112 protein-coding genes and 20 pseudogenes (2 of these 132 running past the window's edge) are annotated in these 110,907 nt (G+C 64.9%); 78 read left to right on the forward strand and 54 right to left on the reverse strand.

Going from position 1 to position 110,907, the window contains the following annotated elements; all coding sequences use genetic code 11:
- Positions 1-749 (forward strand): annotated as a pseudogene (locus MYXE_RS11410) (ERCC4 domain-containing protein) (it extends 246 nt beyond the left edge of the window).
- A 146-nt stretch (positions 750-895) separates the two neighbouring features.
- Here MYXE_RS11410 and MYXE_RS11415 read toward each other — a convergent pair.
- A complete protein-coding gene (locus MYXE_RS11415) occupies positions 896-1,468 on the reverse strand; it encodes a TetR/AcrR family transcriptional regulator (protein ID WP_085193991.1) in 573 nt (190 codons plus the stop codon).
- 150 nt (positions 1,469-1,618) lie between these two features.
- Between MYXE_RS11415 and MYXE_RS11420 the strand changes: the two genes are divergently transcribed.
- A complete protein-coding gene (locus MYXE_RS11420; protein ID WP_172468563.1) occupies positions 1,619-2,233 on the forward strand; it encodes a class I SAM-dependent methyltransferase in 615 nt (204 codons plus the stop codon).
- On the opposite strand, the gene MYXE_RS11425 is transcribed toward MYXE_RS11420, so the two are convergent.
- The 3 genes from MYXE_RS11425 to MYXE_RS11435 are packed head-to-tail and all read right to left on the reverse strand — an operon-like array spanning position 2,211 to position 5,270.
- On the reverse strand, positions 2,211-3,287 hold the full coding sequence (locus MYXE_RS11425; protein ID WP_039890256.1) for a prenyltransferase: 1,077 nt from the start codon (positions 3,285-3,287) through the stop codon (positions 2,211-2,213). The genes MYXE_RS11420 and MYXE_RS11425 overlap by 23 nt on opposite strands.
- A complete protein-coding gene (locus MYXE_RS11430; protein ID WP_003921153.1) occupies positions 3,274-4,005 on the reverse strand; it encodes a class I SAM-dependent methyltransferase in 732 nt (243 codons plus the stop codon). The genes MYXE_RS11425 and MYXE_RS11430 overlap by 14 nt, the downstream gene beginning before the upstream one ends.
- Positions 3,999-5,270, reverse strand: coding sequence for a glycosyltransferase family 4 protein (locus MYXE_RS11435; RefSeq protein WP_085193995.1), 1,272 nt, complete (start codon positions 5,268-5,270; stop codon positions 3,999-4,001). The genes MYXE_RS11430 and MYXE_RS11435 overlap by 7 nt, the downstream gene beginning before the upstream one ends.
- A gap of 300 nt (positions 5,271-5,570) precedes the next feature.
- Here MYXE_RS11435 and MYXE_RS11440 point away from each other — a divergent pair, with 300 nt between their 5' ends.
- Entirely contained in the window at positions 5,571-5,813 is a 243-nt protein-coding gene (locus tag MYXE_RS11440) for a DUF6400 family protein (RefSeq protein ID WP_003921151.1), read from the forward strand.
- 256 nt (positions 5,814-6,069) lie between these two features.
- Positions 6,070-6,636, forward strand: a complete 567-nt coding sequence (gene pncA, locus MYXE_RS11445) for a pyrazinamidase PncA (protein ID WP_003921150.1) — start codon at positions 6,070-6,072, stop codon at positions 6,634-6,636.
- A 25-nt stretch (positions 6,637-6,661) separates the two neighbouring features.
- Here pncA and MYXE_RS11450 read toward each other — a convergent pair whose 3' ends face one another.
- Positions 6,662-7,009 (reverse strand): DoxX family protein, encoded by a 348-nt coding sequence (locus MYXE_RS11450; RefSeq protein WP_039890263.1) that lies wholly within the window; start codon positions 7,007-7,009, stop codon positions 6,662-6,664.
- A 76-nt stretch (positions 7,010-7,085) separates the two neighbouring features.
- Here MYXE_RS11450 and MYXE_RS11455 point away from each other — a divergent pair, with 76 nt between their 5' ends.
- The 10 genes from MYXE_RS11455 (at position 7,086) to MYXE_RS11500 (ending at position 15,621) form a co-directional block, all read left to right on the forward strand.
- Positions 7,086-8,042 carry a sigma-70 family RNA polymerase sigma factor gene (locus MYXE_RS11455; protein ID WP_085193997.1) on the forward strand — a complete coding sequence of 319 codons (957 nt, stop codon included), beginning with the start codon at positions 7,086-7,088 and terminating at the stop codon, positions 8,040-8,042.
- A complete protein-coding gene (locus MYXE_RS11460; RefSeq protein ID WP_003921147.1) occupies positions 8,032-9,348 on the forward strand; it encodes an ABC transporter substrate-binding protein in 1,317 nt (438 codons plus the stop codon). The genes MYXE_RS11455 and MYXE_RS11460 overlap by 11 nt, the downstream gene beginning before the upstream one ends.
- The gene (locus tag MYXE_RS11465; protein ID WP_003921146.1) at positions 9,345-10,298 is read left to right on the forward strand and encodes a carbohydrate ABC transporter permease; all 954 of its coding nucleotides are present in this window, start codon (positions 9,345-9,347) and stop codon (positions 10,296-10,298) included. Before MYXE_RS11460 ends, MYXE_RS11465 begins: the two co-directional genes overlap by 4 nt.
- A gap of 4 nt (positions 10,299-10,302) precedes the next feature.
- Positions 10,303-11,127 (forward strand): carbohydrate ABC transporter permease, encoded by an 825-nt coding sequence (locus tag MYXE_RS11470; RefSeq protein WP_085194015.1) that lies wholly within the window; start codon positions 10,303-10,305, stop codon positions 11,125-11,127.
- A gap of 31 nt (positions 11,128-11,158) precedes the next feature.
- Positions 11,159-12,229 (forward strand): ABC transporter ATP-binding protein, encoded by a 1,071-nt coding sequence (locus MYXE_RS11475; protein WP_003921144.1) that lies wholly within the window; start codon positions 11,159-11,161, stop codon positions 12,227-12,229.
- A 221-nt stretch (positions 12,230-12,450) separates the two neighbouring features.
- Positions 12,451-12,765 (forward strand): hypothetical protein, encoded by a 315-nt coding sequence (locus MYXE_RS11480; protein ID WP_139821130.1) that lies wholly within the window; start codon positions 12,451-12,453, stop codon positions 12,763-12,765.
- A gap of 83 nt (positions 12,766-12,848) precedes the next feature.
- Positions 12,849-13,031, forward strand: coding sequence for a hypothetical protein (locus MYXE_RS11485; protein ID WP_085194000.1), 183 nt, complete (start codon positions 12,849-12,851; stop codon positions 13,029-13,031).
- A 33-nt stretch (positions 13,032-13,064) separates the two neighbouring features.
- Positions 13,065-13,388: a hypothetical protein gene (locus MYXE_RS11490; RefSeq protein ID WP_139821131.1), complete on the forward strand. Its 324-nt coding sequence runs from the start codon at positions 13,065-13,067 to the stop codon at positions 13,386-13,388.
- 47 nt (positions 13,389-13,435) lie between these two features.
- Complete coding sequence (locus MYXE_RS11495; RefSeq protein ID WP_415624487.1) at positions 13,436-14,497, forward strand: CapA family protein; 1,062 nt, start codon at positions 13,436-13,438, stop codon at positions 14,495-14,497.
- Positions 14,498-14,589: 92 nt separating this feature from the next.
- Positions 14,590-15,621, forward strand: a complete 1,032-nt coding sequence (locus MYXE_RS11500; protein ID WP_085194002.1) for a histone deacetylase family protein — start codon at positions 14,590-14,592, stop codon at positions 15,619-15,621.
- Between the two features lie 25 nt (positions 15,622-15,646).
- Here the strand turns inward: MYXE_RS11500 and MYXE_RS11505 are convergent, their stop codons facing one another.
- The 3 genes and pseudogenes from MYXE_RS11505 to MYXE_RS11515 all read right to left on the reverse strand — a co-directional run bounded on the left by MYXE_RS11505 (position 15,647) and on the right by MYXE_RS11515 (position 16,665).
- The gene (locus MYXE_RS11505; RefSeq protein WP_085194018.1) at positions 15,647-16,054 is read right to left on the reverse strand and encodes a hypothetical protein; all 408 of its coding nucleotides are present in this window, start codon (positions 16,052-16,054) and stop codon (positions 15,647-15,649) included.
- 214 nt (positions 16,055-16,268) lie between these two features.
- A pseudogene (locus MYXE_RS11510) lies at positions 16,269-16,469 on the reverse strand (cation transporter dimerization domain-containing protein); the annotation flags it as partial.
- A gap of 37 nt (positions 16,470-16,506) precedes the next feature.
- Positions 16,507-16,665: a hypothetical protein gene (locus MYXE_RS11515; protein WP_161552088.1), complete on the reverse strand. Its 159-nt coding sequence runs from the start codon at positions 16,663-16,665 to the stop codon at positions 16,507-16,509.
- A gap of 105 nt (positions 16,666-16,770) precedes the next feature.
- Here MYXE_RS11515 and MYXE_RS11520 point away from each other — a divergent pair, with 105 nt between their 5' ends.
- The 4 genes from MYXE_RS11520 to MYXE_RS11535 all read left to right on the forward strand — a co-directional run bounded on the left by MYXE_RS11520 (position 16,771) and on the right by MYXE_RS11535 (position 20,964).
- The gene (locus tag MYXE_RS11520) at positions 16,771-18,117 is read left to right on the forward strand and encodes an IS256 family transposase (protein WP_085194006.1); all 1,347 of its coding nucleotides are present in this window, start codon (positions 16,771-16,773) and stop codon (positions 18,115-18,117) included.
- Positions 18,118-18,206: 89 nt separating this feature from the next.
- Positions 18,207-18,494 carry a hypothetical protein gene (locus tag MYXE_RS11525; protein WP_139821132.1) on the forward strand — a complete coding sequence of 96 codons (288 nt, stop codon included), beginning with the start codon at positions 18,207-18,209 and terminating at the stop codon, positions 18,492-18,494.
- Positions 18,495-18,496: 2 nt separating this feature from the next.
- Positions 18,497-20,173 carry a hypothetical protein gene (locus MYXE_RS11530; protein ID WP_232061591.1) on the forward strand — a complete coding sequence of 559 codons (1,677 nt, stop codon included), beginning with the start codon at positions 18,497-18,499 and terminating at the stop codon, positions 20,171-20,173.
- Positions 20,174-20,229: 56 nt separating this feature from the next.
- Positions 20,230-20,964, forward strand: coding sequence for a hypothetical protein (locus MYXE_RS11535; protein ID WP_232061592.1), 735 nt, complete (start codon positions 20,230-20,232; stop codon positions 20,962-20,964).
- A gap of 69 nt (positions 20,965-21,033) precedes the next feature.
- On the opposite strand, the pseudogene MYXE_RS24480 reads toward MYXE_RS11535, so the two are convergent.
- Positions 21,034-21,498, reverse strand: a pseudogene (locus tag MYXE_RS24480) (DEAD/DEAH box helicase); the annotation flags it as partial.
- Positions 21,499-21,501: 3 nt separating this feature from the next.
- Between MYXE_RS24480 and MYXE_RS24485 the strand changes: the two are divergent.
- The 4 genes and pseudogenes from MYXE_RS24485 (at position 21,502) to MYXE_RS11555 (ending at position 24,661) form a co-directional block, all read left to right on the forward strand.
- Entirely contained in the window at positions 21,502-21,666 is a 165-nt protein-coding gene (locus MYXE_RS24485; protein ID WP_157139263.1) for a hypothetical protein, read from the forward strand.
- Between the two features lie 15 nt (positions 21,667-21,681).
- Positions 21,682-22,275, forward strand: a complete 594-nt coding sequence (locus MYXE_RS11545) for a hypothetical protein (RefSeq protein WP_003920154.1) — start codon at positions 21,682-21,684, stop codon at positions 22,273-22,275.
- 114 nt (positions 22,276-22,389) lie between these two features.
- Positions 22,390-23,848: pseudogene (locus MYXE_RS25290) on the forward strand (DDE-type integrase/transposase/recombinase).
- 38 nt (positions 23,849-23,886) lie between these two features.
- A pseudogene (locus tag MYXE_RS11555) lies at positions 23,887-24,661 on the forward strand (ExeA family protein).
- A gap of 32 nt (positions 24,662-24,693) precedes the next feature.
- Here the strand turns inward: MYXE_RS11555 and MYXE_RS24980 are convergent.
- Complete coding sequence (locus MYXE_RS24980) at positions 24,694-24,828, reverse strand: hypothetical protein (RefSeq protein WP_269474388.1); 135 nt, start codon at positions 24,826-24,828, stop codon at positions 24,694-24,696.
- Positions 24,829-24,887: 59 nt separating this feature from the next.
- Here MYXE_RS24980 and MYXE_RS11560 point away from each other — a divergent pair, with 59 nt between their 5' ends.
- The 3 genes and pseudogenes from MYXE_RS11560 to MYXE_RS11570 all read left to right on the forward strand — a co-directional run bounded on the left by MYXE_RS11560 (position 24,888) and on the right by MYXE_RS11570 (position 26,100).
- Positions 24,888-25,136 carry a ribbon-helix-helix protein, CopG family gene (locus tag MYXE_RS11560; RefSeq protein WP_039891297.1) on the forward strand — a complete coding sequence of 83 codons (249 nt, stop codon included), beginning with the start codon at positions 24,888-24,890 and terminating at the stop codon, positions 25,134-25,136.
- Positions 25,130-25,474: a type II toxin-antitoxin system PemK/MazF family toxin gene (locus tag MYXE_RS11565; protein ID WP_003922982.1), complete on the forward strand. Its 345-nt coding sequence runs from the start codon at positions 25,130-25,132 to the stop codon at positions 25,472-25,474. Before MYXE_RS11560 ends, MYXE_RS11565 begins: the two co-directional genes overlap by 7 nt.
- A 267-nt stretch (positions 25,475-25,741) precedes the next feature.
- Positions 25,742-26,100: pseudogene (locus MYXE_RS11570) on the forward strand (YybH family protein).
- A gap of 350 nt (positions 26,101-26,450) precedes the next feature.
- Here MYXE_RS11570 and MYXE_RS11580 read toward each other — a convergent pair.
- From MYXE_RS11580 to MYXE_RS11590, 3 genes are all read right to left on the reverse strand, one after another.
- A complete protein-coding gene (locus MYXE_RS11580) occupies positions 26,451-26,669 on the reverse strand; it encodes an HNH endonuclease (protein ID WP_085194514.1) in 219 nt (72 codons plus the stop codon).
- A gap of 186 nt (positions 26,670-26,855) precedes the next feature.
- A complete protein-coding gene (locus MYXE_RS11585; RefSeq protein ID WP_232061596.1) occupies positions 26,856-27,101 on the reverse strand; it encodes a type II toxin-antitoxin system RelE family toxin in 246 nt (81 codons plus the stop codon).
- Between the two features lie 29 nt (positions 27,102-27,130).
- Positions 27,131-27,400, reverse strand: a complete 270-nt coding sequence (locus MYXE_RS11590) for a type II toxin-antitoxin system Phd/YefM family antitoxin (protein ID WP_085194519.1) — start codon at positions 27,398-27,400, stop codon at positions 27,131-27,133.
- 94 nt (positions 27,401-27,494) lie between these two features.
- Here MYXE_RS11590 and MYXE_RS23605 point away from each other — a divergent pair, with 94 nt between their 5' ends.
- Positions 27,495-27,848: a hypothetical protein gene (locus MYXE_RS23605; RefSeq protein WP_085194521.1), complete on the forward strand. Its 354-nt coding sequence runs from the start codon at positions 27,495-27,497 to the stop codon at positions 27,846-27,848.
- A 290-nt stretch (positions 27,849-28,138) separates the two neighbouring features.
- Here the strand turns inward: MYXE_RS23605 and MYXE_RS11595 are convergent, their stop codons facing one another.
- Positions 28,139-28,567, reverse strand: coding sequence for a cellulose-binding domain-containing protein (locus MYXE_RS11595; RefSeq protein WP_003918897.1), 429 nt, complete (start codon positions 28,565-28,567; stop codon positions 28,139-28,141).
- A gap of 284 nt (positions 28,568-28,851) precedes the next feature.
- On the opposite strand from MYXE_RS11595, the pseudogene MYXE_RS25085 reads away from it, so the two are divergent.
- Together MYXE_RS25085 and MYXE_RS25090 are read left to right on the forward strand one after the other, a co-directional pair.
- A pseudogene (locus MYXE_RS25085) lies at positions 28,852-29,373 on the forward strand (peroxiredoxin); the annotation flags it as partial.
- 180 nt (positions 29,374-29,553) lie between these two features.
- Positions 29,554-29,838, forward strand: a pseudogene (locus tag MYXE_RS25090) (DUF742 domain-containing protein); the annotation flags it as partial.
- A 35-nt stretch (positions 29,839-29,873) separates the two neighbouring features.
- On the opposite strand, the pseudogene MYXE_RS25095 reads toward MYXE_RS25090, so the two are convergent.
- Positions 29,874-30,070 (reverse strand): annotated as a pseudogene (locus tag MYXE_RS25095) (cytochrome P450); the annotation flags it as partial.
- A gap of 208 nt (positions 30,071-30,278) precedes the next feature.
- On the opposite strand from MYXE_RS25095, the gene MYXE_RS11605 reads away from it, so the two are divergent.
- Both MYXE_RS11605 and MYXE_RS11610 read left to right on the forward strand, forming a co-directional pair.
- Positions 30,279-31,754 (forward strand): biotin carboxylase, encoded by a 1,476-nt coding sequence (locus MYXE_RS11605; protein ID WP_039889430.1) that lies wholly within the window; start codon positions 30,279-30,281, stop codon positions 31,752-31,754.
- Complete coding sequence (locus MYXE_RS11610; RefSeq protein WP_003918894.1) at positions 31,751-32,926, forward strand: serine hydrolase domain-containing protein; 1,176 nt, start codon at positions 31,751-31,753, stop codon at positions 32,924-32,926. The genes MYXE_RS11605 and MYXE_RS11610 overlap by 4 nt, the downstream gene beginning before the upstream one ends.
- Positions 32,927-33,101: 175 nt before the next feature.
- On the opposite strand, the gene MYXE_RS11615 is transcribed toward MYXE_RS11610, so the two are convergent.
- Together MYXE_RS11615 and MYXE_RS11620 are read right to left on the reverse strand one after the other, a co-directional pair.
- Positions 33,102-33,470, reverse strand: a complete 369-nt coding sequence (locus tag MYXE_RS11615; protein ID WP_003918893.1) for a VOC family protein — start codon at positions 33,468-33,470, stop codon at positions 33,102-33,104.
- A gap of 122 nt (positions 33,471-33,592) precedes the next feature.
- Positions 33,593-35,641 (reverse strand): glycoside hydrolase family 172 protein, encoded by a 2,049-nt coding sequence (locus tag MYXE_RS11620; protein ID WP_085194523.1) that lies wholly within the window; start codon positions 35,639-35,641, stop codon positions 33,593-33,595.
- A gap of 369 nt (positions 35,642-36,010) precedes the next feature.
- Between MYXE_RS11620 and MYXE_RS11625 the strand changes: the two genes are divergently transcribed.
- The 4 genes and pseudogenes from MYXE_RS11625 to MYXE_RS11640 all read left to right on the forward strand — a co-directional run.
- Positions 36,011-36,490 (forward strand): hypothetical protein, encoded by a 480-nt coding sequence (locus tag MYXE_RS11625; protein ID WP_139821142.1) that lies wholly within the window; start codon positions 36,011-36,013, stop codon positions 36,488-36,490.
- Positions 36,491-36,553: 63 nt separating this feature from the next.
- Positions 36,554-37,243, forward strand: coding sequence for a DUF899 domain-containing protein (locus tag MYXE_RS11630; RefSeq protein ID WP_039889427.1), 690 nt, complete (start codon positions 36,554-36,556; stop codon positions 37,241-37,243).
- A pseudogene (locus MYXE_RS11635) lies at positions 37,240-37,485 on the forward strand (SRPBCC family protein); the annotation flags it as partial. The gene MYXE_RS11630 and the pseudogene MYXE_RS11635, both read left to right, overlap by 4 nt.
- 1 nt (position 37,486) lies before the next feature.
- A pseudogene (locus MYXE_RS11640) lies at positions 37,487-37,774 on the forward strand (ATP-binding protein); the annotation flags it as partial.
- 143 nt (positions 37,775-37,917) lie between these two features.
- Here the strand turns inward: MYXE_RS11640 and MYXE_RS11645 are convergent.
- From MYXE_RS11645 to MYXE_RS11655, 3 genes are all read right to left on the reverse strand, one after another.
- Positions 37,918-38,409 (reverse strand): hypothetical protein, encoded by a 492-nt coding sequence (locus MYXE_RS11645; protein ID WP_232061597.1) that lies wholly within the window; start codon positions 38,407-38,409, stop codon positions 37,918-37,920.
- A gap of 128 nt (positions 38,410-38,537) precedes the next feature.
- Positions 38,538-40,226: an alpha/beta hydrolase gene (locus MYXE_RS11650; RefSeq protein WP_085194341.1), complete on the reverse strand. Its 1,689-nt coding sequence runs from the start codon at positions 40,224-40,226 to the stop codon at positions 38,538-38,540.
- The gene (locus tag MYXE_RS11655) at positions 40,226-40,525 is read right to left on the reverse strand and encodes a hypothetical protein (RefSeq protein ID WP_003918885.1); all 300 of its coding nucleotides are present in this window, start codon (positions 40,523-40,525) and stop codon (positions 40,226-40,228) included. The genes MYXE_RS11650 and MYXE_RS11655 overlap by 1 nt, the downstream gene beginning before the upstream one ends.
- Before the next feature lie 293 nt (positions 40,526-40,818).
- On the opposite strand from MYXE_RS11655, the gene MYXE_RS11660 reads away from it, so the two are divergent.
- The 3 genes from MYXE_RS11660 to MYXE_RS11670 all read left to right on the forward strand — a co-directional run bounded on the left by MYXE_RS11660 (position 40,819) and on the right by MYXE_RS11670 (position 42,371).
- Complete coding sequence (locus MYXE_RS11660; protein WP_197904863.1) at positions 40,819-41,130, forward strand: pyridoxamine 5'-phosphate oxidase; 312 nt, start codon at positions 40,819-40,821, stop codon at positions 41,128-41,130.
- Positions 41,131-41,252: 122 nt separating this feature from the next.
- Positions 41,253-41,783, forward strand: coding sequence for an endonuclease V (locus MYXE_RS11665; RefSeq protein ID WP_197904864.1), 531 nt, complete (start codon positions 41,253-41,255; stop codon positions 41,781-41,783).
- A 102-nt stretch (positions 41,784-41,885) separates the two neighbouring features.
- A complete protein-coding gene (locus MYXE_RS11670; protein ID WP_003918880.1) occupies positions 41,886-42,371 on the forward strand; it encodes an Rv1419 family lectin in 486 nt (161 codons plus the stop codon).
- Positions 42,372-42,419: 48 nt separating this feature from the next.
- Here MYXE_RS11670 and MYXE_RS11675 read toward each other — a convergent pair whose 3' ends face one another.
- A complete protein-coding gene (locus tag MYXE_RS11675) occupies positions 42,420-43,163 on the reverse strand; it encodes an SDR family oxidoreductase (protein WP_003918879.1) in 744 nt (247 codons plus the stop codon).
- A 164-nt stretch (positions 43,164-43,327) separates the two neighbouring features.
- On the opposite strand from MYXE_RS11675, the gene MYXE_RS11680 reads away from it, so the two are divergent.
- On the forward strand, positions 43,328-43,999 hold the full coding sequence (locus tag MYXE_RS11680) for a phosphorylase family protein (RefSeq protein ID WP_085194344.1): 672 nt from the start codon (positions 43,328-43,330) through the stop codon (positions 43,997-43,999).
- Between the two features lie 22 nt (positions 44,000-44,021).
- On the opposite strand, the gene MYXE_RS11685 is transcribed toward MYXE_RS11680, so the two are convergent.
- Together MYXE_RS11685 and tenA are read right to left on the reverse strand one after the other, a co-directional pair.
- Positions 44,022-44,873: a sulfurtransferase gene (locus MYXE_RS11685; RefSeq protein ID WP_003918876.1), complete on the reverse strand. Its 852-nt coding sequence runs from the start codon at positions 44,871-44,873 to the stop codon at positions 44,022-44,024.
- Between the two features lie 202 nt (positions 44,874-45,075).
- Positions 45,076-45,738 (reverse strand): thiaminase II, encoded by a 663-nt coding sequence (tenA, locus tag MYXE_RS11690; RefSeq protein WP_085194346.1) that lies wholly within the window; start codon positions 45,736-45,738, stop codon positions 45,076-45,078.
- Between the two features lie 83 nt (positions 45,739-45,821).
- Between tenA and MYXE_RS11695 the strand changes: the two genes are divergently transcribed.
- Positions 45,822-46,919: an NAD(P)/FAD-dependent oxidoreductase gene (locus MYXE_RS11695; RefSeq protein WP_085194348.1), complete on the forward strand. Its 1,098-nt coding sequence runs from the start codon at positions 45,822-45,824 to the stop codon at positions 46,917-46,919.
- A gap of 49 nt (positions 46,920-46,968) precedes the next feature.
- Here the strand turns inward: MYXE_RS11695 and MYXE_RS11700 are convergent, their stop codons facing one another.
- The gene (locus MYXE_RS11700) at positions 46,969-47,808 is read right to left on the reverse strand and encodes an SDR family NAD(P)-dependent oxidoreductase (RefSeq protein WP_039889849.1); all 840 of its coding nucleotides are present in this window, start codon (positions 47,806-47,808) and stop codon (positions 46,969-46,971) included.
- Positions 47,809-47,860: 52 nt separating this feature from the next.
- On the opposite strand from MYXE_RS11700, the gene MYXE_RS11705 reads away from it, so the two are divergent.
- Positions 47,861-48,727, forward strand: coding sequence for a glycoside hydrolase family 16 protein (locus tag MYXE_RS11705; RefSeq protein ID WP_197904904.1), 867 nt, complete (start codon positions 47,861-47,863; stop codon positions 48,725-48,727).
- Between the two features lie 37 nt (positions 48,728-48,764).
- On the opposite strand, the gene MYXE_RS11710 is transcribed toward MYXE_RS11705, so the two are convergent.
- Positions 48,765-49,019 carry a hypothetical protein gene (locus MYXE_RS11710; RefSeq protein WP_232061598.1) on the reverse strand — a complete coding sequence of 85 codons (255 nt, stop codon included), beginning with the start codon at positions 49,017-49,019 and terminating at the stop codon, positions 48,765-48,767.
- Between the two features lie 200 nt (positions 49,020-49,219).
- Complete coding sequence (locus MYXE_RS11715) at positions 49,220-50,383, reverse strand: LLM class flavin-dependent oxidoreductase (RefSeq protein ID WP_003920147.1); 1,164 nt, start codon at positions 50,381-50,383, stop codon at positions 49,220-49,222.
- Between the two features lie 284 nt (positions 50,384-50,667).
- Here MYXE_RS11715 and MYXE_RS11720 point away from each other — a divergent pair, with 284 nt between their 5' ends.
- Together MYXE_RS11720 and MYXE_RS11725 are read left to right on the forward strand one after the other, a co-directional pair.
- Positions 50,668-51,021 (forward strand): hypothetical protein, encoded by a 354-nt coding sequence (locus tag MYXE_RS11720; protein ID WP_003920146.1) that lies wholly within the window; start codon positions 50,668-50,670, stop codon positions 51,019-51,021.
- A gap of 22 nt (positions 51,022-51,043) precedes the next feature.
- Complete coding sequence (locus tag MYXE_RS11725) at positions 51,044-51,718, forward strand: hypothetical protein (RefSeq protein WP_003920145.1); 675 nt, start codon at positions 51,044-51,046, stop codon at positions 51,716-51,718.
- 7 nt (positions 51,719-51,725) lie between these two features.
- On the opposite strand, the gene MYXE_RS11730 is transcribed toward MYXE_RS11725, so the two are convergent.
- Positions 51,726-52,745, reverse strand: coding sequence for an NADP-dependent oxidoreductase (locus MYXE_RS11730; protein ID WP_003920144.1), 1,020 nt, complete (start codon positions 52,743-52,745; stop codon positions 51,726-51,728).
- An 89-nt stretch (positions 52,746-52,834) separates the two neighbouring features.
- On the opposite strand from MYXE_RS11730, the gene aceA reads away from it, so the two are divergent.
- Entirely contained in the window at positions 52,835-55,126 is a 2,292-nt protein-coding gene (gene aceA / locus MYXE_RS11735; protein ID WP_085194350.1) for an isocitrate lyase ICL2, read from the forward strand.
- A gap of 62 nt (positions 55,127-55,188) precedes the next feature.
- Positions 55,189-56,871 carry a sulfatase-like hydrolase/transferase gene (locus MYXE_RS11740; protein ID WP_085194352.1) on the forward strand — a complete coding sequence of 561 codons (1,683 nt, stop codon included), beginning with the start codon at positions 55,189-55,191 and terminating at the stop codon, positions 56,869-56,871.
- A 33-nt stretch (positions 56,872-56,904) separates the two neighbouring features.
- Here the strand turns inward: MYXE_RS11740 and MYXE_RS11745 are convergent, their stop codons facing one another.
- The 7 genes from MYXE_RS11745 to MYXE_RS11775 form a co-directional block, all read right to left on the reverse strand.
- Positions 56,905-57,117: a hypothetical protein gene (locus tag MYXE_RS11745; protein ID WP_161552089.1), complete on the reverse strand. Its 213-nt coding sequence runs from the start codon at positions 57,115-57,117 to the stop codon at positions 56,905-56,907.
- Positions 57,118-57,593: 476 nt separating this feature from the next.
- Positions 57,594-58,130: a cupin domain-containing protein gene (locus MYXE_RS11750; RefSeq protein WP_085194353.1), complete on the reverse strand. Its 537-nt coding sequence runs from the start codon at positions 58,128-58,130 to the stop codon at positions 57,594-57,596.
- Positions 58,120-59,073, reverse strand: a complete 954-nt coding sequence (locus tag MYXE_RS11755; RefSeq protein WP_085194355.1) for an NADP-dependent oxidoreductase — start codon at positions 59,071-59,073, stop codon at positions 58,120-58,122. The genes MYXE_RS11750 and MYXE_RS11755 overlap by 11 nt, the downstream gene beginning before the upstream one ends.
- A 73-nt stretch (positions 59,074-59,146) precedes the next feature.
- A complete protein-coding gene (locus tag MYXE_RS11760; RefSeq protein WP_085194357.1) occupies positions 59,147-59,851 on the reverse strand; it encodes a nitroreductase family protein in 705 nt (234 codons plus the stop codon).
- A 12-nt stretch (positions 59,852-59,863) separates the two neighbouring features.
- Positions 59,864-60,193, reverse strand: coding sequence for a hypothetical protein (locus MYXE_RS11765; protein WP_003920137.1), 330 nt, complete (start codon positions 60,191-60,193; stop codon positions 59,864-59,866).
- 197 nt (positions 60,194-60,390) lie between these two features.
- Positions 60,391-61,083 (reverse strand): Rv0518 family GDSL lipase, encoded by a 693-nt coding sequence (locus MYXE_RS11770; protein WP_003920135.1) that lies wholly within the window; start codon positions 61,081-61,083, stop codon positions 60,391-60,393.
- 121 nt (positions 61,084-61,204) lie between these two features.
- Positions 61,205-62,455, reverse strand: coding sequence for an acyltransferase family protein (locus MYXE_RS11775; protein WP_003920134.1), 1,251 nt, complete (start codon positions 62,453-62,455; stop codon positions 61,205-61,207).
- A gap of 353 nt (positions 62,456-62,808) precedes the next feature.
- Between MYXE_RS11775 and MYXE_RS11780 the strand changes: the two genes are divergently transcribed.
- Positions 62,809-63,231 carry a Fur family transcriptional regulator gene (locus MYXE_RS11780; protein ID WP_039889845.1) on the forward strand — a complete coding sequence of 141 codons (423 nt, stop codon included), beginning with the start codon at positions 62,809-62,811 and terminating at the stop codon, positions 63,229-63,231.
- Between the two features lie 91 nt (positions 63,232-63,322).
- On the forward strand, positions 63,323-65,446 hold the full coding sequence (katG, locus tag MYXE_RS11785) for a catalase/peroxidase HPI (protein WP_232061599.1): 2,124 nt from the start codon (positions 63,323-63,325) through the stop codon (positions 65,444-65,446).
- Between the two features lie 75 nt (positions 65,447-65,521).
- On the opposite strand, the gene MYXE_RS11790 is transcribed toward katG, so the two are convergent.
- A complete protein-coding gene (locus MYXE_RS11790) occupies positions 65,522-66,253 on the reverse strand; it encodes a M15 family metallopeptidase (RefSeq protein WP_085194361.1) in 732 nt (243 codons plus the stop codon).
- A gap of 114 nt (positions 66,254-66,367) precedes the next feature.
- A pseudogene (locus MYXE_RS11795) lies at positions 66,368-67,593 on the reverse strand (IS110 family RNA-guided transposase).
- 639 nt (positions 67,594-68,232) lie between these two features.
- Between MYXE_RS11795 and istA the strand changes: the two are divergent.
- The 5 genes and pseudogenes from istA to MYXE_RS11815 all read left to right on the forward strand — a co-directional run bounded on the left by istA (position 68,233) and on the right by MYXE_RS11815 (position 72,483).
- Positions 68,233-69,543 (forward strand): IS21 family transposase, encoded by a 1,311-nt coding sequence (gene istA / locus MYXE_RS11800; protein WP_332102248.1) that lies wholly within the window; start codon positions 68,233-68,235, stop codon positions 69,541-69,543.
- Positions 69,486-69,788: a hypothetical protein gene (locus tag MYXE_RS25100; protein WP_332101922.1), complete on the forward strand. Its 303-nt coding sequence runs from the start codon at positions 69,486-69,488 to the stop codon at positions 69,786-69,788. The genes istA and MYXE_RS25100 overlap by 58 nt, the downstream gene beginning before the upstream one ends.
- 5 nt (positions 69,789-69,793) lie before the next feature.
- Positions 69,794-70,611, forward strand: a pseudogene (locus MYXE_RS11805) (ATP-binding protein).
- A 35-nt stretch (positions 70,612-70,646) separates the two neighbouring features.
- Complete coding sequence (locus MYXE_RS11810) at positions 70,647-71,090, forward strand: DUF4262 domain-containing protein (protein WP_085197553.1); 444 nt, start codon at positions 70,647-70,649, stop codon at positions 71,088-71,090.
- A gap of 112 nt (positions 71,091-71,202) precedes the next feature.
- Positions 71,203-72,483, forward strand: a complete 1,281-nt coding sequence (locus MYXE_RS11815) for a glycosyltransferase 87 family protein (protein ID WP_139821194.1) — start codon at positions 71,203-71,205, stop codon at positions 72,481-72,483.
- Positions 72,484-72,538: 55 nt separating this feature from the next.
- Here MYXE_RS11815 and MYXE_RS11820 read toward each other — a convergent pair whose 3' ends face one another.
- The 4 genes from MYXE_RS11820 to MYXE_RS11835 are packed head-to-tail and all read right to left on the reverse strand — an operon-like array spanning position 72,539 to position 76,594.
- Positions 72,539-73,675 (reverse strand): cytochrome P450, encoded by a 1,137-nt coding sequence (locus MYXE_RS11820; RefSeq protein WP_085197556.1) that lies wholly within the window; start codon positions 73,673-73,675, stop codon positions 72,539-72,541.
- Between the two features lie 46 nt (positions 73,676-73,721).
- Positions 73,722-74,435: a hypothetical protein gene (locus tag MYXE_RS11825; RefSeq protein ID WP_003920641.1), complete on the reverse strand. Its 714-nt coding sequence runs from the start codon at positions 74,433-74,435 to the stop codon at positions 73,722-73,724.
- 16 nt (positions 74,436-74,451) lie between these two features.
- The gene (locus tag MYXE_RS11830) at positions 74,452-75,891 is read right to left on the reverse strand and encodes a class I adenylate-forming enzyme family protein (protein WP_085197558.1); all 1,440 of its coding nucleotides are present in this window, start codon (positions 75,889-75,891) and stop codon (positions 74,452-74,454) included.
- 4 nt (positions 75,892-75,895) lie between these two features.
- Positions 75,896-76,594 carry a hypothetical protein gene (locus tag MYXE_RS11835; protein ID WP_003920639.1) on the reverse strand — a complete coding sequence of 233 codons (699 nt, stop codon included), beginning with the start codon at positions 76,592-76,594 and terminating at the stop codon, positions 75,896-75,898.
- A gap of 166 nt (positions 76,595-76,760) precedes the next feature.
- Here MYXE_RS11835 and MYXE_RS11840 point away from each other — a divergent pair, with 166 nt between their 5' ends.
- From MYXE_RS11840 to MYXE_RS24515, 5 genes are all read left to right on the forward strand, one after another.
- Entirely contained in the window at positions 76,761-77,243 is a 483-nt protein-coding gene (locus tag MYXE_RS11840; RefSeq protein ID WP_039890035.1) for a carboxymuconolactone decarboxylase family protein, read from the forward strand.
- A gap of 7 nt (positions 77,244-77,250) precedes the next feature.
- Positions 77,251-77,880: a nitroreductase family protein gene (locus tag MYXE_RS11845; RefSeq protein ID WP_003920637.1), complete on the forward strand. Its 630-nt coding sequence runs from the start codon at positions 77,251-77,253 to the stop codon at positions 77,878-77,880.
- Complete coding sequence (locus tag MYXE_RS11850; RefSeq protein ID WP_003920636.1) at positions 77,880-78,374, forward strand: SRPBCC family protein; 495 nt, start codon at positions 77,880-77,882, stop codon at positions 78,372-78,374. Before MYXE_RS11845 ends, MYXE_RS11850 begins: the two co-directional genes overlap by 1 nt.
- A gap of 156 nt (positions 78,375-78,530) precedes the next feature.
- A complete protein-coding gene (locus tag MYXE_RS11855) occupies positions 78,531-78,986 on the forward strand; it encodes an STAS domain-containing protein (RefSeq protein ID WP_003920635.1) in 456 nt (151 codons plus the stop codon).
- Between the two features lie 34 nt (positions 78,987-79,020).
- On the forward strand, positions 79,021-79,560 hold the full coding sequence (locus MYXE_RS24515; protein WP_003920634.1) for a hypothetical protein: 540 nt from the start codon (positions 79,021-79,023) through the stop codon (positions 79,558-79,560).
- A gap of 80 nt (positions 79,561-79,640) precedes the next feature.
- Here the strand turns inward: MYXE_RS24515 and MYXE_RS11865 are convergent, their stop codons facing one another.
- Both MYXE_RS11865 and MYXE_RS11870 read right to left on the reverse strand, forming a co-directional pair.
- Positions 79,641-80,213 (reverse strand): forkhead-associated protein, encoded by a 573-nt coding sequence (locus MYXE_RS11865; protein ID WP_085197560.1) that lies wholly within the window; start codon positions 80,211-80,213, stop codon positions 79,641-79,643.
- Between the two features lie 206 nt (positions 80,214-80,419).
- Positions 80,420-81,109, reverse strand: coding sequence for an HD domain-containing protein (locus MYXE_RS11870; protein WP_085197562.1), 690 nt, complete (start codon positions 81,107-81,109; stop codon positions 80,420-80,422).
- A gap of 138 nt (positions 81,110-81,247) precedes the next feature.
- Here MYXE_RS11870 and MYXE_RS11875 point away from each other — a divergent pair, with 138 nt between their 5' ends.
- On the forward strand, positions 81,248-82,192 hold the full coding sequence (locus MYXE_RS11875; protein WP_003920631.1) for a GlxA family transcriptional regulator: 945 nt from the start codon (positions 81,248-81,250) through the stop codon (positions 82,190-82,192).
- 68 nt (positions 82,193-82,260) lie between these two features.
- Here the strand turns inward: MYXE_RS11875 and MYXE_RS11880 are convergent, their stop codons facing one another.
- Positions 82,261-82,722, reverse strand: coding sequence for a nuclear transport factor 2 family protein (locus tag MYXE_RS11880; protein WP_003920630.1), 462 nt, complete (start codon positions 82,720-82,722; stop codon positions 82,261-82,263).
- A 121-nt stretch (positions 82,723-82,843) separates the two neighbouring features.
- Positions 82,844-83,552, reverse strand: a pseudogene (locus MYXE_RS11885) (SDR family oxidoreductase).
- 174 nt (positions 83,553-83,726) lie between these two features.
- On the opposite strand from MYXE_RS11885, the gene MYXE_RS11890 reads away from it, so the two are divergent.
- The gene (locus MYXE_RS11890; protein ID WP_085197564.1) at positions 83,727-84,509 is read left to right on the forward strand and encodes an enoyl-CoA hydratase/isomerase family protein; all 783 of its coding nucleotides are present in this window, start codon (positions 83,727-83,729) and stop codon (positions 84,507-84,509) included.
- Between the two features lie 2 nt (positions 84,510-84,511).
- Here the strand turns inward: MYXE_RS11890 and MYXE_RS11895 are convergent.
- A pseudogene (locus MYXE_RS11895) lies at positions 84,512-85,578 on the reverse strand (amidohydrolase family protein).
- A gap of 164 nt (positions 85,579-85,742) precedes the next feature.
- Here MYXE_RS11895 and MYXE_RS11900 point away from each other — a divergent pair.
- The 3 genes from MYXE_RS11900 to MYXE_RS11910 all read left to right on the forward strand — a co-directional run bounded on the left by MYXE_RS11900 (position 85,743) and on the right by MYXE_RS11910 (position 88,896).
- Positions 85,743-86,918: a YncE family protein gene (locus tag MYXE_RS11900; RefSeq protein WP_085197566.1), complete on the forward strand. Its 1,176-nt coding sequence runs from the start codon at positions 85,743-85,745 to the stop codon at positions 86,916-86,918.
- Between the two features lie 134 nt (positions 86,919-87,052).
- Positions 87,053-87,955 (forward strand): lipase family protein, encoded by a 903-nt coding sequence (locus tag MYXE_RS11905; protein ID WP_232061600.1) that lies wholly within the window; start codon positions 87,053-87,055, stop codon positions 87,953-87,955.
- A gap of 26 nt (positions 87,956-87,981) precedes the next feature.
- Positions 87,982-88,896 carry an alpha/beta fold hydrolase gene (locus MYXE_RS11910; RefSeq protein ID WP_085197571.1) on the forward strand — a complete coding sequence of 305 codons (915 nt, stop codon included), beginning with the start codon at positions 87,982-87,984 and terminating at the stop codon, positions 88,894-88,896.
- 63 nt (positions 88,897-88,959) lie between these two features.
- On the opposite strand, the gene MYXE_RS11915 is transcribed toward MYXE_RS11910, so the two are convergent.
- Positions 88,960-90,228 carry a competence/damage-inducible protein A gene (locus MYXE_RS11915; RefSeq protein ID WP_462931580.1) on the reverse strand — a complete coding sequence of 423 codons (1,269 nt, stop codon included), beginning with the start codon at positions 90,226-90,228 and terminating at the stop codon, positions 88,960-88,962.
- A 41-nt stretch (positions 90,229-90,269) separates the two neighbouring features.
- Here MYXE_RS11915 and MYXE_RS11920 point away from each other — a divergent pair.
- The 3 genes and pseudogenes from MYXE_RS11920 to MYXE_RS11930 all read left to right on the forward strand — a co-directional run.
- Positions 90,270-90,861, forward strand: a pseudogene (locus MYXE_RS11920) (adenylate/guanylate cyclase domain-containing protein); the annotation flags it as partial.
- Between the two features lie 160 nt (positions 90,862-91,021).
- Positions 91,022-91,282, forward strand: coding sequence for a hypothetical protein (locus MYXE_RS11925; protein ID WP_003921910.1), 261 nt, complete (start codon positions 91,022-91,024; stop codon positions 91,280-91,282).
- 376 nt (positions 91,283-91,658) lie between these two features.
- The gene (locus MYXE_RS11930; protein WP_039890769.1) at positions 91,659-92,168 is read left to right on the forward strand and encodes a macro domain-containing protein; all 510 of its coding nucleotides are present in this window, start codon (positions 91,659-91,661) and stop codon (positions 92,166-92,168) included.
- Here MYXE_RS11930 and MYXE_RS11935 read toward each other — a convergent pair.
- Positions 92,150-92,455, reverse strand: a complete 306-nt coding sequence (locus MYXE_RS11935; protein ID WP_085197575.1) for an MTH1187 family thiamine-binding protein — start codon at positions 92,453-92,455, stop codon at positions 92,150-92,152. The genes MYXE_RS11930 and MYXE_RS11935 overlap by 19 nt on opposite strands.
- Before the next feature lie 86 nt (positions 92,456-92,541).
- Between MYXE_RS11935 and dtd the strand changes: the two genes are divergently transcribed.
- From dtd to MYXE_RS11955, 4 genes are all read left to right on the forward strand, one after another.
- Positions 92,542-92,973, forward strand: a complete 432-nt coding sequence (gene dtd, locus MYXE_RS11940) for a D-aminoacyl-tRNA deacylase (RefSeq protein ID WP_003921907.1) — start codon at positions 92,542-92,544, stop codon at positions 92,971-92,973.
- Positions 92,974-93,077: 104 nt separating this feature from the next.
- Positions 93,078-93,932 carry a hypothetical protein gene (locus MYXE_RS11945; RefSeq protein ID WP_085197577.1) on the forward strand — a complete coding sequence of 285 codons (855 nt, stop codon included), beginning with the start codon at positions 93,078-93,080 and terminating at the stop codon, positions 93,930-93,932.
- On the forward strand, positions 93,929-94,843 hold the full coding sequence (locus MYXE_RS11950) for a class I SAM-dependent methyltransferase (protein ID WP_085197580.1): 915 nt from the start codon (positions 93,929-93,931) through the stop codon (positions 94,841-94,843). The genes MYXE_RS11945 and MYXE_RS11950 overlap by 4 nt, the downstream gene beginning before the upstream one ends.
- A 53-nt stretch (positions 94,844-94,896) precedes the next feature.
- Entirely contained in the window at positions 94,897-95,781 is an 885-nt protein-coding gene (locus MYXE_RS11955) for a TIGR03619 family F420-dependent LLM class oxidoreductase (protein WP_085197582.1), read from the forward strand.
- A gap of 13 nt (positions 95,782-95,794) precedes the next feature.
- Here the strand turns inward: MYXE_RS11955 and MYXE_RS11960 are convergent, their stop codons facing one another.
- The 3 genes from MYXE_RS11960 to MYXE_RS11970 are packed head-to-tail and all read right to left on the reverse strand — an operon-like array spanning position 95,795 to position 98,888.
- Complete coding sequence (locus MYXE_RS11960; protein WP_085197584.1) at positions 95,795-96,532, reverse strand: glucose 1-dehydrogenase; 738 nt, start codon at positions 96,530-96,532, stop codon at positions 95,795-95,797.
- Positions 96,533-96,543: 11 nt separating this feature from the next.
- On the reverse strand, positions 96,544-97,629 hold the full coding sequence (locus MYXE_RS11965) for an NAD(P)H-dependent amine dehydrogenase family protein (RefSeq protein WP_085197586.1): 1,086 nt from the start codon (positions 97,627-97,629) through the stop codon (positions 96,544-96,546).
- A gap of 38 nt (positions 97,630-97,667) precedes the next feature.
- Positions 97,668-98,888 (reverse strand): oxygenase MpaB family protein, encoded by a 1,221-nt coding sequence (locus MYXE_RS11970; RefSeq protein ID WP_003921901.1) that lies wholly within the window; start codon positions 98,886-98,888, stop codon positions 97,668-97,670.
- 72 nt (positions 98,889-98,960) lie between these two features.
- Here MYXE_RS11970 and MYXE_RS11975 point away from each other — a divergent pair, with 72 nt between their 5' ends.
- On the forward strand, positions 98,961-99,611 hold the full coding sequence (locus tag MYXE_RS11975; protein WP_232061601.1) for a TetR/AcrR family transcriptional regulator: 651 nt from the start codon (positions 98,961-98,963) through the stop codon (positions 99,609-99,611).
- A 92-nt stretch (positions 99,612-99,703) separates the two neighbouring features.
- Positions 99,704-100,834, forward strand: a complete 1,131-nt coding sequence (locus tag MYXE_RS11980; RefSeq protein WP_003921899.1) for a nitronate monooxygenase — start codon at positions 99,704-99,706, stop codon at positions 100,832-100,834.
- Here the strand turns inward: MYXE_RS11980 and MYXE_RS11985 are convergent.
- Complete coding sequence (locus MYXE_RS11985) at positions 100,831-103,086, reverse strand: molybdopterin-dependent oxidoreductase (protein WP_085197590.1); 2,256 nt, start codon at positions 103,084-103,086, stop codon at positions 100,831-100,833. The genes MYXE_RS11980 and MYXE_RS11985 overlap by 4 nt on opposite strands.
- A 120-nt stretch (positions 103,087-103,206) precedes the next feature.
- Between MYXE_RS11985 and MYXE_RS11990 the strand changes: the two genes are divergently transcribed.
- Positions 103,207-103,752, forward strand: coding sequence for a TetR/AcrR family transcriptional regulator (locus MYXE_RS11990; protein WP_085197592.1), 546 nt, complete (start codon positions 103,207-103,209; stop codon positions 103,750-103,752).
- On the opposite strand, the gene MYXE_RS11995 is transcribed toward MYXE_RS11990, so the two are convergent.
- Both MYXE_RS11995 and MYXE_RS12000 read right to left on the reverse strand, forming a co-directional pair.
- Positions 103,753-103,974: an Rv1893 family protein gene (locus MYXE_RS11995; protein WP_003921896.1), complete on the reverse strand. Its 222-nt coding sequence runs from the start codon at positions 103,972-103,974 to the stop codon at positions 103,753-103,755.
- Between the two features lie 73 nt (positions 103,975-104,047).
- Positions 104,048-104,491 (reverse strand): hypothetical protein, encoded by a 444-nt coding sequence (locus MYXE_RS12000; protein ID WP_003921895.1) that lies wholly within the window; start codon positions 104,489-104,491, stop codon positions 104,048-104,050.
- Positions 104,492-104,729: 238 nt separating this feature from the next.
- Here MYXE_RS12000 and MYXE_RS12005 point away from each other — a divergent pair, with 238 nt between their 5' ends.
- From MYXE_RS12005 to MYXE_RS12015, 3 genes and pseudogenes are all read left to right on the forward strand, one after another.
- A complete protein-coding gene (locus MYXE_RS12005) occupies positions 104,730-105,992 on the forward strand; it encodes a cytochrome P450 (RefSeq protein ID WP_085197594.1) in 1,263 nt (420 codons plus the stop codon).
- A 10-nt stretch (positions 105,993-106,002) separates the two neighbouring features.
- A complete protein-coding gene (locus MYXE_RS12010) occupies positions 106,003-107,016 on the forward strand; it encodes an alcohol dehydrogenase catalytic domain-containing protein (RefSeq protein ID WP_085197596.1) in 1,014 nt (337 codons plus the stop codon).
- A gap of 20 nt (positions 107,017-107,036) precedes the next feature.
- Positions 107,037-107,201 (forward strand): annotated as a pseudogene (locus tag MYXE_RS12015) (YceI family protein); the annotation flags it as partial.
- On the opposite strand, the pseudogene MYXE_RS12020 reads toward MYXE_RS12015, so the two are convergent.
- Positions 107,196-108,285, reverse strand: a pseudogene (locus tag MYXE_RS12020) (IS630 family transposase). The pseudogenes MYXE_RS12015 and MYXE_RS12020 sit on opposite strands and share 6 nt — an antisense overlap.
- A 93-nt stretch (positions 108,286-108,378) precedes the next feature.
- Between MYXE_RS12020 and MYXE_RS12025 the strand changes: the two are divergent.
- The 4 genes and pseudogenes from MYXE_RS12025 to MYXE_RS12040 form a co-directional block, all read left to right on the forward strand.
- Positions 108,379-108,765 (forward strand): annotated as a pseudogene (locus MYXE_RS12025) (YceI family protein); the annotation flags it as partial.
- Positions 108,766-108,773: 8 nt separating this feature from the next.
- A complete protein-coding gene (locus MYXE_RS12030; RefSeq protein WP_003921891.1) occupies positions 108,774-109,646 on the forward strand; it encodes an LLM class F420-dependent oxidoreductase in 873 nt (290 codons plus the stop codon).
- Positions 109,647-109,758: 112 nt separating this feature from the next.
- Positions 109,759-110,454, forward strand: coding sequence for a DUF4389 domain-containing protein (locus MYXE_RS12035; RefSeq protein WP_003921890.1), 696 nt, complete (start codon positions 109,759-109,761; stop codon positions 110,452-110,454).
- A gap of 340 nt (positions 110,455-110,794) precedes the next feature.
- Positions 110,795-110,907, forward strand: a pseudogene (locus tag MYXE_RS12040) (fatty acyl-AMP ligase) (it continues 1,521 nt past the right edge of the window).

Here is a 110,907-nt window from a genome sequence, read left to right on the forward strand (position 1 = left end):
CGGCACAACCGCTCCCAGCTCGTGTTCACCCAGGCTCGGGGCCGCGACGTGGTGTTTTGGCAGTCGCCGCGCACCCGCAAACAGGCACGCCCGAACGTGCGCACCCCGACCGCCCGCGCGCACGGCATCGAGGAGCTGCAGATCGTGGTCGACAGCCACGAGCAGTACGCCTACCGGTTCGCAACCCAGCAGGTCACCACGGTCAAGCGGGCGCTGCCGTGCGGGGACTACGGAATCGTCGTTGATGGTCAGCTTGTCGCCAGCGTGGAACGCAAGTCACTGGTCGATCTGGTAGCCAGCCTCACCGGCGGCAAGCTGCGCTACCAGGTCGGCGACCTAGCCGCGCTCCCGCGCGCGGCGGTGGTCATCGAGGATCGCTACTCGCAGCTGTTCAAGCTTGACCGCATCCGGCCCGCGGTGGTCGCCGACGGGCTCGCCGAGTTGCAGATCCGCTGGCCGAACGTGCCCGTCGTGTTCTGCGAGACCCGCCAGCTCGCCGAGGAATACACCTACCGGTTCCTCGCCGCCGCCAACGCCTGGGCGACCACCGAACACGCTGCCATGCAACGTATCTCACCGATCAGAGTCGACATCGCCCACCTCGACCAGGCACCCGCAGCGCCGACGCCATCCACCGCCGAAGTCCGCGCCTGGGCTCGCGGCACCGGCTTACCGGTACCCGACCGCGGCGGCTCCGCCCCGAGATCTGGACTGCTTGGTACGACACCAACTCGTCGAACCGAACCTAGCGTCTACGGCCGCGTACTACGCTCACCACCAGATCAGGAAGCACACCGGTCACACGAAACGAGGTGTGCATCAAACCCGGGATGGTTCAGGTCGACGTCCATCTGTGGATCATGCCAGCCGGCACCCTGCCAATGGGCTGCCTCATTTATTCCAAGAGCAGTCGGGCCGACTTCTCCAGCCGATCGGCAATCTGGGTGTAGGAGGCGTATCCCATCCCGGCGCGCACCAGCGCGCCCGCGTACAACAGCTCCAGGGTTTCCACCACGTCGGGATCGCAGTCGGGACCCAGCGCCGAGACCAGCCGCTGGTGAATCTCCCGGCCAACGCGCAGCCGGAGCTGCTTGACCTCAGGATCGTTGCCCAGCAAGGCATTGGTCACCGCGCCGGCCAGCTCGGGTTCGTCGGCGACAAGCAGCGCGATGTGCCGCAGCACCGCGACAACGCGCGCAACGGGATCCGGTGAATCGCCGCGGGGCGGCGAGGTCGAGGCGAGCCGCCGCCAGAAAACCTCGGCAACGAGGTGTTCCTTGGACGAGAAGTAGGTGTAGGCGGTGGCCGAGCCCACCCCGGCCTCGGCGGCCACGCGGCGAATAGTCAAGCCGGAGAAGCCTTCTCGGCTGAGCACCTCGATCGCCGCCCGGCCCAACCGCTCGACGGTGTCGGCTTGCTTGGCGGTCAGTCGGCGCCTGGTCGACTCCCGAGCCACCGGGTCAGACACGTGTCTGGACACTACTACAACGTAATATGGGCGGCAACAGACGCCCTTCCTGACGATTGCGACGGTTAGGTTCGACTTGTGACCTCTGGCTCGCAGCCCGCCGAGCAGACCCTCCGGTTGTTCGAGCTCGCCGACCGGGTTCCCGGTTTCATGCCGGCCGACGAGGGCAGGGCCCTGCATGACGCCGCGCTGCGCTACCTCGACCATGGCATCGGCCTGGAAATCGGCACTTACTGCGGCAAGTCCACGCTGTTGCTGGGCGCGGCTGCGGTTGCCCGCGACAGCGTGCTCTACACGATCGACCACCATCACGGCTCCGAAGAGCATCAGCCGGGGTGGGAATACCACGACCCCGCTCTGGTCGATGAGGCCAGCGGCCGCTTCGACACCTTGCCCACGTTTCGTCGCACACTCGACGAGGCCGGCTTGGACGACAACGTGGTCGCAGTGGTGGGCAAGTCGGCGCTGGTGGCCCGCGGCTGGCGCACCCCGCTTCAGCTGCTGTTCATCGATGGCGGCCACAGCGAGGCCGCCGCTCACCAAGACTTCGACAACTGGGCACCGTGGGTGACGGTCGGCGGCGCGCTGATCATCCACGACGTCCTTCCCGATCCGCGCGACGGCGGGCAGGCTCCGTACCAGATCTATTGCCGCGCCCTGCAAAGCGGGAAGTTCCGCGAAGTCTCGGTCGCCGGATCGTTGCGGGTGCTCGAACGCACTACTGGCACACCGGGCGCTGCGCTTACCGATCCGTCGAGTTGCTGACGCACTCGCAGTCGTAATCGCCCTCAAGACCGCGGGGCAGGTCGCTACCGCGGAAGATCCCGCTTCCAGGTGTGGTCAACGACAACGCGTCGGCCGCCAATATCACCGCTGCACCCGTCCACGTCGTTCGCTCGACCGGCCAGCGCTTGCCGTCGCTGAACACCAGGCCGGTCCAGTAGGAGCCGTCGGTTTCGCGCAGGTGTTGCATGGCGGCGAACTGCTGCAACGCCTGCCGGCGGTTGCCGATAGCGTCCAAAGCCAAGACCAACTCACACGTTTCCGCACCGGTGACCCACGGCCGGTCATCGACACAACGGACACCTAGGCCGTCGACAACGAAATCGGCCCAGCGCTCGGCTAGCCGGGCTTCGGCCGCCGCGCCGCGCAGCGCGCCGCCGAGAATCGGGTAGTACCAGTCCATCGAATGATGCGGCTTTTCGGTGAACGCCGACGGGTGCGCGATGATGGCGTGTCCGAGCCGGCCCAGTGCGACCTCCCATTCGGGCTGCGGTTGATCAAGGTGGTTCGCCAGGGCCAGCGCGCAGCGGATGCTGTGGAACACGCTGGCGCAACCGGTCAACAACGCCTCAGGGACCGGTCCTGATTCACCGCGGGCCCAGCAGATTTCGCCGCCTGCAAGCTGCAATTCCAGCACAAAGTCGATCGCTGCGCGCACCGTCGGCCACATCGCAGCCGCGAAGCCGCGATCGCCGGTGATCAACACATGGTGCCAGACACCCACCGCAATGTAGGCGCAGAAGTTGCTGTCGCTGTTGGCATCCTCGACGACACCGGCCCGCAGCTGAATCGGCCATGACCCGTCGGCGCGCTGGTGGTGACGGCACCACTCGTACGCCCTGCGGGCCGGCTCGACGAGACCTGCGGCGGTGAGCGCCATCGCGCATTCGACGTGATCCCATGGATCGGTATGCCCGCCCTGCGACCATGGGATGGCACCGGATGGTTCCTGCACCGCAGCAATTGATTCCGCGGTCTGCCGACACTGTTGTGGGGTGAGGACGCCTGGCACGCCCGGCGCGTCATACCAGCTCAACGGCGTGCACCGGTTTTTGGAAGTACAGCGCGATGCTCTTGCCCAGTAGCGGGTTAAGCATCGATTCGGCCAGCCTGGTGATGCGAGGCCGCTGGGTGATGTCCCACACCAGCAGCTTGTGATAAGCGGCTACCGCCGGGTGATCCGGACGAGACAGTCCGACAAGGCATTTCAACCACCAGAACGGTGTGTGCAGTCCGTGGGCGTAATGTGCATGTACGAATTGCATTCCGGTGCCGATGATTTTGGCGCGCAGCGTGCTGGCTCGGTAGATCCGCACGTGGCCGCCCTCGTTGGTGTGGTACTCGTCGGACAGCAGCCAACACACTCTTTCGGGCAGCCACCGCGGCACGGTGACCGCCAAGGTGCCGCCGGCCTTCAACACGCGTGTCAATTCGTTGATGGCCACCTCGTCCGCCGGGACATGTTCGAGAATTTCCGATGCAATGACGCAGTCGAAAGTGCCGTCCGGATAGGGCAGCGCCAGCGCGTCACCGACGACGGTCTCGGCCGCGGCGAAGGCCGGCGCCTCACCGGTCTCGGCCATGGCGCGCAACACCTTGCTGACGTTGTCGAGTTCGGCGGCGTCCTGGTCGAAGGCGATCACGTTGGCCCCGCGGCGATACGCCTCGAAGCTATGCCGGCCAGCGCCGCACCCGACGTCGATGACCGCGCTTCCCGGACCGATGCCCAGCCGGTCGAAATCCACCGTCAGCACGGCTCGCCCACCACGTCGGCGACACCGCGTTGCTGAGCTTTTCGGGCGATCGCACGTTCGTACACGGCTACCGTCTGCGCGGCCACGGATTCCCAGCTGTAGACCTCTAACGCGCGCCGCCGACCGGCCGCGCCGAGCCGTTGCCGCTCGCCGGGCGAGGCCAGCAGAGCACCGAGCACCCGGATCAGGTCGACCGTGTCGCCCGGTCGCACCAACCGGGCGCAGCTGCCATCGGGCCCGAGCACCTCCGGCAATGCCCCGGCCCGGCTGGCCACGATCGGGGTGCCGCTGGCCATCGCCTCCACGGCGGGAAGCGAGAACCCCTCGTAAAGCGAAGGAATACAGGCAATTTCGGCAGACGCCAACAGACGAGCCAGCTCGGCGTCGGAGAGCCCGTTGGAGGTGTGCACGATATCGGAGATGCCGAGCTCGGCAATGAGCTTTTCGGTGGGTCCGTTGGGCTCCAGCTTGGCCACGAGCTGAACCTCGAGGTCGTGGTCAACGCGCAGCCTGGCCACCGCGTGCAGCAGATGCCCCACACCCTTGAGTGGGGTGTCGGCGCTGGCGACGGCGATAATGCGGCCCGGCACGCGCGGCTGGTCAGCAGGTGCGAATAGGTCGGTGTCCACGCCCAACGGCACGACACACAGCTGGTCGGGGCGTACCCCGAAGTCCGCAGTAATGTCAGCAGCCGACGACGACGACACCGTGACCAGATCCGGGATGCTGCGCGCGACTCGCTGCTGCATTTTCAAGAAGCCATACCAGCGGTGTACCAATGGTTTACGCCACCATCGCGCAGCCGATAACTCCAGCACCCGGTCGCGGGTGATCGGGTGATGCACAGTGGCCACTACCGGAAAGCCCATCGCCGAAATATCAAGCAGCCCAAAGCCCAAGCTCTGGTTGTCATGGACGACGTCGAAGTCGTGCTGTCGGTCGGCGAGCAGTCGGGCCATCCGGAGGCTGAATGTGCGCGGCTCCGGGAATCCTGCCGTCCACACCGTGGCCAATTCGAGAAGGTCGATTCGATCGCGGATTTCGCTGGGGCGCGGAATCCGGAACGGATCGGGTTCCCGGTACATGTCCAAGCTGGGTACTTTGCGAAGCACCACACGGGGATCGAGCACTTCGGGATAGGGCTGGCCGGAGAACACCTCGACTCGGTGGCCGAGCTCGACGAGGCCGCTGCTTAGGTAGCGGATATAGACGCCCTGTCCGCCGCAGTGTGTCTTGCTGCGGTAGGACAGCAAAGCGATCCGCATGCTCACGCCCGTTCTGTTATGGCACCGCTCGCATCGGTCGCCCCAGAACCATCGACGACTTCGGCGAGCTGTCTGGACACGTGTCTGGACTATAATTTGACAACCTACGTGATGCAATGCACCTCGCAGGACGTCAAACCCTCCCGATGCTACTGACCGCGCCGGCGCACAACTGCCGCGGGTGACGCCACTTGCGGGTGTGACGCAGATCAAACGCGGACTGTGACCGGCGTCATTGCGTAAATCGTCTACGTTAGGCAAGCCTCACCTGGGTTGGAGGAATCCCGCTGGAGAGGCAGCATGCCCACCGACTCACATGGCCTTGAATTCGTCTACGACCTGACCTTGGACGAGGTCAGGCGGCGTGCTGCGGTGTTTGAGGCGATCGGCGATGACTGGGACCCCGTCCAAGTATTGGCCGAAGAGGAACAGGCCTACGCGATGCTCTACGCCGACCTCGACGCCGATCAGCAGCGCCACTACGACGAGCTCGTCAAGGCTGGGGTGTTGCCACGCCGGGCGGTGGACCGTGCTGCCGATTGACCCGCAAGCCGACGCATGCCGACGCGCCTGGTTGGCGTGCCCCAACTGTGACCACGGCGCGTCGTGCGCCGAATGCCAGAGCGGTCGCAACTGCCACACTCACTGGCAGTACCTGATCGGTAACGAGGCAGCGGTGCTGCACTTGCAGTGCCCGACCTGTGCGCACTTCTGGTCGATGGACACCCGCCCGGGGCGCGGTTGCCGCACCGCCGCCTGAGCACAAGCCGCGCCCACCGGCCGGCGATACGGTGGAGTTATGCGGGCGTTGATCATCGTCGACGTGCAAAACGACTTTTGCGAAGGCGGCGCACTGCCGGTGGCCGGCGGCGCGGCCATCGCCCGCGCCATCAACGATTACTTGGCCACCGCGCCGGGCTACCAGCATGTGGTCGCCACGAAGGACCATCACATCGATCCCGGTGACCACTTCTCCGACCATCCCGACTACGTCTCCTCGTGGCCGCCGCACTGCGTGGCCGGCAGTCCCGGCGCCGACTTTCACCCCGACCTCGACACCAGCCGCATCGAGGCGGTGTTCCGCAAGGGCGCCTACTCGGCTGGTTACAGCGGGTTTGAAGGCACCGACGAGTCCGGCACGCCGCTGCTCGACTGGCTGCGGCAACACGGCGTCGACCGGGTCGACGTGGTTGGCCTGGCTACCGATCACTGCGTGCGCTCGACCGCCGAAGACGCCGCCCGCGCCGGATTGTCGACCCGGGTGCTGGTGGACCTGACCGCGGGGGTGGCGCCAGACTCGACAGCCGCAGCCATCGAGGAGATGCGCGACGCCGGAGTCGTGGTGGCCAAAGCGGTTGACGGGTGATCCGGCGCTCTTTCGCCGGCCCAGGTCACTGCGTGGCCGCCAACGCCAGTGATGCGGCCGATAGCAGCAGATAGCCGCCCGGGAACGCGATGTTGGAGAGCACCCGTGCCCGAACGTGCGTAACGACGGCGCCGATGAAGAACAGCACCAGTCCCGCCGCAGCCGCCACACCGAGGATGCGCAGACCGAACAGGCCAGCGACGAGTCCGAGCGCTCCGGCGAGCTTGAGCGTTCCCAGCATCGGCAGCCACGACCGCGGCACCCCGACCCGGGCCGAATTGGCCAGCACGAACTGAGCTGGGATGTAGTCCGCCACGGCGATCGCTGCGGTGACGACCGCGGTGAGCAGTGTGACGACGATGTATAGGCTCATGGTGGTCTCCTCTACAACGGCGCGTTTGGTGGACGTGCTCACCTCCATGACGACGGCCACGTAGAAAAGGTGACCCATGAGCGCGATTGAGGATCTTGCGTACCGGTTCGACGCTGATCGACCACACCTGCGGTCAGTTGCGTTTCACCTGCTTGGCTCGGCTGCCGACGCTGACGACGCCGTGCAATCGGCGTGGCTGAAAGCCAGCCGCGCTGACCCCAGCGCCGTCGAGAACCTGACCGGCTGGTTCACCACCATCACCGCCCGCGAGGCTCTCGACCAATTACGGGCCCGCATCCGGCGAGCCGAGCAACCGCTGGGCGAGCCCAGCGACTGGGAGCGGACCTCCGCCGCGGCCACAGCACCGGCCGACGAGGATGTGCTGCTGGCCGACGCGGTCAGTCGGGCACTCGTGGTTGTCCTGGACCGGCTGTCGCCGGCACAGCGTGTCGCTTTTGTGCTGCACGACCTGTTCGGTCTGCCGTTCGAGGCGATCGGCGATTTGTTGGACCGTTCCCCGACAGCGGCCAAAAAGCTGGCAAGCCGGGCCCGCCAGCGACTTCATGCCGACCCGGTCGCCGAGTCCCCTTGCACGCGTGAGCATCTGCAGATCGTAGAAGCATTCCTGGCGGCGTCCCGCGGCGGTGACATCCCGGCACTGCTGCAGCTGTTGGCCCCGGACGTCGTCCGCCGAGTCGACCGGATCCTGGTTCCCGACGACGTTCCCACCGAAATACGCGGCGCTCAGCAAGTTGCCGAGGAAACTCGACGGTTCGCCCACCGCGCCAAAGTCGGTGTGGTGCTGCTCGTCGACGCAGTCCCCGGAATTGCGATCGCACCGCGAGCACAACTGCAGGCCTTGTTACGCATCGGAATTGGCGACGATGGGCGCATCCACACCATCGACATCGTCGGCGAGCCCGCACGGCTGCGCACCGCCGTGCTGACAGTTCCCGTTGCGGCACTCAGGAATTCCACAGCCGGTTCGGGTACCAACGACACCGTGCGAGCCTCGGAGCGCGATGAGTGCTAACACGTTCGGACGGCGGGCGCTCTTGCGCGGCGGCGCGCTGCTCGGTGCGGCAGCAGTGCTGGCGTGGCCGCAAGCATGCAGCGGCGACGACGGGGCACTGACGTTCTTCTTCGCCGCCAACCCGGAGGAGGCCGATGCCAGGATGCGGGTCATCGACGCGTTTGCGCGCCAGCATCCCGACATCAAGGTTCGCACGCTGCTGTCCGGGCCCGGAGCGATGCAGCAAATCGCAACGTTTTGCGCCGGCGGCAAGTGCCCGGACGTGCTGATGGCCTGGGAGATGACGTACGCCGAGCTGGCCGACCGCGGCGTGTTGCTGGACCTCAATACCATGCTGGCACAAGACAAAGACTTCGCCGCGCAGCTCAAGGCGGACAGCATCCCGTCGTTGTACGACACCTTCACATTCAATGGCGGACAGTACGCTCTCCCCGAGCAGTGGTCGGGGAATTACTTGTTTTACAACCGGCGACTCTTCGCTGACGCCGGCGTGCCGCCACCTCCGCGAAACTGGGAACAGCCGTGGAGCTTTGCTCAATTTCTGGAGACCGCGAGGGCGCTCACCAAGCGCGACGGCTCGGGACGGGCCACCCAGTGGGGATTCGTCGACACATGGGCCCCCCCGTACTCGGCTGGGCTCTTCGCGATGAACAACGGCGCGCCGTGGTGTAGCCCGCGCAGGAACCCTACCCACGTCAACTTCGACAACGACGCGTTCATCGAAGGCGTCCAGTTTTATGCCGACCTCGCCACCAAGCACAGGGTGGCACCGACCGTCACCGAGCAGCAGTCGATGTCAACGATGGATCTGTTCTCCGTGGGGAAGGCCGCGATGGCGCTGGGCGGGCACTGGCGATACCAGACCTTCGACCGGGCCGAAGGGCTGGACTTCGACGTCACAATATTGCCGACCGGTCCCAAAGGCCAAGGCGCCCACTCGAACATCGGCACCACCGGTCTTGCCATCGCGGCCAGCAGTCCCCGCACAGAACAAGCTTGGGAATTCGTGAAATTCGCCGCCGGCCCGGTAGGACAGGCCCTCATCGGCGAATCCCGCTTATTTGTGCCGGTACTGCGATCGGCGATCGACTCGGGCGGATTCGCGAAGGCACATAGCAGGCTGCGCAACCTCGCCGTGCTCACCGGCGGGCCCGCCCATTCGGAAGGTCTGCCCATCAGTCCGGCGTGGGAGAAAGTCAACGCTCTCATCGACCGCAATTTCGGGCCGGTACTGCGCGGCGCTCGACCGGCGACCTCGCTGACCGGGCTGACCGGTGCTGTTGAGGAAGTGCTGCGCAAACCATGACAGCGACCGCCGAACCCACCGTCCTGGCGCAGGTCGCCCGGGCAGGCCGTAGTGCCACGAACCGGCGACGTGCCCGCGCGGGACGCTTATTCGTTGCGCCAAACCTGGTCGCGGTCGCAGTTTTCACGCTGTTCCCACTAGGTTTTTCGCTCTACATGAGCTTTCAGAGGTGGGATGTGTTCACCCCGCCGAAATTCGTCGGGCTGTCCAACTTCCGTAACCTGTTCACCGCCGATCCGCTATTCCTCATCGCGCTGACTAACACCGTGGTGTTCACCCTCGGCAGTGTGGTGCCCACGGTGGTCATCAGTCTCGTCGTCGCCGCGTTACTCAACCGAAAGATCAAGGGAATCGGGCTTTTCCGGACCGCGGCTTTCCTACCACTGGCAGTGTCATCGGTGGTGATCGCCGTGGTGTGGCAGTTCGTCTTCAACACCGACAACGGATTGCTTAACATCATGCTCGGGTGGATCGGCATTAGCCCCATCCCGTGGCTGGTCGACCCGAAGTGGGCGATGGTCTCGCTGTGCTTGGTCAGTGTGTGGAAGAGCGTGCCGTTTGCCACTGTCGTGCTGCTGGCAGCCATGCAAGGGGTACCCGACACCCTCTACGAGGCGGCCAGGATCGACGGGGCCGGTGAGATACGACAGTTCGTCTCCATCACGGTGCCGCTGATCCGCGGCGCGGTGTCATTTGTGGTCGTCATTTCAATCATCCACGCATTCCAGGCATTTGACCTGGTCTACGTGCTCACCGGCCGCAATGGCGGGCCGGAAACCGGAACTTATGTGTTGGGCATCATGCTTTTCCAGCACGCTTTTGGATTCCTGGAGTTCGGTTACGCTTCCGCGTTGGCATGGGTGATGTTCGCGATTTTGCTGGCCCTGACCGTGTTACAGCTGCGGTTCGCGCGGGGGCGATCCTGGGAGGTGGACCGTGGTCTCGGCTGAGCGCATGATCAAGCATGGTGTGCTGCGCGGCGTTGCGCTCTACGTCGCTCTGACCGCTATTGCGTGGTGTGCGCTGTTCCCGATCCTGTGGGCGTTGTCTGGGTCGCTGAAGAGCGAGGGCGAAGTCAGCATGCCGACGCTGTTGCCGTCACACCCGCGGTGGTCCAATTACGCCGAGGTGTTCACCTTGATCCCACTTGGACGCATGTTCTTCAACACGGTGCTGTATGCCGGATGCGTCACCGCCGGCCAGGTGTTCTTCTGCTCGCTCGCCGGCTACGCATTTGCGCGGTTGAGATTCCGGGGTCGCGATGCGCTGTTCGTTTTGTATCTGGGCACGTTGATGGTGCCGCTGACGGTGACGGTGATTCCGCAGTTCATTCTGATGCGACTCTTCGGGTGGACCGATACACCCTGGGCGATGATCGTCCCCGGGTTGTTCGGCACCGCATTCGGCACCTATCTGATGCGGCAGTTCTTCCGCACCCTGCCAGTCGAACTCGAGGAAGCCGCGATTCTCGATGGATGTACGCCGTGGCAGATCTACTGGCGAATCCTGTTGCCGCACACCAGGCCCGCGCTCATGGTGCTCGCCGTACTCACCTGGGTCAACGTGTGGAACGACTTCCTGTGGCCGCTGGTGATGATCCAGCGCAACAGCATCGCCACGCTTACGCTCGGCTTGGTGCGCATGCAAGGCGAATACGTGGCTCGATGGCCGGTGCTGATGGCCGCGTCGATGCTCATCCTGTTGCCGCTGGTGGTCGTCTACGCCGTCGCGCAACGATCGTTCATCCGAGGTATCGCCGTCAGCGGACTCGGCGGGTGAGCCTGACAAGTTTCGAAAGCGAGTATCTGCAGTGGCTTCGGTGAGCTTCGAACAAGCGACACGGCACTATCCTGCGACCACTCGGCCCGCGGTGGATCGACTGAACCTCGACGTCGCTGACGGCGAATTCGTCGTGCTGGTCGGACCGTCCGGATGCGGCAAAACCACGTCACTGCGAATGGTCGCCGGCTTGGAAGCCCTGGATTCGGGGCGGATCCGGATCGGGGCGCGTGACGTCACCGACGTCGAACCCAAAGACCGCGATGTGGCGATGGTCTTCCAGAACTATGCGCTGTACCCGCACATGACCGTGGCGCAAAACATGGGCTTCGCGTTGAGGGTCGCCCGAACGCCGAAAACCGAGATCCGCGACCGTGTGCTAGATGCGGCGCGATTGCTGGACTTAGAGCCCTATCTGGACCGCAAACCGAAAGATCTGTCCGGTGGCCAGCGGCAGCGGGTGGCGATGGGACGAGCGATCGTACGCCGCCCCCAGGTATTCCTGATGGACGAGCCGCTGTCCAACCTCGACGCCAAGCTGCGGGTGCAGACCCGCAGTCAGATCGCGGGGCTGCAACGGAGGTTGGGAACCACCACCATCTACGTCACCCATGACCAGGTGGAGGCGATGACCATGGGCGACCGCGTTGCCGTCTTGCGCGACGGCGTGTTGCAGCAGTGCGCGGCGCCCCGAGAGCTCTACCGCAATCCGGCCAACGTGTTCGTCGCGGAGTTCATCGGATCTCCGACGATGAATCTCTTTACCCTGCCGATCGTCGAGCACTCAGTATCGTTGGGCGACTGGCGGATTCCCGTTCCGCGGCAGGTCAGTGCCGCTGGTAACGAGGTTGTTGTCGGCATCCGGCCGGAGCACTTCGAGGTGGGCAGCGTCGGCGTGGCGATGGAGGTCGACGTTGTCGAGGAGCTCGGCGCTGACGTCTACCTCTATGGCCGCATCGTCGGGCCCGACCGCAGCGCGGGGCAGCCGGTGACCGCTCGCGCCGACGGGCGCGACCCGCCCCAGCGGGGGAGCCGACTGCGCCTGCATCCCCAGGACGGTCACGTGCATTTTTTCGGCATCGACGGCCGACGGATCGCGTGAGCGTGCCTCAAAGCGTCATGTTGGTGAACGGCGCCTAACGCAGATGGCGATCAGATTAACAATTTCTGTTGGCGGTTCCATCTGATTCAAAGCGTGGATACTTCTTGGATACTTGCAAAGCAGCTCGGCAAGTCGGGAGGTCTCCCATGATGCAACCTCTGAAGTCGGCAACTTTGGCGCCATCCCGACCGGCACCTAACCAATCCCCGCACGATGACCACGTGACCATCCGCATGCGGGAGCATCCATCGTTGATGCGATCCTCTGCCGAGCGTCGCATGTTCGCAGCGGGCGACGGCGTGGCCCGTCAGGTAAACCCCGCAGACGCGGCCCAGGCGCGGCTCTTCGAGTCCATCCTGGAAGTGGAGGTCGCCCAATTGCAGCAACTGGCGATGGTTTTGGCTTCGCGGTGCGGCACACACAGCGTCGACGATGACCACTTACCGGAAACGTACAGCGAGCTCACAGCCCGCATCCAGGATGTCCATCGTTTGCTCGAACGGCTGCGCGATCGCTTCCCACACCGACCCGGTTAACTCGACACTCATGCGGAGCCCGCTGACGACCGTATAGCGGGGTGTCCGGAAAGTGTTGGCCGGATGCCGTTTTCCAGCGTTGGATGCGCACTCGTGTTGACTGGGGATGGAGCAACCATCGCGGCTTCACGGCGGCGCGATCACTGCTCGCCGCCTCCGTAGGGTCGGCCGGACTGTATCGACGGTCACATCTGGAAGTCAACGGTTTGATCACCGCCACCTCGGCGACCAAGATGATGGGCGGTGCGCCGGTACTGGGCACCTAATCGGGAGGACGTCGGCGGGTCGGAGTCTGGCTTATGACGCAATCCATGGATGCGAGGCCACGGGCGGCCAACCGCGGCGCGGCGCCGTCGCGCAACGCCGCCGAGGTAGCGCAGGCGCGAATCTTTGAGGGCATTCTGCGCGCAGAGATTTCACGGCTGGAGGAGCTGGCGAGGTCCCTGCCCGACCGCGGGCTTCGGCGCCAGCGAATGCCCGGTGGTAAGCCGCCCGAGGAGCTGGTGCAGCTGCGCGCGCGCATTAACGAGGCCAACCGGCTGCTTGAGACGCTGCGGCGTCGATTCCTGCATCCCCGCAGACCGGACGGCCCTGGTGGCGGGTGCACCACGTCAAGGCGTTAAGTCGGCTCCGCGACAGCGGCCCGGTCATCTTCCTGTGCGGCGATGTGATGACCGGTCGCGGCATCGACCAGATACTTCCGCACCCGGGCAGCCCTGACCTACGCGAGCCTGCGGTGAGTGATGCCCGGACCTACGTGACGCTCGCCGAGCACCTCAACGGACCGGTCCCCGTGCCCGCCGATGTGACATGGCCATGGGGAGACGCCCTGGCTGTGTTGGACGAATTCGCCCCTGAAATCCGGTTGATCAATTTGGAAACCAGCATTTCCGACGACGGCGAGTTCGCGGCGGGTAAGGCCGTGCACTATCGGATGCACCCCAACAACATCGGATGCCTGAGCGCGGCGCGGCCAGACGTCTGCGCGATCGCCAACAATCACATCCTCGATTTCGGTTACCGCGGACTGGCCGACACCTTGCGTGCCTTGAACGACGCCGGGATCCAGGCCGTTGGTGCCGGATCAACCGCCGGCGAGGCGGAACGCGCGGTCATGGTGGCCGGGGGCACAGGCAAGCGCATCGTTGTTGCCGCGTGTGGCATGGAGTCCAGCGGCATCCCCCGCTCATGGGCGGCCAGCCATAGCTGGCCGGGTGTGGCGTTGGTGACCGACCTGTCTGACCGCAGCGCCACGGCGGTCGCTGCGCGCGTGCTGGCGGAGAAACGGCCTGGCGACGTCACGATCGTCTCCGTTCATTGGGGCTCCAACTGGGGTTATGACGTCAGCGCGGCTCAGGTCGGGTTTGCACACCGGTTGATCGACGCCGGCGTCGACATCGTGCACGGGCATTCGTCGCACCATCCGCGACCGATCGAGCTCTACCGCGACAAGTTGATCTTGTACGGGTGCGGGGACGCGCTCGACGACTACGAAGGGATCACCGGATACGAGGAGTTCCGGCCGAACCTGCGACTGATGTACTTCGCCTCGGTCGACAACGGCCGCGTCGGATTGCAGATGGTGCCGATGCGGATGCGCAGACTCCGGCTCGAGCGTGTTCCGCACGACTATGCCGAGTGGCTACGGCGCACGCTGGATCAGATCAGTCGCCCGTTCAAGACAAAAGTTGGTGAAGCGACCGACGGTGTCCTCTCGGCCTGTCCGGCATAAGCCGGACCAGGCAACAGAATCGCTAGCCCGAAAGGGGAGCGGCGCACCCGCAACCCGGTCTTATCCACTAGGGTGCCGGCAGGAGTTGAGGAATGACAACGGTTTACGCGACCCATCCCCGGTACACCGAACATGATTTGCCGGGTCATCCCGAATGCGCGGACCGAATCCGAGCGGTCTGGCAAGGGTTGCGCGAAAGCGGGCTGGACGCGCGGATGCGCCCACTTGAGGTCCAGGCTCTCGACACCGACGCGGTTCTCGCCGTGCATACGGCCGACTACCTCGACATGCTGCGGCGGATTAACGACACGCCACGGACGATCCATCTGGACCCCGATACCTACGCGGGACCGGACGCCCTGACGATCGCGCGGCTGTCGGCCGGTGGCGTAATCGCCGCGACCGACGCGGTACTCGGCGGCGCGGCTGACAATGGGCTGGCTGCGATCCGCCCGCCGGGACATCATGCGATGCCCGACCGCGCCATGGGCTTCTGTCTGCTGGGCAACGTCGCAATCGCCGCGCGCCACGCCCAAAACCGATACGGCATCCAACGGGTCTTGGTGGTCGATTACGACGTGCACCACGGCAATGGCACCGAAGCAATGTTCTACGACGATCCCTCGGTGCTGTACATCTCGACACACCAGTACCCGTTCTACCCCGGCACAGGCGCTGCCAACGACGTCGGCACCGGCCGGGGCCAGGGTTACACGATCAACATCCCGTTGCCCGCCGGAAGCGGCGACTCGAACTACGCGATGGTGTTCGACCAGATCGTCTGGCCCGCCGCCGAGCGTTTCGCCCCCGAGTTGATCCTGGTGTCGGTGGGATTCGACGCGTACTGGGCAGATCCGCTGGCGGCGATGCGCCTGACGTTGAACGGCTATTCCCGTCTTGCCGAAGAGGTCATCGGCATGGCGCGACGCTGGTGTGCGGGCAAGATTGTCTTCGCCCTCGAGGGCGGCTACGACTTGGATGCGCTCCGTTATGGCGTCGCGAACGTGGCTCGCCTGCTGCTCGACGAGCCGCCGGTCGATCCGCCGGGCACACGGCCGAGCCCGCGACCCGAGCCCGATATCGACGCCCTCGTTGCACGGCTCAAGCAACTCCACACGCTGTAGCAGGCTTGTCGACGTCCACGCCCGGTTAAAGACCGCCGCAGCGTGAGGGCGCCAGGATGGGCGACCATGGTGGGCAATCCGGCGGCAGCGGTTGCGGCGGTGGGGGCGTATACGGAGGTGGGGGCGGAGGCGGCGGGGGAGCCTGATGCGGACTGCCGTGCCAGGGGTAGATGGTGTTGGCGTCGATGTCGACGACGCCCTCCGAAGTCCAATACCAGTCGTGGCAGATATTCCAGTCCCACGTGATGACTTGGCTTCCCGGTATCGGTGGGTCGCCGGGGCACCAATGGGTGCAGGTCATCCCGCCGGGGCAGTTCCCACCTTGATAACTAGGGCCGGTGGCCTGAGCGGTTCCGGGTCCCACACCGAATCCGGCCACGCCGAGACTGCCCGACACCATCATGATGGTTGCGAACCGCACGATTCGGCCCATTGTGGTTCCTTTCGTGAGGGACGTTACCCCGGTGGCGTTGTCAGTGCAGCCCACAAAGCCGGAGGCCTGGATATCGATCTCGACTACTATGCCGGGTTTGGACAGCGGCTGCATGGCAAATGCGGCAAAACGAGCCACGTGTACCGCAGTGACATCAGCCCTATTGTCTCCCAGCGAAATTGGCTCAGCACATGCGCAGCACGGGTGCGGCCCTCTACTCATGCTGATGAGGCCTTGTGGTGTGAGCCGAGTAAGCGTGGACGAGTGCACTGCTGAGTTTCGATATGACGTGGGTGAGTTCGTGTTCGGCGTCGTGTGCAATGTGGTGGGCATCGTTGAGGCTGAGCCTTGGATCTATGTCGAGTTCGGCGTCGGCGTGCAAGCGGTGGCCGATCCGGCGCATGCGCGGTGCCTTTCGTCGGTGTGGTGATGCGCAGCGCAACTTTCGTGAGTCATTGTCCGACCGCTTTTAGTGGTTGATCGCCTCCAAGGGAGCGGATCTCGCAGTCGCTGCGGTGATGCGCTGGGATGCCAGGGACGGCGCGCCGGGCGTTGAACACCGGATCGATCACCAATGGGCGGACATCCTGGTTTTCCAGGCCGTAGACCATGGCGTGTCGGTCCGGCGGGCGGGTCGTGTCCCTCCGGCGGTGTAAAAGAGTTCGGACGTAGGTTCCCTCCAAGACCGGCGAGTCTAAGGAAAGGAGCCTACGTCCGTGTCGAAGAGGTTATCGCCTGCGCAGCGGTTGCAGGAAGAAATTGATGGGGTGTTCGCTGGCGGTGAGGATCTGGCGGGTGCGATTGAGGAGGTGGCGCGGTTGGGTGCGCGGTTGTTGTTGCAGACCGCGATCGAGGCCGAGGTGAGCGCGTTTTTGGGCCGGGAGCGCTACCAGCGGGCCGCGGCAGCCGAGGATGCACGTGCGGGGATGCGCAACGGCTATTGCCCGACCACGGTAAAGACCACGGCGGGGCCGGTGACGCTGCAGCGGCCTAAGGTGCGTGGCACCACTGAGCGGTTCGCTTCCCAGCTGTTCGGTACGGGGGTGACCAAGACCAACGCGCTGGAGTCGCTGGTGATCGCCGGGTTCGTGCGCGGGTTGTCGACCCGCGATGTGGAGGCCACCTTGGTCGAGGCGCTGGGTGAGGCTGCGGCGGTGTCGAAGTCGACGGTGTCGCGGATCTGCGAGGACATCCGCGACCAGTTCGAGGCCTGGAGCGCTCGCCGGCTCGATGACATCGAGCTGGATTACCTGTTTCTCGACGGCAGCCACTTCAAATACCACGCCAATGCCTCGGCCGAGCCGGTGTTGGCCGCCTGGGGCATCGACACCGACGGCAAACCGGTGTTCGTCGGGCTGGATGCGGCCGCCAGCGAGTCCGGCGATGCCTGGGAGGGTTTCTTGACCGGGCTCGGCGAGCGCGGCCTGGCGTGTCCGCTGCTGGTGATCAGCGACGGTGCACCCGGGCTGATCGGCGCGGTCGAGACCACCATGGGCGCAGCGCTGCGGCAACGCTGCCTGATCCATCGCGCCCGCAATATCTTGGCCAAGGTGCCCAAGAACGCCCAGGCCGACATCAAGGCCGATTACTGGGCGATCTTCGACCTGCCCGACAACATCGAACCCGGCCTGGATGCGGTCAAACTCGCCCAGAGCCGCATCGACACGTTCGCCAAACGCTGGCGCGACTCCTACCCGGCGGCGGTGCGCTGTCTGCTCGATGACCGCGAATCGCTGACGGTCTACCTGCGATTTCCGCGCGAGCACTGGACACGGGTGCGTCACTCCAATTTCATCGAGCGCACCTTCGGCGAGACCCGCCGCCGCGTCAAGGTGATCGGCCGGCTGCCCGGCGAACACTCCTGCCTCAAACTGGTGCGGGCGGTGCTCGACCGCGCCTCGGCCGGATGGCGCGGATTCACCATGACCCCGGCCGGGCTGCGGCTCCTGCAAGATCTGCGCCGCACACTGCACGACCCACCAACCCATCTGCCACAAAAGAATTCGGAAACTCACACCAAAACCGGTGCGACGCCGACCGAGCTTGTCAGCGCCACCGCATAAAATCATGAACGCAAGCGAGCGGAGCCTACGTCAGGACACTTTCACACCGCTCCTGGGACGCCACCGGCGTGGTCGAGGAGGAGGTCACTATGGCAGACGAAGTCAAGCTGAATCCTGCCGCGTTGCGGGCCGCATCGGGCACCATCGCGCGTCATGCCGGGCAGGTGGCGTCGGCAGCGGGACGCGTCACCGGGTCCACCGAGATGGCGGGTGTTGCCGCGACCGGCGTGCACAGCGCATTCAGCGGATTCTGCGGTGAGTTTTCCCAGCGGCTCTGGGCAGCATCGGCGGCGCTGGTGAGCGTGGCCGGCTCGTTTACCGCGATGGAGGACACCAACAGCCAAGCGCTGGCCTCGATTGCGCCCGGGCAGGTGTAGCCGTGGCTGCCGCGGGTGGGCCGATGACGCGTTCGCGCATCGAGGCGTTCGACCAGACCGCGCAGGCGCTGGCCGATCTCGCGGATCGCTTGCGGTCGGCCACGCCGGTGCTGCAGCAGGCCGTCGACGACTACGTCGATCAGATGGGGGCACCCAACGGGACCGAGTGGGAGGGTGACACCGCTGCGTCGTATTTTGCGACCGCCACCAGTGATCGGTTGTCCTCGGTGGCTCCTGCGATTACCCACGCTAACGAGCTGGCCGATATCTCTGCGCGCGGCTCGGATTACCTGCTGGGTGCCCGCGAGGCGGCGCTGGAGGCCATCAGCCAAGCCGAAGCCGACGAGTTCACTGTGGGCGAGGATCTGTCGGTCAGCGACAACTATGCGTGGGAGTCACGCGAACAGCAGGCGGCCCGCCAGGCTGCCGCGGTGGCCCATCGCAACTACATCGCGCACCTGGCGGCCCGGCTGGAAGCCGCGAACGCGAGCATCGCCGGGCAACTCAATGCGGGCGCCGCGGAGATGACCGCCCTAACGCCCGCGCACTGGCGCGAGCCGTTCGCCACATCCGCGCAGACCGCCCCGCGCGATCCCAACACCACACCGAAACGCGAGGAACGCCAGGGCAAGGTTCTGGCCGTCGACCGCACATTCAAGCGAGACGGCGGCGCAGACCCGAAACCACCGGCCGACGATCCCGCCGCCGATGCCGCCCGCCGCTACGGCCAGACGCAGCGGGCGGCGGATCAGGCCATTGTCGATAAGGCCAAGCGGGAGGGCAGGACTCACTACCAGACCAATGACGCAGGCCAGCCCGGCAACATGACCGACGAGGAAGCCGCCGCCCAACAGCGGCTCAAAGATTACGCAGCCATCACCGACCCCACCGGCCGCTTCGGGCCCGGCTACGACCAGCAGCAAGCCGCACAAACGCGCCGGCTAGCCGGCGAACGCCTCGATGACTACAACAAGTCCAAGTTCGTCGGTCCCCTTCCCACCGACACCGTCACAGGTGCGGATGCCCGAACCCGCGCACAGGCCCGACTCGAACTGCAACACGCCCTCGAACAGGGTCAAGCCGCATGGCACCCGCAACCCATGACAACAGACGAGGCCACCCGGATCATCGACCAGATGGAAGCCACCGACCGGGCGAGTGTTCTGACCAGACTCCAACAACAGCTTCAGCAGGCCGGCATGACACCAGCCGGGGCGGCCCAGGTCGCCCAGGGCATAGCCCACGGAACAATCCCGCAAGAGTATGTGGACGCTGCCGCAGCAGCCGGCAAGCCTTTCGATGCCGGAAAAGAGGGGATTGACAAGTTCGCCGAGTCATTGCCCACCGGCAAACACTGGGCACCGGGGGTCGCCTTCTCTGCCCAGGACATCGAGGTGCTCAAGAAGCTCGGCCGTCACATCGGCTACGTAGGCAATGCCCTCGAACTCGGCACGGGGCTCTACGAGGTATTCGGAGAAGATAAGTCGCCCTTGGAAGTTGGCGCAAAAGCCGCCGGCGGCTTCGGTGGTGCATATGTAGGCGGCGAGTTTCTCGGCACGGTAGGCGCTGCTGCCGGTGGCCCGCCCGGAGCATTCATAGGTGTGCTGATCGGTGGCACAGCCGGCGCATTCGTCGGCGAAGCTGGTGTTGAGCGAGCTATCGAATGGTTAAAGGAATAGTGTATGACGGGTTTAACAGCGCAATCTGTCGGCGGTGAGCCGTGAAGGTAGCTGATGTGGCTTCACATCCGTCGCTCCACCAGCCACACACCCTGATTTTCTTCATCGCCACGCTGGTATGTCTGGCGGTCGCGGTGTTGCCGCCGCTCTTTCTCAAGCGGGACCGTAGCTGGGAAAGGCGTGTTGCTTGGAGCGGAACCGGCGGAGCGGCTCTCTGCGCTTTTCTTGCTTCAGTTCCCGACTGGAAACTAGGCATTGGCTTATCGCTATTTATCTGGGGTATGACGGTATTCACCGCATACTTCACTACCCCATACATTAAGATTCGCGGCAAAATTTATGCATTCCACATCCAGGACAGCCAACCCGACCCGTCGCCGGCCGCTACAGCCCCGCCGGGCATCGACGGCCGTGACTATGACCGTGCACCCGACTCCTACGGAGGATCGGTAACCGCCATAAAGCTTTGGTGGCTGGGCGTTCCCACCACAGCCATGTTTGCATTCGGTGTGGTCGGATACTTTATCGACAAGGAGAAACCTTGGATCGCGGCAGCGGGTGGCGCCGTTATTGTGCTGGCAGCCATTGGCTTAGGTCACGGTGATGCGAGCTGGGGCTATCCGGTTGCCCGCGGGCAGCGCGTGCAGTTCGCCATTATTTCGATCATTACCCTGGGTGTGTTCACCGTTTTGTACCTTATCGCATATCGGGCGGGAAGCCGCTGGCCGTTGCGTCTTGAACAGTCCTTTGAATACCGCGCCCACCCGCGCCACCAGAAGAGGTATCCGTAGGAGCAGATGAGCACGACGACGATGAGCCCGACGACGGGGCGGCGGGTGGCGTGCTCCACAACTTAGCTCTCAACCCGCGAGGAGTTCCCGCACGTCTGACACGGTGATCGCCGAGCTGAACAGCTCACCCTCGTCCATCACGGCAGTGAACAGTTCACGCTTGCGCTGCTGCAGGCCCACCACTTTCTCCTCGATCGTGCCTGAGGATACGAGTCGGTAGACGGTGACCGGACGGGTCTGCCCGATGCGGTGGGCCCGGTCGACGGCTTGGGCCTCGGCGGCCGGGCTCCACCACGGGTCGCACAGAAAGCAGTAGTCGGCCTCGGTCAGGTTGAGCCCGAAGCCGCCGGCCTTGAGGCTGATGAGGAACACCTGGTTGGCGCCCTCGCCGAATGCGGCGAGCGCCGCCGCGCGCCCACGGGCGCTCACCGACCCGTCCATATAGCTGTAGCCGATCCCGGCCGCGTCCAGGTGTGACCGCAGGATGCCGAGGAATCCGGTGAACTGGCTGAAAACCAGTGTTGACCGTCTCTCCGGGTGACGACCACGGCGGTCTTGTTCGTCATTGAGTTTGCCGATGTGGTTGTCGGCTTGTTCGCGGGGTTGATCTTGTTCGTGTGCACCGTCAGTGTGACGAGGAACTGGTGGGTGCGCGACACCCCGCTGAAGTCTTGGCGGGCTTGCGGGGTGCCGCGCTGTTAGTGCTTGGAGGCACCGATGGTGACGGTAGAGGCTGATGTTGTCGGCGTCGAGTCGCGGCTGGCGGGCGGTGGGATCGGATGCCCGACATGCCGGGATGGGGTGCTGGGCGGCTGGGGGTATGCCCGGGTCCGGCGGGTCGAGGGACTGGGCGGTCCGCTGCGGCCGCGGCGGGCACGATGCCGGGCGTGTTTGGTTACCCACGTGTTGTTGCCGGTGACCGTGTTGTTGCGCAGAGCTTATGCGGCGGAACGGATTTGGGCCGCGTTGACCTCCCGCGCCGAGGGAGCTGGGCATCGCCGGATCGGCGCGAGCCTGGGCGTACCAGCGGCGACGGTGCGGGGCTGGCTACGACGGGCGGCTGATCGGCTCGAGGTGATTTGGAATTGGTTCTTGCGGGTGGCCGTGGCCGCTGGAGTAGATGTGCAGATCCCGGACGGGTCTGGGTGCCCATGGCGCGACGTGCTGGCCGCGGTGCAGGCGGCGACCGCGGCGATCAGGTTCCGGTTCGGTGCGGTCGGGTTGGGCGGCGCGGTGACGCCGGGGCGGGTGGTGGTCGCGGGCAGTGGCGGGCGGCTGCTGGCACCGGGATGGTCGCCACCACGCAGTTGAGGCTGCGCAACACGAATCGCCCCTGCCGCTGCGGGCGATGATCGGTGATCCTCGCCAAGGCGCCTGCCCGGCAACGGTTTCGGGCAGGCCTTCGATTGGAGAGGAGAACCAAGGGTGTCGTTGGAGGAGCACAAGCGCCGCGAGCGGGCGCAGGCGATCGGGCTATTCCGGTATCAGCTGATCTGCCCGGCCCTGGACGAGGGGCTATCCACCAAGCAGCGCGGCAAGCTGGTGCGCGAGATCGCCGGCCAAACCCATGCCGACCCGTTCGGTAACCAGGTGCGCATCTCGCGGGAGACACTGGATCGCTGGATCCGCCGCTACCGCGCCGGCGGGTGTGAGGCGCTGGTGCCGCCCCGCGGCGGCTGGCGGCCCGCACCGATGCGCAGGTGCTGGAGCTGGCGGCGTCGCTCAAGCGGGAAAACCCGACCCGCACGGTGGCGCAGGTGGCTCGGATCCTGCGCACCGCCACCGGGTGGGCGCCCTCGGAATCCACGCTGCTGCGCCACTTCCATCGGCTCGATCTGATGGGGCCGGGCGGCGGGGAGGCCGCGGCGGTGTTCGGCCGGTTCGAGGCCGCCGACCCCAATGAGCTGTGGGTCGGGGACGCACTACACGGGCCGCGGGTCGGGGACCGCAAGACCTACCTGTTCGCTTTCCTCGACGACCACACACGGCTGGCGGTCGGCTATCGGTTTGGCTTCGCCGAAGATGCCGTGCGGCTGGCCGCCGCGTTGCGCCCGGCGTTGGCCGCCCGCGGTGTTCCGGCCGGGATCTACGTGGACAACGGCAGCGCGTTCGTCGATGCGTGGTTGTTGCGGGCGTGCGCGAAACTCGGTGTGCGCCTGGTGCATTCGGCACCTGGCCGGCCCCAAGGGCGGGGCAAGGTCGAACGCTGGTTTCGCAGCGTGCGTGAACAGTTCCTCATCGAGGTAACCGACACCAGCGGCGAGGACCTCGCCGCCGCCGGGGTCGATCACGCGACCGCGCTGTTGGAGCTTAACCGGCTGTTTGTGGCCTGGGTGGAAACCGAATACCACCGCCGTGTGCATACCGAGACCGGCCAATCGCCGCTGGATCGCTGGGAGGCGGCTGGGACCGGCTCGGGCGCACACCAGCGATGCCCACCGCCGACGAGCTAACTGAGGCGTTTTTGTGGTCGGAATACCGTGTGGTGACCAAGACCGCCACCGTGTCGCTGCACGCCAACACCTACCAGGTCGATCCCGCGCTGGTGGGGCGCAAGGTGGAGCTGGTGTTCTCACCCTTCGACTTGGAAACCGTGGAGGTCCGCTACCGGGACAAGAGCTACGGGAAAGCCCTGCCGCACACCATCTCCCGCCACACCCACCCCAAGGCCAAACCGGAGACCCCTCAGCCCGAGCCGCCGGCGGCGACGGGGATTGACTATTTGGCGCTGACCGCGGCCGCCCACGACGAGCAGCTGCGCGGTGATGAACGCATCGGCTATCACGCCCTCTACGGCCAGGACGACCAGATCCCCGGTCAGCTATCCATCGACGATCTTCAGCCCACCGTCGATGACAATCCAGAAGGTGAGGTGTCGGCGTGAGTATTCAACGGCTGCAATCACATTGGGGATTCACCCGGATGCCGTTCGGGCGTGACCTAGCACCGGGGATGCTGCATCGCCACGCCGGCCACGGTGAAGCGGTGGCCCGCATCACCTGGTGTGTGGACCAGCGCGCGATCGGGGTGATCACCGGCGAGGTCGGCGCCGGCAAAACCGTGGCCGTGCGGGCCGCCACGGCCAACCTGGATCCCTCCCGGCACGTATTCATCTACCTGGCCAACCCCACCATCGGGGTGCGCGGCATGCTCACCCACATCGTGGCCACCCTCGGGCACACCCCCGCCTACCACAAATCCGCCCTGGCCCCACAGGCCGCCGAGGCGCTGGCCAGCGAACACGCCGAACGAGGACGCAACCCCGTGCTGGTCATCGACGAAGCCCACCTGCTGGATAACCACCAGCTCGAAGCGATCCGGCTGCTGACCAACCACGACATGGACAGCGGATCCCCATTCGCAGTCATCCTGGTCGGCCAACCCAGCCTGCGCCACCGGCTCCGGCTCGGGGTGCTGGCAGCGTTGGATCAGCGCATCGCGGTCCGCTACACCATCGCCGGAATGAGCGGCGCCGACACCGCCGACTACATACGGCATCACTTGCAAGATTGCCGGCCGAGCCGACACGCTGTTCTCCGAGGACGCGATCGGGTTGATCCACAACGCCTCCCGTGGCCATCCCCGCGCAGTCAACAACCTCGCCCTGCACGCACTGACCGCCGCATTCGCCGCCGATCACGCCATCGCCGACGAAAAGGCCGCCCGCATCGCGATCAGCGAAATCGCCGCGGACTGAACCCGATCCGCGTCAACACAACCAGCACCACATCAACCCGACGAGCATCCCGTCACCACGCCCACCACCGCCCCGCTCACCACACCGAGCGGGGCCGTTCCCATCATCGGCTCGTCGTCAACCCAGTGCCACAGATACTCATTGGTGGATTCGAGAAACCGGGACACGAAGCCATATCGGCAGCAAGCGAGTCGCCCGCCCGGTTATACCTAGTTATACTCAGCCTGTGAAGACAGCCATTTCTCTCCCCGACGAGACGTTCGATCGGGTTTCCCGGCGAGCGAGCGAGCTAGGCATGAGCCGGTCAGAGTTCTTCACCCGTGCTGCCCAGCGCTACCTGGACGAATTAGACGCCCAATCGCTGACCGGCCAGATCGACATGGCTCTGGAGAACCTTCATGACACCGACGAAGCGGAGGCCGCCGCTGTGACCGTCGGGCATCGCGTGTTAGACGCAGTGGATGATGAATGGTGATCAGCCGCGGTGAGATTTACTGGGCGGACCTCGGACCGCCGTCCGGCAGCCGGCCCGCCAAGCGCCGTCCGGTTCTAGTAATCCAATCGGATCCGTATAACGCCAGTCGCCTTGCTACCACGCTCGCGGCAGTGATCACGTCCAACACGGCATTAGCGACGATGCCGGGCAATGTTTTCTTGCCCGCGACCACAACGAGACTGCCACGTGATTCGGTCGTCAACGCCACGGCGCTCGTTACGCTGAACAAAACCGACCTCACCGACCGAGTCGGAGAGGTGCCACCCAGCCTGATGCATGAAGTCGATAGAGGACTTCGCCGCGTGCTTGACCTTTGACCACCGGCACAACCACGGCGGGCTTTGGCCGACTGTCCGGTGTCAAGCTAGCGGGCGTCCGTGTCCGTTCTCAGTTGACGTGACGCATCCGTGATGATCTGACCTGCAGTGTGCAGATGGAATGAGAATCTAGGCGTATGGGTTTCTCACTCGATGTGACGCAAATGCCCTTGATGCGGACTGGTTGTGGCCGCTCGGGCTGGTCGCAAGTGTTAGGCCCTTTTGGCCTGTTGCCGGTGCCGAATCGTGGGCAGTTACCATCGGCTGATGCCGCCGAATCCGGTTGAGTTCAGCAGACGTTGGGCTGCCGCGTGGAATGCCCGCGATCTCGATGCGGTGCTCGCCTTCTTTCACGATGACGTCACATTCGCTTCGCCGTTCGCCGCGGAGGTGCTGCCGAAAGCGGCGGTGTGATCTGCGGTAAGCACCAGTTGTGCAGGTACTGGACCATTGGCCTTGATCGTCTGCCCGACCTGCATTTCGACGTGGAAGCCGTCTATGTGGGCGTCGCGACGATCGTCGTCAACTACCGAAACCAGCAAGGACGGCTTGTCAACGAAGTGTTGATTTTCGATGGTGACCTTATCAGCGAAGGCCACGGGACCTACCTGCATCCGGAAAGCTAACCGACACAGGCAGTCAGCTCAGTGAGCCGTTGGGCAACGGATGATCAGATCCGGCCAGGACAACCTTGTTCGTGTCGTCGTAGACACCGGTTACGAGCACTTCTGAGGTGATTCCGGCGACGTTCTTTGGCGCAAAGTTGCAGACGCACAGCACTTGACGGCCAGGTAGCGGATCACCCCTTGGCTGAATGAGTGAGTTGAGACTATCCGGTGCGATCCTTAGGAATGCAGTGATCGGTGAGAGGAGCCGCAATCGACGAAGTCAGACCTCCGCGGCCGGATTCGTAGAAGTCGAGGACAACTGAGGCCCGCAGACGAATGGTACCGCGGCTGTGCCCCATGATATTTCGTCACGGTGACGGATTGAGATGGGTCGGCGGGTGGGCGTCGCCGTTGTGCGCATCGATCAAGGTGTGATGCGTCGGACACAACAGCATCAAGTTCTCGTATTTATCGATGTCAGCGCTGGGATAGTCCGGGTCGTAGCGGGGCCCGTCCGGCCTGCCGGACCGGATATGGGCCTCCTCACCGACGACGACCGGGAATCCTCCACCGGTTCGCGCGTCCACTTCATTCGGCCGTCAAGGTTTGCCAGCACCCCGCGAAGGAACACACGCCGCCCTGCGAAGGTCATCGACTGTCAAGTCCATCGACGGCCGCCGACGAGATGCCCGCCGGAAGGCTAAGCCCAATACGTCACGTGACGCATTGGTGGATGTGCGATGTCCTGCGGGCGGCGGCGTCGGGGGCCGCCGTCAGCGGCGGTAGACATGCGCGCGGTGTTCAATGCGGCCGATGAAGAGCACGTGGCCGTCGGTGAGTGCACGGAAGGTGACGCGGTAGTCACCGCGGCGCGCCACACGCCAGCCTTCGAACTCGAACCGCAGCGGTTTCGATAGCCGGTATGGGTCGATGGGCAATGTAACGGTGACGAATTCGACGATCGCCGCGGCGACTTTGTGTGGCAGCCGGTCGAGGGCGCGCACCGCCGATGGCGACAATTGGACGGACCACTGTGTGTGCGGTTCGGTCACTTCAGGCCATAGCGCTGGCGAATCTCCTCGCCGCTGACGGTGTTGCCGGCCGCGTAGTCGGCGTCGGCCTGCTTGAGCTCCTCGGCGACGCCCGGGGTGCGCAGCGCGTGCAGGGTCTCGTTGAGCGATTCGAGGTCGTCGGCGGACATGATGACCGCTGCGACCCGGCCGTGCCGGGTGATCTGAATGATTTCGTGGGTGGTGTCGGCTTCGTCGACGAGCGCGGAAAGCTTGTCTTTGGCCTCGGTCAGCGGGACCGTCTTCATAGGCTCAATATAGCCTGAAATATAGCCAATTGCTAGCCGGATAAGCTACCGATAAGCTACATTATGTCAAGTAGGCTAGCGCATATTGCATCGGATGAATCAAATCCTCCTTGCGGTCTGGTATGCCACTGTTTGTGCTCCACTTCCCGAAACAGGCCCCCGCATCGCCGAAGTCGGCCAGCGACTGGACGCCAAAGTCGCTGATTTGCTGCGGCTGATGTCACTACCGGTGCCACCCGAACTGACGGCGGTCTCACCGGCGTCTCCGGCACCACAACGCCACGGCCTGCTGGCGCGCTCAGCAGTGATGATTCGGCGACATTGCGGATGCGCGCGAATGCGTAAGCAAATGGTGCAGCCCGCCACGTCGCCCCTGTTGAAGGATTTGTCGGAGGGTGCCGCGCTGGGCCGATTCATCCGCAAAGGCATCCGGACCAAGGCCGGCTGATCCGGCCCGTTTCGCGGGCAGTTTTACATGAGGCATGGATCAGATTTCGCGGGCATATTGACGTGAGGCATTACGGTTTGGGTAAGTGCACGGCCCATCGTGGCCAACGATCACGGCCGGATGCTGCATCGCTTCGCGGCGCGAATGTGTCCACGCGCTTCATCGGTAGCAGCCTTGGCAACCCCCTGATTCTGGCCGTGACCAGCGGCCCGTCGACCGGGGGAAGCAAAGGGAATCAGTCCCTTCCCTTCCGTGCGCCGCGGTCCTTGCTCTCCGCTTCGGCGTTGCCGCTAGGAGCAAGGATATTGTCCGTTGAGCAAACAATTCGTCGGTGGCGAGTAGGTGCCGGTCAGCACGCCTCTGAAACCACCTGTGGCTGAACCACGGGGTGCAATGATGCGATTCCAATTCGCGGGAGTGAGGACATAGTGCGTGCCAGATTGGGTGATGGTGCTATTCCACGTGTGCGAGACGGATTCGCCCATCGGCAAATCGAATTCAAGCTTCCAATCGGTTAGCGGCACCGTGCTCAAGTTGGTGATGGTGAAGCGTGCAATGAAACCGGTCTGCCACGTCGACGTCACCGACAACGTCGCCCTGGCCGCAGCCGCTTGAGCTATGGGGGTGATGCCTAGGCAGAGGATGGCAGCTATCAATGCCAATACCGTTGCACGACGAGTTGCGCGCCAGCAGTTCACGTCATTGCCCAGTCCGGCCATAGCAGCCGACACTAAAGCCAACCAGGCGATATCGGCCCATTCCTCGCGGGTGGGCTGCAGGACCTTTGCTCAATTGAAACCGTCACGAAATTCGGGCGTCGGTCCGCTCGCCCGGGTCGGGCGCGGATCGTTCAGCCGCCAGCAAACGAGCAATCCCGTGCACTACGCCTAGAGTGGCATCCTCGGCGTGGCTGAGCTGGTCACGGACCCCGGGTAGCTGCTCGGCGACGCCCGATTATCCGAGTCTTGGGTCACGCAGAGCTTCCCAGCGTTACTCTGTGGCGATGATCGCCGGGGAGAAGGCGCCCGACTTCACTCTTTATGATCACACCGGTCGGCCTCGGACACTGTCGACGCTTCTTTCCAAAGGGCCGGTTGTGCTGTTCTTCTTCCCGATTGCGTCCTCACCGATCTGTACAGCCCAGGGCTGTCATTTTCGGGACCTGGGCAAAGAATTCGCTGCGGTGGGCGCCCAGCGGGTCGGCATCAGCACCGACACTGTCGACAGGCAGGCCCACTTCGCCCAACAGCGCTCGTTCGACTATCCCCTGCTCTCCGACGAGGAGGGTGTGGTATCCGAGCTGTTCGGGGTGCGCCGAGGCAGGTTCGCCAAGCTGCGGAGATCCGTCGCAGCCCGTCAGGCGGTTGGGCGTGGCCGGCACTCTCGACGCCGTGGTCTGCTGGCCCGGCTGCTGCCGGTCAGACGGGTCACATTCGTCATCGACACCGACCGCACCATACTCAAGGTCGTCGCGAGCGAGGTGCGCGCATCGGCGCACGCCGACCAGGCCTTAAGGTTCTTGCAGAACCACTATGCGCCACATCGTTCGCCACCTCTTGTAGAGACCGACACCGACGCGCATCAGCCGCCGGCGAGTAAGGGCGAACCGATCGACGACTGGTTCACAGAGCCGGAAACCGTGGACGAGCCGAGCCTAGCCCGGCCGTACACGCGGACGGCCGGTCGCACCTACTTTGATGGCAACCTGGCACTTGAGGCTCCAGTCGAAGCGCTCAGCACCAGAGCCAACCCACCGCGCTGGCGGAGAAACGATGTGCGGGGCCAGATCCTGACGTATTGCGCGCATAGCCCCTCGGTCGCAGAGATCGCCGCTGGTCTGTCGTTGCCGCTCGGTGCGACGCGGTTCCTGGTCGACGACCTCGCGGCACAGGGTTATTTGCGGGTGCACACCTCCCTCGCCGACCCGATGACACTCGACGAACGACGCGAACTGATAAGAAGGACCCTGCGCGGCCTACGTGCACTCTGAGGGTCCCAGCCGCGGTCACCTGGATGGGGGGCTCTTCAATTTTCGGTAAGTTCAACGCTCAGCCCGTTTCTCGGGTGCAGGGCGGCGAATCCGGTTGCGCGGATGCGCTGAGCGGGCATTCGCAACGAGGTTCTGGCTAGTAGGCGCGCGAGCATGACCATCAGCTCGGTCGCTGCCATGGCCGAGCCGATGCGACGGTGCGGCCCCCGCCAAACGGAAGGAACTCATGCGGGAGCGCTGCGACGCCGCACATCGGCGAAGTGTTGAACCCTTGCCAGCGGGCATTTGCACACTCGCACTTCGGCAAGTCGATGGGCAGGGCACACTTGTCGAATGAACCTTCGTCGTTTCGTCGCCGGTGCGCTGACCGCAGCGCCCCTGCTCGCATCGCGGATCTTGCGCCGAATCCAGCCTTCGACGTCACCCGGGCTGACGTGATGATGGCCGCCGCCGGGCCAGAGCGTCAGCCGCGCCGCCAGCTGAACGGACTGTCGGAGGTACGGGCGTTCTTTCACACCAACACCGTGCCGCTGTACTTCATCTCCCCGACCCCGTTCAACCTGCTGGGCATCGATCGCTGGATACGAAACTTCTTCTACCTGACCTACTTTGACTCGTTCGAGGGCACACACTCGCGTGTGTTCGTGCCCCGTCGACGCGACCGCATTGATTTCGGGTCCATGGGCGATGTGTGCAACCACCTGCTGCGTGATCCCGAGACACTTGAGTTCATCGCAGGCCGGGGGCCTGGCGGCAAAGCTTGCTTCGTGATGATGGACGAGGAGACGCAGGCCCTCGCGCGCGAAGCCGGGCTGGAGGTCATGCACCCTCCCGTGGAGTTGCGGCATCGCTTGAGCTCCAAGCTCGTCATGACGCGCCTGGCCGACGAGGCGGGCGTGCAGAGCGTGCCCCACGTGATCGGGCGGGTCGGCTCCTACGACGAGCTGCGGGCGCTCGCGCACCAGGCCGGGCTGGGCGATGACCTTGTCGTCGTGGCTGCCTACGGCGACGCTGGAAGTGCGGTGTTCTTTGTGCGCGGTCAGCGCGACTGGGACGAACATGCCGGTGACCTGGCCGGGCAGGAAGTCAAAGTCATGAAGCGCATCCGCAATGTCGAGGTGTGCATCGAGGGCACCGTGACCCGCCACGGCACCGTGATCGGCCCCGCGATGACCAGCCTCGTCGGTTATCCGGAGCTGACTCCGCGCAAAGGCGGCTGGTGCGGCAACGACATCTGGCGCGAGGTGCTGCCGCCCGCACAGACCCACGCCGCGCGGCAAATGGTCGGCAAGCTGGGCGACATTCTGAGCCGCGAGGGATACCGCGGCTACTTCGAGGTGGACCTGCTGCACGACCTGGACTCCGACGAGCTTTACCTCGGCGAGGTGAACCCGCGCCTGTCGGGCGCCAGCCCGATGACGAACCTGACCACCGAGGCCTACGCCGACATGCCGCTGTTTCTCTTCCACCTGCTCGAGTACATGGACGTGGACTACGAACTCGACATCGACGCAATCAACGCGCGCTGGGAGCGCGGCTACGGCGAGGACGAGGTATGGGGTCAGGTGATCCTCAGTGAGACCTCGCACGATGTCGAGATCTTCACTGCGACACCACGTACCGGCGTGTGGCGCATCGACGACGACGGGCGCGTCACCTTCGCGCGCCCCGCCAACGACTGGGCCACACTGCTCGACGGGTCCGAGGCCTTCTACATGCGTGTCGCCGCGCCGGGCGATTTACGTTGCGAGGGGGCACAACTCGGCGTGCTCGTCACCCGCGGGCACCTGCAGACCGACGACTACCAGCTCACTGAGCGTTGCCGGCGCTGGGTCAAGGGCATCAGGGCGAAGTTCGCCTCGACTCCCCTGGCCCCGGCCACGCCGATCGTCTCGCGGCTCGTTGCGCGAGCGTGAGCATCCCCGCCGGCATCTCACTAGACAACTGGCTCTCACCGCCCTACGCGCAGTGGTCCTTTCAGCACGTCGAAGATTTCGTACCGACTGCGGTAATCTCACGCGGGACCGGGCCGGCCGCGGTGTTGCCCGTGGCGACCTCTCCCCTGGCCGACATCCCAATGACCGGCACCGATGGGACAGCCACCACCGTGGGCGCGGTGATGGCCGCCACCGCTACCGACGGGTGGGCCGTTGCCTGGCGCGGCTCGATGGTGGCCGAGGAGTACGTCGACAGCCTTCAGCCACTGACCCGTCACTTGTTGTTCTCGGTCAGCAAGTCGCTGGTGGCAGCCGTCGTCGGCGCGCTGCAGGGGGCCGGTGCGATCGAGTTCGACGCGCCGGTCACGGCATTCGTTCCCGCCCTGAGAGATTGCGGCTACGCGGGTGCGACGGTGCGCCACCTGCTGGACATGAGGTCGGGCATCGCCTTCTCCGAGGACTACGGCGACCCGGCCGCCGAGATACATCTCCTCGACCAGGCGATGGGGTGGGCGCCCAAGAGCAGCCCGGACGTCCCGTCGACGCTGCAACAATTCCTGCTGACCTTGCGACGGAAGTCGGCCCACGGCGGCCCGTTCGAGTATCGCTCGTGTGAGACCGACGTACTCGGCTGGATCTGCGAAGTCGCCGCCGGCCAGCGGATGCCCGAACTGATGTCGGAAGTGTTGTGGAGCCGCATCGGCGCCCAGTGCGACGCCACCATCGGCGTTGACGCCGCCGGCACCGGATTCTTCGACGGCGGCATCAGCGCCTGTCTTACCGACATGATCCGATTCGGCTCGCTGCTTTTACGCGACGGTGTCTCGTTGACCGGCCAGCAGGTGGTGCCGGCGGCGTGGATCGCCGACACCCTTGACGGCGGCCCCGACTCGCGTCAGGCGTTCGCCGCGAGCCCCGACGACAACCGAATGCCCGGCGGGATGTACCGCAACCAGATGTGGTTTCCCTACCCCGGCAACAAAGTGGTGTTGTGTCTTGGTATGTGCGGTCAGATGATCTACGTCAACCGCGCCGCAGAGATGGTCGCCGCCAAGCTATCCAGTCACCCACAGTCTCATGAGCCGCACATGGAAGACACGCTGCGCGCATTCGATGCAGTGGCTCACGAGCTGGCTGGAATCACCAGTTAGCCAACCGGATCGACGCGCGACGAACACTGGCTACGCTCGATCAGCTGGGCTCGCCGGATCTGCGAGCGTGCGTCCGGAAACCCACTCCGGATGATCGCCAAAGCTACGGGGGGCGACGGCGACGCGGTCGGCTGAGCTGATCAACCCTGAGCACGCGGTGCGCCGCGCGCCCGAACTATCGCAGTTTCTGCGCAAATTCGATGACGTTGCCGTCCGGGTCGCAGATGTGGAGCGTCCTTTCGCCCCATGGCCGATCCACCGGGCCGCTCAGGATTTCGACACCCAGCGCTCTCAGCCGCTTTGCTTCGGCGTCGACGTCTTCCACCACAAAGGCGATCTCGCCGCACGGCGGATTGCCGCCGTGGCGACCGATGAGCTCCGGCAGCTTAGATCGTTCGAACAGCGAGAACTTGGTGTTTTCCATCTCGAACTCGACGTAGCCGTCCCCCTCGATGCGTACCGTTAGTCCGATCACGTCGCGGTAGAAGGTCACCGACCTGTTGAGCGACTCGACGTATTGGATGACGTAATCCACGCGCCGCATGTAATACACCGTATCGGCTCGCCTGCCAGAATCCGCACGCCGGCAGGGCTCAGGTCGGCTCGCCGCGATGTTCGCAGTGGTTGATCGTTTGCCCCGGATGCGCCAGACAGGACGTCGAGAATCTATCGCGTACTAGCAAATGGCTGCGGTACAACACTATTCGTCAACGCAGTCAGTGCGTCTATCCGATATCGGCTTGCCGTCCAGGGTGGTGCGTCGGGGGAAGGTGTGAGCGTGACCCTTATTAGGGTCTTGCCTGCTGCGAGCAATTCCGGTACGAGGTACATGTCATCGAGCCACCGGTGAGCGTCGTTGCTGCGCGGTTGGAGCCAATTTCCCGCGGGTACGCCGTCAACAAATACGTCTGCTGATTGATAGCCAGCTGCTTGGTCTGATGTGCGGCGCAACAGGATGCCTCGGTTGCCTGGGACGATTGTGGCGTCGAAAGTAATCACCTGGTGGTTCGTTCGGACTAATCCGGCGACGGGATGGGTGTCGTCATTCCCCTCATACGAGCTGATCACCGGTTGATCCGTGCCGTCGACATCGATGTAGTGATGCTGGAGTCGACTGACCGGATCGGCGGGATTGACTTCGTCGCTGACCGTAATGGTGTCGCCCGGCTGTGTGTAGAGGAATGCCGTTGAGCTGTAATCTGGTTGGACCATGTTGCGTTTGCCGTGCTCGATGCCGAACCGGAGCGCGGAGTGGTAGCCGATGGCCTCGGCAAGCATGAGCCGATAGGCGGCGACGCAGTAGTCTTGGCATCCGCCGGCGGCTGTGCGCTGATCAGGTTGGCCCGTCAACGGGGCGCTATAGCGGGTGCCGTTTTTGAAATACCAACCACCCTCGTAGAAGTCCTCCGTGCCGGTGCCATACCACTGCGGCGAGGCAGCACCGTCGACATAGACGCGTTCGGCTCCCTCCAGAAAGTAAGGGGCATCGTCGCTGAACGATGTAGTGATCCGAGCACCCCTGATGGTGTGGCTGACGCCGACGAACTTGCCGTGGCCCTGCTCATCGGCAAACAGCCAGTCCTGGCCAAACGTGGTTGGCCCGGCATGTGATCGCGTTGTGAAATAACCGGCGCGTCCACTGGCTAGCGCCGGCGCCCATTGCGGGTCGGCGGTGGTAACGACATCGCTGTCGATCCCTGTTACCGGATTGCCGGTAGTGTTCAACAGGATGACGCGAGCGCTATGGGCGAAAGGCATTGGCCACCACTCGGATAAGGACAACGATCCGCTGGGCTGAGGGATCGCCGCGAACATCAGTGATCGCACGGTGCTGAGGCCCAGGCCAGCGCCGAAGAATTCGCCAATGGGCGAGTCGACCGTGATCCGGCCGTCGAACTCGATCTGGAGCCGCAACCCGGACAGCACTTGATCTGCCGGATCTGCCAGCAGCAGGTGCAGCGCCGAAACGCTCCCTGAGCCACTAGATTCGGCAATCGTCAGGCCGACGGCGGTCGGAAGCTCGACAAGCCGATGGTGATGCACTTCTTCGCGTGCTGGCGGCTTCGGGTCGGCGGTTCCCGCGGCGCCCAGGGTGGTCAGCACGTCGAGCGCGCGGTCGGCGGCAGAGAAAGTACTCACACCGCTGGCAGTCGGAAAGTGGCGATAGTCGACGTGGTAATACTCCAAATTCGATGTGACGCTGATGCGCATCGACGTTCGGTACGGCATGGGCACCTTGACGTAAACGCCGCCCGGCGATTGCGCCGCGTTGGCCACAAAAGGCCACACGAATGGCGGACCCAGCGTGCCGTCGACCAAAGACTGCAATGGCGCATCGATCACCGTCTGACCATCGAGCTCGATACGCATCGCTCCAATTGCGCTGACGTTTCCGCCATCGCGGGTGAACCAGATCGAATCAACCTCCCCCGCACCACGATCTTCGGCGATGACACAGCCGGCACCCCCCGACGTCAAACAGCCGCCCGTGCCGTTTCGGTTGCCGGTGGAGATGTCGAAATCACCGCCGCTTCGATCGAAACTCGACAGCTGCAGTGTCTGTGAGTCGGCACTCAGATACGGCAAGCGATCCAATCGGCGGTAGGTGTCCCATCCCACCAGCCTGGTACCGGCTCCTCCTGCGCTAGCCGGCTCGGCATGTGCTGCGCCCGCGGCGGCAACGCCGGCGATTCCCAGCAACAGTGACGCGAACATTGCAGGCAACGTCCGAACAGCCACCGGCATAGCGACAGAGATTACTGTTCTGCACGCTTGTGGCACACCGTTTTGACGGGTGGCCCGCGCGCCGGCCGCCGTGTTCGGAGCGTGTGAGTTAAACGCTTGGTTCCCAGCTGATCTCGCCGCTGCACGAGGTGGATGCAGGTCGCGCTGCCCGCTCCGCTATCTGCGTTTTCCCGCCGGCGCCACGTCCCGCTGCAGCGAACCCGCGACATCTCACCGACGGAGGCGGATACTGCATCCGAGCCCAGGCTGATCCCCCGTCTGCTGACCAACCGAGAGGGAACTGGTGAACCATCGAGACCGGCCGCGTGCTGTGACCAGCGCCGGCATCTGGGGATCAGGGTGAGCGCGGAGCGGTGCTTTGCCACCGTCATGCTCGACGAGGACTTGTGGCGGTCGCTGGTTGCCATCGGTGCAGACCACCGAGTGGCGTGGGTGCATGGGTGCATGCTCGAGCGTGGCCACCGTGGCGACCACCAGGCCCTGGTTTGCCGCGCCGGCGTGCAGGACTACTGGGTGCAGTGGGACGCAAGCAGGAAACCGCACCTCAACGCGGTTGTCGACCTCCCTGCACCTCGCCGAGAGGCCCACCCAGCGACTGATGCTCCCCGTTTGCCGCGAGAAGAGGCCGGGCCAGGGATCGCCGACACGTTCCGCGCGTCGGCTTCCGGACCACTGGACTCGCGGGAATCGGGGTCGCGGGACAATGCGCTGTGGGCCATCGCCTCGGCGCTGCAGCGCCTGGCCGACGTCATTGCCGCCGCGTTTGATGCCAGCGAAGACCCGGGTCGACACGGTCGTCGCCGGGGCACCAACCGATGAATTCCGGGCGTGACACCAGTCCTATCTGTCATACGGAGCAAATCGCTAGCAAAGGTGGATGCCATGTCCAAAGCCCTGCCGCCAATCGTCGATCACCAAACCTGGCGCGCAGCGCTTGACGAACTGCGCGAACTGGAAAAGGCCGCCACCCGCGAACTGGATGCGATCGCCGCACAGCGGCGACGCCTGCCGATGGTCCAATTGCCCGACTACACCTTGATCGGTGCCCACGGGCCGATCCGATTAGCCGATGTGTTCGAGGGACGCTCGCAACTCATCACCTACCACCACATGTGGACGGATGGTGCGGAGTGGCAGTGCGGTGGCTGTACAGGCTTCACGTCGCAGTTCACCCGGCTGGAGTTCCTCGACAACTACGACGCTCGCTTTGTCGTCGTGACCAACGGACCGATCGACGAGGCGCTCGCCTACAAGCAAAGGGTCGGCAACCGCATGGAGTGGTACTCGTCGTCGTCGAGCTCGTTCGGCGCCGACATGGACGCACCGGCGAACGGGGGCTTCGCGGTCAACGTGTTCCTGCGTGACGGGGACACCGTGTACCGCACGTGGCACACGAACGGGCGTGGCACCGAACAACTCAGCCACCTATTCGGGCTGATCGACATCCTGCCGTGGGGCCGACAGGAAGAATGGCAGGACTCGCCGGAAGGCTGGCCCTCGCGGCCAACCTACTCCGGATGGCTGGACTCTCCGGATATCGCGCGCGCCTACGGACCGAAGGACAACGCATGAACGTCGACGCCGAACGTTACCTCGTCACCCGAACCATCGCGGCGCGGCCGGAACAGATTTTCGCTGTCCTGGCCGATCCCTCTCGGCACCACAGCACCGAGCCGACTGACTGGGTGCGCGACGCCGGGGACACCGCGCCGATCACCGAGACCGGACAGGTCTTCGCGATGAACATGTACCTCCCGGCGGCCGGTGGTGATTACGTCACGTACAACCTGGTCAATGTTTTCGACGAAAACCGCGAAAGCGATCACCCGCATCCTGCGTGCTGATCTCGTCGCCGTTGATGACATCGGCCTGCTGCCGGTCGGCACCGACGCCGCCGAAGGGCTCTACCGGCTTGTCGATGCCGCCTACGAGAAACGCTCGATCGCGTTGTCGAGCAACCTTCACCCGGCAGGATTCGACGAGCTCATGCCCAAGACACTGGCCACCGCCACCGTCGACCGGCTCCTACACCACGCCCACGTCTGCCAAACAAGCGGCGACAGCATCCGGCTCACCCAAGCCATGGCCGGCAAGGCGCCTTGACCTAACCCCACTCGGCACGTCTGGCGGCCGCCATTGGGCAGATCTCGTGGCCACCAGCGGGCAGTTCTCGTGACCGCCGCTGGGCAGTTCCCCATGTCCCTTGACACAGACGGTCAGGGAGCAACTTTTTACCAGCCATGCGCTCAGTCGGCTTTGAGGATCGTCGGGAAGGGGCTGCGATCATCGGGGAGATTCCCGGGAAAGCACGCAGAAATAGCCTCAAGGGTTGGTGGGTATCCCGCCTGGGATGAAGCCATAATTTTCAAGCTGTAGCCGTCGGGGCCATACCCGAAGCGGTTGGGTTTGTAGAAGCCGTCACGTTCGATGACATACCAGCCCCAGCTTTTCCAAATGTCACCGACCTTCTCGATGGTGACGTCGGGGCTGATACCGGGCGGCAGCTTCAGTTCTCCGATCGTCGAAAATGACACCGGCGGGATGCCGGTTTCCACGTCTTTGCAGGGAGGCGTATTGGTTCCGCCGCTGAAGCGGGTGGCGTCCACGGTAGTTCCCGGCGGCAGTGCTCGCAGAGTTTTTTTGAGGTAGCCGAGCACCGTGTCTTGGGCCTGTTGCTGGCTGGCCGGGGTGACAGGCCGCAATGTCCAGCCCGGTGGCGGGGGCGGAGCCGATGTCATGTCTGGCCCTCCGATGACGGTTGCGCCGGTGGGGATGGGTGGTCCGAGCTCGTTGTGTTTGTGATGACCACATCCGGCGGCAAGCATCGCGGCCAGGAGGGCAGCAGCGCTAGCGGCTCGGGTCGGGTTCATCGGTTTCCGATGACGTACGGGGGTGGCTTTCCCGCGATAATCGTCCCCATGTTGAGCAGTGCCTTGTTTCCCGGGTTCCAGTAGCTGCTGTGGGCGTCGACGCTGGGAGTGCCGAGAGGTCCGGCAGGTCCAGGAGCAGCTTCTAGTCGGATCGCGCCGAAGTCCGGTTTGTCAGGTTCTGGGCCGAGGGTCCATTGGGTCGCCGTGCCAGCCGCCCCGATAATGTCGTTTTGCGCCCGGGTCGCGTAGACATGGGCACCGGGATCGAGGCTCAGGTCACTGGCGTGGTTGACGAGCATGCCGGGGCTGCCCGCGGCGATGACGTTGTTTGCGTCGAGGTGATGCCCGCCCGAGGCGGCGGCGCCCACCACGGTCGACCCGTAGCTGTGCCCAATCACCGTGTCAATCGATGGCGCTCCGACGTGCGAGGCCCGCTGCCCGGCTTCGAACGCATCGAGGCTGCCCGCGCCCGCGCGCGCCAGATTTGGGAACTCGGCATGGTCAACGCCCATCGGGCGGTCATAGCCCATCCACGTCGTCACCGCCACGTCCTGCGGTCTGAGACTCCGGTCAGCTTGCAGTGCGGCGTTGTACATGGCCAGCGACTTGGCGTCGGCGCCGCCGATAGTTGTTAAGTCTTGGCCGGTGCCGGGCACCAGGATGGCGTTGTGGGTTGCGGTGTCGGGGTTATTGATCGCTACAGCGGCGTGTCCGAACTCGTCGAGCTGCCCGAGGTAGCGTTTTGGCCCATTAGTGGAGTTCAGCTCGGCTTCGATGGCCCGATACCCCTGAAGGTGGTTTTTGGCGGCGGCCAGCTGGGTCTGTAAGGCGTAGAGCGCGCCGTCGTCGACGTTGTGGCCGCGCATCATCTCATCGAGGCTGTGCTGCATGCGGTCGATGTCGGCTTGGGTTTTCTGCTCAAGTTCGGGCAGATGGAGCCGGTTGTAGTGGTCTTTACCCAAATGGTCCGGAGGGTCCCACGGCATCCCGGGATGGTTGCCGATGTCGTGGTCACGGCTATAAACCAAGTCTTTTTGTTCCGGGCTCAGCGATTCCCACCACTCGCGGAACTTCTTGGGGTCATCAGGCGGCAGGTCGCCGGGGCCGCCGCCTTGTTTGAAGTCGACCGCCTGCACGCTGCCTGACTCCGGGAAGGTCAACTTCCCCCAATGTGCGGTGGTCTCTTTGAGTTGGGTAGTGACACTCTGGTCGTTGGCGACCAGGTTGCCGACACGGTGGCGGATGAAACTTGCATGCGCTTCAGCCTCACCCTGACGCTGAGCCAGCTCCTCGCGGGTTGTGGCCTGCAGGGTATCGCGCACACTGTAGTCTTCGCCGACCGTGAAGCCGTCGCGTTCGGCGTCATCCACGGCGTCGACGGCGAGGCGCTTTGCAGCCTCCAAAGTGTCTTTGCCCCGCCGGGCGATCGCCGCGGCGTCAGGCAAGCTCCACAGAAACGGGCGAGCCTTGACCACATCCATCTCGGCTTGAGTGACCGCCGCATCGGCGGCCGCGCCCTCCCACTCGACGTCGCCGGGTCGGCGCACATCGCGGGCGATCTGCTCCAAGGCCTTCTCGCCTTTACCCGAGATACGATCGCAGAAGTCGGCGAACTGGCCCAGGTGGTCGAACGTCGAGGCCTTCAGCTCCGAGAGCGTCGGCCAGCCCTCCGAAACACCGGGCATCAGCTCACCAGACCGCGGAACCGTCCGCTGCTTTCCTCGTCCGTCACGGCGTAGGCGGTGCCCGCTTTGCTGTAGTTAGCGCCCCGCGTGGCCACACGGTGCGCTATCGCTGTCAGGTCTGAGCGTGCCCCGGCGGCCGCTATGTTCACCGCTCCCGCGTTCGACTGCCACGACGAGGCGGCGATGAACGACGGCACGGCAACAGCGGAAAGCTCAGCATGAAGCGTTTCGCATTGTGCACCTAGCTGGTGCAGTCCCACGGCCAGCACCCTCAGACCGCGACCAGTGTCGGCTGGCATGGACGGGATCGTAACGAATATCGCTAGGCCACGGAACACTTGTATCCCGCGATAGCAAGGCCCAAAACGCCAGCCGCCGACCTGCGCTCGACTTGGTCGACATCTGCTTCTACGGTGACCACAGCGCCTCCGAGCGCACACAGGCGGCCCTCCCGTAGCACGCGGCCAAAAGACGACGGGAGGGCCGTCGCCTACCAAGGACTTGATCACCGTGCCGCCCCGGCACCACACACCAAACCGCGGCACAACCGGCCCACACGCTGCTCACCGTCAGCGCCGAAACCCTACCCCAAGTGCTCACCCTGAAAGCCCCCGAGAAGCGCGACGCGCGATGTGCGCTGAGTGTTGCTACTGACGAATTCGATCTTGTGGTAGAAGGCACCGCCCACCTGATCACCGACCCGGCGATCGTTGCGGCGATGGCGGCGCGGTGGGCGGCCGAAGGTTGGCCGGCGCGCGTCGATGACAGCGGCCGGGCGATCACCGCCGAATTCAGCGCGCCGTCGGCGGGGGCGCCACCGTGGTTCGTGTACCGCCTCGCGCCGCGCGCTGCTACCGCAGTGGGTACGGTCGACCCGGGCGGCGCAACCCGTTGGCGGTTCTGATTCCTCGATGCGACGACCGAGCTGTGCCGGGCGGCTTCGGCCAGTGTCTTGCGCCTAGGACCACGGCGGCCATTGCAGATGGCGTTCAGATAAACCACTGTTGCGGTTGGATGCTCATCGCCGTGGACGTTCAGTATGGGGAGCTCGCGGTCGTCACAGCCGCCGTGGGCTTCACCACCTGGTCTGACCCAACGTCGACGCTCGAGTGTGTCTTTCGTACCGCGGTAACGGCCCAGGCCTATCGGCCCGGTGCGTTCTACAAGCGCGAGTTGCCCTTTCTTCTTGAGGCGGTCGCCCTGGTGCAGCGGCGTCATCCAGTCGCGACGGTGGTCATCGATGGCCACGTGTGGCTTCGGGAGGGTCAACCCGGATTGGGCGCGCGGCTGTACCAGGCGCTCGACGCCCGAACAGCGGTCATCGGCGTAGCCAAGGGCGCATTCGCGGGAGGAAACGCGATCCCGGTGCGACGAGGTAGCAGCAGCAGACCGCTGTTCGTCACCGCAGCCGGGATGGACGCGCACGACGCGGCCGAGCTTGTCCGCGGCATGCACGGCCCACATCGCGTGCCCACGCTTCTCAAGCGCGCCGACCGCCTCGCACGCGGACACGCCGCCCCCGACCCGTCGAAGGCGCTGGTGGGCGGGACGGAGTAGCAGCGCAGTTGATGCGGCAAAACGTCTGTGGCGGTCGCGGTCTCGGTGTATCCTGCGCCGCTGTGATCGTGACCGGAGCCAACCCGAGAGAGTGGGGCTGAAATGCACGGATTGCGGCTGAACGGCGATGTGCGCCGAATCCTTGTCGCCGCCGGCGCGGTGTTCGGTGTCGCCGCGCTGTCCACTGGGGTGGCCGGTGGCGCCGACCAGATCCAGCTGAAGAGCCGATTGGGCAACTGGTGTCTTGACGCCCCGAATGGGAGGAACACTGCGACGATGGTGAACCCCTGCGACGGGTCGAAGCACCAGCTGTGGATTCTCAACCCGGCCGGTCAGATCGAGAGCGCAGCGTTTCCCGGGACTTGCCTGAGCATCAGCGACGCGGCGGACAACACTCCGGTAATGCTCTCGTCCTGTCAAACCAATGCCAGCAACCAGCAGTGGACTTTGCAGACCAACGGCCAGCTCACCAACGCCCTCGGTCCATGCCTCAACGTGTTCGGGGGTGTGGCGCAGCCGGGGACCGCGGTGATCGCCTACCACTGCATCCCCGATGTAGCCGACGAGCAATGGGACAGCGTTTCCTGAGCCGGGCTCGCGTTTCCAGCCGCGAACCCTCGTGTGGTGCAAGGGATCTTATTGGGATGCGAGCCAGCTGGCGAATCGGGTGCCGGCCAACACTGCGGCGCCGCCGGTGACCAGGCTGCTCTCCCCTACTCGCGTGCCGAAGTAGCTGGCCGAGGGGTCGATAACGACCGGAGTGGTGTCGCCGTTATGTGCCAGCACCAGCCGCGCCAAATCCGCGAACCGAAGTTTTTCGGGGCCGCCGAGGTTGATGACACCATTGACGGGTTCGGCTTGGGCGGCGCGGGCCACGTCGGCGGCCACGTCGGCGGCAGCGATCGGCTGGATCAGGGCATCCGGTACCCGCACCTCGCCGGCGAGTGTCAACGACGCCGTGATGGCCTCGGCGAACTCGTGAAACTGGGTGGCGCGAACGATCGTGTAGGGCAATCCCGACTCGGTGATGATCCGTTCCTGAACCACTTTGGCGCGCATGTAACCGCTGTCGGGCAGACCGTCGCATCCCACAATGGACAGCGCGACGTAGTGGCCGACCTGGGCCGCCTTGGCCGCATCCACCAGGTTCTTTGTCGCTGTGCTGAAGAACTCCATCACCGGATCGTCGTCGAACGAGGGAGAATTGGTGACGTCGACGAGCACGTGAGTGTCCGACAGCGCCTCCGCGACTCCTTCACCGGTAAGCACATCGGCACCCGAACGACGTGAGACCGCCACAGTTTGGTGTCCGGCGTCGTTCAACCGCTCGACTACTTGGCTGCCAATCTGCCCGGTGGCACCGAACACCGTGATTCTCATGGTGGGAACACCTTTCTGCAGTGTGTGCCCTGGGTACACTACTCGGGTTGCGCTAGAGGTGCCCGGCGTCAAACGGGAGACGCTGCCGCTGCCCCGCGCAGGGTGGTGCACGATGCGGGAAATGCCTTGAGGCTAAAGAGATCGTGATCGCTTTCGTGTGCGCGATGCCGAGGGAGTTGCGTCCGCTGCGTCGACGGCTCGGGCTCCACAGAACCGAGTCGGGGTACATCGGCCGGGTGGGCGAGCATCCCACAATCGCGATTGTTACCGGTATCGGCACTGCCCAGGCCCATGCCGCCACGGCCCAGGCCGCCACGGCCCAGCTGCTGGACACAGTCAAGGTTGAGTGGGTGATCGTCGTCGGCATTAGCGGCGCAATCGATAACCAGACACCGATCGGGACACTGGTGTTGCCGGAATTGGTCGTCAGCGGCGCCGACTGCTCACAGTACCGGCCCAAGCCGCTTCGCCTCGGCGATGCTCATGGCACGCTGTGGACCACCGACAGCCTGCTCGTCGATCCGCGAGTTCATGCCGACCTGCGGAACCGAGGCGTGGTGTCTCTTGACATGGAAACCGCGGCGATCGCGAAGGTGTGCGAACAGCGGGGCGTGCCCTGGTCGGTGTTGCGCGCGGTCAGTGATCGGGCCAGCGATGGCAGCGTAGACGCCGAGATTCTCGGCCTCGCCAATCCGGATGGCCGGGCGAACAGCCCCGCTGCAGCCCGCTACCTGCTCAGGCATCCCGGTGCCTGGCTCCGGTTGGTCCGCCTCGCCAGAGGATCGAAGCTGGCCAGCGAACGGGCGGCCGAGGCCGCCATCACGGCCGTCAGCTGACCGTGTCGGCCGGACCACCGGACTAGTCGGAGCCGCGGGCTATGGGGCGCGCCGGATCGGAAATCCACTCCGACCACGAGCCGGGAAACAGCGCTCCTTGATAGCCCAGTATCGCAAGCGCGGCGACCGTAACCGTCGCGCTGACACCAGAGCCGCAGTACACACCCAGGCGACCAGCAGGCTCAATGCCATATTTGGAAAACACTTGGGCAAGTTCACTATTCGCGAGAAATGTTCCATCACCGCCCAGGATCGCGGTACTGGGAAGATTTGTGGCGCCCGGAATATGACCGGCAACCGGATCGACCGGCTCGACGTCACCGCGGAACCGTTCAGGTGCCCGCGCATCGAGCAACGTCACTCCGCTGGCACCTGCTTGCTCGGCAGTCAATGTAGGCAGCCCGCCGACATACAAATCCTTATGCGGCACAGTCACATTCCCACGCTGCGCAGCCACCGGACCGGTCTCTAGACAACCTCCGGCCGACCGCCACGCAGCAAGGCCTCCGTCGAGGATGCGCACATTCGTCAGACCAGCAGACTTCAGCACCCACCACGCGCGCGACGACCCCACCCGATTCCAATCGTCGTATGCGACAACCGGGGCATCTTGGCGGATGCCCCACCGGCGGGCGGCCTGCTCGAGGCGACGACCTGAGGGCAGCGGATGACGTCCTCGGCCGCTGACGCTGTGATCGCTCAGCTCGTCTTCCAGCGACACATACACCGCGCCGGGTACATGACCCTGCAAATACGCTGCACGCCCGTCGGGTTCGTCGAGCCGCCAGCGCACGTCGAGAATGGTCGGCGCAGAACCTGTTTCGATGAGGTGCGCCAACTCGGCAGCGGTAATGAGGACCTGAGCACGTGTCACGCCAGCCACTTTCAACAGATAGCGCACTGGCGGGTTTGCGGCAAGGCCGAGGCCAGTGCCCCTACGAGCCGGCACGGTTCAGCTGATTGACACGAAATATGTTGGTGCATACGAGCTTCCGGCGCCCAGTGCGGTGGTTGCTGCCGCCGTCTGGAGCCGGCCGGATGGATATGTGGCCTCGGGGTGATCCGGCTGGAGTGCGTCAGACGGGCCACGCCTCGCGCCGCCAGGCGGCGTCCCAGAACATCCACTCGTAGCGAGCGGTCGCGACGAAATGGGCACGGGCGCGGGCTTCGTCGCTGGGACTGAGGGTCCGACCGACATCGTCGGCAAGCGCTAGCACCTCGGCGACGATGCCCTGATACTCCTCGCCGGCATAACTGTCGATCCAGCGCTGGTAGCGCGGATCCGGGGAGCCGCGTTTGATCAGCTCCGCGCCCACCTCGGCGTAGATCCAGTAGCACGGCAGTACCGCGGCGAATCCGTCGACGAAGGTGCCGGCGTAAGCGGTGGCCAACAGGTAGCTCGTGTAGGCGCGGGTCGTCGGCGCGGCCGGCACGGCATCGGAGTTGGCGATACCCAACTCGGACAGCAGCGATGCGTGCAGGGCAAGCTCGACATCGACGATGCCGGCGGCGTGCCGCGCGAACATGCTGACATCGCCGGGGCCGGGCGCCTTGCTGCCCACGATGCTCAGCGCTCGGGCGAAATCGCGCAAGTAGTGCACGTCCTGGATCAGGTAGTGGGCGAACGCGTCCGGGTCGAGGCGGCCGTCGGTGAGGCCGACCAGAAATGGGTGCTGCAGGATTGCGGAGTAAATGCCGACCACCTCGGCCCATAACCGCCCCGTCCAACCGTCTCGCATCACGCCTGCGATGATTCCAGCCCGAAACCGGCTCGCGGGCCGCGTCTACTGACAAACACCGACCGCGATGGTTGAGTCACAGTGTGGGTTCTACCGATGTCGGGGTCATCGGTGCCGGGATTGTGGGTCTGGCCACCGCCTACGCCCTCGTCGAGCGCGGTGTCTCGGTATCGGTCTACGAGCGCGGTGTACCCGGGCAGGGTCAATCGGGCGGCGAATCACGCATCTTTCGACACGTCCACGACGACCCGCGGCTCGTGGCCCTGGCCAAGCGCAGCCGGTCGATCTGGGAGGAATGGGCGCAGCGGTTCGGGACCGAAATGGTCTCTGGCGACGGCGTTGTAGCAATGGGGCCGTCCGCCGAACAGCGGCTCAGCGTGGTCGAGAATGTCGGGGATATCCCCGTCCGACGCATCGGTGCCGACGAGCTGCACGACCGGTTGCCAATCCTGGCCGACGTCGACGCCGTCGCGGTGCTCGACGAGCGCGGCGGCTCGATCCGTACCACGACGGCAATCGCGGCGCTCACCGCGGCGCTCGCTGATCGATTGGTTGCCGACGAGGTGCTGGCCGTGCGGTCCACACCCGTGGGCACGCTTGAGGTGCGCGCCGGCGGTGCTGCCGCTGAGCACGACAGCGTGATTGTGTGTGCCGGCCGCGGCACCGCTGGGCTTGCTCGCGGTATGGGTCTTGCGCTTCCGGTCCGACAGGGCGCCCACGTGCGCCTTACCTACGACGTCCGCGGGAAGCCGCCGTCGACACTGGCGTGCCTGCTGTACAGCGGCGGCATAGTCGGTGAAACGGTCGCCTACGCGGCGGCCGTGCAGGGCAACCGCCGCTACGCCGTCGGGCTCAGCGACCACGTCGATGCCCCTGACGGCGGAACGCTGGACCCCGCGGCCCTAGCTCAACTCGCCGAGCGCACCACCGCCTACGTCGAGCGCGTCCTGCCGGGCCTTGATCCCAAGCCGGTCGACGTCCGCCATTGCTGGGTCACCGAGCTGCCGTGGGGTTCGAACGGCCTGGCTGTCTGGACGCTCGACAATGCCTTTTTCGTTGCGGGGCATAACCTTTTCAAGCATGCGCCAGCGCTCGGTCACGCGCTGGCCGCGGCCGCCACCGGTGACGGCCTGGCCAAGGAGCTGCGGCCCAGCACACAGCTGGGCGGCACGTCGAGCTGACGGCGTCCGGCGTCCACCGCCGCTGGTATGAAAGCATTTGGCACCAAGCTCATTTCGGACTTTTGCTTGAGAGAAACGGTTGGAGGATTTCGTCGGTCACCGCACGCAACCTCGATTGGATGGCAGGGTCGTACGCCGCGCGATGCGCCTTGGCTTCGCGACAGCCATCGAAGTAGCGCCCCGTTACCGCTGCACCGACAGGCTCCACAGCGAGGTTCATCACCGCCTTAACCCCGGTCGATACGGATGACACCGGCGGAATCCACGCCTGGCGGACCATGCGCGTATTCATCAATGACGCGGGATGCAAGCAGTTGACCGTGATGGCGGTGTCGGACAGCTGTGCCGCGAAGTCGAAAGTGAACGCGACCAACGCGAACTTGCTGCGATAGTAGGCGCGCGTACCCGTGTAATGGTGGTCCATGCGCAGGTCTGCGAAGTCTATGGGTGCTTGCCCGGCGGATGCGACGTTGACGATCCGCGCCGGCGCACCGGTGTTGAGAGCGGGCACGAGTTTTCGAGCCAGCAATACCGGGGCGAGGTAATTGACCGCGAAACGCAACTCGTAACCATCTGCGCTGAGGATCCGCTTGCGATACGGGGGGCGGCCCGGGCCTATTCCTGCATTGTTGATCAAGAGATGAATCACAGGATGTTCAGCGCTCACCTGCTCGGCGAGATCGCGGGTTTCCCGTAGCGAGCTGAGATCTGCCAGATAGGTCTGCACGCTGCCGCCCGATGCCTGAATCTGATCGGCCGCATTCGCGGTGCGCTCGCGATCACGACCGTGCAGCAGCACATGCATCCCCTGCTCAGCGAGCGCGCAGGCAACCGCCTGGCCAAGGCCGGACGTTGCTCCCGTTATCAGGGCGATTCGGCTGTTTTCCATAACTTTCCGTTGCTTCGGCGGTCTTGCCTTATATCGTGCACCTGTGGCTGAGATGAAGCGTCGCAGCATGATGTTGATGTTGGGGATCGGCGCGCTGGCGGCCGCTACCCCTGCGGGCAAGGCTGCTGGTTATCCCTCGCCACCGGCTGCGCCGCCCGTGCCAGCGCCAGCGGCCCCGCCCGGTGCAACCACCGGAGGCCTGCTATTTCATGACGAGTTCGACGGCCCGGCCGGTTCAGCGCCCAATCCGGCGAACTGGACGGTGGCGACGCACCGGACCCCGATCAAAAACCCCGTCGGGTGGGACAGGCCCGAGTTTTTCTACCAATACCGCAACGATCGCCGAAACGTTTTCGTCGACGGCAATTCCAACCTGGTTCTTCGCGCTACAAAAGAGGGTGACACCTACTACGGCGGCCTGGTCAGCGGCAACTGGCGAGGACCGATCGGCACCACCTGGGAGGCCCGGATAAAGCTCAACTGCCTGACCGCCGGGTGCTGGCCCGCATGGTGGTTGTCCAACGACGATCCCGGCCGCAGCAGCGAAATCGACCTCCTCGAGTGGTACGGCAACGGAGAGTGGCCGTCGGGCACCACCGTGCACGCCAACCCGGAGGGCACGGCATTCGAGACCCATCCGGTCGGGGTGGACGGCGGGTGGCACACGTGGCGGTGCCGGTGGGATCAGACCGGTTTCTACCTCTGGGAAGACTACGTCGACGGCGCCGAACCATACTTCACTGTTCCGGCGGTGGGCATCGAGCATCTCGAGCTGCCGATCCGCGAATGGCCCTTCAACGAGCCCGGGTACACGATGTTCCCGGTGTTGAACCTCGCGGTCGGCGGCTCCGGCGGCGGCGACGCCCGGCAGGGCAGCTACCCGGCGGACATGCTCATCGACTGGGTGCGTGTCTGGTAGCAGCGCGTCACCGTCGCGCACACGGTTGCAACGTCGGTCAGAACGGCGCCTCGTGCAAAACCAAGCCGATGAAAACGTAAGCCATACACAAAAGTAGGTTCAGCGCAGCGAGAATCAGGACTGCGACGATGAGAAACCGAATCCAGACGCGTCTGCGGCGCTCGAACTTCGCGAGCCGCTCGGCGCGCTTGATCTCGGTGGCGGTGAGCGCAAAACGGACATCCATCAACTCCTCAAACGCGATAGGCGCGCCCGCCGCTATTTCCTGAAGGCGCACCGCGGGGATGCCCACCCCGACGCCGGCGAAACGCCGACTCATGCGTCGCGCCCTTCTGCGACTGAGCACCCGATCCCCCACCTGTGCGCGATGCGGCAGCTTCCTCCATTCGTCACCCCACAGGTTGGACGGAGTCGCCATAGGTGATCACTCTAAGCTGCGATCCGGTCACTGCTGGGACGTTCTGAGGATCACACTCCCGCGTTGAAAGTCGTTCATTTGGGACCAACTTCATCTTGGTACTTCTTCGTCATGTGATCGATAGCTTGCAGCTGGGTCTGCGCGAGGTCTTCTCGCACGTCACTGGCCCGCGCCGCGGCGTCGAGCGTCGGCTGCGCCTGCCCCTGGAAGTGTGGCATCACCTCGGCGGCGAACAGTTCGGCGGAGCGTTTCGTCGCCGCCGGATTCGCCCATTCGTGGGCCATTTGCAGCATGCACCCGAATCCGCCGGACTGATCCCACAGCCGCTGCACCTGTGCGCGCGCCCGCTCCGGTGTCCCGATCACACCAGCTCCCGCGTTGTTGATGATGTCGATCATCTCGTCGAGCCGATCCCCTGGCATGGTCATCTGCGGGAATGCGGCCACCTTTTGGAAGTAGTGGAACCACGGCTCGATCCCGAATTTCACATCTGCACGGGCCTGCTCGTCGGTCTCCGCGATATGGAACGGCCCGACCAGCCGCCAGTCCTTGCGGTCGACTTGTTTGCCGAAGGCCGCGGCGCGCTCCTCGACGATGCCCCAGTGGTAGGCGAGCGCGTCGAAGCCTTCGGTGGTCAGGGTCGCCCCGATAGACAGCAGCCCGATCCCGTGTTTGCCGGCCAGCCTGGCGCCCGTCGGCGAGGCGACCGCCGCCACCGCCAGAGGAATCCCCCCTTCGGAATACGGCGCGAGCTGCAACCGGGCGTCGAACAACTCATGTGTGGCAGTCTTGGCGGTCACGGTCTCGCCGGCGAGTAGCCGGACCAGAATGTCGAGGTTGGTTTCGAGAAGCTCGCGGGTGTCGGTGGGGGTCAGTCCGATCATCGCGGAATCGGTGGGTAACGAGCCCGGTCCCACCCCGCCGAGCACCCGCCCGTACGTGAGGTGGTCGAGCAGCACCAGCCGATCGGCAACCCACAGCGGGTTGTGGTAGGCGAGCGAGATAACCCCGGTGCCCAGGCGGATCCGCTTGGTTCGTTGCGCAGCAGCGGCGATGAAGATCTCCGGTGAACTGATGATCTCGCTGCCCGCGGAGTGATGCTCACCGAACCACACCTCGTCGAAGCCCAGCGCGTCGATGTGTTCGACGAACTCCAGGTCACGTTGCAGTGCCAGCGTCGGATTGGTGCCCGCGCGGTGAAACGGTGCCATGAAATATCCGAACCGGAGCTTGGCCATCGAGGTCCCCTTCTGAATCGAGTTGCCCGAACTTTAAACCTTTGCGCCGGTCCGAGGACAGGAAAGAGGTGTTGCGCCAGAGCGGAGATATCGTGGGTTAGTTCCGGATTTACGACTTGGAGCGGTGACTGCTGATGCGCTACAACCCTCCCCCGAACTGGCCCAAGCCGCCCGAGGGTTGGGTGCCGCCCCCTGACTGGTCCCCGGATCCGTCATGGCCACCGCCTCCTCCGGGGTGGAAGCTCTGGGTCGACGATGCCCCCGCCCCGGAGAGAACGAGATCGGTGCTGCATCGCGTCGAGCGCAGCAGCGACGACTCGCAGTACTTCGGCGATGATCGAGCCTGGTCGGCGGATTCAGGTCAGGCCTCGCTGCGCGACATGACTGCCGCGCCCCCGGCGTTGCCACCCCAACCGACCGAAGTCGCGCCCGAGGACCTGTCAGCGCACCATCTCGGACAGCGCGTCACCATCAAGTGGGACAGTGAGCACAGGTACGACATCGGCACGATCGAGGCCATTTCCGCCGATTCAGCGGCGATCACCGTAAAGCTCGCCGGATTCGAGGCTCCGGTTTCCTTTCCGCGGGAGGCGCCGCGTCGCGGCCCTGCCGGCCCGCGGCTTTATGTCTGGATTTGACCGACGGTGGCATCCTCGCCATATGGGCGTGCTGTTCCGGCTGGCCGAGCTTCTGCTCGTGCTGCTGCCGCTCGCCGGCATGATCGTCGCCGGGGTCAAAGCGTTCCTGGCCACCCAGCAGCGACGGGTGGACTCCGCCGGGCGTGATCGGGTCGACCGCCCGGATGCGGGGTCCGTGGGACGTGCCGGCGGCAACCAGGCCGCCCAGTGGAGGTCGATCAAACGCGTCGTCGAAGAGCACCGTCGAACCGATGCGCGCTGGCTGGAGTACGAGCTCGACGTCGCTAAGCTGCTGGACTTTCCGTTGATGACCGACATGCGTGACCCGCTTACGATCGCCTTCCACAAGGCCAAGCTGAGGGCGGATTTCTTGCGTCCGACCAAAGCCGAGGACCTTCTCGACGACCGCGAAGCCGCCGCACAGTATTTTGCCGCCGTCGAAGACTACGTGACTGCATTCACCGCCGCAGAGGCGGAGGCTATCCGGCGGCGCCGCAACGACTTCACGCAAGAAGGGCAGCATCGGATCGCGCGTGCTCGCAGTCTGATGCGGGTAGCGTCAGACCCCGCCGCCACCGCCCACGAACGTCAGCATGCGTACGACCTTGCCCGCAAAGAACTCGACGGCCTGATTGTGTTGCCCTCCGCGACGCAGGCAACCCTCGAGCGCGGGATTTCCGGTGCGATCGACGGATAGCCGCGGCTTAGACCGGCGTGGGCTCACCGACTTTGACCAGCATTTTTCCGATATTCACGCCGGTGAACAGCCCGTTGAGTGCGTCGACGCATGACTCGACGCCTTCGAAGATGGTCTCGCGATGCACGAGTTTGCCGTCTTGCTCCCAGCGGCGCAGGTCCGTGAACGCCTCGTCGAATCGGTCCCACATCTCCAGCGCGTTGAAGCCCTGCATGAGCGCGGTTTTGGACAACAGATTTACGTAGTTGGCCGGACCTGGGTGCTCGCCGGTCAGGTAGCTGGAGATGACTCCGCACAGCACCACCCGTGCCTTGTGCGCCAAGCGACCCAGCACCGCGTCGAGGATAGGGCCGCCGACATTGTCGAAGTAGACGTCGACGCCGCGCGGGCAATGCTGGCTGAGCGCGTCCGCCAAATTGCCTTGTTTGTAATCGATACACGCGTCAAAACCGAACTCCTCCACCACGATTCGGCACTTCTCCGGCCCGCCCGCGATGCCGACCACCCGCGCGCCGGCGATCTTGGCGATCTGCCCGGCGACCGACCCGGTCGCACCCGCGGCGGCGGAGACCACCACCGTGTCCCCGGGCCGGGGTTTGCCGATGCCGGTCATTCCGAAGTACGCGGTGGCTCCGGTCGGACCGTAGACCGACATCACCGCCACCTGGTCGGTCGCATCTGGGATGGGTGTGCTGAACACGTCGTCGCGGATGATCACGTACTCCTGGAAGCCCGACAGTGTGGTGACCACGTCCCCGACCGCGTAGGCGTCGCATCGCGACGCCACCACTTCACCGATCCCGGCCGCCCGGATCACCTCGCCCAATTGCACGGGCGGCAGGTAGCCGGGCTGGTCGTTGAGCCAGGTGCGGACCGCGGCGTCGATGCCGATGTAGGTGTTGCGCAGCAACGCTTCGCCCTCGGCGGGCTGCGGCGCGGGCGAGGTGACCAACTCCGTGTCCCCAGGCTGGAGCAGCCCGGTCGGGCGGCGGCGTAGCAGGATCTGGCGGTTCATGAGCTCGGCCACGATGCGAAACTACCGAAGCCGGTGACCGATGCGGTGCAGGATAGACTCGCATCGTCGGGGAAACCGCGCTGGACAGGAGCGTAAAACCCATGGCCACCACCATCGAAGCGGACGCCGAAGCCCGCACACCGTTCGAGCAGGAAGTCGCCGCGGTGCAGCGGTACTTCGACAGTCCCCGGTTCGACGGAATCATTCGCCTCTACTCGGCTCGCCAAGTCGTCGAGCAGCGGGGCACGATCCCCACCGACTACCCGGTGGCACGAGAGGCGGCGGTGGCGTTCTACGCTCGCCTTCGCGAGTTGTTCGCCCAGGGCAAGAGCATCACGACATTCGGGCCATATTCGCCGGGGCAGGCGGTGACCATCAAGCGGATGGGCATCGAGGCCATCTATCTCGGCGGTTGGGCGACTTCCGCGAAGGGCTCCAGCAGCGAAGACCCGGGTCCCGACCTCGCGAGCTACCCGTTGAGCCAGGTGCCCGACGAGGCCGCCGGGCTGGTCCGCGCGCTGCTCACCGCCGACCGCAACCAGCAGTTCCTGCGCCTGCGCATGACCGACGAGCAGCGGGCGGCAACACCCCCGGTCGATTTCCGGCCGTTCATCATCGCCGACGCCGACACTGGTCATGGCGGTGACCCGCACGTGCGCAATCTGATCCGCCGCTTCGTCGAGGCGGGAGTGCCCGGTTACCACATCGAGGACCAGCGTCCCGGCACCAAAAAGTGCGGCCATCAGGGCGGCAAGGTTTTGGTGCCGTCCGACGAGCAGATCAAGCGCCTCAACGCCGCACGCTTCCAGCTCGACGTGATGGGCGTCCCCGGCATCATCGTCGCGCGCACCGATGCCGAGGCGGGCAACCTGATCGACAGCCGCGCCGACGAACGCGACCAGCCGTTCCTGCTCGGCGCGACGAACCTCAAAATTCCGTCGTACAAAGCGTGTTGGCTGGCGCTGATGCGGCGTTTCTACGATCTGGGCGTCAAGGAACTGAACGGCCATTTCCTTTATGCGCTGCCCGACGGCGAGTACGCGGCGGCGGACGCCTGGCTTGAGCGCCAAGGTCTCCTGGACCTGGTCGCCGAAGCAGCAGCGGCCTGGCAACAGAACGGACAGCAATCCATCGACGCTCTCTTCGACAAGGTCGAAGCGCGGTTCGTCGATGCGTGGGAGGCGGACGCCGGGCTGGAGACCTACGGTGACGCGGTCGCGGACCTGCTCGAATTCGCCGAGAGCGAGGGGGAGCCGCGCGATATGAGCTCGGCGGAATGGCGCGAGTTCGCCAAGGGCGCGCCGCTTTACGCTGCCCGGGAGAAGGCCAAGGAATTGGGTGTCGTCGCCCCCTGGGACTGTGAGCTGGCGAAGACCCCGGAGGGCTACTACCAGGTTCGCGGCGGCATCCCCTATGCCATCGCCAAGTCCCTGGCCGCGGCGCCGTTCGCCGACCTGCTGTGGATGGAGACCAAGACAGCCGATCTGGCCGATGCTCGGCAATTCGCGGAAGCGATTCACGCCAAGTATCCCGACAAGATGCTGGCCTACAACCTTTCCCCGTCGTTCAACTGGGATACCACCGGGATGAGCGACGACGAGATGCGCCGCTTCCCCGAGGAGCTCGGCAAGATGGGCTTCGTCTTCAACTTCATCACCTACGGCGGGCACCAGATCGACGGCATCGCCGCCGAGGAGTTCGCCACCGCCCTCAAGCAGGACGGCATGCTGGCGCTGGCTCGGCTGCAGCGCCAGCTGCGTCTGGTTGAGTCGCCCTACCGAACGCCGCAAACTCTGGTCGGCGGCCCCCGCAGTGACGCCGCGCTGCTGGCATCCTCGGGACGCACGGCCACCACCAAGGCCATGGGTAAGGGTTCGACGCAGCACCAGCATCTGGTGCAGACCGAGGTGCCCAAGAAGCTGCTCGAGGACTGGCTGGCGATGTGGAGCGAGCACTACCAGCTCGGCGAAAAGCTCCGTGTGCAACTGCGACCGCACCGCGCCGGTTCTGAGCTGCTCGAGCTCGGCATCTTCGGTGAGGGCGACGAGGAATTGGCCAACGTGATCTTCGCGCCGTTCCAAGACCGCCGCGAAAGCACCATCCTCACGGTGCGCGACCAGAACACGTTCGAAGAAAGACTGCGGCAGAAGCGCCTGATGACGCTGATCCACCTGTGGCTGGTGCACCGGTTCAAGGCCGACGCGGTCCACTACGTCACCCCGACCGAGGACAACCTCTACCAGACCGAAAAGATGAAGTCGCACGGCATCTTCCGCGACGTCCACCAGGAGGTCGGCGAGATCATCGTGGCCGACGTAAACCACCCGCGCATCCAAGAGCTGTTGGCGCCCGACCGCAAGGCGCTGTGGCGGTTGATCCGCAAGGAAGGCTAGTTCGTGCCACACAGTGATCCGCCTGCTGGAATGGCACGCGGGTAAGCGCATCGCGTTGGAGTTTGGGTGTGATTAATCGGCGGGCAGTGCTGGCCGGCGCCGGGATCACGGCGGGTGCTGCCGCGGTCGGGCTTGGTGGCTGCGGGTTCTTGCGCAAGCCGGGTCCAAGCGATTCCGCGGTGGCCGGCGGCAACAAACCCAACATCCTGGTGATCGTTGTCGATCAAATGCGTGGGCCCCAGTGGTTTCCAGAACATCACCAGCTGATCACCCTGCTGCCCAATATCGGTCGACTACAGATGAGCAGCGTCTCATTCGAGTCCCATTACACCGCGTCCAACATGTGCACGCCGTCGCGCGGTGTGATGACTACGGGCTTGTACTCACACCAAACCGGGTGCTTATTCACCGGAGAAGGGCCCAGCGAGTCGAGTCTGGCGCCGAAGTTCCCGACATGGGGCACGATGCTGCGCCAGCAGGGGTACCACACCTGGTGGTGGGGCAAGTGGCATCTCGGGCACCCGGGCGACACAACGCCTGAAGGTCTTGAGGCACACGGTTTTTCCGGTGGCACATTTCCGTCGCCCAACGGCTCGCCCAACCAAGGGTTGCGGAAAGACCCCAGTATCGTCGACCAGTTCTGCGAATGGTTCGACGACAACGCCGGCAAGGGGCCTTGGTGCACGACCGTCTCGCTGGTCAATCCGCACGATATTTGTTGGTGGCCGAAAAACCCTTTGCCCGAGGATGTTCCGCACTGGTTCACCGCAGCACCGGTCAACTTCGAGACACCCGAGGATCTGCGTCGGCGCGGTAAGCCACAACTGCAGATCGACTACCTGAACTTCATGTCCCCGCTGTTGACGGGCAGGCTGTCATACTCCGGACCAGATGTTGGGCGCCAGTGGGCTCGCTGCCTGGACATGTATTTGTGGCTGCAACAGCAAGTGGACACACAGATCGGGCGGGTGATCGACAAACTGGTCGCACATCCCGAGATCGACCGCAACACCGTCGTCGTGTTCACGTCTGATCACGGTGAATACGCCGGCTCACACGGCCTGCGCGGTAAGGGAGCGGCCGCCTACGAGGAGGCGATCCGGGTACCGCTCTATCTCCGCGACCCCCGCGGACGGCTGACGCCCAAACCCGGAGACACCCGCACCCAGCTCACGTCCAGTGTCGACTTGGCGCCGCTGCTGTTGAGCATCGGCTATGGCGGAAACGGGTGGCGCGCCGAGCCCCGCTATGCCTACTTGGCTGACCGCGCGGACCTCGCGGCCATCGCGAAAAACCCTGCGGCACATGGCCGCCCGTGGATTGCGCACGTCACTGACGACATGTCGGTGGAAGAAATGACGACGTTGTTGAAGTCGCCAAACACCCGTGGGGTTTTCGGACCGTCCGAGCTGCCGACCGATATCCCCACCTCCGCGCCGAGCCACATCCTGGCGGTGCGGACCCATGACGCCAAGCTCGCCACCTACTCGTACTGGAAGCCCGGTGGCATGGACGTCGACACGTCGCGGCCGATTGAGCGTGAATTCTACGACTACTCAACACGTTTGGGAGCCCAGGAGGTCGACAACCAGGCTGACCGCAACCCCAAGGAGGCCGGACTGCAGGAGCTCCTCGACCACAAGGTGCTCGCCGAGGTGCGAGCTCCGCTGCCAGCCTTCCTCGACGACGCTCAACAGCAAGGCCTCGCCGACATGCGCCGGCTGGTCGCCCGTCGCGGGGGCTGACCGCAGCTGTATTGTTCCTCGACGGGTGGACGTCTACCTCACCGCGCGATCACGGCCAGCCAGCGCAACCGACCCCGTTGATGCATCCGCCGCCACCGCCGGGGCCTCCCCCGCCGCCGCCGACGCCGGGGATCTGACCGCCGCCACCACCGGGCCCGCCGCCACCGGTCGGCCCGCCAGGAATGCTGCCACCGCCACCAGCGGGGCCACCGCCCCCGGTGGGACCACCCGGTATTGCGCCGCCACCGGCGCCGGGTCCTCCGCCGCCTGTGGGGCCGCCGGGCGGCGGCGGTGTCGATGGCGCCGGGCTGACGCTGGTGGTCGTGGTCGTAGTGGTGGTCGTGGTGGTGGTTGTCTGTCCAGCTTTGCCGCCGCCGCCGCAGCCGACTGCCAAAGAAAGCACGGCCGCGCCGCCGGCTAGCACGATCGCGATTCGCGGTTGGGTTTTCATCAGACCTTCACTCTCCTCCGGGAGGTCCCACTATGTCGTTTCAAGGGTTTCAAACCCGCTCTTGCGTACCCGTGATTCGCAAACGCAAAACCCAATGCTGCCGGCCGGGCGTTGTGCCAGCTATGGTGCACAGCTGCAGCGTGACCTGCTGCAACGATTCAGACGATATATGACTGTGAAAAGGTGCCTCTGGCCTTGTGGTGCAGACTTTTTCGCAGGTGGAACTCCCGACCGGGTGATGACGTCACATCCGGAGGATGCGCCGGCGACGTTAGTGGCTGGGTGGTTTGAGTCCGTATCTGTGCACGACGTCGTCGAGCCACTCCGGCGTTCCGTAGGTCAGGCCGTATTTCTGTGCTAATTCGGCGAATTCGGGTGACTGGTGAAGCGTGGGGGCATCCGGGTCGCCGGTGTGGGAAACGAGCAATTCGCTCAGTTCATGGAAATAGTTCTCGAACCCACCCGGGGTGATGACCTCGACGATGCGGCCCGGTTCACTGCCGGCGTTCCACATCGCGTGCATCTGGCCGCGCGGTTTGGTGATGTAGCCGCCTGGACCCAGGACGACTTCGGAGTCGTCGGAGCGGAAACCGATTTCGCCTGCCAGCACGATCGAGTGCTCGTCCTCACGGGTGTGCATGTGTGGCGCAGTGACAAAGCCGACTGCGAAAGGATGCTCGACGATGGCCACCTCACCTGCGGTGGTACGGCTGGACAGCTTGAACACTGCCCCAAAACCCGGGATCGCCACAGCATCACCCTCGCCCGGTTGCACGACCGCGAGCTGGGCTTCGCGCTCATCTGCCATCGGAAATACCTCCTTGCTGTTGGACGACGAGCACTGTCTTTCCTGGTCGGCGGCCGGCGCGGGCACCGCTGGCATATGCAACGGCTCCTTGGCTCAGCGGAAACGTCGCCGCGATGGTGACGCGCAAGGCGTTGCTGTCGACAAGCGCGGCCAGGTTAGTCAGCGCGGGCCTGTCGGTGGTGACGATGAAGAAAATCGCGGTAATCCCCAGCCGCGCCGCCCGCTGCTGGTCTGGTGGTGTTTGCAAGGTGATGAGCCGCCCGCCCGGGCGCAGAAGACCATAGGAGCGGTCGAGCGTGTCACCGCTGACAGTGTCGAGGACAACATCGAATGTAGCTGCGCGAGTCGAAAAGTCGTCGTTGCGGATGTCGATCACGTCACTGGCGCCAAGCGCTTTGACGTACTCGACGCCGCCACGGGTAGTGGCGGTGACATGTGCACCGGCCGCAGCGGCCATCTGGACGACGTAGCCGCCGACCCCTCCGGCGCCGCCGTGGACCAGAACACGTTCGCCGATCGATAGGTGGGCGTGGTCGAACAGCGCCTGTTGGGCGGTCAAGGCGGGAAGCGGCAGCGCCGCTGCTTCGATGTGGGACAGTGATATTGGCTTGGCGCCGCTATGGTCGGCGGGTACGGCCACGTATTCAGCGGCGGCGCCGTCCCGGTCGAATGGGACAATTCCGTACACCTCGTCTCCGATAGCGAATTCCGTTACAGCGCGCCCGATTTCGACAACTCTGCCGGAGAATTCGTGAGACGGAATGACGGGCGTCCGGTCGACTCCACCGCGGGTCCATGTCTCCGCCCAGGTGAGTTCGTCGAATGTGATGGCCGCGGCGTGCACCTCCACCAGGATGTCGCTGTCAGCGAGTGCTGGTGTGGGGGCCTGTTCGTAAACCAGTACCTCGGGTCCGCCGCGAGCATGGGCGCGCAGAGCGTGCATCACAGCCTCGGTGTCGTTCCGACGTCGACGACAATGTGCGACACTTCCTGCCTGAGTCCGGTGTGCCGCGGGTTCATCGCAGTGCCGTCAGCCCGGTCGCCATGTCGCGCTCAGGCGGCCACAACGGCTGCGGTACCTCCACACCGAACGGCACACCCCAGCGGTTTCGGGATGAAACATCGTGTACGGGACGGCGATTGGCTGCAACGCCCCACTTGCCCCGCGGGTAGCCGAGGGCCAGCATGGCCGACATCGTCCAGCCTTCCTCGACGGGCACGCCCAGCAACTCGTTCACGCTGTCCGTGAAATTGCGGAGAACCATCGTCATGACGCCGCCGACGCCCTCGGCACGCGCAGCGAGCAGCGCGCTCCAGATCGCCGGATAGATGTTGGCGCCGCCAAGGTCATCGATGGCGAAGACGAAAAGCAACAGGGGGATTTCTTCGAAATGGTCAGCCAGGTAATCTCCCGCGCCTTTGATTCGGCGCATCGTTTCGGCGTGCGCGGCGGGGTCCGCATCGGGCGCTGGCGCGACCATCGGTCCCGTTCCCGTCTGGAACTTTTCGTATTCAAGGGCGCGGGCCCGCCGGAACAGCTGGGCGAACTCACGCTTGAGTTGAGGATCGTCAACAGCGACAAAGTGCCAGCGTTGTGTGTTGCCTCCGTTAGGGGCGCGAACCGCCGCATCGAGGATGCGGGCCTGCGTGTCCAGCGGAATTGGATCCGGCCGCAATCGCCGCATCATCTTTGTGGTGTAAAGCGCTTCGTAGATATCCATTTGCCTGCTCCTTCACGCTATTCGGGCAACGCGCCGCCGAGGATGATGTCGACGAAATCGTCGAACGAAGGTGGGGTCGAAATGCTGACCTATGTCGGTGTTGACGGTTCGCTGTGTACCTCGAACCGCAGATTGCAGCGGCGGCAGCCCCGGGTGCCAAGCCTGAGATGTGGTTGCAGTCCGCGGCGAGCGGCCCCGCACGGCGCCCAACCGGAACACCCTGCGGGAACAGTCGAACAGCAAGTAGTCTTCGGCGTCTCGTGCGAACTGGTTGATCTTCCGCGCCAGCGCGATGTCAGGTATGGCGATATCGGCGATGATGTCGATCGACCGGATGGCCATGATGTCGGCTCCTCGAGTGGTCCACTACCTAGTTTGGGTGTTCCCGGGCCATCCGACCGTTGCTATTCGAGTCGTGCTTCCCCCAAAAACGGACACGGTGGCTGATACGGCCGCACCGACACGTGGTGGCCAAGCCCAATGCGACACTCCGCGGTGGCGATCGTCGCCCTGAGCCCGAGACTTTCAGTTATGCGGTGTCAGCGTCGCCTCGGCAATTGGGCGCCGATGATCGGCGCAATCTTGTCGGCCAGGTATGCGTGCCCGGCGTCGTTGGGATGCACACCGTCGGGCCCGATCAGGTCCGGTCGGTCAACGAACCAGCGGTCGGCGATCGGGTCGACGAACGCTGCTCCGGCACCGTGGGCGGTGGCGTTGAGGATGTCGCGGACCTGCAGCACGGATTCGGGTACATCCGCGGTCGGCCACGGCGGCCCGATCACCAGGAGCCTTGCGGCTGGCGTGATGCGGCGTGCCAGATCGAAGGCGTTGCGGGCCATTTCGGCCAGCAGACCCGCGTCGACGCCTTGGTCGTTGCGGGAGCCGAAGAACACCACCAACACGTCGTCAGGCTTGACAGCCCGCGCGGTCAAATCCACGAAAACGCTGCCGTGGTCCCCTGGAACGGCGTAGCCGGCGCGGCCCTCGGCTGCCACGTCGGCCACAACCTGCACCCCCTGGTGCGACAGTGTCTGCCAGGTCAGAGCCGTCCAGCATTTCGCCCCCAGGCCACCCTCATCGGTGCCGGCGGTATACGAGTCGCCGACAACCGCGACGTGGTTTGGCGGTGAACTACGGCCCACCATCTCGTAGCGCCACGTGGGCGTTGCATGCTCGACGACCGCAACCATTACCACGGTGAGGCAGATGACGAACGTGGCCACCCGACTCACTGCTACCTCCACTGCCCATGCGATGGGCGGCGAGCACGACTTGCTCGGCGCACCGAAAACGCGCTACGACTCTAGCTGAGACATCGCCCGGCACAGCATAATTGGCCGGCCCACGCAACCGTCAGACGGCTCGCGCAGAAACCGCCGCCTTTTGCGCTGCCAGGACCTCGTCGATGGGTTCGAGCTCAGTGCTCACCGGATCCCACAACCGGTCGATCTGCGGCTTCGGGCTGGTATCCCTGACGTCGACCATCCTGCGCATCCACTGACGGGCGGGTTCTTCGACGACGTGATACAGCATGATTGCGACCCCGACCGCGATCACGAGCAGACCGACGACGTTCCATTTCCACGGGAAGCTCTGCAGTGGGAGCTCGAACTGTTCGGCAGCCCATCCCCAGGCCGTGTGCACCAGCTCGTGCACCATATACAGGCAAAACGAGATCTGCCCGCCGTAAACCATCAGCCGGGTCGACAGCAGGCGCGGCAGGCTGCCCACCCCGATGGCCAATGTGATCACCAACGGAACGAACAGCACGTCGACCACCCCGCCACTGTCTTGGACGCCCGTGATCGGATGTGCGTCAAGCAGGTAGAGGATACCGACGAGGGCAACGATAAGCAGCACCGACAGATACCCCGCGGCGCGGCGTGCACGGTCGGTGAGCCGCAACCTGCGCACGGCGGCACAGGCCAGCGCGCCCGCGGTGAACTGCGTGACGATGCGCGGCAGCCAGCTCCACGGTGTGTAGAACTGCCCACTGGCCAGCAGCAGAACGACCGGCGGCAGCGATGCGGCGATGGCCAGCCAAATAAGGCTGCGCGCCCTGGTGGCGTGCTTCATCCGGAAGATCGCCAGCACGAGCCCGCCGAACAGCAGATAGGCCAGCCATTCCGCGCTGATCGACCAAGCCGGCCCGTCCCAGCTTGAACCGTCGAAGAACGGCTGAAACCACAGTTGCACCAGCAGGATCTGGCGTACATAGCTGGTCGCGGTGAGCTGACCCGCATCCGGCGAGGGCACATGGCCAACGTGCAGCGTGAAAATCACCCACAGCGCTGCCAGGTGCAACGTGACCAGATAGATCGGCCACACTCTGGCCAGCCGCAGCCACAAGAAATGCGCGGTCGCACGGGCCGACCAGGTCCGGCCCATGCGCTCGAGGTAGTTCCAGGTCAGCACGAATCCGCTGAGGATGAAGAACAGGTCCACGCCCTGTGCGCCGCAGTTCAGCACTGGCGCAAGCGCGTCGCGGAATTCGGGCGACGCGTCACCCAACATCGGCCGGAAGTGAAACAACACCACCCATACCGCGGCGACGATGCGCAGTCCTGTCAGGGCCTTGATCTCTCCGCTGCGCACGATGCTCATTCCGTATGGACTCTGCTGTTTCGTTCGCCTACTTGTTCGCTGGCCGGGCGGTCAGTATCCGCGCGACGTGGCGCCGGCAGCCTAAGCAGACTAACAGCGTGACCGGGCGGATGCCGTGGAAGGGAGCGGTGTGGCTTCTCCAGAAAGCCATGTCTCGGCACGGTGCCGGCCAGCGCGCCTGACCGCCGATCCATACTTGAACAGGTGTGGATTACCGTGTGCCAGTGCATGTTTCGCCATATGTTGGCGCAGCGCCGGCATATCACGACAGGCCCGGACTGCTCCATCGCCCGCGCCTTGCGGCCCAGCGGCAAACTATTGACTGATTCCAGAAAAGGAGTCATATTTTCTATGTGTCCTCGAGGCCGGACTACGCAGAGAAGCTGCGTATGGCCGATCTACGCGTGACGCGCCCCCGAGTCGCCGTGCTCGAGGCGGTCGAGGCGCATCCGCATGCCGACACCGAAACAATTTTCGAAGTCGTGCGTTCCGGCTTGCCGAGGGTCTCCCGCCAGGCCGTGTACGACGTGCTGCATGCGCTGACACGGGTGGGTCTGGTACGGCGAATCCAGCCGTCCGGCCTCGTTGCGCGCTACGAATCGCGCGTCGCCGACAACCACCACCATGTTGTCTGCCGGTCCTGCGGGGCCATCGCAGACGTCGACTGCGCCGTCGGTGAGGCACCGTGCCTGACCCCGTCGGAGGACAACGGCTTTGAGCTCGACGAGGCCGAGGTCATCTACTGGGGCCTGTGTCCCGACTGTTCGACGCCCTGATCCCTTGTCACCTACCCCTGAAAGGAAGGACCAAGTGTCCGAAAGCGAAAACCCGGTAATCGAGGCTCCCACCCCAACGGCCCATCGGCCGATGACGAACCGAGACTGGTGGCCGAACCAGCCAGACCTGTCGGTTCTGAAGAAGCACGCGCCTCAGGCCAACCCGATGGGTGAGGGTTTCAACTATGCGGAGGAGTTCAAAAAACTCGACGTCGAAGCGCTCAAGCGCGACCTCATCGAGGTGATGACCACGTCGCAGCCCTGGTGGCCCGCCGACTACGGCCACTACGGGCCGCTGTTCATCCGGATGAGCTGGCATGCCGCCGGCACCTACCGCATCCACGACGGCCGTGGCGGCGGCGGCGAAGGCGCACAGCGCTTCGCTCCCCTCAACAGCTGGCCCGACAACGCCAGCCTCGACAAGGCGCGCCGGTTGCTCTGGCCTGTGAAGAAGAAGTACGGCAAGAAGATCTCCTGGGCCGATCTGATCATCTTCGCCGGCAACGTTGCCTACGAATCCATGGGATTCAAGACCTTCGGCTTCGCGTTCGGGCGCGAGGACATCTACGAACCCGAGGAGATCTTCTGGGGTCCTGAGGACACCTGGCTCGGCGACGAGCGTTACAGCGGCGAGCGCAACCTGGCGGAGCCGCTTGCCAACGTTCAGATGGGCCTGATCTACGTGAACCCCGAGGGACCCAACGGCAAGCCCGATCCGCTCGCCGCGGCGATCGACATCCGGGAGACCTTCCGCCGGATGGCGATGAACGATGTCGAGACCGCTGCGCTGATTGTCGGCGGCCACACGGTGGGCAAGACCCACGGCGCCGGTCCGGCTGACCTCGTCGGCCCGGAGCCCGAGGCCGCGCCGATCGAGCAGCAAGGCCTGGGCTGGAAGAGCGCCTACGGCACCGGTGTCGGCAAAGACGCGATCACCAGCGGCATCGAGGTGGTCTGGACGCCCACACCCACCAAGTGGGATAACAGCTACCTGGAGACGCTGTACAAGTACGAGTGGGAACTGACCAAGAGCCCGGCGGGTGCGTGGCAATACGTGGCAAAGAACGCCGAGCCGGTGGTGCCGGATCCCTTCGATCCTTCGGCGAAGCGCCTGCCGACAATGCTGGTGACGGACCTCTCCCTGCGGATGGACCCGATCTACGGCAAGATCACCCGCCGCTGGCTCGATCACCCCGAGGAGCTTGAGGAGGAGTTCGCCAAGGCGTGGTACAAGTTGTTGCACCGCGACATGGGACCCATCTCGCGCTACCTGGGCCCGTGGGTTCCAGAACCGCAGCTGTGGCAAGACCCCGTACCCCAGGTCGACCACGAGCTGATCGATGAGGCGGACATCGCCGCGCTCAAGGCCAAGCTCCTGCAATCGGGATTGTCGATACCCCAGCTGGTCACCACCGCGTGGGCTTCGGCGGCCAGCTTCCGCGGCACCGACAAGCGCGGCGGTGCCAACGGGGCGCGAATCCGCCTTGCACCGCAAAAGGATTGGGAAGTCAACAACCCGCCTGAACTGGCCAAGGTGTTGCCGGTACTGGAGAAGGTCCAGCAGGACTTCAACAACTCGCAGTCCGGCAACAAGAAGGTCTCGCTGGCTGACGTGATCGTGCTGGGCGGCTGCGCAGCGGTCGAGCAGGCGGCGAAGAAGGCCGGGTTCGACATCACGGTCCCGTTCGCGCCGGGGCGCACCGACGCCACGCAGGAGATGACCGACGTGGAGTCCTTCTCGGTGCTCGAACCCAAGGCCGACGGGTTCCGCAACTACCTGCGGGCCGGCGAAAAAGCCTCGCCCGAGCACCTGTTGGTGGACCGCGCATACATGTTGAACCTGACTGCTCCGGAAATGACGGTCCTGGTCGGCGGCATGCGGGCCCTGGGCGCCAACTACGGTCAAACCAAGCACGGGGTGTTCACCGATCGGCCCGAGACGTTGACCAACGACTTCTTCGTCAACCTCTGCGACATGGACAACGAGTGGAAGGTGTCCGAGTCGACGGAAAACGTCTACGAGGTTCGTGATCGCGCCACCGGCCGGCTCAAGTGGACGGCCACCGCCGTTGACCTCGTGTTCGGTTCGAACTCGGTGTTGCGCGGCCTGGCCGAGGTGTATGCGGCCGACGACGCGCAGGAGAAGTTCGTCCAGGACTTCGTCGCTGCGTGGGTCAAGGTGATGAACCTCGACCGGTTCGATCTGCGTCGCTGACGCCGTGATGGTCGGCGCCTCGCGAGCTCGCCAAGGCTTGCGGGGCGCCGCCGTGCTCGTCGGTTTCGCAGGTGACTACGGCCGCTCGAAGTGCTGGTAGTCGACGGGCGATGTCCAGTGACCGCCCCATCGCCAGCCCCGATCGGTGAACACCCGCACGGCCGGGTCCCCGTCGTGCAGGATTCCGGGATCGGTCCGGCTGCGGTCCAGGTAAGCCGCGGCGTTCTTCGGTTCGAACGCGCCCTCGGCGTCGATGGACGGGTTGAACAGCGGGTTGAGGTCCACGGCTCGCCCGTAGGCGTGCTGCGACCACTGGCCGCTTCCCGGGATAGCCCGGCAGTTGTAGGCCGACGTGTTGTTGTCCTCCATCGACAATTCGTCGGCCGCTGCCGGATAGTGGTCGACGGTGCGGATCTTTGCGATCGGATAGTGCAGCTGATACAGCTGCTCGAAAATCGCGATCACCTCGGCCACTAGGTCTTCGTTCACGATCAGCTGGCCGCGGTGCGCCTGGAGGTCCACACCGATGTGTTCGACCTCGACCCGCCGCAACTGCCCCGGTTCAACGGGGCATCCAGGCCGCCAGCTGGCACCCAGCTCGGCGGCGGTGACCGGGCTTATCGTCGGCCCGGCGGGTGCTCTCGGCGCGCCGATAGACGCTGCAGGAGCCGGCGACGACGCTGCGGACGGCGCTGGCGCGTTGGCGCAGCACGGCAAAGCCACGCCGGCCGCGGTCAACACCACCAGTACGGCGATCCTCCGCCTGGTGAAGCGCGATCGGCCCCCGTCGTCACGATGTGGATCCATTGACGTGTCCACGCAGCGTCAACGCTAGCGGATTCATGTTGCGAGGCCGACGTGTCAGACCGCGGGTGCATGGTTGCGGCAAGCACGACGAGAGACATCTCAGGAAGTTGAAAGTCAAGCCGCATGTGGGAGAGGAGGTGGAAACGCCCGGTGTTCGTCGTAGAGTTGGCCGGTTTGCAGGCAGTGATGAAGCTGGCCGAGAAACTTGTTGAACAAGTGCCGTTGGGCTTGGCGGTTCCAGTCTCCGGCCGCGCGGCGGGCATCGAAGTGGCGACGTGCACCAGGCGAGCTGCGCAACGACGCCAGCGCCCAGATCGAACCCACAGCGGCCAGGCGCCGGTTTTTGATATGCCGATGCAGCACCACGGTTTTCTTGCCGCTGGCGCGGGTGATCGGGGCCGATCCGGCGAAGGCTTTCAAGCCACGGGCATCGGCGAAACGGGACCGGTCGTCGCCGATCTCGGCCAGCACCCGGGCACCGGTGAGGTTCCCCAGCCCGGGAAAGCTGGTGATGATCGCGGCGTCCGGGTGCAGCTCAAAATGGGCGCTCGCCGCCTCGGCCAACTCGTCGGCCGCCGCACAGGCGGCGTCAAACTGACGCAGCAGCGCATCCAGCTGGATCCCCATCGCGTTTTCCACCACTGGCGGCTGGTGCAGGTAGGTGTCGGTGAAAATCTGGCGCAGCCGCTCGACATCACGATCCAGGTCACGACGGCGGCCGGCCTTGATCAGCAGCTTGCGCAGCCGTGCCGGGCTCAGCTTGGCGGCCTGCGTAGGAGTCGGTGCGGCGGCCAGGATGGCCCGGGCATCGGCGCGGGCCAAACCCCCGCTGGGCAGCTCGGCAAAGGCGATAAGGGCGGCCGGATAGAAGTCGCCCAGCAGATCACGGATTTGGTTGCCGATCTGTTGGCGCGACCACACCGCGTCTTGCTGAGCTCGGGCCAGCACCCGGATGGCCTGCGCCAGGCCGGTGTCGGCTGGCAGCGGCCGATGCGCGCGGGCATCGGTGCGCACGATGTTAGCCAGCAGCACCGCATCGGTGGCATCCGATTTGGCCCCCGACACCCCATACCGTGCGCGATACCGCGAGGCCGCCAGCGGGTTGATCGGATAAAGCACCCGCCCGGTCTCCCGCAGGGCGGCCACCCACAACCCACGGTCGGTTTCGATGCCCACCGGCATCGGCTGGGTAGCGGTGTCACCGGCCTCAGCCAGCAGCATCAACAGCTGCGCAAAGCCGCCGCGTCATTGCCGACCCGTCCGCGCGCCACCACACGCCCGTCGTCATCGACGACCGCGACATCGTGGTGATCAGTAGCCCAATCAATTCCACAAAACAGCGCCAAGGCATCCCTCCTGAAATCGGTGATTCTGTTGTCCCCGGGGGAGTTGTGCGGCGCCCTAATCGCAGGACTCGACGGTCCGTCATCTCAGTAGCCGTCCATGACTCCAGCCCACCGCAAGACCTCGTTCTTTCGAAGAGCTCAAGGCTCGGGAACAATATTCGGGAAGTCAACCCCGCAGCGGGCTCGGGCAACGGAATCTCACCACCACGGCGCGTGATCTACCGCCAGGCGCGCCGTTCTCTCGCAAGTCGTCGAACGACGGGAGACACCAGGCGTCACCCGGCGGCAGACCTCGTCAGGAACAGATCCTGGTCCTCCGACCGCTAACCCATCCCTACCAACCGATTAGGAGACGTTCCAAATGTGCTGGATGTGCGACCACCCGGGTAGCACCATGTGTCGACCGCCACGATGATGGGACCACCTTGAGCGGGGTTTAGCCAGTCGCATGGGACCACCCGTTTGCCAGTGATGGGACCACCGGCGTGTCGTACGTCCGGGGTCGCTCGATTACTGGGTCGGATCACTTCATGTCGATCGATGTGAAGGAGGTCCGCTGAATGTATCGGGAGGTTTCGGTGATCGAGGTACGTGAGTTGTTGCGGGTGTGGATGTCGGGGCGGCTTGCGCCGGGTGGCTGCGTTGGCCGGGGTGGATCGTAAGACCGCACGCAGCTATACGAATGCGGCGGCGCTGGCCGGGTTGGACCGCGGTGGTGCTCTTGATCAGCTCACCGATGAGCTGATCGGCGCGGTGATCGAGGCGGTGCGGCCGGACCGGCCGGATGGCCACGGCCAAGTGTGGGAAGTGTTGCGCGCCAATCACGATCAGATCGTCAAGTGGGTGGAAGAGGGCCTGACGGTGGTCAAGATCTGTGACCTGTTGGAGCGGCGCGGCACGGCGGTGCCCCAGCGGACGTTGCACCGGTACTGCACGCAGTGCACCGAGTACCGGGGCCGTCGCAGCGCTGGCACGGTGCCGGTGGTCGATGGTGAGCCCGGCGTGGAGTGCCAGATCGACTTCGGCCGGATGGGCAAGATCTTTGATGCCGAATCGGGGCGCAACCGAGTGGTGCACGCGCTGATCTTCACCGCGGTGTATTCGAGGCACATGTTCGTGTGGCTGACGTTTAACCAGACGCTGGAGGCGATTGTCGCCGGCTGCGAGGCGGCCTGGCAGTTCTTTGGCGGTGTCTTCAAGGTGTTGATCCCTGATAACATGACACCGATTGTGCCCAAGGCAGATTCGACCGATCCGCAGTTCAGTGTGGGTTGGACGGAGTACTCGCAGGTCCGTGGATTCTTCACCGATCCGGCCCGGGTTCGTCACCCCCAGGACAAGCCGCGGGTGGAACGTATGGTCCAGTACGTGCGGGGCAACTTCTTCGCCGGCGAAGACTTCGCCGACCTCGCCGACGCTCAGGCCCGAGCCCAGGTGTGGTGTGCCGGCAAGGCCGGCCAGCGCATCCACGGCACCACCTGTCAACGCCCGGCGGTGGTGTTCGCCGAGCGCGAGGCCGCACTGCTGCTGCCCGCCCCAGCAGCGGTCTACCAGGTGCCGATCTACGCTGAAGCCAAGGTGCACCGCGACTACCACATTCAAGTCGATCGGGCATTGTATTCAATCCCCGAACACCTTCGCGGGCAGACCGTTTCGGTGCGCGCCGACGGCGAGTTGGTCAAGGCGTTCCACGGCGGAAAGCTGGTCAAGACTCATCCCCGCCAGCCCGCCGGCGGACGTTGCACCGACCCGGCTGATCTGCCCGCTGACAAGACCGGCTACGCGATGCGGGACCTGACCCGGCTGATCGCCACCGCGGCCGCCACGGGGCTGATATCGGCATCTACGCCGAACGTCTGCTCGATCACCAGCTGCCGTGGACACGCATGCGCCAGGTGTACCGGTTGTTGGGGCTGGTCAAACGCTACGGCGCGGCCCCGGTGAACACCGCCTGCGGGCGGGCATTGGAGCTCGATGTGGTCTCGGTGTCCAAGATCGCCGCGATGCTGCACAAGGCCACCGAGAACACCCCAGCCGAGGCGCCGCGGGCGGCCACCGGGCTGGCTCCGGCCCGGTTTGCCCGCGACCCGGGTGAATACCGCAGCCAAGGCAGGCAGCGGCCCGACTGGATGAGCGTCATCGACGGCGGCGCCACCCCCACCGGTCGCAACGCAACCCAGGGGCTGTGATCGGCATGGCGACCAAACCTGTTGTCACCGACCCGATCTCGACTGACCTCAAGCGAGTGATGCGCCAACTCAAACTTGGGCGGATGCTCGACACCCTGCCCGAGCGGCTCACCTTGGCTCACCAGCGGCACCTGTCACACGCGGCTTTTTTGGAGCTGATCCTCGCCGATGAGGCCACCCGCCGCGACAACAGCTCAGCCGCCCGCCGCGCCCGCGAGGCGGCCTGGATGCGACCATGCGCCTGGATTCCTGGGACGATTCGGCCGCCGTCAGCTACGACCGCACCCTGTGGACCGACTTGACCAGCCTGCGGTTTCTCGACGGCCCCCACGGCGCTCTGCTGCTGGGACCGGTCGGGGTAGGCAAAACGCATCTGGCCACCACACTCGGACACATCGCCGTGCGGCGACGCATCCCCACCCTGATGTTGCGTGCTGATGCAATGTTCAAGCGGCTCAAAGCATCCCGACTCGACAACAGCACCGAAGCCGAGATGCGCCGCCTGGCTCAAGTCCGGCTGCTGATCATCGACGACTTCGCCCTGCAGCCGATGGACGCTACCGCGACCGCCGACTTCTACGAGCTTGTCGTGGCCCGCCACCAGCGAGGCTCCACCGTGCTGACCTCCAACCGCAGCCCTGACGAATGGCTGGCCGTCATGACCGACCCCCTGCTGGCCCAATCCGCTGTCGACAGGGTCACCTCAACAGCGCATGAACTCATCATCGAAGGACAGTCCTACCGGCGCCGCCAAAAGCCCTCAGTTGACACCAGGCCGAACGACCGCCGATCATCGCCAGTGAGCCAAACAGGTGGTCCCTAGTTGCTGGCCAACCGGTGGTCCCATCCTCGTGGCAAATGACAACCATGCAGGAATATCTGGCGGAGGTGCGCAAGACGATGCTCAGGCACGGCTGGGCGGTGCAGTATGTCGAGGATGCTCGCGTGCCCTATGCGTACACGGTCGGTCTGACTCGCCATGACGTGCCCGAGTTGTTGGTGACCGGCGTGCCGCCGCAGCGAGCAGTCCGGTTGTTAAACCTCGTTGGCGAGCGATCGGTGCGTGAAGGCCCACCCGCGCCCGGTGTGCAGATCGAGATTCGCCCCGGTCCGCTTCTCGAGGTAGTCGAAGTGGAGCACCCCGATGCGCACATGAACTGCGCCGCAGCGATATTCGGTAACGAGCTGAGGGCATTGCAGCTGGTTTGGGCCGACCGCCGGGGTCGGTGGCCGTGGGGTCCCGGGTTCAACGATGGTCGCGGCAGCCAGCCGGTGCTTGGTGCGCGGACCATATCGAGCTGACCTGCGATCTGGGCACGTGCTGCTGACAGCGGCGCCAAATGCTTGTTGCCTCTGTACTCCGGCCGGGGCACGGCGGCACGGCTCGGGCGGCGGCCGCTACCCTGAATGACTCGTGGGCTTTTCTGCACCACCACAAGAGCTGTACACCTCCGTCGACCCGGGTCGAAGCGTGTCGGTTTGGGTTCGCTGCGGCGGTCCCGTGGTCTTGGCCGGGGCGCTAATGCTCTATGCGCTCGTTTATGTGCACTGGCCTCGGCTGGCCGTACAAGTCGACCTGCAGGTGTACCGCTTCGGCGCGATGCGGGTCCGAGACGGGCTTGACCTGTATTCGATTGGACTGACCGGCAATTCCAAGGAGCTGCTGTTCATCTACCCGCCGTTCGCCGCGCTGGGCTTTTTGCCGCTCGCGCTCATTGCCGAGGTTTCCGCCCAGGCACTCTGGTTGGTGCTTATGTGCGTCCTGGTCTTCTATGTGGTGTGGCGCATGCTGGCATCGTTGCGAGTTACCCAGCCGGATGGGTTGTGGGCCCTCACGGCGCTGTTGGTGGGTCTGGTCGCCTGGTTGGAACCGTTTCGGCTCTCGTTGCAGCTCGGACAGATCAACATTGCCATCCTCGCCATCGTGGTCGCCGATCTGCTAACTCCAGCACAGCGCAAGTGGGCGGGAGTTGGCGTTGGCTTGGCGGCAGGTATCAAGCTCACGCCCGCCTTATTCATTGTGTACTTGGCCGCGGTTGGGCGCGTGCGTGCCGCACTGATGGCTGCCGCAACGTTTCTTATCACCGTGGTGATCGGATTCGCTTTTCTGCCAAAGGATTCCGAGTACTACTGGTTGCGCCGAGGCTTTCATGACGTTGGCCGGATTTCACATGATCCGTTTGCCAACACCAGCGTGGAGGGCCTGCTGCACCGTCTCCATGTCCCCGCCATGGTGGGCACCGGTATGTCGGCTGCGCTGGCTGCGGTCGCTGTCGCGCTCGCCGTGATGGCGTACCGACGTGGCCATGCAGTACTGGGACTCGCCCTGGTGGGGATGGCCTCGGCCGCCGCCTCGCCGTTCAGTTGGAGCCATCACTGGGTGTGGTTCGCACCGTTGATGGTTCACCTCGGATACCGGGCCTGCGTCGTGCGCAGCAGATACTCGGCGCTGACGCTGTTGTTGCTGTGCGCGCTACTTGCAGGCTGGTTCACCTCGGCACCCGGAGGCGATATCCGCGAGGCAAGCGTGCTCTCACTGCGGCCCGGCGGGGTGTGGAACGCCATCATCCCCGGCAGCTATGTACTGGTCTTCCTGGCGGTGCTGGCCTACACGGCCGTCTGGCTTTGGCGCTCGGCGAGGGTTTCCCAGCCGGGTCCGGATCGCGAGCCACAACTTGCGCTACAAGCGTCGTGACGCCTCCGGGCCCGCAGAAGGTGTCAGCCGACGCAACCATCGAGGTAATCTGCCGCTAGCGTGCAGCGGTCCAACGCACATGCAGCACCGGCGGCTTGCGAAATACCATACCGCGCGGCGCATTTGGGTGTCTTGGGTCGAGCTGCAGGCCGGGCAGGCGATCCAGCAGTCGAGCGATGGCAATCGCGGTCTCGGTCCGGGCGAGCTGAGCGCCGAGGCAATAGTGCGATCCCTGAGCGAAAGCCACGTTGAGCCGGGCGTTGGCCCGGTACACGTCAAACCGGTCCGGGTCAGTGAAGACAGCGGGATCACGGTTGGCGCCGGCAAGCGACACCACCACCAGGTCCCCGCGCCGGATGTGGGCGTCGGCGAGCTCGACATCGCACGTGGCGTATCGGTCGACGGACGCGGCAGCGGGCTCGAGGCGGAGGGACTCCTCGATCGCATTCGCCAACAGATCGGGCCGGTCGTGCACGGCCGCGAGCGCCTCGCGATCGTCAAGCAGGTGCCGGACGGCGTTGAGGATCATGCCCGCCGTGGTGTCGACACCCCCGAACATCAGCACCGCGGCATTCGATGCCACCTCCTCGGGGCTCAGGCCATCGGGTGCCCGGGCGGCGCGCGCCAGCACGGACTGAGGCTCGTCAAGCGCCCGCAGCACGGCGGAACGCAGCCGGCCGAAAGCTTCCTGCCCGGCCGCGCTCACCGGCCGGCCGCCCGTCGCCTCCGACACCGCCGCCACGATCGCCGCATACCAGGACAACACGGCGTCAGCCTCGACACCTCGCAGGCCGAGCGCTTCGGTGACGACCGCGACCGCGAGCGGACCGGCGAACTGTCGGCGCAGCTCCGCACCACCGGCCGGCCGGATCGCCGAGATCAACCGGTCGGCTTCTGTCTCGATAAGCCGGCTGAACGGCCCTCGGGCGTGCGCCGGGTAGAACCCGGACGCGAAAGCTCCACGGTGCCGGGCGTGGGCCGCGCCGTCCAGCGAGAGCATGCTCGGGCCGACCACCCGGGACGTGGAGAACCGGGGGTCATCGACGGTGAACGTGGCGGGATCGCGCAACACCCGCACCGTGAGGTCGTAGCGCGTGATCAGCCATCCGTTTAGCGCGGCCAGCCACGTCACCGGCTCGCGTGCCCGCAGCCGCGCCAGCAGCGGATGAGGGTCTTCGTCGAGCTCGCGCAAGGTCGCGGCTCGCCCGATCGGGAATTTCTCGATGATGGTGCTCGCGTCAGTACAGCGGCGACCACGCAGAAGTCCGCAGTAGCCGGCTCTCCCACTGATCGCGATACTTCAAGGCCTCGAACATGTAGCTGCCCGGCCCGCGCCGCTCGGCCGGCAGGTCGGTGGTCAGCAGGTGCACCAGCGCCGCGTAGTTGTCAGACGGGTCGATCTTCTGCCACAGCATGGCCTCGCGCCGTTTGTAGCTGCCGTGCGCAACCTGGAAGCACGCTTGGATGTCGAGCAACCGCCTGCCCCGCGGCGCCTGCGAGAGCGGCCGATAGTAGATCTCGTCCCAGGACCGGATATAGTCGTCCAACGGCGCATAGGGCCAGCCGGTGTCCTCCATGAACAAGCTCAATGGGTGTGTCGCCCCGTCAGTCGGCACCCTCGCCAAATCCACCTCCTGCAGCGGTGACCATTCGACCGGCAGCAAAATCTTGCCGGTCACCTGGTGGCGAAGGTTGTCCAGCTCGCGCATCAAGGGCGCCAGGTCCCCGGTTTGGGCGCGGCGGGCAAGGTGCTCCCAGGCCGCGCCGTCGGCGACGGCCGTAATGGTGACGACGTTGTAGGACACCCCGCTGCCGTGGGCGTGGTTGGTGTACCAGAGCAGCCGAGCATCGTCGGCCTCGGCCAGTGTGGGCATCCAGCCTTCCCGGTAAACGGTCTCGAATTCCTCCTCGCGCGCGCCGACGACCCGGTGGGTTTCGTGCAGGAACAACATGGCGACTCCTCGCGATTCAGGCTCGGCCTGCGATCAGCGCGGCCAGCTGGCGGCGGTTGACCTTGCCGGTCTCGGTGTATGGAATGCGGTCGACGATCACCAGCCGCTCGGGAAGCTTGAAATGAGCGATCAGCTCACGGCAGTGCGAGCGCAGGTCGTCCAGCGTCAGCGGCACGCGCGCCACCACGGCGGCCGCGACCCGTTGGCCCATTTCGTCGTCGGCGATCCCGGCCACGGCCACGTCGCTGACCGCGGGATGGGTGCGTATCGCGTCCTCGACCTCGGTCGGCCCGAACTTTTCTCCCCCGCGGTTGATTGTGTCGGTCAACCGGCCGGCGGGATAGATGTAGCCGTCGGGATCTTGGCGGGCGAGGTCGCCGGTACGCAGCCAGCCGCCCGTGACGTTTTGGCTTGTGTTGACCCATATTTCGCCGACCGTCCCCGTCTCGACGTCCATGCCCGTGTCCGGGTCGACCACCCGCACCTCAACTCCGGGGAGTGGCCGGCCCACCGAGCCCACCCGGTTGGGGTCACGGTGATCCTCAGGTGACAGCGTCGTGTAGGCGCCCAGGGTTTCTGTTTGCCCAAAAACGTTGGCAAAAGCCACATTCGGCAGTGCTGCCATGGCTCGTCGCACCAGCGCGACCGGCGCGGCGGCCGCCCCGTACGCGATGGCCACCAGTGAACTGAGGTCGGTTCGGCCGAAGTCGGGGTGGTCGAGGATCCGCTGCAACATCGTCGGCACCAAAAACACGCTGCTCACCCGGTGCGCTTGCACCAGGCGCAGCCAGTCTCCGGCATCGAATCGGTCCTGCACCACCGTGGTGTGGCCCGAGTACAGGCTGCCCAGCATGCCCAGCGCGCCGCCGACATGGAAGAACGGCACGCACATCATGCTGACCGCAGGGGGCGCTCCGGGCCGAAAAGGTGCGCTGAATCCGGTGATTCGCGCCCCCAGCTGCGCGTGGGTGATGCCGATCGCCTTCGGTAGCCCGGTCGTGCCGCTGGTGAACAAGACCAAAGCCTCACAGTGATCGACATCTTGGGCGGGTGGCGCGGCAACACGGCCCTCGCTCAACAGGTCGGCTGCGGTCAGCGCCTTGGAAGCGCCCGCCCGAGAGAGCCGAACGGCGTACTCCTCCCCCGCCACACCCACGTCTGCGCACCCGGCATGGTGCAGCAGCACCTGCAGCTCCGACGGTGTCAGGGCAGGGTTCATCAGAGCGGCTGCCGCGCCGATGCGCGCCGCAGCCAGCATCGACGAGATCGACAGCAGGCTTCCCACATCCACAACCGCGACACGCCGGCCGGCAAGGCCCTCGGCGGCCAGCCCAGCGGCGCAGCACTGCACGCTGGTCGCCAGCTCGGCGTAGCTGACGACACGCCCGCCGAGGATCAGCGCGGCGCGACCGGGGTCCCCAGCCGCAGGGGCGTCGAGGATCGTGCCGATATTCATGCGCTCAGTACAAGGGCGACCATGACGAGGTCCGCAGGAGCCTGCTGGTCCACTGATCGCGCAGGTCCAGCGCGTCGTGCATCCAGGTTCCCGGCGCGCGCTGCTCCGGCGGAATCTCGGTGCGCAGCAGGCGAAGCAACGCGTCGGGCTGGTTGATGCGCTGCATCAGCGCGACCTCCCGGCGCACGTGACTGCCCAGGGCCGGTTGGAAGGCAGCCTCAATGGTGAGCAACGCCGTCGGCCGGTCGAGGCTCTTGGCGTACACCTCGCCGCAGCGCTCGATGTATTCGGCGAATTTGTCCTCGTAGGGCCACATGGTGTCTTCCATGTACAGCGTCAGCTCGTGCTCGCGACCATCAGCGGGGACCTGCTCGAACGGCACGTGCTGAAGGGGCGACCACGGCAGCGGCATCAGCAGCTTGGCGTCGACTTCGTAGCGCAGTTCGTCCAGCTCGCGCATCCACTGTCGCAGATCGCCCTTCTGGATCCGGAGCGCCAGCCGCTCCCAGGCTGCTCCGTCGCGAACGGCGGTAATGGTGACGACGGTGTAGGACGGGCCACTGCCGTGCGCGTGATTCGCGTACCACAACAACCGCGCGTCATCGCCCGCGGCGAGCAGCGGCATCCAGCCTTCGCGGAAGGCGGCCTCGAAGTCGTCTTCGGCGCGCCCGCGCACCTTATGCACCTCGTGCATGAACAGCATGCCGAGACCTCCCAAAAGCGGGCCGCGCCGCGCGCCCGCGCTTTCCGCACGTTATTCCGCCGGACCTGTCGTGTCCACGGCCGTTCGGCAACACACAGATCTGGACAGCGACGGCGGGAATCTGATTTGCTCAGACGGCACCCGGTTCACCTGCAGGAAGTCGCCCATGGCCCGAATCGACGTCCCCGACGGCCCCGGCGGGGAGGCTGCGATGGTCTGGACGTTGCGACCACAGCTGGCCGACATGGTCGAGCGGATGATCAAGGGCGCCTACCAGCAGAGCATCCTGCCGGTCGAGGAACGCGAACTGGCCAGGATGCGCATCGCACAGCTCAACGACTGTGTTGCCTGCTCGGGCTTTCGCGCACCGTCGGTGCTTGAAGCCGGCGTCGCTGCCGAGCTCTACGAGAACGTTGCCGACTATCCCACCTACCCGGGTTATACGCCGCGGCAACGCCTTGCCATCGAGTACGCTGAGCGTTTCGCCACCGACCATGCCTCGATCGCGGACGCGTTCATGGACCGGATGCGCGAGCTGTTCACCGATGCCGAGATTCTCGACCTGACGTTGTGCGTGGCGGTGTTCCTCGGTCTTGGCCGCACCTTGACAGTCCTCGGCATCGACCAGTCCTGCGCGATCGACGTGTGAGCGACACGTGGACATCGCCTCGGTCGACGAATTGCTGACCACTACGCGGGCAGTGCGCAAACGCCTCGATGTGACGAGACCCGTCCCACGCGAGGTGATCTTGGATTGCGTGCGCCTGGCCATGCAAGCGCCCACGGCGAGCAACGCCCAGGACTGGCGGTGGTTGGTGGTCACCGCCGCCGACAAGCGCGCCGCGATTGCGGAGATATACCGAAGCGTCGGCGGCGAGTACCTCGCCCATGCCGCGGACACCGAAGCCGACCCGCAGACCCGCCGCGTCTATCGCAGCGCGCTGGCCCTTACCGAGATGCTGGCTCAGGTGCCCGTGCACGTCATTCCGTGTCTACGGCGTCGCTTTGACGAAACCGACCGGCTGGTCGCCGCGTCAGCGTGGGCGTCGATCATCCCGGCCGCGTGGAGCTTCCTGCTGGCCCTTCGCTCCCGCGGCTTGGGATCTGTCTGGACGACAATGCATTTGGCCAAAGAGCAACAAGTGGCCGAGTTGCTTGACATACCCGCCACGGTCACCCAGGTCGCGCTGTTCCCGGTTGCATACACGATCGGCACCGACTTTCGGCCCGCATCACGGCCACCCCCGCAGACCGTCACCTTTTGGAACACCTGGGGAGAACACTGATGCGCTCATACACCGTGCGATTCCACGTCGATGCGCCGCCGGACAAAGTGTGGCGCGTGCTGCACCCGCCGGCGCCGCCGAACTCCCCGCGGCCACGGGTCCTCAAGTGGCCCACCGGCAGCATGGAGATTTTGCACGAGGGCGACGAAGCCGGTGAGGGCTTGGTCCGGACATGCGTGTTCGCTGTACCGAAGTACTTGCTGTCGGGCGGCAAGGGCCGGTCGTTTGAGACCGTGACCGAGGCGAAGCTCAACAAGCTCTCCCGCTATGTGGCGATGGGAAAGCCGCTGTGGTCGCGTGCGGAGGGCTACCACGAGTTGGAGGAACAGCCCGACGGCACCACGGTGCTGACGTTCCATGAGGACTATCACGCGTATAACCCGGTGCTGCGTTTGCTTTTCGAGCGACTGGTGCATGGGCGAATCTCGCGCGACAACCTTGAGACCTACCAGCATGCGCTTAGCTACGCCGGCCGGGTACGGCGCCTCGCCTAGCGCCGGATCGTCGGATCATGCCGAAAGTGCATTCTTAGCAAAGTATTAAGCACCGCTGCCGGTCACCTTAGAATCGCTGCCTACCGTTCGAATTGTCGGGTTGAGGGGTCGCTCAACCAAACAGCTCAGCAACAATTGCGAGAAGTGAGGCAGGGCATGACCGGTTCGACTAAGACGGTGGCTGACCTCACGCCTCGTCGCCGCAACCCCGTAATCGACTGCGGCGGTGCCCGGATCAGGGCTCAGCAGCGTCATCTGGCCACTGTGGTGACGATCAGCGGCGTCATCGACGCTGCAAACGTCGATCGCGTCAGCGATTCCAGCAGACGTTTCATCCTCGCGGACAGTCCATTCATCCTGGATCTCAGTGGCGTGGATTGCCTGGCAGCGCAAGCTGTTTTCCTCTTGCATCGCGTCGATCACGATTGCTGCGCCGCCCGAGTGGAATGGGCTCTGGTGCCCAGCCATGCAGTACGGCAAGCGCTGTGGATCACCAACGACGATGGTGTTTTTCCTGTCGTGGACTCGGTGCACGAGGCCCTCCGATACTTCGCCGACGCCATCGTCACGCGCCGTCGCTTGCTCCTGCCGCTGCTCACCAAATCCGCATAGCACCCGACGCGCCGACCGCGTACGCTGCTGTGGCATGGGGCTGAAGAAAGCAGCGATCGTCGTGGCCGGTGCTGTCCTGATGGGCTGCGCCGGATCCACCGGCTTTGCCGGCGCCGCCCCTCCGACGCCGTCGCCGCCCGCACCGCCGACACCCCACGCGCAGCCTGGGCATTCTTCGCGACCCGGACCGCCAGCGCCTACGGTGCCGCCTGGGTCGCCGACCCAGACACCGCCCGGACCCAAGACGGTCATCGACCACGACGGGACCTTTGCGGTCGGAACGGACATCCTGCCGGGCACCTACACCTCGGCGGGACCGGTGCAGGGTCGCACCTGCTATTGGAAACGAACCAACGGCAGCGACATCATCGACAACGCGATGACCAAAAAGCCCCAGGTGGTGCAGATCGAGCCGACCGACAAGGCGTTCAAGACCGACGGCTGCCAGCCCTGGCAGAAGAACGATGCGGCAACCGTAGACCCCGGCAAGTCCCCCGCAGAAGCCAAAGTCCAGCTGGACATCCTCAACGGCATTGCCAGCCAGCACGGCGCGGATCAACCACCCAAGCCCTGACTACGGCCGCTTGCATCCGATCACGCGAACCCTCAACGTCGCAATCTTTGGGGGATGCGGCCGGTCTGCCACGCCGAGGCCTAGGTGGTCGCCGCTTCGGCCTCTTGGCCGGCGCCGTTAGCGGCCAGTGAGTCATCCCACCCGTTCAACTGCGCCTCCGCTGGCTGAGGCTGCTCGACGTCGTCCGGCCCGGTTATCGCGCGGAGCGTTGCGATGAGCTCCTTGACCTTTTCCGCTTCGTAGTCGGTGGGTGTGGCGCCGGCCTCGAGAGCGTCGGGAAGGTCCGGCCGAAGCCCGACACCGTTTGCCGCCTCCTGCGCCGATAGTTTGGCGCGAATGCGTGCAGCGTAGAGCTGTTGACCCAAACTCGCTCCTGGCGCTGCGGCGGCGCGCGCCATCAGATCGTCGTAGCGTCTACGGACTTCGCTGAGCGCCACGATCACTGCCGATGTCGACCTGCTGTGGCTGGCTGCGTCGGTTAATGCCGCGCGCAGTTTACGAAGACCGGAAAGAACCACGTCGGCCCGCTTCTGGAATTTCTTGTCCTCGGGGAAGGGCAAAGAATCGATCGCGGCCCGGTACATGTGCATCGCCGCTTCGGCGACATCGACAATCACTTGCGCTTCGCCATTGTTTGGATCGAATTCACCCATGGCTCCTCAATTCTGTGGTGGTGCAGCTCAGTTAGCCGGTCCGCCGTGTTCTTCCGTCACTGCGACGGTTGAATGCATCGGGTAACCGGTGCGATGCACATTACATCGAATTAGTTGCACTCACCGCACCGGTCCCGGCGTCAGGCCAACGCCAACACCGTCCCGTTGCACGCGATGGGCCGATGGCGATCCGCCCAATGGGGGCCTCAGACCGGTGTGCTGTGCGAGATTTGAGTGCCGGACTCCCATTCCGGCCAGGCGTTGTTGAGGATTTTTTCGACCATATCCTCGCGGATGAACGACTCGTCGTAGTGTGCGAGCACGTCGGCGTTCATGGTGCCGAACGTGGTGGCCGGCCGATGCCGCATACCGTTGGTGAAGGCCTGCAAGATGCGTCGTTTGAAATCAGGCCGCGGGTGTGCGGCGGTGACGGCCGCCAGCGCCTCGGGTGACAGATCGTCGCGACCGATGCCGACCACGTCGGTCTCGACACCGGCGGTCACCAAAGCAATTTCCGGTTCGAGGAACTCCGGCACACCGGGAGTGGTATGCAATGCGATGCCAAGCCACACCCTGCGGGCGTCCGTCTCATCGACACCGCGGGCGAGCAGAAAGTCGCGGGCCGCATTAGCGCCGTCAACCTCGAAGCGCAGCGTCGACGTGCGGTAGCGCTCGGTCAATCCCAGGTCGTGGAACATCGCGCCCACGTACAGCAGTTCCAGGTCGGGCTGCAGCCCACGCCGCTGCCCTTGCAGCGCGCCGAACAGAAACACCCGGCGGGAATGGTGAAACAGCAGGTCGTCTTCGGCGTCGCGGATGAAATCGGTCACCTCACGCACCAACGGCGTGTCCGGGATAACGACGCCGGCGATGCTCTCAGTCGTTGAGCTACTCACGGGATGCGGCTCCCTTCGCTGGGCACTGTGTGGTCAGTCTGGGCTGACCAGGGTGTCGCTCGACGGTGTCGGATCGGTCATCTTCCCCACAAATTGCGACAAAATGGTCGAGTGACCGGCCAGAGAGCCAGAGCGCGCGTGGTGGTGATCGTCGTCTTCGACGGGGTGACGCTGTTGGACGTTGCCGGTCCGGCCGAGGTTTTCGTCGAAGCCAACCGATTCGGCGCCAACTACCGTATCGAGATCGCATCTGTTGACGGTCGTGACGTGACTACTTCGATTGGGACGGATTTAGCTGTCACACAACGTATCTCGTCAATCGAGTCTGCTGACACGATCATGGTCGCCGGTGGTGACAACCTGGTCGGGCAGCCGATAGAGCCAGCCCTTGTCGAAGCGGTCAGGTCCGTGCCAAAGCGAACCCGACGCCTGGCGTCCATTTGCACCGGGTCATTCATCCTCGCCCAGGCCGGGCTGCTCAGCGGCCGGCGCGCGACCACGCATTGGAGAGATGCGCGGCTGTTCGCCCGGGCCTTCCCCGATATCACTGTGGAGTCGGACGCTATTTTTGTCCGCGACGGCGATGTCTTCACCTCAGCCGGGGTTTCGGCGGGTATCGACCTTGCGCTGGCCCTGGTCGAGCAGGATTACGGGACTCAGCTGGTTCGCGACGTGGCGCGGTCGCTGGTCGTGTATCTGAAACGCGCCGGGGGGCAGTCGCAATTCTCGGTGCTCGTCGAGAAGGATCCGCCGCCAGACTCTGCGCTGCGCCCGGTGACGGATGCGATCGCAGCCGACCCCGGCGCCAACCACAGCGTCAAACATCTTGCGGCGCACGCATCGTTGAGTACACGGCAGCTGACGCGGCTGTTCCAGTCCGAGCTCGGGACCACCCCGGCGCGCTACGTCGAAATGGTACGCATCGACGCTGCGCGCGCCGCGCTGGATGCTGGCCGCAGCGTCGCCGAGACCGCACGCCTTGCCGGCTTCGGCAGCCCGGAAACCCTCAGGCGGGTTTTCATCAACCATCTGGGCGTCTCACCGAAGACCTACCGCGACCGATTCCGCACCGCAGCAAGCTGAGCGACGCGTTAACGACGTTGCATTGCGACTAATCCGGCGACAGCGAGATCGGTGCGCGCAGGATCGACCTACCACAGCGGAATATCGCTACCATGCTCGGATTTCGGTCGCGGCCCAAAGTAGCGACGCTCTGACTCGTCTATCGCGATGTCGTTGATGCTGGCCTCGCGTCGCGACATCAAACCTGACGGAGCGAACTCCCACAACTCGTTGCCATAACTGCGGTACCACTGGCCTTCGGTGTCATGCCATTCGTATTGGAATCTCACCGCGATTCGATTGTCTCGGAACGCCCAGAGGCTCTTGCGCAGTGCATAATCCAATTCGCGCTGCCACTTGCGAGTCAAGAATTCCACGATCTGATCGTGGCCGATGATGTGCTCGTCGCGGTTGCGCCAGTGCGAGTCAGCGGTGTAAGACGCTGCGACAAGCTCGGGATTGCGAGTGTTCCAGGCGTCCTCTGCAGCCTGGGTTTTCTGGATTGCGGATTCAAGATCGAACGGGGGAAGTGGTGGGCGGCTCTCGGACATTTGCATTACCTCCCGCAGTTGTACGTTTGCCGGTTGCCCGCTCCAGTCTGGAAGCATGGCGACGACGCTGCCAACACGGCGGGCGCGGGCCGATAGCAACCTCGATTGCCGAGTTACGCGTTCACCCGGCGATGCTTCCGCCACCGTCGACCCGGATGATTTGACCGGTGATGTATCCGGCGTCGTCGTCAAGGAGGAAACGGATCGCGTGGGCGATTTCAGCCGGGGTACCGACCCTTTGCAGCGGAATGCTCTGCAAAAGCCGAGCTTCGCGCTCTGACCCACCGGGCTGCGTTGCCGGTACATCTCGGTTTCGGTGGGACCCGGCGCGACTGCGTTCACGGTGATGCCGGTCGAGGCCAGTTCGTTGGCCCAGATGCGGGTGCAGGTCTCCAGCGCGGCCTTGGCTGCCGCATACGGCGTTCGTTCCGGAGTGCCCAGCGTGGTCAATGTCGTGACGTAGACGATGCGGCCCCATCCCTGGGCGCGCATGCCCGGCAGCGCGGCCAACACGACCTGCACTGCGGTACGCACTCAAGTCATAGGTGTCGAACAGGTGATCTAATTCGATCGAGCCGATGACGCCGAAGCGCGCGAATCCTACGTTGTTGACGACGGCACCGACGGCGGCCTCAACGACGATGTGTTCCAGCGTCACCGTGGTCGCGGCCCGATCGGCAACGTCGACCTCGTGAAAACGGTCCCGGAAAATCCGCCGGTGCACTCCGGGCCAGGCCAACCGGCTCATAGCCATCGGCGGCCAGTCGGTCGGCCACTGCCCGACCGATGCCCTTCGACGCACCCGTGATCAACACGTGTCGCGATCCCATTAGTGCTTCCCTTCGAGATCAACCGTGGGGTCGGCTGGATGACACTCTCGCATTGATGGAGGAACCCGGGGTGTGGCGGATCAGCCGTGTTTCCCACAGAAAACGACACGGCGGGCGCTCGCGGATGTTTGACTGTCCTGGCAACGGATCGCGACTGCACAGCCGAAGGACGCGGTGAGTATCGACTACGTGCGCGACGGCCGCATCGTCACCATCACCATCAACCGGCCCGAGACGCGTAACGCCTTGGACATGGAGCACTTCCGGGACCTGGCCCACGCGTGGGCGACTTTTCGTGACGACGCCAACGCATGGGTCGCCGTCATCACCGGTGTCGGCCGGGATTTCTGTATCGGGGCCGATCTGAAGACGTTCATCCCGGAGTTGACCGGCGAGCTGCCGCAACCCGACGGCTGGGACGCGACCGACGCGATTCACGCTGTCTTGCACAGGTTTCCGGTGTACAAGCCGATCGTCGCCGCAGTGAACGGCACGTGTGTCGCCGGAGGATTCGAGATGTTGACCTGCACCGATATTCGCGTCGCCGTGCCCGAGGCCCGGTTTGCGGTGATGGAACCGAAGCGAGGGCTGTTTGCCGGCGGCGGCAGCACGGTGCGGCTGCCGCGCCAGATCCCCTACGCGCTCGCGATGGAGCTACTGCTGACCGCCGACATGGTGGACGCCGATCGCGCGCTCGCCATGGGTCTGATCAACAAGGTGGTGTCGGCCGACCGCTTGATGGACACGGCCTACGACTATGCCGAGCACATCGCGACCAACGCGCCGCTCGCCGTTTTTGCCACCAAGCAGTCAGCCGTCGAGGGGCTGGCGCTCGACCTGCAATCCGCATACGACAACGAGACCCGGCACAGCGACCGCGTTTTCGCCACCGAGGACGCCAAGGAAGGTCCACGCGCCTTCGCCGAGAAGCGGCCGCCCCGATGGCAGGCACGCTGAAATCAGTTGAGCCCGTAAAAGCGCTGCGCGTTGAGCCCGCCGATCTTCGCCCGAGCTTCCTCGCTGATGTCGCTACGTGTGCGGAGATGTTTGGTGCTTTCCGGCCATTCACCGTCCCAGTGCGGGTAGTCGCTGGCGAACATGATGAAGTCCGCGCCGAGCACGTCGATAACCCCGGGCAGGATTGGTTCTTCCGGTTCGCATGTCACCCAGATGTTGCCGGCCTGCAGGTACTCCTGCGGATCACGCCGCCACCCGTGCTCGATCCAGTCTCCCCGCTTCTCGTAATGCTCGTGCAGACGGTCGATGAAGAACGGCACCCAGCCCACACCGGCCTCTAAAAACGCCACCCGCAGCCGGGGATGACGATCGAATACCCCTCCCGAAACCAGCGCCGTCATCGCCGTCATCTGGTCGAACGGGAAGCTGATGCAATGCACCTGGATGTAGTTCGTGAAACGGTCGACGCCGATCTTCGGCAGATGGATACCGGGCGCACCGTGAATGCCCAGCGGCATCTCCAGCTCCTCGGCGGCGGCGTAGAACGGGTCGAGGTCTGGATGATCCAGGTTGCGGGTCTTCAGCGCGGGCGGCACCAGAGTCGCCACCAACCCGAGCTCCTTAGCCTCCCGCATGACGTCGATCGCCACTTGTCCGTGTTCGATCGGCGTCACGGCGACGCCGCGCAGCCGCCCTGCGACGGCGCGCAGTAGTCGGCGATCCACTGGTTGTACAGCCGCGCAAACCCCGCGGCGAACTCCGGATCCTCCAGGCTGGGGGTGCATAGACCCAGGCTCGGATACAACACCATTGTGTCGATGTGGTCGCGGTCGGCGTCGGTGAGCACACCTTCAGTCGACCGGCAGTGGATGTCGGCCGCCTTGCTGATCCCGTGCTCGGGCGGACAACCGGCGCCCGGCCCGCGGTCTTCGGGATATCGACGACCTTCGATGACCAACCTCGGCGTGCCGTCACCACTGGGGTGGACGTATTGCGGCCAGCGCTTGATGGCTTCGACGGCAAGCGTGGGGTTTTCGGCGACGTGTCCGTCGGCATCGATGATTCGCATCGGTTATCCCTGTCGAATTTTCGAGCGTGCAGATGAGTATCTACCAGTCGAAACAGTAACGGGGTGATAAGCAGAAGTCACCGAGCCCAGCCAAATCGCACTGCCACCGACCCGAAGGACCAAGCCAGGATGCCAAATCAGCAGCTACCCCGGGCAGGTAGCCGGTGAGTTCGCGCCTTTTGCCCGTGCTGGCCGCCGTGGTCGTGCTGGCCGCGAGCTGTTCGCATCCGGCGGGTCCGGTTGATGGCACGGCCACTTCGTCAACATCGTCAACGAAGGTCGCGGGATCGAGCAAACCGGCTCCGCCGCGCGCAGGACCGTCCCCGCCCGAGCGCCGCAACGTGTACGCCAGCCCCGGCCGGGGCATTTTCGCCGCCGGTGTGAGCGCCGACCGCCCGCTGGTGTATGTGCCGCACAACCGCTCCGGCGACGTGTGGGAGATCGACCCCGTGACCTATGAGGTGGTCGCGAAATACCCTGTGGGCCGCGAGATTCAGCATGTCGTGCCCGCGCACGACATGCGTACCCTGTACGCCACCGACGACGTCGGCAATCAGATGCTGGCGCTCGACCCGCGCACCGGGCAGCCGGGCGTCAACATCCCGATCCTGGACCCGTACAATCTGTACTTCACGCCCGACGGCCGGTTCGCCATCTCGGTCGCCGAGCGGTTGCGCTCGCTGATCTGGTATAGCCCGGTCACCTGGCAGCTGCTTGACAAGACCCCCATCCCCGAATGTGCGGGCATCAACCACGCCGACTTCTCCGTCGACGGTCACACCGCGGTCTTCAGCTGTGAATTCGCCGGGCGCGTGGCGGTGGTCGACGTCGGCACGCACCGGATGCTGCGCACCGTTGACATGCCGACACGCCATACCCACATGGGCCCACAGGACATCCGGCTCGCCCCCGACGGTTCGGCCTACTACATCGCCGACTGCGACGCCGGCGGGGTGTGGGTACTTGACGGCGGTGCCAACCAGGTCCAGCGGTTCATCGCCACCGGCGCGTGTGCCCACGGGCTGTTCTTTTCCCGGGACGCCACCCGGCTTTTCGTGACTAACCGGTCAGACGGATCAATCTCCGTCCTTGACGCCTACACCGGTGCCCAGATCACATTGTGGCGCCTTCCCGGCGGTGGCAGCCCCGACATGGGCAACATCACCGCCGATGGGAGCCGACTCTGGGTTTCCGGCCGCTACAACAATGTCGTCTATGTGGTCTCTACGACCGACGGAACATTGCTGCACACAGTCAAAGTCGGTAACGAGCCACACGGGTTGACTGTTTGGCCGCAACCCGGCCGCTATTCGCTCGGCCACACCGGCATCACCCGCTGAGTTCTGCGGCGAATTCTGGGCCAGCGACTACAAATCGATGCGATTCCAGAATGGTCACACGCAAGAAACGTTTGCCCTGCAGTGACCTCCAATACCTTACTGTGTGGCCGTTCGCGCATCGGGAGGCAATGTCGGTGAACGGCAAACTGTTTGCAGGAATCGCACGCCGCGAATTCCTGACAGATGTCGCTGTCGTTGGCGGCATCGTTCTTCTCGCGCCATGGGCCGCACCGGCAATCGCCAAAGCTGATGCCGTTGGTGCGGTGCAGGATTCGCCGACAGGATTCGACCCGCAGTTCGCTCTGGATGTTCCGCTGCCCTTGTGTCTAGCTGCATATGCGGTGGAGGAAGGCGGCACCGTGATACTACCGCCGGGATATGTGCAGACCGCTCTGATTCAGGTTGATCGTGCGTTGGCTACCATCACGGCCGAGCGCCATCCGACGGTGACACGGATAGCGGTCGACACCAACATATTTGGGCTGATGGGACGCAACGCCGCGACCCGCACCGCGTTCGTGGCATTCCGCGGCACCGACGACTTCGATGACGTGCTCACCGACCTCGACATCATTCCCGAGAGGTACGCATTGCTGAGCGGATTCGGACATGTACACGCCGGTTTCCAAACCGTCTACCGGCTCGTCCGTGGCAGCATCGCGGCCAACATCGCCGCGGCGTGCGTCGGCTGCGATCAAATCCTGGTAACCGGACACAGCCTTGGTGCGGCCATGGCAGTGCTGGCGGCGCCCGACATTTTCCTGAATATGCCGCCGAACATTCAACCTCGGCTGATCACATTTGCAGGGCCGCGACCAGGCCTGTGTGACTTCGCCAAAGCCTTCAACAATGTCATCAAAAGCTGTTTCCGCGTGGTGAACTTCCTCGATATCGTGCCGTGCCTACCGCCACTGATCTACGTGCAAGTCGGAACCCAGATCGATGTCGACAGCGGCGGGCCAATCGACCCGATATCGCGGCATAGCCTGTTTGCCTACCGGGAGGGACTCGAAAGACTCATAAAACAAGCCTGGTAAAGCATCGCACGTGAAACACTCGTGCCATGGTGATGGCGATCGCGCGTCCCAAGCTCGAGGGCAACATCGCCGTCGGTGAGGATCGCCAATTGGGCTTCGCCGAGTTTGGTGATCCGCAGGGACGCGCCATCTTCTGGCTGCATGGAACTCCCGGCGCGCGCCGGCAGATTCCGGTGGAAGCTCGCGTCTATGCCGAGCAGAAGGGCATCCGGCTGATCGGGGTCGACCGGCCGGGAATCGGCTCGTCCACACCCCACCAATATCCCAATGTTTTGGCATTCGCCGACGACCTGCGCACGGTGGCGGACACGCTTGGCATCGACAAAATGGCTGTTGTCGGCTTGTCGGGCGGCGGGCCTTACACGCTCGCGTGCGGGGCGGCGATGCCTGAGCGGGTGGTGGCCGTCGGAGTGCTCGGTGGGGTGGCCCCCGTGACCGGCCCGGACGCCGTCCGTGGCGGTGCCATGACCCTTGGCTCGCTCCTGGCACCGCTGCTCGAGGCGGTCGGGCTTCCGATCAGGTATGCCGCGGTTGCTCTGGTCTGGCTGGCGCGCCCGGTGGCCCCGCTGGCGCTGCGGCTGTACGCACGGATGTCGCCGGAGGCCGACCGGCACCTACTGCTGCGGCCAGAGTTCGGCGCGATGTTCCTCGACGACCTGCTCAACGGCAGCCGCAAGCAACTCGCCGCCCCGTTCGCCGACATCGTCGTTTTCGCCCGCGATTGGGGATTCCGGCTCGAGCAGGTCAAGGTCCCTGTCCGCTGGTGGCACGGTGACCACGACCACATCGTTCCATTCGCCCACGGGCAGCACGTGGTATCCCGGCTGCCTGATGCTGAGTTGTATCACCTACCCGGGGAAAGCCATCTCGCCGGACTCGGTCGCGGTGAAGAAATCCTGCGCACGATGATGGAGGTCTGGGACCGTGCCGAACGAAAGTAGTTCGCCGCGTTCGATCCTGGGCAGACGGCGGCGGTACGGAAAATGCGATTGCCACAAAGGTTTTCAAGTAGCATCAGCTAGGATCCGCCGCAGCAGGTGCAGCGCCACCGTGGTCGAGCGTTCGCGGATATCAGCTCGGTTGCCGGGCAGCTTGAGGGTTCGGGTGAGCGTACGACCGTCGGCCAGCATCACACAGAAGCACACGGTTCCCACCGGCTTTTCTTCTGTGCCTCCCCCGGGGCCGGCGATCCCGGTGATGGCGATCGCGGTGTCCGCGCCGAACCTGCGCAGCGCACCCTCGGCCATCGCTTCGGCGACCGGCTCGGACACCGCTCCGTGCTCTGCGATCAGGCCCGGATCCACGCCCAGCAGTTCAGTTTTCGCTTCGTTGGCGTAGGCGACCACCCCACCGGCGACATAGGCCGACGAACCCGGCCGCTCCGTTAGCCGCGCCGCCAGCAGCCCGGCAGTGCAGGACTCCGCCGTCGCTATCCAGCGGCCGGCCAACAGCTGGGCCACCTGGTCGTCCACCTGCGAGCCGTCTTCGGAGTAGATGTGCTGCCCATGCCGTTCCCGCAGCAGCTCCGTCAGCTGTTTGTATATGGGTGCGGCATCGGGCTCGTAGCGGGTGACCATTTCGATCTCGCCGCGTCGCAGGCAGGTGGTGATCTCCAGCGAGTCAAAGTTGGGGACGCTCTGTTCCGCCTCGCGCAGTGTCTCGGCCAGCCCCGACTCGGGCAGCCCGAACATCCGCACGGTGTCTTGCCGGTACGTGGTGCGACCGGCGATTGCCTGTTGCACCGCGGGCATCTGCACCGCGGTTCGCCACATCGGCTGCAGCTCGCGTGGCGGTCCCGGCAACACCACGATGGTTGGCTTCCCGGGCACGACGACGCCGGGCGCGGTTCCGACCGGGTCGATCACCTGCGCTCCCGCCGGAACCATGGCCTGCTTGCGGTTGGCGGCGCGCACCGCGTCGAAATCGAGGTCGGTGAAGGTCGAGCTGAGCGATTTGAGGATCGCGGCGATCTTCGCTTCAAGCTCGACGTCCAGTATCAGCTCGCGGCGACAGAATCGCGCCACCGTCTCGATCGTCAGATCGTCGGCCGTCGGTCCCAGCCCGCCGCTGGTGATGATCAGATCCACGCCCTGTTCGGCCATGAAGCGCAGCTGCGCTTCGATATCGTCGCGGCGATCACCGCAAATAGTGATGTGCGCGAGTTCAACACCCAGGTCCAAGAGCCGGTCGGCGATCCAGGGGCCGTTGCGGTCTTGGACCCGCCCGGTCAAGACCTCGGTTCCGGTGACCACGATGCCTGCGCGTGCGCTCACCGGTATGACATTACGCAGCCGCGGTGTTTGCTAGCCTGTGGCAGGTTCCCTCCCTGGACATGCTGGGCCCGAGGTTCTGGGCCGAGGATGCGATCATGGTCCTCGACGCCGTCTGCTGTACCCCGGCGGCGATATTCGCGCCGAGTTTCAACGCGATGATCGGACTCGTGCTAGCCGCGGATTACCCGGAACGGGTGCGCAGCCTGGTGATCGTCAACGGTGCCGCGCGGGTGCAGCGTAGTCCGCCATCAACTCGAGCGATTCGGCGGGCGCGAAATAAACACGGCCGGAGACGGATTCGTGGCGATGTTCACCAGTCCGACTGCTGCAGTTGTGTGCGCGGACGCGATCGTCGTTGCGGTACGCGTGCTCGGGATCGAAGTGCGGACGGGTATCCACGTGGGTGAGGTTGAGGTACGCGGCGACGACGTGGCCGGATTGGCCGTGCCCATCTGCGCGCGCGTGGCGGCGCATGCGGGACTCAGCCAGGTGCTGGTGTCGTCGACGGCACGCGATATCGTTGCCGGCTCGCGGCGCAGGTTCGCCGACCGGGGTGAGCATGAACTCAAAGGCGTGCCCGGTCGGTGGCAGCTGTGCACTCTGGTGCGCGACGAAGCGGCGATCGGGCGGTAGGGGCCGTGGTGCGTTGCTCCTTTGCCCCACATCCGGCACGGCATCGGTTCGGGGAACCTCAGCCATCGGTGGGTTGGCGGGCCGCAGAAACCTTATGACATGGACCCGATAGTCTGTCGAAATTCAGCAGCTTTGTTCTTTGAAGAGGAGACGACCTAACATGGCTGATAAATGGTTCTCCGACATCGGTGCGCCAGGAGAGTTGACCCTTGCGGACGTGTGCGGCCAAATCGAGCAGAAAATGCACACCAATGCAGACAACTACAAATTGCCCCAGGAGTTCCCAGACTGGCAGTCGTGCGTGGAGGATCGGGACGCCACCATTTACAAGTTGAGCGCGGCTGTCGTCAACCTTTGCCAGATGGTGGAGTACTTGGCATCGGAGCATCAGCACGGCAGCGCCAGCCAAGCCGCTACGTGACGTGAAGGACGTCGGCGCCAGCGTGGCTCACAGGTTCAGGAATCGACCATCTGCCCGACGGGCGTTGTGGTGTGGACTGCCCCGACCGGGCAGCGTATAGCACACGTCTGGGCAGTCGGCTGCTGTTTCCCCCGTGCCTGCCCATTGGCGAATTACCAACTGCCCCAACGGGGCACCCACGCTCACGCGACCGCGGGCTGATGATGCCCCTGCGCCGGGCGAACACGGGAACAAGACGCGCGCGTCGCATCGACGCCGAACGCGCCCTCAATACCGACCACACCGCCGAACGCAACCAACCACCGCCCTTATAAGCACACCGCCGTGCAGCCAGCGCCTTGTCGGCGTCGGCTTACTCGTGCGAGAGAATGTGGCGATGATCGAGTTAGAGGTTCTGCAAGCCGACGTGACCGAGCTTGAGGTCGACGCGATTACCAACGCGGCCAACACGCAACTCAAACACGGCGGCGGGGTCGCGGCCGCGATTGCGCGCGCGGGCGGGCCCGAGATCCAGCGTGAGTCGAACGAAAAAGCCCCGATCGGCCTGGGCGATGCGGTAGAGACCACGGCCGGCGACATGCCAGCGCGCTATGTGATCCATGCCGCCACCATGGAGCTGGGCGGCCCCACGTCAGGGGAGATCATTTCCCGCGCTACCCGCTCCACGTTGGCAAAGGCCGAGGAACTCGGCTGCCGGTCGCTCGCCCTGGTGGCATTCGGCACAGGCGTCGGCCACTTCCCGATCGACGAGGCGGCGCGGTTGATGGTCGAAGCGGTGCGGCAACACCAGCCGCGCTCGCTTCAGCGGGTCATATTCGCTGTTCGCGGCGACGACGCAGAACGCGCCTTTCGGGCCGCCGCTGAGGCCTACTGGGCGGATAGGTGACGTTCCACCGATTCAACCTTGCGAGTCATCATGTCGGTGGCACCCGGCCGCACATCCGCCTTGATCACCGCGCTGACCCGCGGCGCACGAGCCGCCACGGTCTCCACCGCCCGCTGCACTACGGCCATTACCTCAGTCCACGTTTCGCCCTCGATCTCGGTGAACATCGCATCAGTCTTGTTGGGTAATCCGGAGTCTCGAATCACCCGCACCGCTTCGGCGACGATCTCCCCCACGCTCTCGCCGACTCCCATGGGCGTGACGGAGAATGCGACCAGCACCGACACCTTCTTACCTCCCTCGGGCGCAAGCGTTAGCACGAGCGTACCGAGCGGTTGGCCAAGTCGACGGGGACGATGGCAGCATCGCGGCCATGCGGGTTCTCGTGCAACGGGTCTCATCGGCGAGTGTGCTAGTCGATGGGCAGGTGGTCGGAGCGATCCGGCCCGATAAACAAGGGCTGCTGGCATTCGTCGGGGTCACCCATAGTGACGATATCGATACGACGCAGCGGCTCGCCGAAAAGCTTTGGCGTTTACGTATTCTCGACGATGAGCAATCCGCGGCCGACGTCAACGCCCCAATCTTGGTGGTCAGCCAATTCACGCTGTATGCCGATACCGCGAAGGGTCGACGACCCTCGTGGAATGCTGCGGCGCCGCGGCCCGTGGCCGAGCCGCTGGTCAACGCGTTCGCCGGTGCGCTACAGCGTCTGGGCGCCCACGTGGAAACCGGCGTTTTCGGTGCGCATATGCAGGTTGAATTGGTCAATGACGGTCCTGTGACCGTGTTGCTGGAGCTGTGAGCGACGGAGTACGGCCGCCAATTGGCTTGACGTGCGAAATGCGCACCGGGGGTGGGGGATCGCCAGGGCTGACCGGTACGTTGCCCTTAGCGGAAGGAGGCCCGATGCTGCGCGACATTCGGGAACTCACCGGCGAGCCCGAGGCCTACGCCGCCGAACTTCGTCGCCGGTGGGGCGGGCTGTTGAGCTACCGCTACATCGGCCGCCGCTATGCGTCGATGGACCTTGGCCCGGTCGACGACACCGTCACGCTGCGCCGCGACCTGCGCAACGCCACAGGCGGCGTGCTGCTCGCCGTGATTGGAATCGCCTCACCGGAAGGTGGCGGCATGTCCGATCTGGAAGCCGTGCCCAATCCGGTTGTTCACTCCTGCCAAATCCTTGACCCGGGACGCGATGTCCGTCGCATCGAGGTCGTGTCGGAGGTCCTGAAACGCGGCCGCCGGATGGGGTTTAGCCGCTCGCGGATCGTCGATGCGGACCGGCGCGGACGCGTGTTGGCGCTCACCGCAGGTCAGGGCATCAGTACCGGCACGCCGCCCGAGGGACTTCAGCGGATGGCCGTCGAGCCCATCGAGGTGGTCGACTCCCCGGACCTGCCGCCGATTTGGCAGGTCTTCGGCGCACACCGGCGCCCGGACGGCCACTGGGCCCTGCCCGAGCTCGCCGCGGATGTAGCGTCACCCGACGCGGCGCTGCATCTGGGACCGCAGTTCGTAGTGCTGGAGACCGCGGCGGTGGAATCGGCGGCTGGGGTCGCGGGCACCGATCGACTCCAAGGCGTTTCGTCCCACGTGATGTTCGTGGCGCGCGGCAAAGTCGGACCGTTCCGGGTTGAAGCTGAAGCTATGGCCGGTGCCGAGGCCGGGGTGGCGGTCCGCGCGGTGATCCACGACGAGGGGGCCGACGACCGCCTGATCACCGCGGGTTCCTATCTGTTCCGGACGGTGGAGGGATGACCGCACCTAATGAGAAGAAATGGACCCGGTCCGACAACGACCAGTGGGACATCCTGAGCAGCGTGGGCTATACCGCGTTACTGGTGGCCGGATGGCGCGCTGTACACGCCCTGAGCGCAGAGCCGCTGGCACGCGACGACTATGCCCAGCATTTCATCTCAGCCTCGGCGGATCCCTACTTGACCGGTCTGCTGGCCAACCCGGCGACCTCCGAGGATGCGACGGCATTCCCGCGGCTGTATGGCGTGCAGACCCGGTTTTTCGACGACTTTTTCCTCTCCGCCGCCGGCCACGGCATACGGCAGGCGGTGATCGTCGCGGCCGGCCTTGATTCGCGCGCCTATCGGCTTGCCTGGCCCGAGGGCACGACGGTGTTCGAAGTCGACCAGCCGAAAGTACTCGAGTTCAAGGAGCGCGTCTTGGGCGAGCAGGGTGCCAAGCCCAGCGCGCGGCGGATCAGCGTCGCAGCCGATCTGCGTGACGACTGGTCAATCCCGTTGCAGGTAGCGGGCTTTGATCCGCGGCGACCAAGTGCGTGGTCGGTGGAGGGAGTGCTGCCGTACTTGACCGCAGCGGCACAGGACGCGCTCTTTGCCCGCATCCATCAGCTGTCTGCCACGGGTAGCAGGGTCGCGGTCGGCGCCCTTGGGTCGCGTCTGGACCAAGCGCAGCTCTCCGCCCTGGAAACGACCCACCCCGGGGTCAACATGTCCGGTGAGGTTGACTTTTCGGCATTGACGTATGACGACGGCAAAACCGATCCGGCACAGTGGTTGGCCGACCATGGCTGGGTCGTCGGCCCTGTCCGCACGAACCCTGAGCTGCAATCTTCCTATGGCCGCACGCCGGCGCAGATCGACATGCGTATCGATCGCATCATGTGCTCCCAATACGTCACGGCGACACGGTAATCCGATGAGCACGGCACCGTCGCATGCGATCGGGTCGGGTAAACGGAGGGACGATGCAGTTCTGGTCTGGCACAGCGTTTATCAGCGCGACGGAGGCGGTTGCCGTTGCGCGAATGTTCGACACGGCCGGGTACGACGGCGTCGTCTGCGCCGACCATTTGATCTACCCACGGCACCTGTCCTCGCCGTACCCGTCACCGACCGGCCGCCCGATGTGGTCGCCAGATACGGCTTGGCCTGACTCGTGGGTGCTCATCGGCGCGATGGCAGCGGTGACGAGCCGACTGCGGTTCTCCAACGCCGTCTACGTCGCACCTGCCCGGCCGCTGTTGGAGGTGGCCAAGCAGGTAGCCACCGCATCGGTCATCGCCCAGGGCCGGGTTTCACTGGCCGTCGGAGCGGGTTGGATGCGCGAGGAATTCGACCTGATGGGTCAAGACTTCGCCAACCGCGGTCAGCGGCTGGACGAAATGATCCCAGCCCTGCGTGCGTTGTGGCGGGGAGGCTGGGTGTCGTGGAGCGGTCGCTATTACCACGTGCCGGAGTTGATGCTCGAACCCCATCCGACACAGCCGGTACCGATTCTTTGCGGCGGCGAATCCGATGCGGCGCTGCGCCGTGCCGCGCGGTTGTGCGACGGGTGGGTCGGCACCGCATACGCCTGGAACGAGGCCGTGCATTTCGTGCAGAAGCTGAGCGCCTTTCGGCGCAGCTACGGACGCCACGACGAGCCGTTCGAGATCATGCTCGCGTTGCGCGAGACACCGTCGCCGGATCTGTACAAGCGGGCGGAGGATCTTGGCATTACGGCGGTGATGTGTTCGCCGTGGACGGGATTGGATGAACTACTTGCCGGTGGTTCGTCGACGGAGCCTGCCGAGCGGTTCCGGCCGGCGATCGAGCGGTTCGCCGAAACCGTCATCGCGAAATGCCGGTGAACCGCAAACGGGTTTACGTCTTGTGCGGAACGTCGGCGACCAGGCCCCCATCCACGACGAACTCAGCGCCGGTGGCATAGGCCGATTCGTCGCTGGCCAGGAACAGGACGAACGTCGACACCTCGATCGAGGTGGCGGGGCGCCCGAGTGGAATCGTGACCAGGTCGTCGGGAATGTGCTTGGTCATCGGGGTGCGGATGAACCCCGGATGAATGGAGTTGACCCGGATCTTGTGCGAAGCCAACTCCAGCGCTGCCGACTTGGACAGGCCCCGAACCGCCCACTTGGAGGCCACATACGGGTGCACCATCGGAGCACCGCGCAGGCCTTCGATGGATGAGACGTTGATGATCGAACCGCCGCCCGCGGCGATCATCGGATCGACGGCCGCCCGCATACCGAGAAAGGTGCCGGTCAGGTTGACGTCGATGACCTTCTGCCACTTGGCGAGATCGAACTTCTTGAGCTGTCCCAGCGCCACGATGCCGGCGTTGTTGACCAGAACATCGAGTTTGCCGAAGTCCTGCACGGCCGTGGTAACCGCCGCGTCCCACTGGTCGGGTTGGGTAACGTCGAGGTGCACATAACGCGCGGCCTCCCCCAGCTCATCGGCCAGCGCCTTGCCTTCGTCGTCGAGGATGTCGCCGATCACCACCTTCGCGCCCTCGCTCACCAGCAGCCGGGCATGCGAGGCGCCCATCCCCCGGGCGGCGCCGCTGATCAGTGCAACTTTTCCGTCCACGCGTCCCATGAGCGGTCAGGCTACCTCAGCCCACTAGAACCTGTTCCAACCTGGCCGGTGATCAGTGGCAGGTCCAGGGTGGTCCGGATTCCCGGCGGCGCGGCGACGACCGCGGGAATGGCATTCACGATCCGTCCGGCCGCGGCCACGATCGCAGCATGGTTGTGGTCGCCCTTGCGACTGGTCGGGCAGATATCGACGGTGTAGGACGGCTCGCCGGTGATTTCCACCCGGTACGAGCCGCCGGGCTGGGCGGGCTGCGGCCAGTCGGGCCGCAGGTCTTCGCGCAACCGGGTGACGTGCTCGATGACTATCGCCGGGTGGCCGTTGACGACGCCGCAAATCTGGAAGCGCATCGCCGCCACGCTGCCTTTCGGCACGTGCCCTGCCGCGATGTCGAATGCGTCCGGGGCTGGTTCGCGCTCAACGGTTTCGGTGATGTCGTCGAGTTCGACACCCAACCCGGCGGCCAGCTGCCGGATGGATGTGCCCCAAGCGATGCTCAGCACGCCGGGCTGCAGCAGGATCGGGATGTTATCAAGCGGTTTGCCGAAGCCCATGACCTCGAACATGACCGTCGCTCCGTCGTAGGTGGCGTAGTCGGCGATCTCCATGCAGCGCAGCTGCTCGATGCTCTGGCACGTGCCGGCCAACGTGAACGGGATCAGGTCGTTGGCGAACCCGGGATCGACTCCGGTGATGAAGATGCTCGAATTACCTTGCTGCGCAGCATCTTCCACTTGTTTGATGTACTTGTCGGGCATCAGCTGCCACGGGTATTGCAGCACCACCGGCGCCGAGCCGACGACATTGACACCGGCGGCCAGGATGTGCCGGCAATCCTTGATCGCCTCGGGTGTTCGGTTGTCCCCCATCGCGCAATAGACCGCGCAGTCGGGCCGGGTCGCCAGCAAGGCCTCCAGGTCGTCGGTGGCGGTGACTCCGGCCGGGGTGTCGAGTCCGGCAAGCTCAGCCGCGTCTTTGCCCACTTTGGTCGGCGAGGACACCCAAACCCCGGTGAGGTCGAACCGCGGGTCGGTGAGGAGTTGGGTCAGTGCCAAGCGACCGACATTGCCGGTGCCGATGTGAGCGACGCGGATGGCCATGGCTAGGCAGCCTAGACGCTCGACGAGCGGGTCTCGGGTCAGGCAGCGGTGGTCACGTGCGCGGCAGAGTCGCCGATCCTGGCTGGGTTGCCGCCAATCATGGTGCGCAGCAACGCTTTTTGCTCGCGATAGCCGCGGGCAGCCGCGCGGTCCAGTCCCCCGGGCAAGGCGAGCGCGGCGATGCTGCGGGCGGTGTTGACCGGGATCCGGAGCACCGGATACCACGGCGGCACGTAGGTCGGCAGGCCCAGCGTGCGCATGGCGCGTGGACCCAGGAAGCCGCTGGTCACCGACAGGTGCTGGGCCCGTGCGATGCGGCGGCGCAGGCCCCGCATGCTGCGGTAGTGCCAGAGCAGCGGGTCGTCGGCCATCGGCATCGCCAGCTGTTTCGTCGACTCGTCCGGGTTCGAAAGGGCGGTGAGCGTGTGGTAGAGCACGCGGATACCGTCACGGAAGCTGCGGGGCAGCCACTGGTCTTGCACGCCGATCAGCCAGCCGACGTAGCGGGTCAGGTGTGCAATCGCCTCGAGTTCGGCGCGGCTGAGCAGGATTCCCATGCCGATCGCACCTGCGGGGGGAGCGATCAGCGCGCCGACCAGTGTGGCGGCCATGTCGGTCTGGTTGACCGGGACACCCCATTCGTCGGCACGCCAGTCCGGCATCGCGGCGACGTGCCGTCGCACCAGCGCGTGGATCAGTCGCACCCGGATCGTGGACCGGTAGCCGACCGCGTGGGGCGCCAGGCCGCCTTCGGAGATGACGTCCATCGCCCACTGCATGGTCTCGGCGAAACGCTGGTTGGACCCCTTCTCCAGCGCGCCGGTGCGCAGCAGGGTCTTGTTGAAACCCGAGAACTGGTAGCCGCCCAGAAGCGCCACGTCGCGTGCGATGTACATGCCGTCGGCGCCACCCCTGCGCAGCGCCCGCTGTCCCCGGCGCAGCTTGTCGCCATCAACCCAGTCCGGGGTCGCTTCAACGCGAACAAAGAACTCGCGCAACGGGTCCGGCGCCTCAGGCACGTTGGCGATGCCCTCGGCGAGTGCCCGGTCGAACAACGGCCGGGTGTGCTCCATTCCCGCAGAAGCCATCCACTCGACCAGACGGTCCATCGGCTCGTCGCCGACGGTCAGTTGCTCGCCGAGCCTGCGCCACTGCTTCGGGGTGGGCTTGTCTATGCCCAACACCATCGCGGCCAGCTGGATGCCGGCCGGGACCGGGCGGGGTTGGTCGGGATGACGAGCAGGAATCGGCAGGCTCATCGCCGGTCTCCTCCGCGCGACAATTGGATAACAACCGTAGTCCGAATCTAGGCTGCGGGTATGGTGCTGTCAATGAGACGCGCAGAGGTGGTGCGCGACTACGGCGGCGTCAGCGCAGCAGACCGCCGGGCCGAACGCCGGCGCAAGCTGCTGGCCGCCGGGCGGCGCATCTGGGGCGAATGCGGAATCACCGAGGTGACCGTTCGCGGTGTCTGCAAGGCGGCGGGACTGATCCCGCGCTATTTCTACGAGCATTTCCCGAACCGGGATGCGCTGTTGTTCGCGGTCGCCGACGACGTTCGCGACGAATTGCTCGACGCGCTGGTCGCCGCCGGGATAGGCAACCCCGGCACGCTCGCGGACAAACTTCGCTCGGCGCTCACCGCGTTTCTCGACATCATCGCCGCCGACCCCCATATCCATCGGATCACCACGAGCGACCTCACCAGCGTTCCGGGGCTGACCGAACACCGTACGCACGTGCTCGACATGCTTACCGAATTGGTTATCCACTACGCCCCCGAGGTCCTGGGCGACGACACCCCCGATCCCGCAGAGTTGCGCCGCGGCGCGCTGTTCATGGTCGGTGGCGTCAACCAGATCATCGAGGCCTGGCTGAAGGAGCCGCGGGAAACCACCAGTGAACTGGCCGCCGCCTGCGCCGACCTGTGCGTCGCCGTCGTACGCGGTGTCGTCAAGTCTTACGAACGGCTGGCGCCGTGACTTGCGTTCGCCCTGCCCGCTGGCCACGCGACCGGGCCGGGTACTAAACTAGAACACGTTTCAATTCGCTTAGCGCCCCGGTAAGGAAAGGCATGCACACTCCAATCTGCGACGAGTTCGGCATCGAGTTTCCGATCTTCGCGTTCACCCACTGCCGCGACGTCGTCGTCGCGGTGGGCAAGGCCGGCGGTTTCGGTGTGCTCGGGGCGGTCGGGTTCACGCCGGAACAGCTCGAGATCGAGCTGCACTGGATCGACGAGCACATCGGTGAGCGCCCCTACGGCGTGGACATCGTCATCCCGAACAAGTACGAGGGCATGGACGCGCACATGTCCGCCGACGAGCTCAAAAAGACACTGCAGGCGATGGTGCCCAAGGAGCACCTGGACTTCGCCCGAAAGATCCTGACCGACCATGGCGTGCCCGTCGACGACCTCGACGACAGTGCGCTGCAGCTACTCGGCTGGACCGAGGCGACGGCCACACCGCAGGTGGAGGTGGCCCTGCGGCACCCCAAGGTGGCGCTGATCGCCAACGCGCTGGGCACCCCACCGGCGGACATGATCAAGCACATTCACGACTCCGGACGCAAGGTGGCCGCGCTGTGCGGCTCGCCTTCGCAAGCCCGCAAGCACGCCGACGCCGACGTGGACATCATCATCGCCCAGGGCGGCGAAGGCGGCGGGCACTGCGGCGAGATCGGCTCGATCGTGCTGTGGCCGCAGGTCGTCAAGGAGGTCGCGCCGCGGCCGGTGCTGGCGGCCGGCGGCATTGGCAGCGGCTACCAGATCGCAGCCGCGCTGGCCATGGGGGCGCAGGGGGCGTGGACCGGGTCGCAGTGGCTGATGGTCGAGGAAGCCGAGAACACTCCCGTCCAGCAAGCGACCTACGCCAAGGCGACCAGCCGCGACACCGTCCGCAGTCGCTCGTTTACCGGCAAGCCGTGCCGCATGTTGCGCAACGACTGGACCGACGCCTGGCAGCAGCCCGGCAATCCCGAACCGCTTGGCATGCCGTTGCAGTACATGGTCTCCGGCATGGCGGTCGCCGCCACCCACAAGTACCCGGACCAGACCGTCGACGTCGCGTTCAACCCGATCGGGCAGGTGGTCGGCCAACTGACCAAGGTGGAGAAGACCTCGGCGGTCATCGAGCGCTGGGTCCAGGAATACCTGGAGGCGACGAACAGGCTCAATGAGCTCAACGAGGCCGCGACGGTCTAAACGGCTTCCACCCGCGCCGGCACGTGCTTGTGCCACGGTGTTCCGGCGAAGGCGTCGCGCCATCCCAGTGAAGTCAGGTCGTTGGGTGCCACACCGACTCGGCCGTGATCGGGGTGGTCGACGCCCAGCCCGTTGGGCAGCGAGACGTGGCCGGGCTGCATCATGTCGGTGATCTCCACGACCGCTTGTGCCGTGCCGGCGGCCGTAATGACCCGAGCCGGTGCGCCGTCGGCGAGCCCGAGGCGGTCGGCGTCCTGTGGACTCATGCGCAGCGCTCCGGCGGCGTCGCGGCGGCGCCAGGTGGGATCGCGGTAGATGGTGTTCGCGGTGAACGCGCGGCGTTCCCCCGCCGACAGGACCATCGGGAATTCCTCGCTGCCCCATCCTGGTTCGTCGGTGCGCAGTTGCCGCAGCTGCTCGACGAGCTCGGGAATGTCGACGGTGAACCGGCGGTCCGGGCGCTTGACGTAGGTCCACACGTCGTCCCAGCTATCCGCGGTGAACGTGACGCCCCAGGGCGTGTTGACGATCGCATCGAACAACGCGTTGCCGTCGACGTGGCCGGCGCGGCGGACAGCGTCGGGATAGGCCATGGCGCACAGCTGCGCCAGGCCCCATACTGCGGCAGTGCCGCGGCGGTATTCAGGCATTGTGGCGCCAAGGGTTTCGTATAGAAGGTAGGGCGCCAGGCCCATTAGCGCGCGATCAGCGCTTGCCGCAGCGAAGAATGCGGTGGTGAATTCTCGGCGGTCGGTTCGCGCCGCCGCGGTGAGGTCGGCGATCAGTTGGGGATCCACACCCCCGAGCGCGCGCAGTAGCCGTGCGTAGATTTCCGGCTCGGGCAGTGTGCCCGGCAACGGGTCGAGCACCGGTGGGCGTAATTGCACTGTGTTGCAGGGAAATTCGGTATTGAAGAATGTCATCTCCCACTTCTCGAATTGGCTGGCGGCCGGCAACACATAGTCGGCGTGGCGGGCGGTTTCGGTGAACGCCACGTCCACGACAACCACCAGGTCCAGCGCTGCCAGCGCGCGGCGGAAGCTGTCTGAGTCGGTCAGCGAGTGCGCGGGGTTGGCGCTGTCGATCCACATCGCGCGGAAGCGGTCGGGGTGATCGGTGAGGATCTCCTCGGCGATGGAATTGCAGGGCACCAGCCCGGAGATGATCCGCGCGCCGGTGACCGGGGTGCGCCGCACCCGGGCGCCGCCACTGCCGCCCGCGGACGCGCCGGCGATCGCGGCGAATGTGGAGTGCACAAACATCGCGCCGGGCTTGCCGAAGTTGCCGGTCAGAATCCACAGCAGCTTGTCCAGATACGACACCAGCGTGCTGTGCGGCCCTTGCTGCACGCCCAGGTCCTCATACACTGCGGCGCTTTCGGCGGACGCGATCCGGCGTGCCGCGGCCCGGATCAACTCGAGCGGTACGCCGCACCGCTGTGCGTAGGTGTCGATCGGCACCTCGGCAAGCGCCGCCCGCGCCGGCTCGGTTCCGGTGGTGTGATCGGCGAGGAAGGTATGGTCGACGAGGTCTTCTTGGACGATGACGGCGAGCATCGCGGCCAGGCACCACGCGTCGGTGCCTGGCCGCACCTGCAGGTGGATGTCGGCCATCGCGGCGGTTTCGCTGCGCCGCGGGTCGAGCACGATCATGGTGCGAGCCGGGTCTTTGGCGATCTCGCGTAGGGTGGGCCGAGCCCGCGGGAAGCTGTGCGACTGCCACGGATTCTTGCCGACGAATACCACGACTTCGGCGTGTTCGAAGTCGCCTTTGGTGTGGCCGCCGTAGAGCTTGCCGTCTACCCACATCTCGCCGGTTTTCTCTTGCGCCAACGCATTCGAGAAATACCGGACACCCAGCGCCGCTTGCAGCGCGCGGTTGTAGATGCCGCCGAGGTGATTGCCCTGGCCGCCTCCCCCGTAGAAAAAGATCTTGTCGCCGCCATAGGTGTCGCGCACCTGCGTGAGGCGGGCGGCGATCTCCTGGATGGCGGTCGCCCAGTCGACTTGTTCGTACGCGCCGTCCGCGCGTCGTCGAAGCGGAGTAGTCAGCCGGTGCCTGCCGTTCTGGTAGTGGTCAAGCCGCAGCGGTTTTTCACAGGTGTAGCCGGCCGAGGATGGATGCCGCTTGTCACCGCGGATGCGCGCGAGCCGTCGACCGTCAAGTTGAATCTCGATGCCGCAGTTGCATTCACACAAGATGCATGCGGACGGGTGCCATTGCTGGGGTGTTGTTTGGTCGGGTGCACCCATCGCCGGTCCTCCATCCACGCAAAACTAGCCGTATTGCTATGGACTATGTCATAGTATTGGGCAAAGGGCAATCCCGGGAGGGAAACAGTGGGCCGCAAGCCAGGTCAGACTCGCCAACGCATGGTGGGCGCCGCCGTGGAATTGCTGCGTGAGCGCGGCGCATCAGCGGTCACCGTCGACGCGGTGTTGGCCCGCAGCGGCGCCCCGCGCGGTTCGGTGTACCACCACTTCCCCGGCGGGCGAAATGAATTAGTCCTCGCCGCGGTCCGGCATGCCGCCGACTACGTCACGTCCCGCATCGACGCCACGGTCGAATCCGGTGACCCGGTGCAGGCGCTCGACGGCTTCGTCCGGTTCTGGAAAAAGACGCTCCGCGACACCGACTACCTGGCCGGCTGCCCCATCGTCGCCGTCGCGATCGACGCCTATCAGGATCCGCCGGAAGCCGCCGCGCTGGCCCGTGAAGTCTTCGGGCGGTGGCAGACCAAGCTTGCCGGTCTGCTCGTCAATCGCGGCTTCGGCACGGCCCGCGCCACACGAGTTGCCACCTTGATGGTGGCAGCTGTCGAGGGGGCGGTCATCCTGTGCCGCGCCCGCCGCGACCACACCCCGCTCGACGACGTTCGGAACGAGCTCAAGCCCCTGCTTGAGGGCGCCGGGGGCTAGCTACTCGCGGTCGGTGGCGTATTGACCGGTGAAGACCTGTTTCGCTTTGTCGACGGCGTAGGTGGCGATGCCCAATGAGCTCTTGATGATGCCCTCGGTGCCGCCCGCGACGTCGCCTCTGACGATGTCGCCAGCGAATTGCACCATGTCCGAGGCCTTTTCGACGGCGTTGGCCGCGATGTCCTGCACTGCGCCGAACACGTCGCTAGCATTGAACTGCATCGAGAGACTCCTCCTCGTCGCCGGTCCGCTTGGGTCCACTGTAGGCCGGGGGCGGTCGGACCTAAGCGCGTGGTCAGTCCCTGATGCTGGTGTCCGAGGGGAACCCTCCGCCGACGATGGGGAAGCCACCGCCGGTCAGCGACCCGACCACCCAGCCCTGGGCCTGGGTGCACGTCAGCGGAAGCCCGTCGGGGGTCTGTGCCGCCGAGCCCCGTGGATCGGCGTAGCTGGCACAGGGTTCACCCGGCTGGTGCACGCCGTAGAGCGGATAGGACAGCACCCAATAGCCTGACTGCGCGGCCGGGAATTGGTGGGTGATGAAATGGCACGCCTCAGCCTGACCGTCCGGGCCCCGGCCGAAAATGAATCGCTCATAGTTGTCGCACGGCGCGCCCAGCGACGCGTCGTAATTCATTCCGGGTACGTCTCCGTCGTAATGCGGATCAGCCCCGGCGGCCGGTGCCGCGACAAAAGCCGCACCAGCGGCCGCTGCGGCGATGACGAGTTTGCGAATCATGCTCCACCTTGACGTCCGTGTCACCGGCTCGAGGGACTGCGCCGGTGGCGTGCACCAGAGCATAACCAGCGCCGAGTCCCCGCAAGATTGTTTTGCTGCGGTGGGCCGTCGGCGATGCTGAGAACACGTTTCAATCCTGCCGTCGCGATCCAGCAAGAACGCCTGCCATCTCACCGGCAGCGATGCTTTACTGACCTAGAACGCGTCGCACCCAACTCGCATCTATAGGAGTGCATCGATGCCGGCTCCGAACCTTCCTCCCGGGTTTGACTTCACCGATCCCGACATCTACGCCGAGCGGCTCCCGGTCGAAGAGCTGGCCGAGATGCGTCGCGTGGCGCCGATCTGGTGGAACGAACAGCCACTGGGCGCCGGAGGCTTCGACGACGGCGGCTTCTGGGTGGTGACCAAGCACAAAGACGTCAAGGAGATCTCGCTGCGTAGCGACGTCTTCTCCAGCCTGAAAAAGACCGCGTTGCCGCGCTACAAGGACGGCACGGTCGGCGAGCAGGTCGAACGCGGCAAGTTCGTCCTGCTCAACATGGACGCGCCCCAGCACACCCGGTTGCGCAAGATCATCTCGCGAGCCTTTACCCCGCGGGCGGTGGAGCGCCTGCGCGACGATCTGAACGAGCGTGCCCAGCGGATCGTCAAGGCGGCAGCAGCGGAAGGCTCCGGCGACTTCGTCGAGCAGGTCTCCTGCGAGTTGCCGCTGCAAGCCATCGCCGGGCTGATGGGTGTGCCGCAGGAGGACCGCAAGAAGCTGTTCCACTGGTCGAATCAGATGGTCGGCGACATGGATCCCGAATTCGCCGACAACGACGCCATCACGGCCTCGGCCGAACTGATCATGTACGGGATGCAGATGGCGGCCGAGAAGGCCAAGAACCCCGGCGATGACTTGGTCACCACCTTGATCCAGGCCGACGTCGACGGCCACAAGCTTTCCGAGGACGAGTTCGGGTTTTTCGTCATCCTGCTGGCCGTCGCCGGTAACGAGACCACCCGCAACTCGATCACCCAGGGCATGATGGCGTTCACCGAGTTCCCGGATCAGTGGGAGCTGTTCAAAAGGGAGCGTCCCGCTACCGCGGCTGACGAGATCGTGCGGTGGGCGACCCCCGTCACGTCGTTTCAGCGCACCGCGCTGGAGGACTACGAACTCTCGGGTGTGCAGATCAAGAAGGGCCAGCGGGTGGTCATGTTCTACCGCTCGGCCAACTTCGATGAGGACGTGTTCGACGACCCGTTCACCTTCAACATTTTGCGAGACCCCAACCCGCACCTCGGTTTTGGCGGCACCGGCGCACACTACTGCATCGGCGCCAACCTGGCCCGGATGACCATCGATCTGATGTTCAACGCGATCGCCGACCACATGCCGGACCTGAAACCGATTTCCCAGCCGGAGCGGCTGCGGTCGGGATGGTTGAACGGCATCAAGCACTGGCACGTCGACTACACCGGTGGCTCCGGGGCGAAATGCCCGGTGGCGCACTAGGTGCGGGTAGATGCCCACTCATCGAGCTGTCCAGATACGTTCTCCCGGTGGGTCGTTGGAGCTGGTTGATGTCGACACGATTTCACCCGGTCCCAGCGAGGTGCGACTCGACGTGGCAGCATGCGGGATCTGTGGCACCGACCGCGCTTTCGTACATGACGGCTTCCCGGACATCACCTGGCCGCTGACCCCCGGGCATGAGATCGCGGGCACGATCGCCGAAGTCGGTGCGGACGTGGATGACTTCGTGGTCGGCGACCGGGTTGCAGTGGGGTGGTTCGGGGGTAACTGCGGCCATTGCATCCCATGCCGCAAAGGCATCTTCATCCATTGCGAAAACCTCAAGGTGCCCAGCTGGCAATATCCGGGTGGCTACGCGGAATCGGTGACCGTGCCGGCCAGTGCGCTGGCCCGAATCCCGCCGGAGCTGTCCTTCGCCGAAGCCGCCCCGATGGGCTGCGCCGGAGTTACCACCTACAACGCGTTGCGCCACACAAAGGCGGTGGCGGGTGACCGGGTCGCCGTTCTCGGCGTCGGCGGTCTGGGACACCTCGGGGTGCAGTTCAGCCGGGCGATGGGCTTCGAGACGGTCGCGATCGCCCGCGGCGCCGGCAAAACTGACGACGCGCGCCGGCTCGGTGCCCACCACTACATCGACTCCACGAAAAACGATGTGGCCGAGGCATTGCGGGCCCTCGGCGGTGTAGCCGTTGTGCTTGCCACGGCTGGGAACTCAGCGGCGATGGCCGCAACGGTGGGTGGGCTGCTTCCCCGCGGTGAACTCGTCGCCATCGGCGTCACGACCGAACCTCTGCCGATCAGCCCGTTGCAGCTGATCAATCCCGGCGTCAGCATCACCGGCCACCCCTCCGGCACGGCGCGCGATGTCGAAGAAACCATGAGCTTCGCTGTGTTGTCGGGGGTGCGGGCCTGGATTGAGGAACGGCCACTTTCAGAAGCTGGCGACGCGTACGCGGCCGTGGAGCAGGGACGGCCCCGCTACCGCGTCGTGCTCACGATGTGAGCACCGAATACAGTCGGTGCGTGCCCGACGCATGGACGCTGGACGCATCCGATGGCGAGCTGTTGGTCCGCACCGGTGTCACCGGGAGAGCCGCGAAAATGGGTCACCGTCTTACCATCGCAATGAAACGGTGGACGGCAACGGTGCAGTGGGCCGGTGACGAACCGGTCAACGCGCAACTAGTGTCCCGCGCCAGAAATTCGTTTCATTAGTCGTTGGATGGACTGGAGGATCTGTTCGGCGGTCTTGGTCCACACGAATGGTTTGGGGTTGTCGTTCCAGGCGGCGACCCAGGCACGGATGTCTTTTTCGAGTGCTTGGACGCTGCGGTGGTCGCCGCGTTCAAGGAGTTGGCGGGTCAGCTCGGCGAACCAGCGCTCAACTTGGTTGATCCAGCTGGAATAGGTTGGGTGTAGTGCATGTGGAAGCGAGGGTGGCGCTCGAGCCAGCTTTGCACGGTGGGCGCTTTGTGAGTGCCGTAGTTGTCGCAGACCAGGTGGACGTCGAGGTGGTCGGGGACCTGGGCGTCGATCCTGGCCAGGAACTTGCGGAACTCGATGGCGCGGTGGCGCCGGTGCAGCGCGGTGATCACGGTGCCGTCGGCGATGTCGAAGGCGGCGAACAGGCTGGTGGTGCCCGAGCGCACGTAGTCGTGGGTGCGTTTCTCGGGCATGCCGGGCATCATCGGGAACGCCGGCTGGCTGCGCGCCAGCGCCTGGACCTGGCTCTTTTCGTCCACGCACAGCACCACCGCGGCCTCGGGCGGGTCAAGATAGAGCCCGACGATGTCATAGACCTTCTCCACAAACAGCGGATCATTGGACAGTTTGAAGTGCTCGGCCCGATGTGGTTGCAGCTCAAATGCTTTCCAGATCCGCCCGATCGTGGACTTCGACAGCCCGCAGCGTTGGGCCATCGAGGCCCGCGACCAGTGCGTGGCGTTGGCCGGAGTGGACTCCAAGGTGGCCACCACCACGTTCTCGACCTGCTCGGCGCTCACCGACGCCGGCCGGCCCGGCCGGGGTCATCGACCAGCCCGTCTAGCCGTGCCTCGACGAACCGGCTCCGCCACTTGCCCACGGTCGGCTGCGATACCCGCTCGCGCGCCGCGACCTGCTTGTTGGTCAAGCCCTCGGCGCAACCGAGCACGATCCGTGACCGCAACGCCAGCGCATGGGCGGATTTGCGCCGCCGCGCCCACCGGGTCAGCGTCTCGTGTTCTTCATCGGTCAACACCAATTCCGCTTTCGGTCGCCCCTGTGATGCCACATGCGAATCATCCCACGCACCAATGCGTTTCGCCGTGGAACACCGCCGATCCGCACCGATTACATTTATGTAACGAATTTCTGGCGCGAGACACTAGTAGTCGACGTGAATTCATTCCAAGTACTGCGCGGTGACGGTGGTGTGAAGGGGTTGTCCGGGCCGGAGAAGGCGTTGGTGCGATCGAATGCGCTGCGGTCGCTGGATGCTGACCGCTTTCCCGAGATCCGCTTTGCCGCCGACGCTATCGATAGAACCGAGGACGGATACCGGCTTACCGGAACCCTGCATATCCACGGAAAGGCACAACACCGCGAAATTAAACTCTGCACAGACGATCTCGGTGACTCGTGGCGATTGTCCAGTCAGACCACCGTTCGCCAATCGGATTTCGGCATCAAGCCGTTCTCGCTGCTGATGGGCTCGGTCAAGGTAGCCGACGAGGTGAGCGTATCGTTCACCGCGCAGCGGTCAAAGGTCTAGGAGGCAACGTGCGAATCGGAGTTGTCTTTCCCCAGACCGAGATTGGCTCCGATCCCGGTGCGATCCGCGCCTACGCCGAACAGGTCGAAGGCCTGGGGTTCAGCCACCTGCTCGCATATGACCATGTTGTCGGCGCGGATCCGAAAATCCACGTCGGCTGGAACGGGCCCTACGACTTGCACAGCACCTTCCATGAGCCGCTGGTGACGTTCGGCTACCTTGCCGCGATCACCACCTCATTGGAGTTGGTCACCGGCATCGTGATCCTGCCGCAGCGGCAGACGGTCTTGCTGGCCAAGCAGGCTGCCGAAGTCGACTTGCTCAGCCGCGGGCGGCTCCGCCTGGGGGTGGGATTGGGCTGGAACGCCGTCGAGTACGAGGCTCTTGGCGAGGACTTCTCGACCCGAGGCCGACGCTGCGAGGAACAGGTGGACCTGATGCGTCGGCTATGGACCGAAGAGACCGTCACCTACCGGGGCAGATGGCATCGCGTCACCGGGGCGGGATTAGCGCCGTTGCCGCTGCAGCGGCCAATTCCGGTGTGGTTCGGGGCATCCTCGCCGCGCGCGTGCCGCCGCGCGGGCCGGCTCGCCGATGGTTGGTTCCCCATGGTCGGACCCGGGCCGCAGCTCGACAAGGCACTGGGGCTGCTGCGTCAGGCCGCCATCGAGGCGGGCCGGGACCCGTTGGCCATCGCGATGGAAGGCCGAGTCTCCTGGCGGGGCAGCCCCGAAAAACTAGTCGACGACGTGCGCCGCTGGATCGCCGCTGGCGCAACCCATGTGTCGATCAACACCATGGACGCGGGCTTGAGCTCAGTCGACGATCATCTCGCCGCGCTGGCCATCGCCGCAGACGCTACGAAGACACGGTTGACATAAGCGACGCCGCGGGCCCTTGGTGGCCACAAACGCTGGATTCCACGAGTCGAAGACGACACAATCAGAGGGCTCATCGATTCGGGCAGAAGCGCATCCTAAGGAGTCGCCGATCATGCCGACTGAAACCACCGATTATCCCGTCCGCGTTCGAGGTGACCTTGACCCCGCGCTGTCACGCTGGCAGTGGCTGGTCAAATGGATTCTTGCCATCCCCCACTACATTGTGCTGATCTTGCTGCATATCGCTGCCGTGGTCGTCGTTGTGATCGCATTCTTCGCAATCCTGATAACCGGAAGATACCCGCGAGCGTTGTTCGATTTCAGTGTCGGTGTAATGCGGTGGCGGTGGCGTGTCGCGTTCTATGCCCTCACGGCGCTGGGCACCGACAAATACCCTCCGTTCAGCCTGCGGCTGAAGCCGGATTACCCCGCCGACTTGGAGATCGACTACCCGGAGCGGCTGAGCCGAGGATTGGTATTGGTCAAATGGTGGCTGTTGGCCTTGCCGCAGTACGTAATACTGCTTGCGTTTTTCACGCCCGGCTGGCGCTTCGTGAGGGTCGAGCCGAACGAATGGATGGGCTACCTGCTGCCCTCCCTGGCCTCGATCCTGCTGCTGTTCGCTGTGGTGGCGCTGCTGTTTACCGGGCGGTACCCGACGGGTCTGTACGATTTCATACTCGGTATCAACCGCTGGGCTATCCGAGTGCGCACATACAGCGGGTTGTTGCGCGACGAGTATCCGCCGTTCCGCCTGGATTTAGGGCCGCGTGAACTACAGCACGCGGGAGTACCGAAAAGCACCTGAGCCACTTAATTATTCGCCCCGAGCGACGATCCGGGTGCTGAAGGTGTTGCGTCGCGGCCGCGAACCAATTTGATAACAAGGCGCCGACATCACGGTACGTACCCGGAGCGGCGTGGGATTTATCAGCTACCATTTGGCAATCGCAGGTTCGTCGGGGGCTCGCCGTTGGGTTGCCATCTGCGATAGCACGGCGTTGTTGATGGGACGTCGCAGGTGGCACCTCCGTGGTCGGCAGATTTTCCGCGAAGACAATCGCCGCAAGTTACTGAAGTCCCTCGCCATTGCGTGCGGTCTGATACAACAGCGGAAGCGTGTCAAGAAATGTGCACGAGGGGCTGCCGTGAGCAGGTTTAGCGAAACCATGTACGGCAACGCTCTAAGCAGCCGTAACGGGATGACAACCGGTGAGCCCTACGCCCCGGTGCGGCACAGCTGGCACCAAGTGCACCAGCG

It is taken from the genome of Mycobacterium xenopi, from assembly GCF_009936235.1.
Classification (GTDB): domain Bacteria; phylum Actinomycetota; class Actinomycetes; order Mycobacteriales; family Mycobacteriaceae; genus Mycobacterium; species Mycobacterium xenopi.

What these genes read in the sequence shown, in the direction of transcription:
- MYXE_RS11420 (WP_172468563.1), top strand. Translation starts at nt 1,619, where the DNA reads ATGCCGGCCGACGAGGGCAGGGCCCTGCATGACGCCGCGCTGCGCTAC.
- MYXE_RS11435 (WP_085193995.1), bottom strand. Translation starts at nt 5,270, where the DNA reads ATGCGGATCGCTTTGCTGTCCTACCGCAGCAAGACACACTGCGGCGGA.
- MYXE_RS11440 (WP_003921151.1), top strand. Translation starts at nt 5,571, where the DNA reads ATGCCCACCGACTCACATGGCCTTGAATTCGTCTACGACCTGACCTTG.
- pncA (WP_003921150.1), top strand. Translation starts at nt 6,070, where the DNA reads ATGCGGGCGTTGATCATCGTCGACGTGCAAAACGACTTTTGCGAAGGC.
- MYXE_RS11450 (WP_039890263.1), bottom strand. Translation starts at nt 7,009, where the DNA reads ATGAGCCTATACATCGTCGTCACACTGCTCACCGCGGTCGTCACCGCA.
- MYXE_RS11455 (WP_085193997.1), top strand. Translation starts at nt 7,086, where the DNA reads ATGAGCGCGATTGAGGATCTTGCGTACCGGTTCGACGCTGATCGACCA.
- MYXE_RS11460 (WP_003921147.1), top strand. Translation starts at nt 8,032, where the DNA reads ATGAGTGCTAACACGTTCGGACGGCGGGCGCTCTTGCGCGGCGGCGCG.
- MYXE_RS11465 (WP_003921146.1), top strand. Translation starts at nt 9,345, where the DNA reads ATGACAGCGACCGCCGAACCCACCGTCCTGGCGCAGGTCGCCCGGGCA.
- MYXE_RS11470 (WP_085194015.1), top strand. Translation starts at nt 10,303, where the DNA reads ATGATCAAGCATGGTGTGCTGCGCGGCGTTGCGCTCTACGTCGCTCTG.
- MYXE_RS11485 (WP_085194000.1), top strand. Translation starts at nt 12,849, where the DNA reads ATGCGCACTCGTGTTGACTGGGGATGGAGCAACCATCGCGGCTTCACG.
- MYXE_RS11490 (WP_139821131.1), top strand. Translation starts at nt 13,065, where the DNA reads ATGACGCAATCCATGGATGCGAGGCCACGGGCGGCCAACCGCGGCGCG.
- MYXE_RS11495 (WP_415624487.1), top strand. Translation starts at nt 13,436, where the DNA reads ATGACCGGTCGCGGCATCGACCAGATACTTCCGCACCCGGGCAGCCCT.
- MYXE_RS11500 (WP_085194002.1), top strand. Translation starts at nt 14,590, where the DNA reads ATGACAACGGTTTACGCGACCCATCCCCGGTACACCGAACATGATTTG.
- MYXE_RS11505 (WP_085194018.1), bottom strand. Translation starts at nt 16,054, where the DNA reads ATGGGCCGAATCGTGCGGTTCGCAACCATCATGATGGTGTCGGGCAGT.
- MYXE_RS11515 (WP_161552088.1), bottom strand. Translation starts at nt 16,665, where the DNA reads ATGGTCTACGGCCTGGAAAACCAGGATGTCCGCCCATTGGTGATCGAT.
- MYXE_RS11525 (WP_139821132.1), top strand. Translation starts at nt 18,207, where the DNA reads ATGGCAGACGAAGTCAAGCTGAATCCTGCCGCGTTGCGGGCCGCATCG.
- MYXE_RS11545 (WP_003920154.1), top strand. Translation starts at nt 21,682, where the DNA reads ATGGTGACGGTAGAGGCTGATGTTGTCGGCGTCGAGTCGCGGCTGGCG.
- MYXE_RS11565 (WP_003922982.1), top strand. Translation starts at nt 25,130, where the DNA reads ATGGTGATCAGCCGCGGTGAGATTTACTGGGCGGACCTCGGACCGCCG.
- MYXE_RS11590 (WP_085194519.1), bottom strand. Translation starts at nt 27,400, where the DNA reads ATGAAGACGGTCCCGCTGACCGAGGCCAAAGACAAGCTTTCCGCGCTC.
- MYXE_RS23605 (WP_085194521.1), top strand. Translation starts at nt 27,495, where the DNA reads ATGAATCAAATCCTCCTTGCGGTCTGGTATGCCACTGTTTGTGCTCCA.
- MYXE_RS11595 (WP_003918897.1), bottom strand. Translation starts at nt 28,567, where the DNA reads ATGGCCGGACTGGGCAATGACGTGAACTGCTGGCGCGCAACTCGTCGT.
- MYXE_RS11605 (WP_039889430.1), top strand. Translation starts at nt 30,279, where the DNA reads ATGGCCGCCGCCGGGCCAGAGCGTCAGCCGCGCCGCCAGCTGAACGGA.
- MYXE_RS11615 (WP_003918893.1), bottom strand. Translation starts at nt 33,470, where the DNA reads ATGCGGCGCGTGGATTACGTCATCCAATACGTCGAGTCGCTCAACAGG.
- MYXE_RS11620 (WP_085194523.1), bottom strand. Translation starts at nt 35,641, where the DNA reads ATGTTCGCGTCACTGTTGCTGGGAATCGCCGGCGTTGCCGCCGCGGGC.
- MYXE_RS11630 (WP_039889427.1), top strand. Translation starts at nt 36,554, where the DNA reads ATGTCCAAAGCCCTGCCGCCAATCGTCGATCACCAAACCTGGCGCGCA.
- MYXE_RS11645 (WP_232061597.1), bottom strand. Translation starts at nt 38,409, where the DNA reads ATGACATCGGCTCCGCCCCCGCCACCGGGCTGGACATTGCGGCCTGTC.
- MYXE_RS11650 (WP_085194341.1), bottom strand. Translation starts at nt 40,226, where the DNA reads ATGCCCGGTGTTTCGGAGGGCTGGCCGACGCTCTCGGAGCTGAAGGCC.
- MYXE_RS11655 (WP_003918885.1), bottom strand. Translation starts at nt 40,525, where the DNA reads ATGCCAGCCGACACTGGTCGCGGTCTGAGGGTGCTGGCCGTGGGACTG.
- MYXE_RS11670 (WP_003918880.1), top strand. Translation starts at nt 41,886, where the DNA reads ATGCACGGATTGCGGCTGAACGGCGATGTGCGCCGAATCCTTGTCGCC.
- MYXE_RS11675 (WP_003918879.1), bottom strand. Translation starts at nt 43,163, where the DNA reads ATGAGAATCACGGTGTTCGGTGCCACCGGGCAGATTGGCAGCCAAGTA.
- MYXE_RS11680 (WP_085194344.1), top strand. Translation starts at nt 43,328, where the DNA reads ATGCCGAGGGAGTTGCGTCCGCTGCGTCGACGGCTCGGGCTCCACAGA.
- tenA (WP_085194346.1), bottom strand. Translation starts at nt 45,738, where the DNA reads ATGCGAGACGGTTGGACGGGGCGGTTATGGGCCGAGGTGGTCGGCATT.
- MYXE_RS11700 (WP_039889849.1), bottom strand. Translation starts at nt 47,808, where the DNA reads ATGGAAAACAGCCGAATCGCCCTGATAACGGGAGCAACGTCCGGCCTT.
- MYXE_RS11705 (WP_197904904.1), top strand. Translation starts at nt 47,861, where the DNA reads ATGAAGCGTCGCAGCATGATGTTGATGTTGGGGATCGGCGCGCTGGCG.
- MYXE_RS11715 (WP_003920147.1), bottom strand. Translation starts at nt 50,383, where the DNA reads ATGGCCAAGCTCCGGTTCGGATATTTCATGGCACCGTTTCACCGCGCG.
- MYXE_RS11725 (WP_003920145.1), top strand. Translation starts at nt 51,044, where the DNA reads ATGGGCGTGCTGTTCCGGCTGGCCGAGCTTCTGCTCGTGCTGCTGCCG.
- aceA (WP_085194350.1), top strand. Translation starts at nt 52,835, where the DNA reads ATGGCCACCACCATCGAAGCGGACGCCGAAGCCCGCACACCGTTCGAG.
- MYXE_RS11750 (WP_085194353.1), bottom strand. Translation starts at nt 58,130, where the DNA reads ATGGCAGATGAGCGCGAAGCCCAGCTCGCGGTCGTGCAACCGGGCGAG.
- MYXE_RS11755 (WP_085194355.1), bottom strand. Translation starts at nt 59,073, where the DNA reads ATGCACGCTCTGCGCGCCCATGCTCGCGGCGGACCCGAGGTACTGGTT.
- MYXE_RS11760 (WP_085194357.1), bottom strand. Translation starts at nt 59,851, where the DNA reads ATGGATATCTACGAAGCGCTTTACACCACAAAGATGATGCGGCGATTG.
- MYXE_RS11765 (WP_003920137.1), bottom strand. Translation starts at nt 60,193, where the DNA reads ATGGCCATCCGGTCGATCGACATCATCGCCGATATCGCCATACCTGAC.
- MYXE_RS11775 (WP_003920134.1), bottom strand. Translation starts at nt 62,455, where the DNA reads ATGAGCATCGTGCGCAGCGGAGAGATCAAGGCCCTGACAGGACTGCGC.
- katG (WP_232061599.1), top strand. Translation starts at nt 63,323, where the DNA reads ATGACGAACCGAGACTGGTGGCCGAACCAGCCAGACCTGTCGGTTCTG.
- MYXE_RS11790 (WP_085194361.1), bottom strand. Translation starts at nt 66,253, where the DNA reads ATGGATCCACATCGTGACGACGGGGGCCGATCGCGCTTCACCAGGCGG.
- MYXE_RS25100 (WP_332101922.1), top strand. Translation starts at nt 69,486, where the DNA reads ATGCGCCAGGTGTACCGGTTGTTGGGGCTGGTCAAACGCTACGGCGCG.
- MYXE_RS11810 (WP_085197553.1), top strand. Translation starts at nt 70,647, where the DNA reads ATGACAACCATGCAGGAATATCTGGCGGAGGTGCGCAAGACGATGCTC.
- MYXE_RS11825 (WP_003920641.1), bottom strand. Translation starts at nt 74,435, where the DNA reads ATGTTGTTCCTGCACGAAACCCACCGGGTCGTCGGCGCGCGCGAGGAG.
- MYXE_RS11830 (WP_085197558.1), bottom strand. Translation starts at nt 75,891, where the DNA reads ATGAATATCGGCACGATCCTCGACGCCCCTGCGGCTGGGGACCCCGGT.
- MYXE_RS11835 (WP_003920639.1), bottom strand. Translation starts at nt 76,594, where the DNA reads ATGCTGTTCATGCACGAGGTGCATAAGGTGCGCGGGCGCGCCGAAGAC.
- MYXE_RS11840 (WP_039890035.1), top strand. Translation starts at nt 76,761, where the DNA reads ATGGCCCGAATCGACGTCCCCGACGGCCCCGGCGGGGAGGCTGCGATG.
- MYXE_RS11850 (WP_003920636.1), top strand. Translation starts at nt 77,880, where the DNA reads ATGCGCTCATACACCGTGCGATTCCACGTCGATGCGCCGCCGGACAAA.
- MYXE_RS11855 (WP_003920635.1), top strand. Translation starts at nt 78,531, where the DNA reads ATGACCGGTTCGACTAAGACGGTGGCTGACCTCACGCCTCGTCGCCGC.
- MYXE_RS24515 (WP_003920634.1), top strand. Translation starts at nt 79,021, where the DNA reads ATGGGGCTGAAGAAAGCAGCGATCGTCGTGGCCGGTGCTGTCCTGATG.
- MYXE_RS11865 (WP_085197560.1), bottom strand. Translation starts at nt 80,213, where the DNA reads ATGGGTGAATTCGATCCAAACAATGGCGAAGCGCAAGTGATTGTCGAT.
- MYXE_RS11880 (WP_003920630.1), bottom strand. Translation starts at nt 82,722, where the DNA reads ATGTCCGAGAGCCGCCCACCACTTCCCCCGTTCGATCTTGAATCCGCA.
- MYXE_RS11910 (WP_085197571.1), top strand. Translation starts at nt 87,982, where the DNA reads ATGGTGATGGCGATCGCGCGTCCCAAGCTCGAGGGCAACATCGCCGTC.
- MYXE_RS11925 (WP_003921910.1), top strand. Translation starts at nt 91,022, where the DNA reads ATGGCTGATAAATGGTTCTCCGACATCGGTGCGCCAGGAGAGTTGACC.
- MYXE_RS11930 (WP_039890769.1), top strand. Translation starts at nt 91,659, where the DNA reads ATGATCGAGTTAGAGGTTCTGCAAGCCGACGTGACCGAGCTTGAGGTC.
- dtd (WP_003921907.1), top strand. Translation starts at nt 92,542, where the DNA reads ATGCGGGTTCTCGTGCAACGGGTCTCATCGGCGAGTGTGCTAGTCGAT.
- MYXE_RS11945 (WP_085197577.1), top strand. Translation starts at nt 93,078, where the DNA reads ATGCTGCGCGACATTCGGGAACTCACCGGCGAGCCCGAGGCCTACGCC.
- MYXE_RS11950 (WP_085197580.1), top strand. Translation starts at nt 93,929, where the DNA reads ATGACCGCACCTAATGAGAAGAAATGGACCCGGTCCGACAACGACCAG.
- MYXE_RS11955 (WP_085197582.1), top strand. Translation starts at nt 94,897, where the DNA reads ATGCAGTTCTGGTCTGGCACAGCGTTTATCAGCGCGACGGAGGCGGTT.
- MYXE_RS11960 (WP_085197584.1), bottom strand. Translation starts at nt 96,532, where the DNA reads ATGGGACGCGTGGACGGAAAAGTTGCACTGATCAGCGGCGCCGCCCGG.
- MYXE_RS11965 (WP_085197586.1), bottom strand. Translation starts at nt 97,629, where the DNA reads ATGGCCATCCGCGTCGCTCACATCGGCACCGGCAATGTCGGTCGCTTG.
- MYXE_RS11970 (WP_003921901.1), bottom strand. Translation starts at nt 98,888, where the DNA reads ATGAGCCTGCCGATTCCTGCTCGTCATCCCGACCAACCCCGCCCGGTC.
- MYXE_RS11975 (WP_232061601.1), top strand. Translation starts at nt 98,961, where the DNA reads ATGAGACGCGCAGAGGTGGTGCGCGACTACGGCGGCGTCAGCGCAGCA.
- MYXE_RS11980 (WP_003921899.1), top strand. Translation starts at nt 99,704, where the DNA reads ATGCACACTCCAATCTGCGACGAGTTCGGCATCGAGTTTCCGATCTTC.
- MYXE_RS11985 (WP_085197590.1), bottom strand. Translation starts at nt 103,086, where the DNA reads ATGGGTGCACCCGACCAAACAACACCCCAGCAATGGCACCCGTCCGCA.
- MYXE_RS11990 (WP_085197592.1), top strand. Translation starts at nt 103,207, where the DNA reads ATGGTGGGCGCCGCCGTGGAATTGCTGCGTGAGCGCGGCGCATCAGCG.
- MYXE_RS11995 (WP_003921896.1), bottom strand. Translation starts at nt 103,974, where the DNA reads ATGCAGTTCAATGCTAGCGACGTGTTCGGCGCAGTGCAGGACATCGCG.
- MYXE_RS12000 (WP_003921895.1), bottom strand. Translation starts at nt 104,491, where the DNA reads ATGATTCGCAAACTCGTCATCGCCGCAGCGGCCGCTGGTGCGGCTTTT.
- MYXE_RS12005 (WP_085197594.1), top strand. Translation starts at nt 104,730, where the DNA reads ATGCCGGCTCCGAACCTTCCTCCCGGGTTTGACTTCACCGATCCCGAC.
- MYXE_RS12010 (WP_085197596.1), top strand. Translation starts at nt 106,003, where the DNA reads ATGCCCACTCATCGAGCTGTCCAGATACGTTCTCCCGGTGGGTCGTTG.
- MYXE_RS12035 (WP_003921890.1), top strand. Translation starts at nt 109,759, where the DNA reads ATGCCGACTGAAACCACCGATTATCCCGTCCGCGTTCGAGGTGACCTT.